Below are 115343 nucleotides of genomic sequence, written 5' to 3'. Positions count from 1 at the left end.
CAGCTGATTCAGACCCGCTGTTTGAATTGGCATCATCAACATCGACATACCGAACATACGAGCTGTGTAGATAAACATCATGTAACCATAAGTAGTGTCGATCGACAGGCGGCTGAGCCCCCAAGTTGTGATAGCGGTAATTGCAAGACCGGCAACGGACAACCAGCGTGCTCCGACTTTATCAAAGATGCGACCTGTGATTGGAGACATAATCCCCATCAAGATGGCGCCCGGCATCATCAGCAAACCGGATTCAATCGGTGAGAATCCACGAATATTTTGCAGGAAAATCGGAAGCAAAATCATACCTGCAAACATCGCCATCGTAACGAGCATGTTAATGATCGTTGTTAATGTATACATGTTGTATTTGAAAATACGGAACTCCAAGAGTGGGTGATCGGTTGTCATCTGTCTAATCACGAACAGAATCAGGGATAACGCCCCTACGACCAGACAAGCAATTACAATTGCACTGCCCCATCCGTCTGTACCCGCATCACTGAAGCCGTACAGCAAGCTACCAAAACCGAGTGTGGATAAAATAACACCTGGATAGTCCAATTTAGGTTTGGATTGACGTGTTACATTTTTGACAAACGCAATACCGATTGCAGTTGCAATAACGGAGAATGGCAAAATGATATAGAACAACAGTCTCCAGGAATAATGCTCAACCACATAACCTGACAATGTTGGTCCAATGGCCGGAGCGAGAATCATCGCGATCCCCATTGTACCCATCGCCTGACCACGCTTCTCAATAGGGAAGATCGTCAAGAATACAACCGTCATCAGAGGCATCAGGATACCTGCACCTGCCGCTTGAATAACACGACCTACCATCAGGATAGCAAAGTTCGGACTTAAACCACAGACCAAGGTTCCTAATGTAAATAGCGTCATGGCTGTAATAAAAATTTGACGTGTGGAGAATTTAGCGATCAGATACGCCGTAACCGGAATCAACACACCATTGACGAGCATATAACCCGTAGTCAACCATTGTGCTTTGTTCGCTCCGATGCCGAGGTCCTCCATAATTTTAGGAAGAGCTACGTTCATCAAAGTTTGGTTCAGGAAGGCGACGAATGCACCGATTAACAATGCGGCCACAATCGGGCCTTTCCTAATGTTGTCCATCGCTGAGGATGGCGCTGCTGCTGCAGTAGTACTCATTGGTTGTTCATCTCTCTTCCTTCTAACTTTTCAATCATTTGATTATGAATTCTTAGCAGGTGCTCAAGGTCTTCCTTCGGGATATCCAGAATAGGTGACACTCGCTCCATCCACAAACGGTGTGTTTCCTCCTGAGCCTGTTCCCCTTTGTCCGTAATCTGAAGCTTTACAGATCGACGGTCCGAGTCGGATCGCGTTCGAACAATGTACTCACCCTTGACCAGACGCTCCACCACAGCGCTCATGGAGCTGCTGCCCATATGACAGAGATCAGCCACTTCATTAATACCGATCGAAGGGCGCTCCTTCAAAATGGATAACACCATAAATTGAATCGAAGTGAGCTCAATTTCCTTGTTTTCATTCCAGAATGCCCGGAAGAGCAGTTGATTGACCTGCCGAAACGAATTAATAATGTAGAATACTTCGTATGTGTCAGACATTAATTCACCCTTTTTACTTATGGAATATAATATTTCGTACACGAAATATCAGGGGAACAATTACTTATTATAACAAAAATATTTACATAGTCAACTCTTTACATATAAAATTTTAGAGATTATTCTTATCCATCCAAAGCAGGCAAAACTCTTTAAAGTACACATCAATAAAAAATAACCACAGCCCTCCTGCCTTTTCAGCAAGAGTTCCATGGTTACTATTATTCGTGCGTCCATCGTCTTTAAGATGTGGACAAGGCATGCTCTTTTGTTTTTGGTGTTGTCATTTTGCCTAATAGATAAACCAGCAACTGCTGGTTATGCATTGAAATGTTGCTGAGCACCGAATTCATAAATTCATTACGAATCGTGATTCCCCGTTCGGTCTCCATGCGTCCCTTATCAGATAGAGATACCCATACAATTCGTCGATCCTGATCATCCCGATCACGGCGAATCAGTCCGTTTTTTTCCATACGATCCAACAACATCGTTACTGCTGCTGGTGTTGTAGCCAGAAAAGGAATCAGATCGGATGGTTTCATCTTCTCGTGATCCTCAAGAACCTCCAGTACGGCCAGCTGCGCCTCTGTTAACGAGGGTGCCAGCTCATGATCCATATGCAGCTTGTAGTCCTTGGTCAGCCTCGACCAGCACTTGGCAAAATCGGAATTATACATCTTGAATCGCTCCTCTCTGCAACCGGTTATCACTTCACCTGCTTAAGTTTTCGCCCTTCAAAGCCGCATTCCTGCTGCCTTTTTTCAATTTCCCAGCGATCGACCGTAATCGACGAAGGTTGTTAAACTTCGCATGGAGGTCCTCTTTTAATCCGCGTTTGAACAACAAAATAAGACTCCTTACATGACAGGTTTCCCTGCTCTGCAAAGAGTCTTTATTGAATCCTTATTAGGAGGAAGAAGCTGCCTGGTTCTCTGCGAGATCCATGATAAGCTCCACAATTTCATCCTGTTTATCCACATGCACAAGCAATTTACCAATATGTTTCCGTTCAGTAATAGGTACAGCTTCGGAAGAAATGTGATGTGTTTGACCTTCCTTGGTCATCACCGTTACATTCCGTTGTTCCCGACAATAGAACGCTCCGGCAATTCGGCTACCGTTCGGTTTTACCCGTTTGCCTTCCTTGAATTCAAATGTTGCCAGTCCTTTGCCGCCACGGCTCTGCAGAGCATAATCCAGCAGTAACGAGCGTTTGCCATAACCCAAGTCAGACAATATAGCAACCTCGCCTTCATCGCCTTCCACCCACAGAACAGATACGACTTCATCCGTTTCTTTTAACTGAATCCCACGTACGCCTCCAGACACACGACCCATCGGATTTACTTCATCCTCACGGAAACGGATGGCCATGGCTTCTTTGGTGATCAGCATGATGTCCTTGCCACCTGTACTTAGATGAACGGATAACACCTCATCATCCTTGCCGACTTTGCAAGCGGCTACTGCGCCGGATCGCTTGGTGACGTATTCCTTCAGCTCGGTACGTTTAACCTGTCCTTTGCGAGTGACAAAGACCAGACTGTGATCCGGCTCTTCGAAGGATTTCACGGCAAGCACACTTGAGATCCGATCGTCTTTTGCCAGAGGAATGACGTTGACGATCGCCGTCCCCGGATCTTTCCACTTGAATTCCGGTACCTGATGCACAGGCAACAGGAAATACTGGCCTTTCTTCGTAAATACCAGCAAATTCTCAAGCGTGTTCACTTCAAGGACCTGAGCGATATAATCGCCTTCCTTCACACCACTTGCGTTACGTTCCCCGCCGGATCGTGTGAATGATTGCATGCCTGTACGCTTGATGTATCCCTCTTTGGACAATGTGACAAATACATCTTCTGCGTTCACCAGAACTTCCAGATTAACCTTGAGTTCTTCTACTTCGCCCTGAATGGCTGAACGACGATCAATTCCGTATTTCTCACGAATCTCCATCAGTTCTTTACGAATGACTCCGATCAGCTTGCGGTCACTATCCAGAATGGAGCGTAATTGCGCGATCTTCTTCATCAGTTCGCCAAGTTCCTTTTCCAGAGAAGTAATCTCCAGATTGGTCAATCGGTATAATTGTAAAGTCAGAATGGAATCCGCCTGACGTTCGGAGAAACCAAACATCCACATCAGGTTATTTTGAGCATCCTGACGGTTCTTCGAGGCTTTAATAGCCGCAATGACCTCATCAAGGATGTTAAGAGCTTTTACCAGACCTTCCAAGACATGTGCACGGTCTTCCGCCTTCTCCAGCTCAAAGCGGGTACGGAACGTCACAACTTCACGCTGATGGGCAATATAAGCCTCGAGGATTGATTTCAATCCCAATTGATGAGGGGCTTTGTTTACAATCGCAACCATGTTGAAGTTGTAAGTGACCTGCAAGTCGGTTTTCTTCAGCAAATAAGCCAAAATACCTTGTGCATCCGCTTCTTTTTTCAGCTCAACCACGATTCGCAGGCCTTCACGCCCACTCTCATCACGTACTTCGGCGATTCCTTCAACCTTTTTCTCCAGCCGAATGTTCTCCATCGCTGTAACCAGACGGGATTTTACGACCTGATAAGGGATCTCGGTAATGACGATTTGCTGTTTGCCACCGCGCATATTCTCGATATCGGTTTTGGACCGGAGATAAATCCGTCCTTTACCTGTGCGATAAGCATCCAGAATTCCGTCGCCGCCCATGATTAATCCTCCTGTCGGAAAATCCGGACCTTTGATAAACATCATAATCTCGTCCAGTTCAATCGACGGCTTCTCCATCACGGCAATACAAGCATCAATGGTTTCACGCAAATTATGTGGAGGGATCTCCGTTGCAAACCCGGAGGAAATCCCACTTACGCCGTTGACCAGCAGGTTCGGATAACGCGATGGTAATACAACCGGTTCTTTGGCCGTATTATCAAAATTATCCTTAAACAGAACAGTCCGTTTCTCGATGTCGCGAAGCATCTCCATAGCGATGGACGACAAACGGGCCTCTGTATAACGCATCGCTGCAGCCGGATCATCATCCTGTGATCCCCAGTTACCATGACCGTCCACGAGCATATGGCCCATTTTCCATGGCTGTGCCATCCGCACCATACCTTCATAGATGGAGGAGTCCCCGTGAGGATGGTAGTTACCCATGACGTCCCCAACGGTTTTGGCTGACTTACGATATGGTTTCTCCGGCGTATTTCCTGAATCGTACATGGCGTACAGAATACGCCGCTGCACAGGCTTCAAACCATCCCGTACATCGGGTATGGCCCGGTCCTGAATAATGTATTTGGAGTAGCGACCGAAACGGTCACCTACGACCTCTTCGAGAAAGGCCGGCATAAATTGTTCTGATAGGCTCATTCCAAGCACCTTCTATTCTTCGTACTCTGTAAAGTCGACATTCTCTACAATCCAGCGTTTGCGTGGATCAACTTTATCACCCATAAGCGTAGATACTCGACGCTCCGCTTTCGCTGCATCAACGATCTGTACCCTGAGCAATGCACGTGTTTCCGGGTTCATTGTAGTCTCCCACAGTTGATCCGGATTCATCTCGCCAAGTCCTTTATAACGTTGGAGCTCCACATTGGTTCCAAATTCTTTCATGTAATTCGCCAGCTCTTCATCGGTCCAGGCATAACGTACACTTGCCATTTTGCCGGATTTGCGCGTGAGTTTGTAAAGCGGCGGCTGAGCAATATATATTTTCCCTGCATCAATTAACGGTTTCATGTAGCGGTAAAAGAAAGTCAGCAATAGTACCTGAATATGTGCACCATCCGTATCAGCATCCGTCATAATTATGATTTTGGAATAATTGCTGTCTTCAACTGCGAATTCGGTTCCAATACCCGCCCCGATCGCCGATGTAATGGCGCGGTATTCTTCGTTTTTGAGGATATCAGCCAACTTTGCTTTTTCCGGATTGAGCGGTTTCCCCTTAAGCGGGAGTATCGCCTGGATCTTGGAGTCACGCCCCTGTTTGGCTGAACCGCCTGCGGAATCCCCTTCGACGATAAACAGTTCATTCCGGGTAAAATCCTTCGATTGTGCCGGAGTCAACTTGCCATTGAGGTTGGAGCTTTCGCTGCGTTTTTTGCCCGTCCGCATCTCATCACGTGCTTTGCGTGCAGCTTCTCTGGCTCTGGAGGCCTGAACCGCTTTGCGAATCAACGTTTGCGCAACCTGCGGATTTTCTTCCAAAAACCGCTGGATATTCTCGGACACGACAGAATCCACTGCGCTTCGCGCGGAAGCGCTACCGAGTTGATCCTTCGTTTGTCCTACGAATTCGACCTCCGACATTTTGACACTGATGACAGCCATCATGCCTTCACGCAAATCATTACCTTCAAGGTTTTTATCTTTTTCCTTAATCATGCTGGTACGCCGTGCGTAATCATTCATCACACGTGTATAAGCTGCTCTGAATCCGGTCTCATGTGTACCGCCACCTCTAGTGGGAATCGAGTTGACGAACGACGCCAGCGTTTCCGTATAACCCGCGTTATACTGGATCGCCACTTCGACCTCAATGTCATCCTTCTCCGCATAGAAGTGAATGACATCATGCAGCACATCTTTATTTTCGTTAAGAAAAGCAACAAACTGGCTTGCTCCGCCTTCGTACATGTACTCATCCTGATTGCCTGAACGTTCGTCCTTGAGCATAATTCTCAGCCCCGAGTTCAGGAAAGCAATCTCCTGAAGACGTTCTGCCAGTGTATCATAATTAAATTGAATGCCGCTCTGGAACACGCGAATATCCGGTTTAAACGTAACTTTTGTTCCCGTTCGATTGGTATTGCCCAATACTTCGAGACCAGACACCGGTTCTCCGACATGCTCAACGCCTTTTTTGTCCTGCCAATACTCGAATCGTTGACGATGAATCTTGCCATCACGGAAAATCTCGACTTCAAGCCATTCGGACAATGCGTTCGTAACTGACGCACCTACACCGTGCAAACCGCCTGATTTTTTGTATCCTGATCCACCGAACTTTCCGCCTGCGTGCAAAATCGTAAACACGACCTGGGGAGTAGGAATCCCTGTTTTATGTATACCTGTCGGAATTCCCCTTCCGTTATCCTGAACCGTAATAGAACCGTCCTTATGCAGCGTGATATCGATTTTGGAGCAGAATTTGGCGAGATGTTCGTCGACAGCGTTATCCACGATTTCCCATACCAAATGATGTAGACCCGAAGAGCTGGTGCTGCCGATGTACATCCCCGGCCGTTTCCGTACCGCTACCAGTCCTTCAAGTACTTGAATGTCGTCCGCGTCGTAGCCTGAAGACCCTTGTCCTCCGCCTGTCGAACCTGCCGACATATCGATTTGCTCGACCATTCATGCTCCCCCTTCTTAACTTACAACTAAAAAAATGCCTAAAATGCAAACAGATGTTTTCTTATCCTTGTCCATTTTAATTCAAGATATCCCGTTTCGTAAAGACAATGAATGACACAAAGAGTGAAGCAATGCCCCAAACACTAAGCACAATAAGGGAAAAACCTAAATTCATCCCTTCGATTGGTGGCAATCCGCCAGACAAATAATTCGGAAGTTCGAGGTTAACCATGAACAAATATTTGGCTGACTGCCAGGATGCGGCCATACTTGTGAGAATAGTTCCTGCTATGAGTGCTGCCATCATGATGACAATACTTGCTGCTGTACTTCGCACTAGCACAGAGACCATGAAGGCAAGCATCGCCACAATTATACTGACGAACCAGATGAGCCCTGCCTGCATTAGCATATACAACCACTGGTCCACTGCATGGACTGCTGACATATCGACATCTGTACCCACAACCTTGAATCCGGTAAAGATCGGCATACCGAAACCTTTATATCCGAATACCGCTCCCGAAATGACATAACAGATGACGTACGCCGACACCACAATAATTGACACGAACATAATCAAAGTGATGAGCTTACTCAGCAACACTTTCCAACGTTTGACCGGACGGGTCAGAAGCATTTTAATCGTACCTGTGGTGCGCTCACCGGATACCAGATCCGAGGCAATCGCCATAATGAGCAGTGGTATAAACAATCCAACGGCGTTATTCATGAATTCCCGCGTAAAAGTTACACCGCCAGGCTCCTTCGGATTGATGTCATTCTCCAGATAGTATTGCATTTGCTGGATGTACACAGTCCTGTACTTTTTGTATTCTTCAGGTACCCGGTCACTGCCAAGCGAGTTCTGATTATCCGTAATGGCTTGTTGCAGCTCAAGCCGCCAGTCGCCGCCAAACTTGTCACGATTATTTTCCGCAGATTTCATCTGGGCATACGTAAACATCGGAACCAGGACCGCGAGTACGATAAAAATAATATAAAGACGTTTTTTCTTTACCATTTTGATCGTTTCGTTTCGGATCAGCGGCATGATGTTACTCAATGGATTCACCTTCTGTCATTTTTAAGAATAGCTGTTCCAGCGTAGGCTGAATCCGCTGCACTCCTTCAACCTGAATTCCGGCTTGCACCATTTGCTGGACTAGGGCCGGAATTCGATCTTCATGCATTTCAGCAACGACAGCATTCGGACCAAGCCCTGCAACAATGGTATCGTCCATAACATCTGCAGGCCGATCCACTAAGGAAACACCTGCATTCAACAGCATTTTTTTACCTTCCTCCAGCGGAGTAACATGCCATATCGCCAATTTGGAATGGTCTTCAATCAGTTCATTGACGCCGCCAACTGCCAGCACGCGCCCTGCACTGATAATCGCCACCCTGTCACAGAGAAGTTGAATCTCACTAAGCAAATGACTGCTGACGAATACAGCCATGCCTTCACTTGCAAGCTGTTTGATAAAGACGCGAAGTTCCTTAATCCCTTTGGGATCAAGTCCGTTCGTTGGCTCATCCAGAATCAGCAGCCTTGGGCGACCAAGCAATGCCTGTGCAATGCCAAGTCGTTGACGCATCCCCAGAGAGTAGGTTCTTACTTTATCATGAATCCGCTGATCGAGGCGTACAATATCTACAACTTCCTGAATACGGTCATTATCCACGCCTGGCTGCATACGGGCAAAATGCTCAAGATTTTCCCATCCGGTCAAATACGTGTACACTTCCGGGTTTTCAACAATGGAACCCACATATTTCAAGGCCCGTTCAGGATCACGGTTGACATCATACCCACAGACTTGAATTTTACCTTCTGTCGGTTTAATCAAATCAACTAACATCCGGATGGTTGTTGTCTTCCCGGCACCATTGGGTCCCAGGAAACCGAAAATTTCGCCTGGTTTAACGTCAAAAGTAACATCCTTAATGATCCATTTGCGTCCAATCTTTTTCTTCAGATGCTGCACGGACAATACGGAATCAGTCTGTTCTTGTGCCATTTATTTTCCGCTCCCTTCTGCTGGAGTCTCTGCCTGATATTCCTGTGCAATCCGAACCGCAATTTGCTCGTAGCCTTCTCCATTGGGATGAAAATGATCTGACGACAGATATTGTCCCAGATGATTTTCAAACAGATCAAATGTAGGCACAAGTGTCATCTTGTCCTCATTGTTCAGAACCTTCATTGCAGCATCGTTCCATGCAGCTACAACCGCATTTCCTGGCTCTTTAAGTTCTTTCACATCCCCAAACGGATTGTATAGCCCTATGTAGGCAATCTGTGCATCAGGGTTAATTTCTTTCACTTTCTTCAAGATCTCCTGCAAACGCTTCGACGTCTCCGGTAATGCCGCAGCAAGTGTCTCTGCCGTGGACGCGTCTTCTCCCTGTAAAACCTGTCCACCCTGGAACAGATCATTGGCTCCGATCGACAACAGAATAAAGTTGGACTGTTGTAAAACATAACGTACGCCTTGTTCATCTAGCTTGCTCAACAATGCGTCTGTTCTCAAACCGTTCACACCCATATTGTTAAGCACTTGCACATCATATCCCTGATCTTTGAGCAAATTACCTGCCCGCCTTACAAAACCAAGCCCCTCATCATCCCCCGTGCCTCTTGCCAGGGAATCACCGATTACAGCCATTCGAATTTTGCCATCATTCACCGCAGGTGTTGATTGCCCGCTATCCTTGGCAGGTGTCGTTGTCTGCTGTCCTGTACCTAATTGGGCATCTCCCTCAGGAAAAATGACGTCTTTAATGGCGTATCCAAATCCAAATAACAGCAGCAATGTTGTTAATATGGACACTGTACTAATGGTTCTCCAGATCCATGGCGCTGAATCAAGATTTCTTTTTTTCATTCATCACATCTCCGCTCATGTACACCTGGCTGGGTGCTTAAAATTTAAAATGATTTTACATTAAGATGACGCTTTTTCTAAATAACATAAATGTTCTGTCGTTAATTTGCAAATTTTGCCGCTGTATTAAGCAGAATTCAGTTTCGAATATGCTTTTACAAAAAAAAAGCTATGTCATGCACAGCTTCGAGCTGTGATGACATAACCTTTTTTTGAACTAAAATCAAAATATTCTTCAATAAAATGAATTAGTTACCGATAAATTCTTGAGCCCAATATCCGTTGTAGAATCCAACACCAATTTTCGTAAAGTTTTTACTTAGGATATTCGCACGGTGGCCTTCGCTATTCATCCAGGCTGTAACAACCTCTTGAGGTGTTTTTTGCCCTTTCGCGATATTCTCGCCAGCATAGCTGTAAGTTACTCCGAATTGTTTCATCATGTCAAACGGAGAACCATAGGTCGGTGATTGGTGATCAAAATAATTGTTGTTGCTCATGTCTTTAACTTTGGCTACAGCCACTTTGTCCAAAAGAGCATCGGAAGCCAATGCGCTCAGGCCAGCTTTGGCACGTTCAGCGTTCACAAGTTTTACTACTTGAACTGCAAAATCCGATTGTGTGCTCTCGCTACCACTGTTTCCTGTATTGCCTGTAGTCGTTCCAGTTCCAGTTCCACTATTTGAAGGATCTTTGGCTGGTGTAGTTGCCGGTTTCTCTTCTTGAGTTGGTTTTGCAGGTGTTACGGGTTTTGCAGGTGTTGTCGGTTGAGCAGGTTTGGTAGTTTGATCAGGTTTAGTTGTTTGATCAGGCTGTGTTACAGGCTTCTCTACTGTTGTTTGCCCCTCGCCAGTTGATACAGTGTAACCATTATCTTTCAGCCATTGTTCAATGTACGCTTTTAAGCTATCCGCACTCGTAATCTTAAACGTTGTAGTTTTAGTAGTTGTTTTATATGATGCATCTGCAGCAGAAGCGGAAGCAGGGAGCATAACCCCTACGGCGAGTACGGCTGTCAGACTGCTGGTTACCACGGTTTTCATCCATTTCTTCTTCAAATTCATTCATCTCCTTAGAAATATTAGTTATGACAACTTTGTAATTAATACTCTAGGAGTATATCAATTGAATAGTAGATTGTGAACCCATAAATTATGGAAAAGTAACTTTTTTGTCATTTTTAACCCTGTTTCAAAGGGGCGTGGACGGTTTATAGTACATTGCACCATATCCTGCAACTTGCTCTTAAAACACTGGTATATCAACTAAAACCCCAACCATAAAGCTTAAAATACGGCATAAAAAAATGGCATCCGGACAAGAAATGCTTGCCGAATGCCACTTATCTTCTATTTATCATTCACCACACCAAAAACGTGAAGATCGCGATATAATAAAACTCTTTTTCTATAGAAGGACTTTACTGAAACGATAGCCTCTCTTCTGGAAACCAATATGCTCGTAGAAAGAATAGGTTGTTGAAGTCACTTCACGGTTCGCTCCGGTGACAAACAATTGTTTCCCACCTTGCTGTCTGCCCCAATCCTCGGCACGAGCCATCAGACGACGGCCAATTCCGCCCCCACGATGCTCTTGCCCTACAATCAAGGACGTAATTTGTGCGGCAGGTTCCGGATAGGCATGACTTTGCACACATTGCAAGCCAATCACACCAATAATCTGTTCATCCACTTCGGCAACAAGCATGCATGCGTTTGGATTGCTTTCCAAACATTCAATGCGCTCTTTCATGACATTGGCTGTTGTGGGATAGCTGACCTCTCGCATCAGTCCCGTTACCGCTTCAGCATCTCGCAGTTCACACTCTCGGATCATCAGTACAGGGGCCTCAACATTATTGGACATGATTTACCTCCACTTTCAGCATATTAGCGGCTTGTACCGCTGTTTTACGAGCTTCTTCCACATCTTGGCCGGCACTTAATGCTACGGCCATTCGGCGTCCCACTTTGGTCTCAGGTTTGCCAAATACACGAACCTGAGTACGAGGAAGCGCCAGTGCTTCTTCAATCCCGCCTACAGTAAAGTCAGATGTTTCATCATTAGCCTTCAGCGTTGCTGAAGCTCCCGGTGTCAGTAAATGTACACCTGTGACCGGAAAACCAAGAATTGCACGCACATGCAGCGCAAACTCGGAACTATCTTGCGTTACCATAGTAACCATGCCTGTATCATGCGGACGAGGCGATACCTCGCTGAACACAACTCCATCTGATGTCAGGAATAATTCGACTCCGAACAGTCCATAACCACCGAGTTCATCCGTAACCAACTTGGCGATATGACAAGCTTGCTCCCATTGCTCCGGTGTCATCGCATGAGGCTGCCACGATTCGACATAATCCCCATCCTTCTGAATGTGACCGATCGGAGGACAAAATACAGTCCCTGAGACAGATCTAACAGTGAGCAGCGTAATTTCGCTGTCAAACTTCACAAAGCTTTCCACAATGACACGTACGGATTTGCCACGTGCTCCCGAAAGAGCAATGTTCCAGCAATCCTCTACGTCATCCGATGTACGGCATACACTCTGCCCTTTACCGGAAGAACTCATTAGTGGTTTGATGACGCATGGTGTACCCAATTCACGAACAGCTTCCTGAAGTTGTTCCAGGTTGTCCGCAAAAAGATAGGCCGCTGTCGGAAGGTTCAATTGTTCGGCTGCCAGACGGCGGATGCCTTCGCGATCCATCGTTAAACGGGCAGCACGGGCCGTAGGAACGACACAAAATCCTTCTTCCTCAAGCTCGAGTAAAGCTTCTGTTGCGATTGCTTCAATCTCAGGTACGATGTAATGAGGTTGTTCCTTTCGGATCAATTGTTTCAGAGCTTCGGCATTTAACATGTCGATGCAGTAAGACCGATGCGCAACCTGCATGGCAGGTGCGTTTTCGTAACGATCAACAGCGATCGTCTCTACTCCCAGTCGTTGAGCCTCAATAACGACCTCTTTTCCCAATTCTCCGCTGCCCAATAGCAGCATTTTTTTGGCTTGAGCCGAAAATGGAGCACCCCACATGTTCTTTCCAATCCTCCCAAAGAGAAATCTTCTATATCTATCTCTCTATTTTCGGGGTTTTGGTTAAAGAATGCAAGAGTGCTCCCTATTTTTCTTGTGAATTTTACAAGATTTTTTGTGTTTTTTCGATCAATTTTTACAAAAATCTGTATTGAGCTTCTATTAACCCATTATAAACTCCTTGTTTCTGGATAAGTTGCTCATGGTTTCCTTCTTCCTTGATTTCACCATGATCTAGCACGATAATGTTATCCGCATTTCGGATCGTGGAGAGACGGTGGGCCACCATAAAGGAAGTTCTTCCTTGCAGCAGCACTTTCAAAGCCTCCTGAATTTTGAGCTCCGTTTCGGTGTCGATACTGGCAGTCGCTTCATCCAAAATCAAGATTCGAGGGTCAGCCAGCAAGGCACGGGCAAAGGATAACAATTGCCTTTGTCCCATGGATAATACATTCCCGCGTTCTTCGACTTCCGTATCGTATCCACCCGGCAGCTTCATAATAAATTCATGGGCATTAACTGCCTTCGCAGCTTCTTCCACTTCTTCATTGGTTGCATCAAGCCGTCCAAAACGAATATTATCGCGAATGGTGCCAGAGAAGATAAACGTGTCCTGCAACACAATACTGATCTGGCTGCGCAGACTTTCAACCGTTACATCCCTTACATCCTGACCATCAATAGTAAGACGTCCGCCTGATATGTCATAGAATCGGCTGATAAGATTGATAATGGTACTTTTACCTGAACCCGTATGACCTACAAGTGCAATCGATTGTCCGGCATCTGCAGCGAAACTGATTCCCTTCAGCGCCTGTCTGCCCTTCTCATATTCAAACACCACATTGTCGAATACAATATCTCCTTTAATAGAAGCAAGCGGCTTGGCTCCAGGTTTATCCGCAATACTTGGCTCCTCATCCATAAACTCAAAAATCCGTTCGGAGGAAGCCATGGCAACGAGCAACTGATTGTACATCTGTCCCAGACGGTTAATCGGGTCCCAGAAGTTGCCGACATAGTTAGCAAAAGCTACGAGCAATCCGATTGTCAGCTGCCCTTCTTGAATCAGATAAGCACCAAACCAGAACAGGATTAACGTACCGAAGCCGCCCGTAATTTCAATCAGAGGACCAAAGCCTTGGTTCATGGCCGATGCTCTATCCCATGATTTTTTGCTCGACAGATTCATGTTGTCAAAATACTTCATGTTTTCTTTTTCCTGCGTATAGGCCTGAGTCACACGAATCCCCTGAATGGATTCATTCAAATGGGAGTTGATGCGTGAGTTCTTCATACGTACATCCTGCCAGGCACGGCGGATCAGCACACGCAGTTTGGTCGAAATAATAAACATGAGCGGAACCGTAATAATGACCGCGAGGCCCAGTTTCCAGTTGATCAGCAGCAAAATGACGATAATCCCCAACAACTGCACACAGTCAATCATGACATTGACCGCACCGTTGGTGAACAGATCCTGCAGGGAGTTGATATCATTGGTGACACGCACCAATACCGAGCCCGCAGGTCTTTTGTCAAAGAAGTTAAAGGACAGCTTCTGGATGTGTTTGAACAAATCCGAGCGAAGATCGTAAATGACCCGTTGCCCGATAATGTTCGTCAATTTGATTCGGTACGTATTAGCCGCCCATTGAATCAGATACAACACAAGTACAGAACCAGCAATAATATAAAGCATCGTCAAGCTTGGCAAACCCGTTGCAGGTGCAATTGCTTTATCAATCGCCAAACTGATCAAAAATGGAACGGACAATTTCGTAATGGTACCCAAAATCATCATTAGAATAATGAGTGGCAAGAGTTGTCTTGCATAAGGTTTCATGTAAGCGAACAAACGTCCGAACTCACGCCAGTTAAACGGTTTTTCAATTATTTCGTCGTCCTGATATACAAAACGTTCATTCATTTTCTTATCAGAGGTCTCTTTGACCTCGCGCCTATCGGCTACCGTTTCGGCACTCATGAATTCACCTGCTCCCCAGCCTCCCGCTTACCGCGGGCAATATAATCTGCGTATTGAATCTCATATACGTCCCGGTAAGGTCCAGGCTCTTCAATGAGACGTTTGTGTGTGCCACGTTGAACGACACGTCCTTCATCCAGTACCAGAATCTCATCTGCGTGACGCAAGGAAGAGATCCGATGCGCAATGATAAACGTCGTTCTTCCACGCATGACTTCCTGGAATCCGGATTGAATTTCATGTTCGGTCTCCATGTCGACTGCACTGGTTGCATCATCCAGAACGAGAATTTTCGGGTTTTTCAGCAGAGCTCTAGCAATTGCAATCCGCTGTTTTTGTCCTCCCGACAAGCCCATTCCCCGCTCCCCGACGACCGTATCGTATCCTTCAGGGAATTCCATGATGAACTCATGTGCTTTGGCCAATTTGGCTGCGCGGATAATTTCATCCATGGTTACATTTTTGAGTCCATATGAAATGTTGTTGCGAATGCTGGAAGAGAACAGGAACGTTTCCTGGAACACAGAAGCAATCTGACTCCGCAGGCTGCGAATTCCAATGTCCTTAATATTCTTGCCGTCCAGCTTGATGGTGCCCGAGTTCACGTTGTATGCACGCATCAGGAGCTGAATAATAGTTGATTTACCCGAGCCTGTTCCTCCCAGGAAGCCAATGACGGAGCCTGGTGGCGCATCAAAGTTAATATCGGTCACTGCCGGCATTTTATTGCCGTAAGCAAAGGTAACGGATTCAAAGGCCACATGCCCTTTGACTTGATCAGCCTCTACAATGACCGGATCTTCTGTCTCTTGTACATCTACCGGCGTATTCAAAAGTTCCAACACCCGTTCACCCGATGCTTTGGATTGCGTATAGTTATTGATATGGAAGCCAAGGTTCCACATTGGACCGATTATGTACCAGATCAAACTGAAAAAGGCAACGAGTTCACCGAGTGTTAACGTTTTCTGAATAACCATGTTTCCGCCAATGAGGAGCAGAAGAACTACGCTGACCGAAGCGAGAATCTCCATGATCGGAAAGTATTGACTCCATAATGTTGCTGCATGAATCTGGTTCGTTTTATAACGCTCGTTACGGACGGCAAACTTCTCCACTTCGTGAGGCTCACGTGCAAATGACTTTACAGTACGCACACCTGTAATATTCTCCTGTACTGCTGTCGTCAAAGAGCTGAGTGCCAGCCGCATTTCTTGGAATGCAGGGTGAATTCGGGATTCGAATCTCAGCGCAACGAAGGCAAGCAGAGGAATACATATGAGCGTTAGCAAGGTAAGCTTCCAACTCATGGTCATCATCATGATTGCGCCGAATACGACCATCAGAACCATGTTGAGAATTTGAGCGAAGCCAAATCCGATAAAGTTACGGATCGCTTCGAGATCTCCCGTGAGGCGGGACATCAAGTCTCCCGTTTTGGCCGTGTCGTAATACCGGAAGGATAAAAATTGAAGCTTTTCGTAACAAGCGTTACGAAGTCGGTACGCCAGGAAGTTTCCGAGACGCCCTCCAAAAAGACCGTGTAAAAACTGCATTCCCGCTTTCAAAATAACGACACCTAATACCGTTAAAGCAAGTTTGGGAACGTCTTCAAAATTGCGCGGAGTGATGACGTCATCAATCAGTATCCTTAGCATGTTCGGATACACCAGTCCAAGCGCGGTCGCTATGGCGAGGCATAAGATCGATAAAAATAAATACGAGCGCTTCTCCCAGAAAAAGATCTGCAATTGCCTGAGAACATCCATGTCTCTCCTCCTCTTATATCGTTCAAAATCAGTATGAACATTTATGAAGTTTATCACCGTCCCCCCTTCGCGGCAAAGCGAATAAGCGACCATATTCAGGCTACTTTCACCTTAATGCGTCATTAAGGGAGGTAGATACCCTTCTATCAATCAAATGTTTGAATATTCTCTTCCTTTCAGGTTGTTCGTACCAAAAAAGGCTCCCTGTATACCTTTAGAGGCAGGGGCCTTTTTTGGTACAACGACAACATTTCAACATATCGCTGTATATCTCATTTCGCTTTTCAACCGTTTACATACAGACATGGATTTGAATACCTTTTATTCACATTCAATCTGCCCCAGTTGTACAGACAGACTCTCCCATTCTTCGGCAGGAATTCCACTGGTCAGAGTCTCATGGAGGGCACTCACGGCCTCCTCAAGTCTCTCTTCCAATTGACGGGATTGATGCTGCAAAGACTGCCCAAGCTGGTTGTCATAGAATTGGACCAGCTTATTCTCCGCAGCAGGCAGAACATCGATCACCATCTGTTTAATAACTGGGTCAAGTGCCTCCTGCAGCCGCTGTCGTCCATCTCCTTCGAAGAACTGTTTCGGATTACGGAAATAACTCAGATATGTTTTCCAACCCGAAGGTTCTTCCAAACGCACCTCGTCCAGGACAGGTGTACTCCAGCGTTCGTTCAGCGGCAACGACAGATCCATTCCTCCGGATAATCGTTTCAATTCATCTACACATTCGGTCACTTGTTTGTGCAGCCAAGTCTGACCCGCCTGTTCGAGTCGGAGTGTAGTAGCAAGCAGTTCCTGCTCCAGTTCGATGGCAATCATGCGCAGCAGTTCGCGACCGCAGGCTGCAAAGGCTGCTTTCAGATTCCCGCGATCCTCACGAAGAACGGATGGATGGAACGCTTCTGCCATGAACAGACCAAAACGATAACCCAGGCGCTGCCGCACATGGAACAGAAGTTCAGACGTTTCCTGAGCCAGTTCTGCCTTCATGGACCGTTCCGCAAGCAAATGTACCCTCTGAAGCGACTGTTCCTGGATTGAGCCCAGCTCATCCCGACGTCGCTGTAGAACCTCTTCCCCCTGAGTCGCATCCTCGGCACGTGTCTTCAGACGTTTTATCACCCGTGCGATCTCTTCAGAAGCTCCACCAACTGCAAGGTCCGCAAGCTCACTTCCTGCAAATCGGTTAAATTCTTCCTCGAACTGAATGAAGCCGGATTTCTCCAGCAAAGTCGCATCGTTGCCCGTCTTGCCTTCCATTGCCAGCATGCTGGATACAGGAAATAGGCGTGGTGCCCGAATGCCATTACTGCGCAGCTGAGTACTCACATGGTCAAGAACCTGCTCCAACTCCTCTTCAGAGGAAGACAAATCACTTGCATTAACCACAAAGAACATTTGATCCATCGCCGAGCTGTCTTTGACGCGTCCCAATTGATTCAGGAACTGTCGGTCTCCTTGAGAGAAGGCATGATTGTAGTACGTTACGAAAATGAGTGCATCCGCATTCTTCATATAATTGAATGTGACGCCCGTATGACGGGCATTCACAGAGTCAGCCCCTGGCGTATCTACAAGGACAATGCCTTGTTCTGTCACATCACAACTGTAGTACAGGTCAATACTGTCGACAAAGCAAGACTTCTTCTCATTGGCGACAAAGTTACGATATCCGTTCAGATCCACCAGCACATCGTGGCCGAGTTGAGCTGCGGTATCCTCCCAGCCTGCTGCAGCTGCCTGCAAAAAGCTGTAATGCGGACGCCCCGCTGGATGCACATCCTGTGGTGAAAGGGCTTTGACGCGTTTTTGCCAGTCTGCCCCAGGCTCGCCCAGTCCAAGCAAACGGAAGGAATACGCAAGATCCTCCTGGAAGGCGTCCGGGGTCTTCATTTTCACCCGGGCTGTTCCATGCTCCGCGCCACCGGTCGGAGCCATGATCCGGTTAATTGCCGCTGTCGTTGGATGCGGCGAGACCGGTAACACGGCTTCGCCCAGCAACGCGTTGGCGAAGGAGGACTTGCCGGCGCTGAACGCTCCGAACAGCGCCAGCGTAAACGTGCCGCCCGCAAGCGAAGCCGCGCGTGCACGCAGGTCCCGTACCGCCGACCCCATGGCGGGGTACGGCTCTACCAGCGCAGCGGCGGCTTCCAGCCGTGCCGCCGCTGCGTCCAGGCGCCGGCGGCGCTGTGTGCCAGCCGCCGGCTGCCCGTGCACCGCCGCTTTGCGCGGCGGCGGTGCCCCTGGAGTCTGTGGCTGCGCAGCCACAGACTCTGCCGTGCCCGTGTGCGGGCCGGGTGCTTCACCCGGCTCGTGCGCGGGCACGGGCGGGCCCTGCACCTCCGGCAATAGCCCGGAGGTGAGGGGGCCCGCAGGCGGCAGCAGGCTGCGCAGCCCTGCTGCCTCGGCGTCGGCGGCGCGCTGTAGCGCCGTGTAGCGCGTCGCCGACGCGGATTGCGCCAGCAGCGCTGTGCGGCTGGCGTCCAGCGCCTGGAGCGCGGCTTCGCCCTGCGCGCCCAGCGCTTCAAGCAAGCGGTCGGCCAGCATCATGGCCGACCTGCGGTAACGGGCCTCAATCTCGCCCCGTATATCTTTGCTGAATTGAAGCACATACTCAGGAGATACTTCTGCGCTGGCGCTCCGTTTCATCTCCAGCAGTGCTTCATCTACTGTAGGCAGCTCCGCGTTCAGCGCCTGCTCCCACTCAGCACCCCACAGCTGATGGGCTTCGCCCAACTGTCTAATCATGGTACGGATATGCACTTCTACTTGTCCCGAGACCTGATCATGCAGAAGTCTCACAAGCTCAGCGGCACGACGCAGTTTCTCCTGCTCGGTTTTACCACCAGAGAACAATAAGCCTACCCGGAAACCGGGTTTACGGCTCTCCAAATAAGCTGCCGCAGAGGTACGAATATCGGCAGGAGTTAGGTTCGCATTTGCCAGAAGGGGTTCCAATTCCGCCCGAAACTTCTCCCGTTCCCGTGATGGTTTGGAACGAAGTTCTGCTTCCTTTTGATCCAGCAGACCCAACTCCCGTTCCAGGTGTTCAATACCTTCCTTGCCCCCTACTTCCTCCAAGAGCGCTGTCTCTTCCTCTTCGCGTTCTTCCGCACGTCTAGTCAGGTGCTGCTCAGTCACATGGCTCGCAGAGCTTGCAAGGCTGTGCTTGATTAACCCTTCCTTCTCATTCATCATATGTTCAATCAGTTGAGGAAGCTGCTTCCACTGGCTGTAACGATGCTCCTTGTCCCGAAGCGAAGTAAACAGCAGACCATCATACCGGACTTCCCAGGCTGCAAAAATAGCTTCTACACCTTCAACATATTGGTCAAACGAGAGCTCCCGTTCCCGATGTTTATCAATCTGGTTTACGATTAGAAACAACGGTTTGCCCCAATCGGACAAACTTTTGGCAAAAGAAAGGTTGCTTTCCGATTGCACATGGTTATAATCCATCACATAGAACACCACATCGGCAAGATGAAGTGCTGAATGTGTTGCTAGGCTGTGCCCCTGATCGGTCGAATCCACGCCTGGTGTATCAAGTAATACCGCATCATCTTTCAGTAGGGGAATGTCGTCCCATACTGCAATGGAGGTGTATGCCCCACCATTCTTGCAATACTCTTCCAATTGTTCTGGCGAAACCTCAAGTACTCCCGCTGAATTGTCAGCGCTTACGTTCGATGACGTATAAATAAGTGCTCTCGGCTCACCGTTACGGATGGATACAACATTCGCACTTGTAGGTACAGGACTCGAAGGCAAAACCCGCTTGCCACATAAACTATTAATTAGACTCGATTTGCCTGCCGAGAAGTGTCCACAAAACGCAATCGTTAACTGTTTCATTTCCGCCTTACTGATCAAATCCGTTAAAGCCTGTACAGCTGTATGGTCCCCTGTCTGCTCCATCGCTTCTCGCAGTGGAAGCAGAGGTTTGGCCATCTCTACTGGGTAATCTGTTCTGGACATGACTGGCCTTCCCCCTGGCTCCTCTAATTTGACATCTGGTCCGATGTCTTTATCTTATAATTCATTTATTTTACCATTATCAAGTTTGAAATTGAACGGTTTGAATGCAAGATGACTGACAAAGAAATTTTCACATCGCAATTCTCCACATAAAAAAATAAAACCGATCCTGTCGGTTTTATCTGTGAAACGATTGTATTCCATAAGAAGCATGCTGCGTCCATGCCCAATGGGATCACCTTCAAAAGGATAACCCAGTGACATAGAAGCAGCATATCTTATTATTCCAAATCTCTTAAGAAACAGCGTTCTCCATCGAAGGCAGCAAAATTTCAAATACTTGTCCATGCTGCAGAATCGTAATGTCACGACCTTTGTCTCTCATGACAACCACTTCTGGTTTCGTGGACATACGCTCCAAATAATGTTCAGGCACATCGCCAGAATGGCTTACAGTGATGCCTTCTACTTCTTTTTCTTCGTTTTCAGCCATTTCCTGTTCAACGATTTGTTCGAAAATATCGGAGAAGGCCTCAAAATTGTCAGTGTACACGGAAATGCATTTCATGATTACTCATCCTCTTCTACTCATTAATTTATTTTTCGTTTTGGGGTTGTGGCACGTTCCTTATCTTTCCTGATTTGGGACGTTTTCATACGCTTTTTACCTTCTCTGCATATGTCCAGCAATGGACAGACATGACATTGAGGGTTTTGTGCCTTGCAATGGTAGCGTCCAAAAAATATGAACCGATGATGAGTTAAAGTCCACTCATCCCGGGGTACGCGCTTCATCAGTTTTTTCTCGACTTCAAGTACGGAGTCATCCCAACCTGCTAGTGCCAGCCTTTTGGATACACGTTCAACATGCGTATCCACCGCAATTGCCGGGACTCCAAATGCATTGGATACAACGACATTTGCAGTTTTCCGTCCGACACCAGGGAGCGTCACAAGCTGATCATGTTCCTGCGGTACATCACCGCCATACTGCTCTATTAAAATTCGGCACATGTTCTGAATATGCTTGGCCTTGTTTCGGTACAAACCGATACGCCGGATATCCTGTTCCAGTTCTTCGAGAGGAACAGACAGATAATCGGCAGGACTGGTGTACTTTTTGAACAAGTCTGCGGTTACCTTGTTTACCGTTTCGTCGGTGCACTGGGCAGACAATAGGACGGCTACAGTCAATTCAAACGCATTGCTGTGATTTAATTCGCAATGTGCATCAGGAAACATCGCTTCCATTGTTTCGAGTATATGCCTAACAGTGGCTGCATTCATGAAGAGCTACCTCCCACAAAATGACTCCACGAGGTGGAGCCTTACTTCGAAGCTTCTTTCGAGTACTTTGCGGGGACCCCAAAAATCTTGCAAAAAAAACGTCCTGATACGGGAAAGATCCCGCATCAAGACGGTCATTCTTTTGATCCTCGAAAAGAAACGATTACTGTTTTTGGATCTCCAGTACAACGTTGTTCAGGAGATACAATACAATATTATCATTATCTTTGAGAGATTGCACGCTTAAAGTGTTGTCACCCTGGTGAACAAATGCGCCTGTACCCAGTGCAAAACGATAATTCGTGTCAGATGTGGACTCACGTTTAACCAAAATTTGGTTACCGACTCCATCATAAGACCAGAACTGTTTGCTCATGACCGTCAACACTCTGAAACGGGTGGAATTATCCGTATCCTTTGTCATCTCAACACGATCACCTACAGTAAGACTGCCAAGTGTGGTTAACGTAGATCCCGATTTGACCACTTTTACAGAACCACTAACAGGAACCGTCTCACTTTGACCATTGAACAGTTTCAGTGTAACTGACGAAGCATCAACAGATGTAACCTCCGCAAGCGTACGTTTAACGACTTGAACCGCTTTAGGCGTAGTTCCCTCAAATGTAACGTTAATCAGGTTGCCCGCTGTCAATTGTGACGCCGTAATGGTCTGACCACTTTCTCCTGTCAGAACCGCTTGATCGACATAGAACTGACTTGTCAGCGAATCCGATTTCACGCGAACACGTCCATTGGTTTCTACAGAGACTACTTCAAATTGAGCCACGGTGTTCAAAGCCACTTTCTGCACATAGTCCTGATTCGAACCAAGCGTAACTGTGACACTATCACCGATCTTCAGATCACTCAGACTTGCTCCAGATTTGTTGTAGATCTCAATTGTTGGAACCGTAGAGTACGGCACCGTGATCGTTTGGTTTCCAGACAACAAACTGATTTTTCTGCCCGAAGTATCAATACTGCTGATTGTGCCTTCGTATTTGTAAATCACTTTAACGGATAGCGCACGAGTTCCCACATACGTCAGATCCAATTTGCGACCATCATTTAACAAAGACTCCAATCCAGCAAGTGTAGGCTTCGATGTGTTGTAGTCCAGCTTCGTTTTGTCATCCAGCGTGAACACAAACGGTTTTTTATTGCTGTCGAGAACCGTCAATACTTTTGTTTTACTGTTGTAGGATACAACGGAAACCCCGTTCATTGGCTCCATCTGACGTCCGATTACTTGAATGCGCGTCACACGGTCTTCAGAGTTTAGCGTAAGCTCAACCTGATCTCCATTAGTTGCGTCCGTAATCAGATCATTCAGTGTAGCATCCTGGATTCCGTTGATAACTACTTCAGGCTTTTCTACCAGCAGCTTCGCTTCCAGCGATCCACCTTCACGTTTAAACGTCAGTGTTGATTGGTTACCACCGATCTCCACCAGTGTACCGCGTAAAGACTGCTCTACACCTTGCGACAATTCAATCGTTTGCAGGACGCTGTCTTTCACCGTATACTTCACTGCACTTCCCGCTTTGAGCTCAGCCAGGGAAAGGATTCGGTCCTGGTAACGAATGATTAGATTATCATTATAGGTGTATTGCTCTGTAGTTCCGGCTGCATTGGTAAGCTTAATCGTTTTGGCAGAAGTCGTTACTTCAGCAACGACACCACTATCACTTTTGTTGACAATACCGGACTTCACACGAATAACAACTGTCTTTTTGTCATCCGAGAACGTCTCACGTTGTACTTCAATGGTGCTATCTGCTGTAATATCAGACAGTTTGATTGCATTTCCATTTTGATCCATAAATGCTGTTGCCTCATCATAGCCGTACGTTTCATAATTCTCGCCTACAAACAAGCCAATTTTATTACCTGATAATGAACGAGCAAAAGTACCTTCAACGCTTTCTACCTGCGGCGTAGCATCGACCACTTCGACATAGGAAGCCGTACCGGTAGTACCTACAATCTGAACTTTTGTATACAGCTTCACATCCGCAGACGATGCACGGGATTCACTGTCTTTTGTAAAGTAAGGCGTACTGCTGTTCACTGCGAAGTTAACAGCTTTTCCGTCCACAACAAGCGTAATCTGCCCATCTTTTAATCCTGTTACATAACCTGTGGATGTGTTCGCATACTTCGTATCCGTTAACGTTTCGCCACGGCTAAAGAATGTAGCAAGTTGGGCACGAGTTACAGAGCCGGTTGGATTAAACTTGTTGCCTTCTACACCTTTGGCCAGATCCAAACTTACAGCCAGATTGATGTACCCTTTGCCACTTTCGGAAATGCTATCATTATCTGCAAATCCGGTAGATTGATTGTTTTGTGCCTTCGCTTCAGCATCTTTGTTCAACGAACGGATCAGCAATTTTGTAATCCATTCACGTGATGCCTGCTTCTGCCCCCAGGATGTTTTGGATACATCCACAGTAGATTCTTCGGTTTTATCAATCAGTCCCAGTTGAAGCGCCAAAGCGACATATGGCTTGAAATAGTTTCCCACTTCCATATTTGTCGGTAATGCCGTAGCCGTGCTGTCGTTCAACTGGTTCTCCTTGTTCATAAAACGGATCGCCATCGTCACAGCTTCCTGCTGTGTTACCGCGTCTCCTGGACGGAACAGGCCGTTGTTACCGAGAAGAATGCCTTGATAGGCCAGTTTGTACACATGTTTCTCAGCCCAATATCCGACCTTGATATCACTGAACAAACCGGTTGGTGCAGCTGTATTGCTTACAGTTGCAGTCTGGCCTTGCCCCGTATCTGTTGATTCTGCTGCCATGGCAGCTCCGCCAGCGCTAAGGGCCATCATGCCTGCAAGCACGGCTGAAACTACTTTTTTAGAGTGTGATGGATTGTTATATTTAAAAGTCACCTGTGATTCCCCTCTCTCATGTAAAACGGCCGATATTCCGCAGATTCACGGTAAAACAACATGCTGTACAACCTATTCGGATCGTGTCATTGGATGCTCAAGATCCACATGGCCCATCAAACTCTCGGATTGCTGGCCATCTACCAGCAAATCAAGTGATTTGACTTCATCAAACTGGAAGAATGTTTGCTTCAAAGCATCAATGGCAAACACTTCGCCACCTGCACCAAGACGTGCTGTATCCGGCATGTGAATATCCAGGGTAAGCGCGCCGTCTTTGAACTGAACAGATTTCAATTCAATTTCTTTCGCCCAAAGCGGAACGAGTTTGTCGTCCTTGCTTTGTTGCAGCGCCGCAAATGCAGCCTTGTACTTGGCTTCATCCGAAGCGTAAGAAATATCTGCCGATGCTTTGTGCAATTCCAACTCTTCTAGATCTGTGTAGTACACTTCAATGGTCTTCTTCTCATTACTTTCGGAAGTTCCAGGTTTCTCTGAAGTAGTTCCACTCGATGGAGTCGTTGTACCCTCCGTAGTGCCTTCAGTGTTATCCGGTGTCGTTGTTGTTGTATCCTCCGGATCCACAGTTACAGGTTCAGTAATATCCGTCTCATTCTGATCCTCAGGCGCATTATTCTCTGTTCCCGCACCTTGAGTCTGATTTGGAGCTGGAGCAGCTGTTGGCTTGCTTCCACATCCAGCAGCAACTGTCATAACCGTTACCAGCAGCGCTGCAATCCATAATTTTTTGTTCATTCTAACTCCGCCTCCTGATCATAAGGGTTGAACCCTTATTTAATTCCCAGATACTCCTTGATCCCTGCAACAATCCCTTTGGCTACACTGTTCTGGAAACTTTCAGTGAACAATGCGGCTTCATCGCTCTTGTTGCTCAGGAAACCGGCTTCCAGCAAAACAGCCGGCATCGTTGTTTCACGGGTTACGTGGAGACTTGCCGTTTTTACTCCGCGGTCCTTCAGACCAGATGATTGCAAGAGATACTTGTGCATCACCGTAGCCAATGCCTTGCTATTCGAACGGGTGTAATACGTCTCCACACCGTTTGCCGCTGCAGACCCGCTGTTCGCATGAATGGAAATAAAGATATCCGCCTTCAATTTTTCTGCGATCTTTACTCGTTCACTCAAAGCCAAAAATGTATCATCGCTGCGCGTCAGCACAACGTCAATGTTAGATTCTTTTTTCAGCAATGCTTCCACTTTCAGAGCCATTGCCAGATTGAAGTCTTTTTCCTTCTTGCCGGTTACACCGATGGCTCCCGGGTCCTGATTACCATGTCCAGCGTCTACAACAACAACTTTTTTACCGTTGTTTCCAACAGGAGGTTGCGGTGTTGTAGTGCCTTCTTTGTTGAGATCAATCATAACCAGACCGGAGTCACTTTGCACGTCATAACCTTTGGCATTGCTCAGATCAATGACAAAACGAAGAGTAGAAGGACTATTGCTGTACAAGGAATAACGAATCTTCGACACATCCGGATATCCACTCACGACAAGCTGTCCATTCTGGTTGCTGTCCAAAGCTTGTCCTTCACTAAAAGAGTCAGCGAATGCGGTATTTGGCAAGTCTATAACGATTCGATCCGGTCCTGTCATCGTGAAGACGTTCGGCTTCGTATTTCCACTTGTTGCAATCAAAAAGCGGTTGTCACTGAAGCTGATGCCGTTCACCAGTACAAGACCATCCTGATCCGATCCTCCACCATCATTACCAGAGTTCGGAGGAGTGGTTGTCCCGTTTCCGGAACCTGAATTCTGGGTAACTAATGTTACCGTCTTCGTTGTATTGTTCCAACCCACCTTAAGACCCATTTGCTCACCAATGAACCTTAAAGGCACAAGTGTGGTTCCATTTTTCACGAGTGGCGGGGCATCCAGGTTCACGTTACTGCCGTTCACCGTTGCCGTCTTCTGTCCAACAATCATCTGCATGGCAGTGTTGTCTTTGCTAATAGTCACGGTGCTTGTTGCCTGTTTCCAGTCCACACCATATCCCAGGCTCTCCGAAATAACCCGAATCGGAACCATCACGCTACTATTGATGATTTCCGCTTTGGCATCCGAAGGCTGCACAATTTCTTTCCCATCTAGGATAATGTGCGTATCTGCTGCTGCATGACTATAGCCCGGGAAAACGAGCCCAAAGACAAATAACAGTACCAAAAAACCGAACTTCTTCATCCTTCACCCCTACCATTCTCATATTTTTTTGCCGCATGTTGTGAACCTTCAGCTCCGACTGACCACTGAGGCATTACCAGACACCTATTAGACGCCTCGTACTCTCAAAAGTTGCGAATATATTCCAACATAACAGAAAAAAAACGTTGTCAAATCAAGCTTTTTCTACATTTTATTGTCTGAATTTTTCCTTAATTATCAATTATGCATCTCGAAACAACGGACTACCCTGACCTTCATATTTGCGCACTGCCCACTTTAAAGACCTAAATATTCAACAATTCCATCTACGATGGCCTGTGCACATTTGTTCTGATAATCTTCAGTCAGCATCATTGCTTCATCAGCTGGATTACTCAGAAATCCGAGTTCAAGCAGAACTGCGGGCATCGTTGTTTCACGGGTTACATGCAGACTTGCCGTTTTGACTCCCCGATCCTTAAATCCTGTAACCTGCAACACATGCTTATGCAAAACATCGGCCAAATCCTTGCTATCTTTACGACTGTACAACGTTTCAATTCCATTAGGAACAGGAGTTGTAAACTTGTTTCCATGGATCGACACAAAAATATCCGCCTGATTCAGCTGGGCAATATCTACACGCTGCTGCAGGGATAATTCCGTATCATCCTGCCTTGTAATCACCGTCTGAATCTCCGTATATTGTTGCAGAAGTGCCTGAACTTTGAGTCCCACAGCCAAATTAAAGTCCTTCTCATAGGCACCTGTCACACTGACGGCCCCTGACTGTCGTCCACCATGTCCTGGATCAATAATGACAACCTTTTTGCCATCATTGGTTGGCACAGCAGGCTGACTTGTTGGTTCTCCATTACTCGCCGCAAGGTCAACAAGCAACACGTTGTTCTCGCCCAGTGACCATTTGGCAGTCGCCACCTGACTCAGATCAAGGACCACACGCACCGTTGAAGGCGTTTGGCTAAAAATTGCATATCGCACCTTGGAAACCAGCGATGAATCCGTAACCAGAAGAGTTCCGCTGCCATCCGGATTGGAAGCCTGTCCCTGGATGAACTCCTTAGCAAATGTGGTGCCGGGCAGATCTACGATGATACGATCAGGTCCGCTGAGACTGGAAACCTTCGGTGTGATTTTCCCGTTCGTCGCCAAGATTAGACGGTCCCCGCCGAAGCTGATACTTTGAAGCTCAGACAGACCTTCTGGTTCAGGAGCCTCCACTGGGTCATTTTCACCTTCGGTACCTGCTACAGGAGGAATACTTGATAGGCTTACTGTCTTGGTTCCATTGTCCCATCCCACCTGAAGACCCATGCCTTCACCGACAAAACGTAGCGGAACCAGTGTAGTCCCCTGTTTAATTAGAGGCGGAGAATCGAGACTCACCCGATTTCCATTCACGGTGGCCGCATCTTCGCCTGCCGTCATCTGGATACTGCTGTTACCTTTGAGAATACGAACAGTCTGAGTGGCTTTCTCCCATTTCACCTGATAACCGAGGTTTTCAGAGACGATCCGAATGGGCACCATCACGGTTTTGCCAGTATTCTCGGCTGGAGCTCCCGACTGCTGGTTAATGGTCACACCGTCCAGCACAATCGAGGGAGACGAATCGGCATTTGCCATGACAGGAAATAAACAGAGGAACAGAAAAACAAAGACTGCTGCCGACCATTTCTTCATACATCAACCACCATTCTGTTTGTCTTTTGAACCTTCGACCTGATTCGCTGTGATGCAACACTCGACTCTATCTACCCTTCCATAATCTACTAATCAGTTTATCAGATATTGTCACTTCATCCGGTTACAACGTTGTCATATTTAGTCGGAATATCCTATAACTCGAAAAGATAATTGCATCATTGCCAAATGCAAAAAAACCTCCAATTCGATCCAAGGAACGGTGAAGTTCCCTGCACGATTGGAGGTTTGAAATACAAATTACAGATGAAAGATTAGACTGAGGCCGTTTGTCCAAACAGCTTTGCCGCGTGGCGTTGTTCATAAGCCCCTATTTCGTCATCATGTTGAAGCGTGAGACCAATATCGTCCAATCCTTGCAACAGGAATTGACGACGATGCTCATCCAGATCAAAATCAATATGCAGTCCGTATGCATCTGTAATCGTTTTGTTTTCCAGATTCACATTCATCTCATAGCCTTCATGTGTCGCTGTACGCTGGAACAGATCTTCAACCTGCTCTTCGGACAGTTTGATCGGCAAGATCCCGTTCTTGAAACAGTTATTATAGAAGATATCCGCATACGATGGTGCAATTACACAACGGAAACCGTAGTCCATAATGGCCCAGGGTGCGTGCTCACGGGAAGATCCACAACCAAAGTTGGCACGTGAGATCAGAATGGATGCCCCTTCGTAGCGAGGTTTATTCATTTCAAAAGAAGGATTGTTGTTGCCCTCTTCGTCAAAACGCCATTCGTAGAACAAAAATTGTCCAAATCCGGTCCGTTCGATCCGTTTCAAAAATTGTTTCGGAATGATTGCATCTGTATCTACATTGACCCGGTCTACCGGTGCAACGATGCCTTGCAGTGTTTTGAATTCTTCCATATCATTCGTTCTCCCTTCAATCCGTTCGTTGTTAGATAGCTGCTTCCGTTTTGAAATTCCAGTCACGTACGTCAACGAAGTGTCCCTTAACCGCTGCTGCAGCCGCCATTGCAGGAGATACGAGGTGAGTACGTCCTCCACGTCCCTGACGTCCTTCAAAGTTACGGTTGGATGTCGAAGCACAACGTTGTCCGGGTTTCAATACGTCCGGGTTCATTGCCAGACACATACTGCATCCTGCATCACGCCATTCAAATCCAGCCTCAGTGAACACTTTATCCAGACCTTCTTTTTCCGCCTGGATTTTAACACGTCCCGAGCCTGGTACAACGATCGCTGTAACATTACTGGATACGGTGTGACCTTTGGCTACCTGTGCAGCAGCACGCAAATCTTCAATCCGTCCATTCGTGCATGAACCGATAAATACATAATCAATTGGAATTTCGGAGATTGGTGTTCCAGGTTCCAAGCCCATATATTCAAGCGCTTTTTCAGCTGCTTTACGTTCGTTTTCAGTTGGCAATTCAGCCGGGACAGGAACTTTCGAAGAAATGTCGGTTCCCATACCTGGGCTAGTACCCCAAGTCACTTGCGGAATCAATGATTCCACATCGATTTCAACAACATGGTCGAATTCAGCACCTTCGTCGGTTACAAGCTCTTTCCAGGCAGCAACCGCTTCATCGAATTGGCCATCGGCAGGTACGTATTCACGTCCACGCAGATATTCAAAAGTTGTTTCATCCGGAGCAATCATGCCCGCTCTTGCTCCACCTTCGATGGACATGTTGCAGACGGTCATACGCTCTTCCATGCTCAGTTCACGGATCGATTCACCTGTATATTCAATAACATATCCAGTAGCAAAGTCTGTACCGTATTTGGCGATGACTGCGAGAATCATATCCTTCGCCGTTACACCCGGGTTACGTTTGCCGACAAAACGAACTTCCATCGTTTTGGCTTTGGCTTGCTGCAAACATTGGGTTGCCATAACATGTTCTACTTCACTCGTTCCGATCCCAAATGCGAGTGCGCCAAATGCGCCGTGTGTGGACGTGTGGCTGTCGCCACATACAATCGTTTTACCTGGATGAGTCAGACCGAGCTCAGGACCCATAACGTGTACAACACCTTGATCAATGGTATCCAGATCATACAGTTTTACGCCGAAGTCACGGCAATTTTGTGAAAGTGTGTCGATTTGTTGTTTGGAGATTGGATCCGTAATGTTAAAACGATCTTTCGTTGGAACGTTGTGATCCATTGTTGCGAACGTCAACTCAGGGCGACGAACTTTACGACCACTCAGACGCAGACCTTCAAACGCCTGTGGGGATGTTACTTCATGCACCAGATGCAGATCGATATACAAAATGCTTGGTTTGCCTTCTTCCTGATGAATCACGTGGTTTTCCCAAATTTTCTCAAACATCGTTTTTTTACTCATCATTTTCACCTCATCATAAGTTCGGTCCTTGGAAGAGCCTCAGTAGTTTCTTTAAAAGTGAAGCTCTTGAATGACATAAATATATCACCCTGTCCTTCATTGTTCCAAGATATAATATCTATAGATGTAATAGGTTTAACCTATAATGAGGGAAAAGCAAATAAACCACTGCTCTATGCAGAGGTTTCAATTGATAACAATTATCATTATCATATAAGTCTTATACTACGTTCCAGCTTCTTCGCTGTCAATGCTTTTTATGTTAAATAGAAAAAAAGCAGCCCTGATGCAAGGGCTGCGATGACTAATTCTCACCAGCTCTAGACGTTCCCGTCCACACACAGTACAAACGACATATGAATAACCGAATGAAATAAATGAGACAACGGATCAGCAGATTGAGGTCTTGAAAAAAAGTACGATCGCTACCTCACGTATTCCCCACATCTATCTATTCATTGTATTACTGCCTCTACTGGAAGTGAATTACTTCTTGTCCCCACTGCTTTAATAACGAAATTGTAGGCTTTGGGAGAATCTATGCCGTTTAATGTATAGCTGTAACTTGTCTGACCGCTGACCGCCGGCACATACACGCTCCAATTCGTGCTGACTTTATCATTCTTCTCGTAAATCCGGTAACCTCGCACCGGCTCAGAGCTAGTTGCTGGCGCTATCCACGAAAGAACTGCACGGTTCGCTGACTGTCTTACTGCGCTTGGATTTTCGACTATGCCTGGTTTGCCGTCCGTCCGTTTAATACTGTAAGCATCATAGACGGCAAGAGGTTTATCTTTAACTGCTGTGTAGGATGTAACTTTCAGCACGTCGCTTGTAATGGAAACATCCAGGAACATTTTCTTGTTGGGCTGATCGTTTTTTGCTGCAAAAAACGTGTCTGCGTCTGGATTAAGAGCATAGAATTTCGAAGCGGCCGAGTTCCCCATTAGATACACGGTCCCTTTGGGATTCAGCACATTTCCATGCTCATCGGTAATGACATTCTTAATCGGAACGTTGTTCAGCATTTGAAAAGATCTCATATACATATGGTCATGTCCCTCAAACACCATATCCACACCCAGCTCATCAAATACAGGAATCAGATATTTCCGGTAAAATTCTACACGTTCGCTTTCTGCCGAAGCATTATCTCCTGAAGAATAAGCTCCCTTATGCATAGAGACGAATTTCCACTTCTTGTCGGTCTTTGCCACCTGATTCCGCATCCATTCCAATTGCTTCGTGAACTGCATATCCGCTTTGTATGGCTTGACCTCCCCTTCGTACTGGGAATTGATTTGCATAAACAGGGCATCGCCGTATTCGAAAGCATACACCGACCCATCATGAGCACCAGTCCCCACATCTTTTGGAAGATTAAAATGGTTATAAAAATTATTATTCGGATAATCCTCGACCTCATGGTTGCCGATTATCGGCGCAAATGGCACATTGGCAAATTCTTTTTTCGGCACACCCAAGAACCACTGCCACAGCTGCTCCAGATCACCGTCATCCGTTAGATCCCCTGTAAGAAGAACAAACTTTGGATCTACCGTTTTCTCAATAGCTCTCTTAAAAGTATCCTGCCACAGATCGAAATTGGATTTACTTGAGCCTTGGGTGTCGGTTACATAGAGGAAATGGAAATCCTGATTATCTGCCTTGTCTGTGGTAAAAGAACCCGTCTCGCTCCAGCCGTCCACATCACCGTTACCGGCGCGATACATATACTTGGTTCCAGGCTTAAGACCGGTTGCAATAACCTTGTGGCTGGCGAACTTCTTATACTTCTTGGAACTTCTGTCTCCTGACGTCATTAAGGTTTCAATAATTGTTGAACTACCCTCATAAGAAGTTGCCAGCTGTTCTGGGAACTCGCTTCCTCCGGCTTTGGAGGCCTCCACTACTTGCACTACTGTACTTCTTACGGTTTCGGCCGTATACCAGTCAAAAGCGATACTTGTCTTGGGGTCCCCATTAAAAGTCATATTCAGCAGCGTTGGTGTTTTGTTGCCGGTATCTGGAGACTTCGTCTTAAAGCTCCAAGTAATATCGTTGTCCGGTGTCCGGCCGTCCCCAGTCCCCTTAACAAGTTCTTTAGGGATGGTCACCTTGTAAGTTTTGCCGGCAGTAAAATTAGGATGGCTGACTTTAACCGTGTCTTGACCGAGGGGCGAGGCAGAGATGTTGGTAAGAGGGACATTGTTTTCTGTGATTACAACTTGATGGCCACTAACGAGACTAATGGCTTTATTAAACTTCACTGTAATCTCTGCGTTAAGGGAAACATCTGCAGCCCCTGAAGGGGGAGTTTTATTTACCTCAAGTGTGGGAGTGTTCCCTGGTTCGCCGCTGATGCGTGTTCCTTTAATTACCACATCTTTGATTCTGCTTGAACCTGAGCTGGACACCGTTCCCCCGCTTACGCTTTTCGCAGAGTTTACCACCCAGCGGATATAGAGTACATCTTGATTGTTTGTTTCCACAGGCAATGCGAGGTTCGTTAATTTGCAGGAATTATTGGAACAATTAAAATTGTTCTGGGCAAGAACCATTTTGCCGCCCGAAACATCTGTCCATTGCTGCTGATTCGTACTGTATTGCACCTTAAAATCCCTAGGTCCTGTACTTGAAGATGTTTGCTGTGAAGAGAGGTCGATACCTTCGAAGCCTTTGGTCGAAACCGTGGCAAGCCAGTACTTAATGCCCGTTCCTTCATGCCAGCCCTGGTTGCGTACGCTGTTCTCACCTGACTCATAGGTGTATGCATCCGTATTTGTTCCTACATCACGAATGGATGAAGCTGTTTGATATATCCCGCCGGTAGCCGGAAATACTCCGTTCTCACCTTTGTCTTTAAAAATCCACTGGGCAATCGTTTCCTCAACTGCAGTTGCTTCACTTGCAAGATCTTCCTCATTTCCTTCCCTTCCTGCTGAGACAAAACCGGTCAGTTCCATGACAAGCAGCAAACCTATAACCAATAGACTAATTACCTTGGAGAATCTGTTCTTGAGATAAGATTGGTTGTTGTCCATTCGCCTCATCTCCCTCCTATTATTGGAGTTTCCAGTTGGTAACTTGAAGTACTGCCGAATCTGCGCCCTTCAGGTCTGTTTCTCCCATGTTCAGCAAATTGCTCCACTGCTTCACACGATTCTTTCCGTTAGGCGGAGAGTTGTAGTCATTCGTATCCACAATCTTGGTCCGTTCTTTATAGAAATTGGTCATGAAAGTCTTCTCATCCGTGCTGCTTCCTGATTTACCCAAAAGCCCTTGAAGGGTCTCAGAACCGCCGGTCGCTCCATGGTTCAGCGCTGCGTCCACGAAGGAACCAATCGTTAATGCCGAGTTAAAGCCGCGTTTGCGGGCCTGATCTACACTGTACTTAATATAAACATTGTAGAACGTTTTCCACATAGCCTCTCTCCACTCGGGATCATTTTGCAAATTGCCGATCTTTTTGCAGAAACTCTTTTCGCTTTCATTGATTTCGAGGATCTTCCCTTTCATCGAACCCTTGACACCGATCCGGGCCAATGCTCCCTTAACCGAAGGATTACCCGCGCCTTTGGCAGCGTCATATTCCTTGAACAGATCCGGACCGTCGGGACCGGTATCATTTGAGCCGCCTGTAGTCGCACCGAATATTCCAATTGTATACCCACGGTTATCATCAATATCTTCACAATATCCGTAAAACTTGGTCCAGTTCAGATCGTCCTGCTCCGGTTTGTTGACAAGCATCATAATATTGTTCCACTGCTCACCATCAAGACCTGTGTTGGCACGTAAGAATTGAAGTGTTGCAGGGGAGAAATTAGAATTAGGGTTCCCTGCCGCATAACTTTTCTGTTGAGACGTATTGGACAGAGAGCCATAAGAAAAAATCATTGAAAAACTGAGCAGGATCATCAATGAAAATTTCATCTTCTTGAAAACCTTACTGTTCGTTGAATTAAGCACCGCAATCTCTCCCTTAATTGAATAGTATAAGCGCTTTAACTTTTAGCAACAGGAACCCTATACCTAAATCTATCCAAGCACGACACCCCTCCTTTTTTTCAACGATTTATAAATTCCATTCAAGCTTATCTCAAAAAAAATAACCATACAGCACGTATTTTCTTGTAATTATTAAATTTTCATACATATATTGCTATGAACCTTAGATCAAGTCTACAATCCTCTTAGGAGGTGCTGAATGAAGCCGGTATTTTATGAGTCTGCTCTTTTTGATGTCAGCCGCAAGAAACAGGTATACACCAGCATGCCTTCAAGACACTATCATGACGCATATGAGATTCTGTATTTAATATCCGGGGATTTTTATTATTATATAGGGGATAGAACCTACCAGGTTGCGGGCGGAACACTGCTATTTATGGATATTCATGAAAGGCACAAACTGGTTAATTCCAGCTGCAATATGTATGAACGAGTTACACTGCTTTTTAAGAAAGAATTCCTGCAGCATTTCTGTACCCGTGGTCAATGTGAGGATCTGCTCGAATTGTTCAAAAGTGATTACCGTGCTTTGAAGATGACCGGAAAGGATCAGCATTTCATCGAACAGCTTTTTCAGAAGATGATCCAGGAAGGGAAAAAGCAAGCCCGCGGGTATGAACAATACCAACAAATATTATTGGTAGAGTTGCTCCTCTATCTTAACCGCAAACTATTTGACAGCCTTGTCGCTCCATTGGTGGAATCCAATCGTACACACAAGAAAGTCCTAGACATCGTTAATTATGTAAATCAACATTATATGGAACCGCTTAAGCTCTGTGAGATTTCACGGCAATTCGACATAAGCTCTTCCTACCTTTGCCGAACTTTTAAAGAATCCACAGGGTTCAGCTTCATAGAATATATCAATAACATCCGTATTAAAGAAGCTCGTGATTTGCTGGTGGGCTCTTCTTTTAATGTTACTGAAATTGCGGGAATGGTTGGGTTTGATAACACTTCCCATTTTGGAAGAACCTTCAAATTAGTGATGGGCATCTCGCCACTCTGCTTCCGCAAACAATTTAAATCTTAATAGCAAAATCACTGAAATACCAATCATTAAAGAAAATAAAATGCCCAATTCTTCAAAATCGGCAATGGATTCTGTAAGGCAATACGTTAGCGGATCCATCCATTACAATCACTCATTTTCCTCATCCCAATTCAAGTCGAAATTTCTTTTCCCAACCCAAGAACCCCTTATAAAAAAGGGGTTCTTGGGTTTATTTATGTAAAGCCCACTAGACTTATCTAATGGGCTTTGTCTGTGGAATCGCAAATAATAGTGATTTATAGAATTTGACCGCCCACCATCGTCCAGAGAACCTGAAATTCATCATCCAATAGGACCAGGTCGGCATCGAAACCAGAGGAAATTTCCCCCTTTTGTTGAAATCCAAGAATATTGGCCGGCGTAGTTGAAGCCATCTGTACGGCATCTATCAAGGGAATTCCGGTTTCGACAGTATAACGTAAGGCTTCATTCATGGTAACTGTACTGGAGGCCAGTGTTCCATCCTCTAGTCTTGCAATGCCACCCGAAACCGTGACATGATGGCCTCCAAATAGATAATTCCCATCGCCCATACCCATTGCTTGTAAAGCATCTGTGATCAAGACCATTCCTTCCGGTCCTTTCAGGTTATGAATCAGTCGAATAATAGCAGGATGCAGATGGACATTATCCACAATAGCTTGAAGACTTACATGTTTCTCTTCAAAAGCAGCCACGATTAGACCCGGATCTCGATGATGGATCGGCCGCATGCCATTAAAACAATGCGTCACATGACTCGCACCTGATGCAAAGGCTTGTTTGGCTTCCTCATATGTGGCATCCGAATGAGCGATCGCTATAACTACTCCCTGTTCTTTCAAAAAGGAAATCAAGTCCATTCCTCCCGGCAGCTCGGGAGCAATAGTAACCATCTTAATGAGTGACCCTGCTTCCTGGAAAATGATCTTCATTTCTTCTATGTTGGGATGCCGCAAATACTTTTCATTCTGCATTCCTTTTCGCTTCGGGTTCAGATACGGTCCCTCTAAGTGAATCCCTGCGATCTTTGCTCCCACTTCTTGTCCTATTACACGCTTGACACTACGAATCATTTCCAGAAGATCCTCCATCGTAGAACTAACAGATGTAGCCAGAAATGAGGTACACCCCGTTAAAGCACATTGGCGTGAAACTTCTTGAATACTCTCTTCAGTACCGTCCATCATATCAAAGCCATTGGCACCGTGGATATGAACATCTATCATCCCAGGTACTAGCAAATGTCCTCTCCCATCAATCCGTTCATACTCCCCTTCTAGCGTAGGAAGATCACCTGTGTCTACCCTCATGATTTTCCCTTCAGAAATCCACACATTGGCTGATGGAACGATACGGTTGCGAAGTGCCATTTGTACATTATGCAAAATATAATCCATAAAAATCCTCCTCTTCCGGATGGTTATCAGTCTTGCTTTCGAACCTCTTCATTTTCTTCCTGACACTCAATAACAGTGATGTTCTTCTGATCCAGAACTTCTCTGATCTCACTCGGGAGTTCCAGATTTGTGACTAAAATGTCAACGAAATCAAAGTCCAGCCGATGAATAGATTTGCCAATAAATTTTGTATGATCGGCTACTACGATAACCTGATCAGATCTTCTGGCTATTTCTTTCTTTACCCGGGCATCTTCTTCATATGGATAATAAAGTCCATCAGACCGGATCGCCGATGCTCCAATGAAGGCTTTATCAGCACGAATTTCACTTAGTTTATCGATAATGGAAGAACCATATAAAAAGCGGTGCTTTACATTCAAGTAACCACCGAGAATATAGATTTGAAGATCCTCTCGATTGGACAAGATCCCTACGTTATCAATCGAGTGCGTGACCACCGTGCAATTTTTTGCGCTAATTTGTTCCGCTACAAATTGCACCGTGGTTGATACGTCTAAAATCACAGTCTCATGGTCTTGGATAAGTTTTGCCCCAAACTTCCCTATTTTTTTCTTACTCTCGGATTCATCAATCAAACGATCCTGATAAGACAGCATTTCTTTCTGTAACTCAGGTAACGATAGCCCCCCATGAGTTCGAATCACAACGCCTTCTTGTACTAATCTAACAATATCCCTTCGTGCAGTATCCCTTGATACTTCAAACAGCGTACATATATCTGTAACACTCATCGATTGGTGATGTTTCAAGTATTCGAGTATTTTTAACAATCTTTCCTCTTGATACACAATACATGCACCTCCTTTTAAGTAAGTATAAGTTTTATTTTGATTTTTTTCAAGTTATTATAAGTAAACCTTAAGTAAGTGAAAGTATTTATTCCTGACTGTTCAATAAAAAAGACGTTAGCCAGATGAATTTACATCCGTTAACGTCTTCATAAGTTAAGATTTACTGCTAAGAAAAAATTAATGAATGGATTTCGGAGCCATTGCTTATCAAATTGACTTAAATCACTCAGATAAATACGATCTTGAGTCCAATGGATTCCCAATAGGTTTTTTTTAATCCTCGTTGCAGAATTGGACTTCACGCTTTTCACCCCCTTGGGGGAGTTTCTTTTTGTTATAGTTTTGCCTGTGTTGTATTAACTCTTTTAAGCAGTTTAAGCGTTTCAGTTAAACTAATCATTTCTTATTTGTAGTGATATAATGGTGGCATAACGAAAGGAATGAAGTGTGCATATGGAATTCAGACAACTTCAATATACGCTGCAAATCGCGGCAGAACGGAATTTCTCCCGGGCAGCCGAGAAGCTGCACATTGCCCAGCCTTCTTTAAGTCAGCAGCTATCCAAACTTGAAAAGGAACTGGGTGTACTGTTATTTCAGCGTAATACCAGCACTGTGGAGTTGACCCATGCAGGGGTGACTTTTGTAGAGCAGGCTCAGAAAATTATTGATGCAGTCGAGCTGCTCAGACAGGAAATGTCGGACATCTCCCAGCTGCGCAAAGGTAAAGTCGTTGTAGGCAGCATGCCGATCACTGGCTCCCACCTGCTTCCGCATGTGCTTCCCGCTTTTCAACAGGCCTATCCCGAGATTGAAGTAACCTTGCTGGAAGACTCCGGGCTGACGCTTGAAAAGTTGACGGCCAGTGGCAAGGCTGACTTAAGCCTGCTCTCCCTCCCATTGCAGGAGCCAAGCCTATCTTATGTAACGATTGGTGAGGAGCGAATTGATCTGGCTGTTCCCCCAAATCACCCTTTGGCACGTAGAGGAGATCCGGAGCATCCGGTTCCAGTACGGATGGAAGAGCTTCGCGATGAACCCTTTGTTGTGCTGAAGAAAGGACAAGGCTTCCGTAAACTTACATTTGATCTGTGTGAGGAAGCCGGGTTTGACCCCAACGTGGTGTTTGAGAGTACAAACATTGAGACGGTGCAGTCACTGGTGGCTACAGGTATGGGGATTACATTGGTTCCGCGCTTTATTGCCCGCGCGCCCCGCAGTGAATTTGTTCCTGTTTATGTACCGCTAGCTGAGCCAACCCCCAGTCGTACCCTTGTAGTTGCATACCGCCAAGGACGGGTTCTCTCCAAAGCCGCGGAGGCATTCATTCATACGTTTCAACAAACCGTTGCCGAGCTCTCTCAAGGAGAATAATTGGACGGTCAGCGGATTGGCCCGCCATACATGGCAACAAAATAAACAAAGGCTTGACCCATAAGGGCCAAGCCTTTGTTCTATACTCGTCTCCCGCATCCGCAGGATAAAGTTCTTACATGGTATTAACAGTACATCATCGTTACAGTACAATGTTGCTGATATCATCATTGAATTGTTAACGTAAAAACGTACATATGAGAATTTCAAGTTTGGCGGTTTATTTTCGCAAATTACGTTCACTTGTCAGCCTGTTCTGTTGATTCACAAGGCGGCCTTCGTCCTGAACAGATTGTTCAGGTGGTGATAGCCCTCCTGCCCCATTCTCTAAGAATGGCCTCAAGTGATCTACCCTAGTGTTTTCCTGTTCCAGTCTCCTGAGCGTATCTTTCACATGGTTGTCCATTGATTGATCATCCTCCTTGGTGACGGGATAGTTATCATTACCCGCCTCCCGGATGAATAAACACTTTATTGGAAAATTACAGATTTTTATTTACTGCCAAAATAAATGCCAGGTCTACGGTCTTCGAATACCGGAATACGGCCACGAACCTCATCCACAAGCGAAGGACGGATAACTCCGGTCACGATCTCTTCTCCTTCTCCGCCTTCAGCCACAATTTCACCCCAAGGATCAATAATGAGGGAATGCCCGAAAAATTCGGTGTCTCCGCTTTTCCCCACGCGATTGCAGGCAATAACGTACATCTGATTTTCGATGGCCCTTGCTGTAAGCAGTGTGCGCCAATGATGCAAGCGCGGGTTCGGCCATTCAGCGGGGACAATTAATGCTTTGGCTCCGTTCAAGGCAAGGGTTCGAGCAAGCTCAGGGAAACGGATATCGTAGCAGATCGAAGCTCCAGCGGTGAGGCCATTCTCCAATTCGAATATTTCCGGTTCTGCACCAGGCTGCAAATACTTCTCTTCATCCATCAGGCGGAATAAATGCAATTTATCGTAACGTGTCACCTGATTTCCTTCACTGTTATAGGCGTACATTGTATTGTAAATTTGGCCATTACGTTTCTCCGCAATGGAACCGCCAACGATGGAAATTCGATGTTTTTGGGCAAAAGCCGCGAGCCACTCTCTTGATTTCTGGCCCTCCGGGTCAGCAAGCTCATGAATTTGTTCCAAAGCATAGCCCGTATTCCACATCTCGGGCAGCACAGCCAATCCCAGGTCGGGAACCTGTTCTAGCGCTCGTTCGAGCAAAGACTGCATATGTTTATGGTTGGCCTCAGGGTCTCCGAGCTGAATATCGCCCTGAATCAGGGCCACACGCATTTCCCCTTGTTGTTGTTCTGTCATAACCAGCACTCCTCTGAACCGTAATACCTGTAATCATAGCTTGATCATTCAAACATCTGCAACCTGTTTTCGTTCTGAACTCCTACATAATAACTCGGGCAGCAATGTTAACAAACGGTTGCTCGTTAGTGCATCGCCCAAATTCCATGTTGTCTCCTCTACTCCGTACACTTGCCCCTTCTGCACGGCTGGAAGTGCCAGCCAGCTTGGACTCTGCATCAACTTCTCTGTGGCCTGCCTTGCAATAACCTCTTCAGGAAGCAAGACAAATATATGATCACCGGCATACTGACGAATCGCTTCTGACGAAATTTCCTTATACGCTCTGCCCGCGGCAAGCGCCTCCTTCACTTTCGTAACGGGTCTGAACCCCATCGGATGATACAAGAGTGAGGCCAGACCAATATTGCCCATGACAAATAATCGGGCACCCCGATGATAGGTGAATACGGACGCCGTTTCCCCCGGTTCAATTGAAGCATGAATCTTCATCCACATCTTTTCCATACGTTGCTGATAGGAGGAGAGCCATTGTCCAGCCTCTGATTGCTTGCCAAACCAGCTTCCCACCCTGCAAATCCGATCTTCCAGCGTTGCGTGAGAGTTGTATGCCAGTGTGGGTGCAATTCGGGAAAATTGCTCATATTGCTGTTCGTTAGTGCTATCGAAAATGATCAGGTCTGGTCTCATCCGGACTGCCTCTTCCACATTAACCGGGGCAACCGCATCATATACCTGATCTCCTAACAGACCAATACCCAGCACTCGCAGATCTCCACCGGAATCACCATAAAACATAATTCGCTCAGGTCGTGCCGGAATATTCACATCATGACCCAACCAATCCTGAACCAGTGTTTGTTGCTGAATAGATCGGTCATATTGACGAGGCGATAATCCGGTCATTTGACGAAAACGCCTGCTAAAATAATACTCATCCTTAAAGCCCACCCGGGTTGCTATATCCCGAAGCGGTTCATCGGATTTGCGCAGCCAATCCTTAGCATGTTTAATTCGTACATGGTTCACATAATCAAGCGGCTTGTGGCCAGTTAATTGTCTGAACAAGGTTGTATATTGCACGGGTCGGATATCCGCAAGACGTGCCAGTTTCGTTACTGTGATCTCTTCAGCGTAATGGTCATCTACATACTGAATCGTGCTGTGTAGTCTGGATTCCATGCTCTGCTCCGTTTTTGGAGAAGTGTACCGGGTGATGATCATCTCCATCCATCTCTGAAACTGTGCATTCAAATGGATATATTCGGCATCTGTTTGATAATCACGAATGGCATACAATTGCTCCAACAGTCCACTTAACGGGGCATAAGGATAGCCGTTCAATTGATTTCTATGTTCGAATACAGGGCGCGTATACTGTTCCGGATCTCCTGTCAATACATGAATAACATCAAATGATATCACCATATATTTTAATTCCATTCGGTTTCCATGTTCAATTTGGTACCCCTCGCCCGGAGAAAGCGGGTAAACACATCCGGTGGTAAAAGGAAACTGTTCATATCCTATGTATAAGCGACCTTCCCCTTCTTCGCAGATCAAAAATGTATGTTTATCGCATGCCACTTCCAGCATCACCTGTTCTGGTTGTTCAATTCGTTGTTCCAGATGATCCAGCCGAAACATGAATGCTGAAAAATACAACCCTCTCGCATCGGCATTCAAAGCCTGCATGGTGGTTCACCTCGTTCTTTAAAATGAGAATGATTATCATTAAATCTGTATGAACTGATTATAAGCGAGCTTTTGTCATTAATCCAGATCTGGCTGTAATCAGCAAAAAAAAGAGCTTTCAACGAAATGTTGAAGGCTCATTTTTAGTCGGCATTTTCGTTCTTGTTCCAGTAAAATATTATGATTTATCAATCCATAAACGACTATTTAATCATCTGTTTCGGTAACTCTTTCAACAGCCATTCTCTTGAAGTTGCATCACTTGAAGCCTTAACCAGATCAAACCGATATACTTTTCCTTCTTTTACAGCGGGCAAGTTCTTCCAGATTGGGCTATCCAGCAATTCTTTGGTGGACTGCTTCGCATGATCCGTTACTGGATTCAGTATAAATACGCGATCACCCGCTATTTCGGGCAGCTTTTCAGTAGAAATCTCTGCAAAGCCCATTCCTTCATCTAATACTTTCTGAATTTCCGCGGTTGGCTTCATGCCATCGGCTCCATATAACAACTGTGGCAATCCTGCTCCGGCCATCACAAACAGTCGATTACCAGGATACATAGTGAATACCGAAGCTGTTTCCCCTTCTTTCAGTCCATTCTCATGAAGCTGCTTCCACATCTCTTCCGTTGCTTTTTGATGGGCCGTGATCCAAGCTTCCGCTTCCGGCTTTTTGTTCAACAGATCGCCAAGAGTACGCATGCGGTCGTCCAATGAGGCAAATGAATCAAAGGTAACCGTTGGCGCAACCTTCGAGATTTGATCATATTGTGCCTGATCACTATTTGAGAAAATGATCAGATCAGGATTCAAGGTAAGCGCCTTTTCAACACTCATCGGGAAACCCACATCTTCCGCTTGGGCTACCTGATCATCATATACCGTTCCATCCTGACGAAGAATACCTACAGGTACAACGCCCAGCGCTAGCAAATCCCCTGTAACTTCACCATGATAAATCACACGTTTTGGCGTAACCGGAACCTCAACTTCATGGCCTGTCCAGTCCTTGAACATCCGGGTTTCACCCTCACTGTTATCCGTGGATGCCGTCTGTTCCTGCTTGGACTGATCCCCATCTGTCTGTGTTTCATTGGCCGTTTTGGAATCATCCGTTCCGGCAGATGGAGTTGAAGCCTGATTTCCGCAAGCCAGCAGAAGAATGGACAACCATGTAACCGTCAATAATACTGCCGTATTTCGTATACCCTTTTTCATTTCTATTTCTCCCCCTAATAAGTGCTTCGTTCATATTTATCAATGATATTGATTATCATTATCGAGTATTATCATAAAACAGGCTTTACCCTAATCTCAATGGACAAAACGAAATCTCTCATTTCAGTTTTGTACAAAAACACAAATATAGGCTCCATTCAAGTATTCATGAAGTGTTTTCCCCCTATACAGCTCGGGATTGACGTGATAAATTAATGAGTACTATATTGCCATCTTTAATAACCGGAGTGATGTATAGCATGACTAATCAATCTAAATCATCGAGTCGTTCAGCCTTTACCATACCTACATCCGATGTAATGACACAGCTTCCTACACAATTTTTTGCTACCCTTGTTCAAAATGTAAACCGCGAAATCGCAAGTGGTCACGACGTGATTAACCTGGGTCAGGGTAACCCGGATACACCTACACCACCTCACATTGTTAAAACATTGCAGGAGTCGGCGGAGAACCCGCTCTATCACAAATATTCGCCTTTTAGCGGGCATGCTTTCCTGAAGGAAGCCGTTGCGAAGCGTTACAAGGAAGATTACAACGTGGACCTGGACCCCGAAACAGAAGTTGCGATTTTATTTGGTGGAAAAACGGGCTTGGTCCAGTTGCCTCAAGTATTGCTCAATCCTGGCGACGTGTGTCTCGTACCTGATCCAGGTTATCCGGATTATTGGTCCGGTGTGGCACTGGCGAAAGCGTACATGTCTTTTATGCCACTGCTAGAGTCCAATGCATTCCTGCCTGATTATGAAGCAATCTCTACCGAGGATCGGGAAATGGCCAAGCTGATGTTCCTGAACTATCCCAACAACCCAACATCGGCAACCGCCCCGCTTTCCTTCTATGAAGATACGGTAGAGTTCGCCATTCAAAATAAAATCGTCGTAGCCAGTGACTTCGCCTATGGTGCAATTGGATTCGATGGACATCGTCCAGTAAGCTTTTTGCAGGCACCAGGTGCCAAAGAAGTGGGCATTGAGTTCTACACGTTATCCAAAACCTACAATATGGCGGGTTGGCGCGTCGGATTTGCTCTGGGCAATGCGGAGATCATCTCCAAAATCAATCTGCTGCAGGATCATATCTACGTGAGTCTCTTCGGAGGCATCCAAGCCGCTGCTGCTGCGGCACTGACATCTTCCCAGGAATGTGTCACTTCACTGGTTGCACGTTATGAATCACGTCGCGATTCTTTCTATGATGCACTCTCATCCATCGGCTGGCAGGCCCCTAAACCGGGAGGTTCCTTCTTTAGCTGGCTGCCTGTACCTGCGGGCTTTACTTCTGCTTCATTTGCCGACGTGTTACTACGTGAAGCAAAAGTCGCGGTAGCACCGGGTATTGGTTTCGGTTCACATGGTGAGGGCTATGTGCGCGCAGGACTGCTAAGTGATGAAGATCGATTAAGGGAAGCAGCGGAGCGGATTGGCAAGTTGAATTTATTCAAGTAATTTACAGGTGTATAACCCCTTTGCATCTGCCAAGTTTCCATGGTATGTTATAAGGAAATATTGAACGAAACGTGATGACGGGACCAGTACGAGAGGATCAGCCGCGCCCAGAGAGTAAATTCCATCGGGCTGCAAGAATTTACCGCGGCTTCTCTCCGAAACCTACCCCTGAGCGGCCTGTGATGCACAGGACAGTGCCTTCTGTTACAGGGCATGAAGCCGGATGATCCAATCATCAATAAAGGTGGTACCGCGGAAGTAACGAACTTTCGTCCTTTTTAACTAAAAGGGCGGGAGTTTTTTTTGTACCCAACGGTCTGCTCCAGGGTCAATCATTAATATTGTTTAAGGAAGTGAAAACATGACCTCACGTATTGTAGTTAAGATCGGAAGCAGTTCGCTTACTACGGAAGAAGGCGGGCTTGATCGGAGTGCCATTACTTTTTTTGCCGGAGAAATTGCTGCCTTGGCCGAACAGGGCCATGAGGTTCTTCTGGTCACTTCGGGAGCGGTAGCTGCCGGATTCCGGGAGATTGGTTACCCTCAGCGTCCCAAGCAGTTGCATGAAAAACAAGCTGCAGCGGCTGTTGGGCAAGCTTTGTTGATGCAGGCATATCAACAGGCTTTTGCAGCGCACCGCGTTACTACAGCACAAATTCTGCTCACCCGTACCGACTTTCACAGCCGGAAACGTATGGGCAATGCGGGCATGACGGTAGAAGAACTGCTCAAACAGCGCGTCATTCCGATCTTTAACGAGAATGATACCGTATCTGTCGATGAATTAAAGTTCGGAGATAACGATCTCCTGTCAGCTCTGGTAGCGAATCTGGTCAAGGCACAGCATCTGGTCATTCTTACAGATACCAACGGTCTGTACACGGCCGATCCACGAAAAGATCCGTCTGCGTTTCGATATGACCGTATCCCCGAAATTACGGCAGAAATTTACGCCTATGCTGGCGGTTCTGGATCATCCGTAGGTACAGGGGGCATGCGATCCAAGGTAGATGCAGCCAAAGTGGCAACGCGTGGAGGCGTGCCTGTCTTTGTGGGAAGTGTGAAGGAACCTGGAGATATGCAAAAAGCGGTTGATGGCACTGGAAAAGGAACGTATTTCGAGACTCGCCTTGCCTCGCTCTCTCGTAAAAAGCAATGGCTTGGCTTCATGTCTACTCCGCTCGGTACCGTCGTTGTGGATAATGGTGCCGAAGAAGCACTCGTCCATGGTGGTCATAGTCTCCTGCCTGTAGGCGTCAAACGTGTGCTGGGTACCTTCCATGCCGGAGATGTTGTAGAGGTGCTGGGTATGGATGAAACCTTGCTCGGTCGTGGTATCGTCAATTATGATGATGACCAGTTACGGCTCATCGCAGGACTGCCAAGTGGCGAAGTGATGAAGCAGTTGAACAGCATCCATCGACTTGAGGTTATTCATCGGGATGAGTGGATTACGTTAAAATAGAAAACCTCTAATCCTACCGAGTGTACTTCTCAGGATCATATGATACAGCTATTAAATATTCTTTTGTTTCCACTTTATATATGGGAGGAATTTATGATGAGTGAAGTCAGGGAAAAAGCGAGCAAGGCTCAAGCCGTGGTTCCACAGCTGAATCGACTGAGCACAGAACAAAAAAATAACGCCTTGCTGGTCATGGCAAACGCATTGATTGCCCAATCGGATTCCATTATAGTAGCAAACGCTGACGATCTGGAACGTGGCAAACAGCAAGGTACGCCAGAATCGATGCTGGATCGCCTCGCTTTAAATAAGGAGCGTATCGCCGGTATCGCAGAAGGACTGCGTCAGATCGTGGAGTTGCAGGACCCTGTCGGCGAAGTGCTGGAGACGTTCACTCGTCCAAACGGATTGCATGTTGAAAAATTGAGAGTGCCCATCGGTCTGATCGGCATCATCTACGAGGCACGTCCAAATGTTACAGTAGATGCCGCCGGACTATGCCTCAAAACAGGCAACGCTGTACTGCTACGAGGCGGCTCCTCGGCCCTCTCCTCCAACCGCAAAATTGTGGAGGTATTGCATCAGGCACTGGCAACAACAGACATGCCCGCGGACGCCTTGCAGCTTGTGGAGGATGCAGACCGCTCTTCCGTGGACGAAATGCTCAAGTTAAATGGACTGCTCGATGTCATCATCCCACGCGGCGGAGCCTCACTAATCCGCAATGTGGTCGCCAATGCAACAGTGCCTGTGATCGAAACCGGCGCAGGTATCTGCCATACCTATGTGGATGAATCTGCCGATCCGGTTATGGCTGTGGAGATTGCAGTTAATGCCAAGGCACAGCGTCCATCGGTATGCAACTCCATGGAAACCTTGTTGCTGCACGCTGTATACGCGGAGGAGCATCTGCCGGCTATGGCTGAACAACTCCGTGAAGCGAATGTCCTGTTGAAGGGTTGTGACACGGTTCGCCGTCTCGTTCCCTCTGCCCTTCCTGTGACGGAAGAAGATTTTGCGACAGAGTACAATGATTATATTTTAAATATTCGTGTAGTTCAGAACCTGGATGAAGCGATGGAGCATATTGCACGTTATGGCACAAAGCATTCGGAGTGTATCGTCACCAAGGATACGAGTAATGCAGAACGTTTTTTACATGATATAGATGCAGCTGCTGTATACCATAATGCTTCCACACGTTTCACAGACGGATTTGAGTTCGGTTATGGAGCCGAAATTGGGATCAGTACCCAGAAGCTGCATGCTCGTGGACCGATGGGTCTGCCTGCATTAACGTCAACCAAATACCGTATCACTGGCAATGGACAAATCCGGCAATAATATCGCAGCTACAGTTATATAGGAGGAACGATAAATATGAGTCAAGAACAACAGACGTTATTACAACAAAAGATTACTTTTCACGGAGCAGGTGCGATGGCGGAAGCCATCGTGCGCGGATTAATTTCCCGCCTTGTCGTTCGTCCTCAGGATATTACGATGCTGAACCGCAGCAACCAGAAACGTCAGGAGGAGCTCAGTACCCGTTATGCCGTACATACCGGAACTGCTGCACAATCGCTGGATCATCTCTCCGCTTCTCCCGTTATTGTACTCTGCATGAAACCGAAGGATGCTGCCGCAGCGCTGCGTCAACTTGGGCCGCTCCTGTCTCCGGATCAATTAATCGTCTCCGTTATTGCCGGATTATCGATCCGTACGATGCAATCCCTGCTGGGACGCAAGCAACCGATCGCCCGCACCATGCCGAATACGTCCAGTACAATCGGGCTTGGAGCAACCGGACTTGCCTTCTCTGAAGAGATTACGGATGAACAGCGCAGTACAGTCATGACGATGTTCGAAGCTGTCGGAATCGTGACCATTGTGCCTGAAGATAAACTCGAAGTGCTCACAGGTATTTCCGGAAGTGGTCCGGCTTATGTATACTATTTGATGGAGGCCATGATTGCCGCAGGTATTCGTGGCGGCTTATCCAGCCAACAATCCCGCGATCTGACTGTTCAGACCGTGCTGGGTGCTTCTCGCATGGTACAACAGACTGGCCTAGAGCCAATGAAACTCCGTAGTGATGTGACCTCCCCGGGAGGTGCAACCCAGGCAGCACTAAAAACGCTGGACGAGGGAGATTTCTTTGAAAATGTAATCGCAGCCGTCAACCGCTGTGCAGAGCGCTCACGGGAGATGGGAGCTGCTTTGGAAGGAGATTTAAAATGAATACTATGTGCACAGCCACATATCGTCTGCATGATGATCGTGCAGACTTCCGCAAGAAGGCTGAGTCCATTGCTGTCGGCATGACTGTTGGCAGTTGGACCGAATTGCCTCAGGCCAAGCGTGAGGCGATGCAGAAACATCTGGGTGAGGTCATCAGCGTTGAGGTGCATGAAGCTGAGGGCATGGCCCCAGGTGAGCGTTACGCCGATATTACCATTGGTTATCCGGATGTAAATTTCAGCCGTGATATTCCTGCCCTGCTCGTGACGGTCTTTGGCAAAATCTCAATGGATGGACGCATCAAACTGACACGGCTTGGATTCTCAGACGGCTTCCTCAGCGCATTCCCCGGTCCCAAGTTTGGACTGAACGGTGTTCGTGATCTGCTAGGTGTACATGATCGTCCATTGTTAATGAGTATCTTTAAATCAGTTATTGGACTGGATGCAGACGAATTGAAGGAACAGTTTATTCGCCAGGCTCTTGGTGGAGTAGACTTGATTAAAGACGATGAAATTCTGTTTGAGAACAAACTGACTCCGATTGAGAAAAGAGTCGAGGTCTGCATGAAAGCTGCGGAACAGGCACGCAAGGAGACGGGTAAGAAACTTCTTTATGCCGCGAATTTGACTGGACCTACATCACGCCTGAAACAACAGGCTGAACGTGCGATAGGTGCAGGAGCAAATGCGCTGTTGTTCAATGTCTTGTCTTACGGATATGACGTGCTGCACGAACTAAGCAGTGATCCAGACATCAACGTGCCAATCATGGCTCATCCTGCGCTTGCAGGTGCACTGTATCCTTCACCACACTATGGTATCTCAGCTTCCGTCCTGCTGGGACAGCTGATGCGACTTGCCGGAGCGGATCTGGTGCTCTTCCCTTCCCCTTACGGATCGGTGACAATGCCGAAGGAAGAGAATATGGCCATTACAGAACAATTGCTGTCACCTGAGCTTCCGGTCAGAACCAGCATGCCTGTGCCTTCGGCTGGTATACATCCAGGGCTTGTACCGCTTATTCTGCGTGACTTCGGCACCGATGTCATCGTTAATGCCGGCGGAGGTATTCATGGACATCCCATGGGCACTGAGGCAGGCGGACGGGCATTCTTGCAGGCTATCGAGGCAGCCCAGCGTTCCATTCCACTGGCAGAGTATGCAGTCGAACATCCCGAACTGAAAAGTGCACTGGATCTGTGGGGTGGCGAACGATGAGAAGTGATAAAAAAACGGTCATTTTCTGTGATTTCGATGGCACGATCACCCTTTCGGACAATATTGTAGCAATTATGAAACATTTTAAACCCGAAGGTATTGAAGCAATTATGAAAGACACGATTGAACAGCGAGTTTCGCTCCGCGAAGGTGTGGGAGCGATGTTCGCTCTGTTGCCTTCTTCGCAGAAAGATGAGATTGTGGAATTTGTACTTGGACAGGCTGGCATCCGAGAAGGGTTCAGCGAATTTCTTGCATACGTTCGGGACGAGGGCATTGAATTCAATGTCACCAGCGGCGGAATGGACTTTTTTATCGAGCCTTTGCTCGCTCCATTCGATATTCCACAGGATCACGTTTATTGCAATGGGGCAGATTTCACAGATGAATTTATACGTATTGAATGGCCTAATCCATGTCAGCCTCCTTGTGAGAACGGATGCGGCATGTGTAAAACGACGGTTATTCGTACATTCCCGGAAGAACAATATAATCGTATCCTCATTGGAGACAGTCTAACGGATTTTGAAGGTGCCAAAATCGCTGATCTTGTCTACTCCCGTTCTATCCTGACGGATAAGTGTATAGAGCTGGGTGTGGATCATGTCCCATTCACAACCTTCTACGATATTATGGAAGATATGAAACAGAAGCAAACACAAGGAGTGCTGTAAAAATGGGTTTTGAAAAGATTACATTGGAACATAAACGCCAGGTCCTCGAAGAGCTGGCTGATATCAAAGCGCTGTTTGCCAGCCGTAACTGGTTCCCTGGTACAAGTGGCAACCTGTCGATGCGTGTGGGCGACTTTGACCCGGAGCAATTCTACTTTGCAGTTACTGCATCAGGCAAAGACAAATCTCTCCGTACACCGGAAGACTTTCTGTTTGTGGACAAGCATGGTAAAGCCATTGAGACCACAACCCTGAAACCGAGCGCTGAAACGTTGATTCACTGCGAAATCTATCGTTTAACCGGCTGTGGCGCGGTGTTCCATGTGCATACCGTATTTAACAACCTGATCAGTGAATTCTTTGGAGCAGATGGACACGTACCGATTCAAGGCATCGAATTGATCAAGGCTTTCAACATCTGGGAAGAAAATGCGGAGATTCGTGTACCGGTCCTGCCTAACTTCGCTGATATTCCATCCATCGCTGAATTGGTGCCAGGTGTACTTGATGCCAACGTACCAGGAATTTTACTGCGTAATCACGGTATTTATGCCTGGGGCAAAGATGCTTTTGAAGCGAAACGTCATCTGGAAGCGTTCGAGTTCCTGTTTGAAGTAATGTACCGTCAACTTCTGCTGAAGGGTGCTACGAAATAGCAATCATTTATTCGAAATAAAAGCTGCAAAACCAAAAACACGCCAAGCTAATATACATAGTCCTCGGCGTGTTTTTTTATGTTTGGGGAATTGTAGCGATTGGAAGGTGACTCTATCATCGTAGTGTCAGTGTAACTATTCTTTAGTTCAACTAAGTAAAGCTCTACAGACGATCGTCCCGATCCTTGAATAAAAAGAGACTGTCCGCTCCCTCACTATGGATACCCGTCCCCCTCTGCTTGCCAAACAACAGCTTCAGACCGCCAAAAATGAGCAGCAAGGACACAATGACGGTGTTCACATACGAACGAATCTCGTACGTCATAAATGCATCCGGGAACATCTCATTCAGCTGTGGAATGACCAAGCGGATAAACAGATAGTACAATCCCAATGCAGCAATTCCGAATCCAATTAGGCGCTGGTGACGAGCCCAATCCTTGAAAATAGGTTGATCTGTCAACGGTTCGCGGCCATACCGGCTTGAACACTGAAGTCCGTCAAAGAAGCTGTAGAACCAGATCAACGGAATCATGAACAGGAACACCGATAAATGAAGCAGGTCCAGAACGTAGATACTGCCGAGAAACAGGAACATGAGTTGCATGCCTCTTTTTTGCAGTCCCAGATACAGATGACCCGCACCCGGAAAGGCTGATAACAGGGTTGCCAGCACTTTGCTTCGCCGTCCAGAAGCCCTGCCCATCTCCAGCTCCTCGAACAACGTACGATCCTGCAATACCTCACCGGCCTGCTTGCGATGCACATGCTGGACCGCATCAAACATGCAGTAAACCCAGATGACAGGCAGAATGAGCAAGAACATCAGAAATACGGATTCATTCGTAATAGAAGCTACAAAAACCATCATGGCAAATGAACCGAAGAACGCGATAAGGAATGATAAACCGCGATGTAACAGTCCGAGATGAAGATGTCCCAGACCTGGAACAAAGGAAAGCAGAATCGTGAAGAATCGTTCGCTTTCACTGCCTTTTTGATACATGGGTTGACCATAAGGAGCCGCAGGCACGCCATACTCACCGTTCTGATGCTGATGTATTCCCTCCATGTCCATGTCCATCTCCATCTGTCCCAGATGACCTTCCTGACCAGTGTATGCTCCCTGATGCGGTCCACTGTAATGTGCGCCATATCCATGGTATCGGGCATCATTAGGCGATGGGGCACGTAGCAGAACGATAATCATATCCAGCATGCTGACACACCAGAAGAATATGGTCCCCAAAGCCCCAAGAATCATTAACTCTCTCTCACTCACCAGAATTGCCAGCATAAACGAACCAACAGCTGTCCCAAAAAAGAGTAATGGATAGATTACAGCTCTGGCAGGCCGACCCCAATAGAGAAAACCCAGACCCGGAATCAGGTTTAATAAGAATGCAAGTAATTTGTTACGATCTGATTGCACAGTCTTCATCCTTTCTTTTCAGGCAATACGAAACAATTTATGGTCCAGGCTTGAAGTGATCCAGCCATGATGTGGCTGCCTCCGTCCATTTTTCCGTAAATGACCCCCTGTTCTCACCTTCCTGGAACTTATGATAAGGGGCTACCTTGTCAAACAGTCCCGAGGAGAGGAAGATTAACGTCAGACAAGCCGCTACAGCATAATGAAACACTTTGTGATCCAGCCAGAGACGTCTTCGTCCAGAACGCGATTTGCGCTTTGGCTTGGAGGATTGCATTTCCGTAATTTGATTCATGACCGAATCGGCGAAGCCTACCGGGTCCTTCAGTTGTGGCAGCTCCCGATGAATGCCGAGTGCTTCGAGATAGTTGTCCATTGCTTCCGGAACGTCCATAAGCACCTGTTCCATCAAACTTGCCTGGTTTGCAGTCATTCGGCCTTCAATATAATCAGTCCATTCCTGGACGGTATACATCCTTTTATTCCTCACGCCACTCATCCTCCTTCCAATGATTTCGAATCCACTGCCGGGCACGATACAGACGGGACTCCACGGTTTTCACTGCCACCTGTGCATCACGGGCAATCTGCTCATAATTTTTTTCGCTTAAGTAATACGCAGTAATAATGTCCCTATGCTGGGCAGGCAGCTGATTGATTCGCTCGCGCAACTTCTCCTGACGCTCTTCACGCACGAGGCGGGCAAGAACATCTTCTTCACGACCGGGCATGTTCATTATTTTTTCTTCTCCGCCCAGATCCTCAGCGCTTCGTCTGCCCAGCTTGCGTTTGGCATCAATTGCTTTGTGAAAGGCAATTCGGGTTAACCACGTTTTGAAACCTTCGGATCGGTAATCGGGGAGAGATTTGACCATTTGAATGAACGCCTCCTGCGCTGCATCCTGTGCATCCTGATCGTTCCGTAATACGGAGTAGGCCACATGGTATACATGCTGGCTGTACTTTTCGATCAACAAACGCATCTGGGATGTATCGCCTTGACGGATTTGTTCGATTAAGCGCGCTTCATCAATGACTCTCCCCTCCTCTCCACTACAATAGACGACAACTTGTTTGTTGACCCCTGCGTATTCATTCATTTTTTTATAAAAAGGTTACACATTGCCTGAAAAGTCAGTTCCACCGGGAACTTAACATATCTTACTTAACATCTCTATAATCTAAAAAAACAGGCACAGAATATCTTCTGGCCTGTTTCTGGTTTATCTGAATGAAATTGTTGCCTAATCTAACATTCGTATTAACGTCCACCGTTACGGAACCGCTGGGTATATGCCTTGGCGTCCTGCACATTCTTCACGCGGTTACGGCTCCATTCAAGCAGAATTCGGTCGATATAGCGGAAATGCACTTTACCAGCAAACACCGCTTCCTTCAATGCCATGAGAATCAGTTCCTCCTGATAGCGATCCTGATCCAGCCAGCTGGATATAGTCTCGCATTCCATCGGGGAAAGCGGGCGGCCAAATTCTTTTTCAAAAATAGAGAACATATTTCGTTCTTCCTCTTCTTTTTGAACACTGTTCGAATCCGGGCGTAATGCATTACTGTCCTGCTGCTGCTTACGAGCAACGGCCAACTCCTCTGCTGTACATCCTGCCAGCTTGGCATATAATCCATGCAGATCATAACGTTCATACTGAATATCACGCTCTTCATCCCGATGCTCGTCAATGTGAATGTACCCGTCTCTCATAAGACGTTGCAGCATTCTGGCGATGCCTTCAGGAGCAAGACCCATACGGGTTGCAAGCTCTTCAAGCGTTGGGAACTCATTGAATTCGACTTGCCGGAATCCAAACAATTGAATCAGCAGAAGTACCTCTGCGTCACTTAACCCCAGCTGATGATAATAGCGCAATAAAGCATATGGGAGCTGCGCTGTCCCTGATGCCATACCGTAAGCTGCTCCATTCAACCAGGCTTTGGAGCCGGTTTCTTCCATGGACTCGCGGTTAAGCATTAAGGGTACAGACGATAGAGCATACGTGGGAATGCAATTGTTTCACGTACGTGATCCAATCCACAGATCCATGCTACCGTCCGCTCCAATCCCAGACCGAAGCCGGAGTGAGGAACCGATCCGTATTTACGTAAGTCCAGATACCACTGATATGCCTCTTCCGACAATTGATGCTCATCAAAGCGCTGCTGCATCAGTTCCGGATCATCAATACGCTGGGAACCGCCAATGATCTCTCCGTACCCTTCGGGTGCGATCATATCTGCACAGAGGACCACTTCAGGACGATTTGGATCAGGTTTCATGTAGAATGCCTTGATTCCAGCCGGATAATGGGTAATAAAGACCGGTGTTTCGTATTTCTCGGCAATCGCCGTTTCGTGTGGAGCACCAAAGTCTTCTCCCCAAGGAATATCGAAGCCTTGTCCATTCAGGAATTCAATCGCTTCATCATACGTAATGCGCGGGAATGGAGCTACAATTTTTTCAAGCTTGGATACATCACGTCCGATGGACTCCAGTTCAGCACGGCAGTTTTTCAGAACCGTTTGAACCACGTGAGCAATAAACTTCTCTTGCACTCGAAGGCTTTCCTCGTGATCCACAAACGCCATTTCCGGCTCAATCATCCAGAACTCAATCAGGTGACGACGTGTTTTGGATTTTTCAGCACGGAACGTAGGACCGAAGGAGTACACTTTGCCCAGCGCCATTGCTGCAGCTTCCATATACAACTGTCCACTTTGTGTCAGATAGGCATCTTCATCAAAGTATTTAATGTGGAACAAGTTCGTCGTTCCTTCAGCAGATGAAGGTGTAAGAATCGGAGGATCAACCTGTGTGAATCCGTTACCATTAAAGAACTGCTGAACAGCGCGGATGATCTCCGCACGAATCACCATAATCGCACGTTGTTTTGTCGAACGCAGCCACAGATGGCGATGATCCATCAGGAAGTCTACCCCATGCTCTTTCGGAGTAATTGGATAGTTTTCAGTCAGATGGATAATTTCCACGCCAGTAACTGTCATCTCATAACCGGATGCACTACGCGGTTCTTCACGGATAATACCTGTTACATACAATGAACTTTCTTGAGTCAAGCTCTTCGCAGCATTCCAGATATCTTCGCTAACTTCACTCTTAACCACTACCCCTTGAATATATCCGGTTCCATCACGCAGTTGCAAAAATTGAATTTTGCCGCTGGAACGTTTGTTGTTAATCCAGGCGCCGATTTTAACAGTCTCGCCCACATGCTCACTCACATTACGAATTACACAATCCGTACTCATGCCCATATCTCTCCTTGGAATCCTGAATTTGAAAATGCAGCGGGCAGGCATATGCCTGTCCCCTGCACTTCCTTGTCATGCTATATTCACTTTACAATTAGATTACAGAGAATTCAATACGATTCGGTGTGTATCTCTTGCAATCACCAATTCTTCGTTCGTAGGAACTACGAGAACGTCCACTTTGGAATTCGCTGTTGTGATGCGGCGTGGCTCTCCAGAGCGAATTGCATTCAGCGCTTCATCCAGTTCAACACCCAGGTACGTGAGTTGCTCACATACTTTTTGGCGAAGAACAACGGAGTTTTCACCTACACCAGCCGTAAATACGATCACGTCTACACCGTTCATTGCTGCCGCATAAGAACCGATGTATTTACGCAAACGGTATTCGTACATCTCGAATGCAAGCGTGGAGTTAGCATCGCCAGCTTCCATACCTTCCGTGATTTCACGCATGTCGCTGCTGATGCCGGAGATTGCAAGAAGTCCACTATGTTTATTCAACATGGAGTTTACTTCGCTCACGCTCAGTTCTTCCTTGTTCATAACATAAGGTACAATTGCCGGATCCAGGTCACCACTACGTGTTCCCATCATCAATCCTTCGAGTGGAGTCATGCCCATAGACGTGTCCACGGATACGCCGCCTTGTACAGCCGTTACACTACCACCATTACCAACATGGCATGTGATGATCTTCAGATCTTCCAATGGACGATCCAGATATTCAGCTGCTGCCTTGCTTACGTAATCATGGGAAGTACCATGTGCTCCATAACGACGCACTTTATACTTTTTGTAAAGCACACGTGGAATGGCATACAGATATGCTTTTTCCGGCATCGTTTGATGGAAAGCCGTATCAAAGACCATTACCTGTGGTACTCCTGGCATATTGGATTCAGCCGCACGAATACCCATCATTGCTGCAGGGTTATGAAGTGGAGCCAGATCGAACAGACGGCGGATTTCTGCTTTGGCAGCATCATCAACCAATGTCGATTCCTTAAATGCTTCACCACCGTGAACCACACGATGTCCAACAGCCTGAATTTCATCAACGGAACCAAGCACACCGTTTTCTTTATCTGTCAGGATGTCAATAACTTTACGAATCGCTGTAGTATGTTCGAGAATTTCGCTAACTTCCGTAACATCCTCGCGGCCCGTTGGTTTATGAGTCAGAATGGAAGAGTCCATACCGATCCGCTCTACCAGACCTTTTGCCAATACGGATTCATCCGTCATGTTATACAATTGATATTTGAGCGAGGAACTCCCCGCATTAATTACGAGTACTTTCACAGCCGGTCACCATCCTTGTCGTACTTGAAGAATCCTTCGCCTGTTTTAACACCCAGGTGTCCTGCACGCACCATTTTCTTCAGAACTGTGGAAGGACGATATTTCAATTCACCGAATTCACGGAACATTCTTTCGAGTGCAGCTTCTACCGAATCCAATCCGAAACGGTCTGCCATCTCAAGCGGTCCGTGCTGGAAATTGTATCCGATACGCATAGCATCATCAATATCTTCAGCGGAAGCGACACCTTCCTGCAGTACATGCAGCGCTTCGTTGATCAGAAGACAGATCAGTCTGGAAGTAACAAATCCAGGTGATTCATAGATCATAACGCCTTTTTTGTCCGCTACTTCTTCCACAAAACGTCTAGTTTCTGCAAAAGTGCTATCGGATGTTTTCAGACCACGAATAATCTCTACAAGATCAACCCGGGAAACCGGGTGAATAAAGTGCATACCAATAACACGCTCTGGGTATTTGGTTGAGCTTGCAAGCTCAGTCAAACTCAGCGTGGATGTATTACTTGCAAGAATTACGTTGCTTGGGCAAACTTGGTCAAGTTGACTGAATACCGCTTTTTTCGCTTCCAGATCTTCAGAAATAGTCTCAATGACCATATCGCAAGTTCCGAGTTCAGCCAGATGAGCAACTTTGGTAATACGGGAGAGAATCAATTTCTTCTCAGCCTTCGTAATGGCCCATTTCTCCAGTTGTTTATCAAGGTTCGTCTCAATCATGTTATATGCATGATCCAGCTTCTCCGTTGTGTGTTCCACCAGAAGCACATCAAGTCCTTTGGCTGCAAGCATCTGGGAAATACCTTGCCCCATCGTGCCGCCGCCGACAACTCCTATCTTTTTGAAAAACATGGTTCTGCTCCATCCTTTCGGTTCTCTATTTCTCTATTGTACCCTGTTCGCCGAAAATTACAAATTTCGACCCAACATATAATAATATCTTAGCACGACTGAAATGTAAAAAAAAATAACCGACATAAATAAATTATGCCGGTAGAAGGGCGCTGTCACGAAATTGACAACGAAATTGATCGCCAGACAATACTTCTTCCCTGAGCAACGTGTCGAGGGAATTGTCGAAAATTGTCCGCTGTTCTTCAAGCAATCGTTTGGTCTGTTCCATCAGGTCTTGCAGGATCAATTTGTTCTCCCGCATCAATTCTTCTGTAGTTACCATATCCATGTTAACAATACCCAACGTCGTGAGCCCGGAAGCCATCATCGTCTGTACTACATTCGTTGCTTGTTCAAAGTCATTGCGAGATCCTGTACTGCGTCCACCGTAATACATTTCCTCCGCTGCTGCACCTCCGAGGGCAATCATGATTTGCTCTTCAAGAAAACGCTTCGTGTACAGAAATTGCTCTTGTTGCGGGTTATGACGTACATAACCCAAGGCCTGTCCACGAGGGCTAAGTGCAACCTGACTTACACTGCCAGGACGAACCAGTTCAGCCATGATGGCATGTCCCAACTCATGAATAGCCACTCTTTTCTTCTCTTCCACGCTGGATTCGCGGTCTGTCTTCTCACCCATCATTACTTTATCAATCGCAAGGGACAGATGACGCTGTTCAATGTTGAGCAGCCCGTCTCTCATCGCGTAAATTGCAGCTTCGTTCATCACGCTTTCCAGCTGTGCTCCAGAGAAACCATAGGATTCTTCTGCTGTCTTATCAAGGCTGACCCCTTCCAAAAGAGGTTTATTAACTGCATGCAGCTCCAGTATGTGTTTTCTGCCTTTCTTATCCGGCAAGTCTACCTGAATATGACGGTCAAAACGACCTGGACGCGTCAGTGCGCTATCCAGCATTTCTTTTCGGTTCGTAGCGGCGATCACGAGTATACGTGGTGTTTCGGAAGAGTATATGCCATCCATTTCCGTCAACAGCTGATTCAGCGTCTGATCATATTCACGCTGTTGTCCACCTTCGCGTTTTCCACCGATCACATCAATTTCATCAATAAATATAATGGCATTTTCCTTATTTTCTTTAGCGGCGCGAGTTCTTGCATCACGGAACAAATCACGTATTCTGCCTGCACCTACACCAACATACATCTCAACAAACTCACTGCCTGAAGCAGCTACAAAAACAGAGTCGGTATAATGAGCAGCAGCTTTGGCCATCAAGGTTTTACCTGTTCCTGGAGGGCCAGTAAGCAGTATACCTTTCAAAGGACGAATACCAAACTTCTGAATTTCTTCATGTCGAATGAGAAAATCAAGCGCTTCCCGCAGTTCCTGCTTGGCACTCTCCTGACCACCGATTTCTTCAAAAGTCAGCTTGGAAGGGCCTTTTTTCTTGCGTTTACGTTCCTGACCTGCCCCCACCGTAATCCCACCCCGCATTTGCATCATGAGCAGCAGAGCTCCCACAAGCATTACAGCGATCAGAATGGGAATCATGTTTACACCGATAAAAGCGAGAAAGATAATTAATACGGGTACAAATCCAATGGCAATTTCTTTCGTCCATTTAGGCATTAGGCCACACTCCTATCTGACCGGGCACACGCGGCAGAATAATAAACTTACTGGCATCTCCATCTCTGAGACTGACATATACATTATTGTCATCCATGGCTGTATTTACCTTGATCCCATTTGTAGCCATTTTAGACAAGGTCGGTGTAATTTCGGTGTATTGCTTGTTCTCCATCGCTTGTGCTACGGTAAACATCGCGCTTCCCCACCAGCTCTCTAATGCTTCGTTGGAATGATCCACGACATCCAGCTTCAACGAACGAGTGCCAATCAAGGTTTGTCCTTCTTTGTGAATATATTGTACCAACCTGCCCAGATCAACATCCGGCTGCAGATCGAGTTTCAACTGTACATCATTGCGGTTAATAGTTAATTGAACATCATTGACTCCATCGTACTGGGTAACCATCTTTTCAATTGGGCTTTGCACAGCCACATGACGATACACAAACCAACCTCCAAACAACACAACGGCTGAAATGACGGCAGTCAGAGCAATAGGCAATACTTTTATCTTCAAGTGAGTTACCCCTCCTAAATTTTGGCCCATCCTATAACTTGTAGGCAAGAATATGAATATGTGTACGTAATGTCCTGTGATGTGCCTAACAGGATTTATTTGTGTATGATGTATCCTTGAATACATATTTGAGTATATCACATCGTATATACAATATCTAAGGCGAAAATATGAATAAATTATTAATTTTAACTATTCAAATCCAAAATGATCAACAAAGTACGTCAAAGAACCGGTCCAGTCGGGTTTCCGTCTGCCGGTTCTTTAATGTATTTTTTGGACGATAGTATTTATGCTAATTCTAGCTATTCGGGATCGTATAGACCAGATCCACCTGTTCCCCGTTACTGAAGCGGTAAAACCGATAATAGTTGTGAGTATCATCGTTGTAATACACTTGCCATACATAGATTCCATTCACAACGCCTGGCATGATTCGTTTGATCTCCCCACCGGGAACTTCAGAGCTGAACCGATTTCGAATCTGAGCTTCATTCATGCCGTTCTTTAACAGTTCACCGTGTACTGCATTGGTTCCCGTCACGGGTTTGTTATTCTCATCAAACTTGATCCACACCATGACATCCTGGTTATCCTTATTTTTGCCGATCAGGGTCCAGTATATGTTGTCTCCGCCGTCTTTCTGCCCCCAGACATACTTACGCAGCTCTTCGTGGGACGTAATCCCCAGCTGTTCCTGGGCCGCCTGTATGGCCAACGCCTCTTCCTTGCGCTGATCCTGGGTAACATAGACATAATAACGCTGAAGTCCAAACAGAATCAGAACCAGGAGCAGCAGCGAAATCCATATCCACTTCTTTTTTTTCTTCAAAAGCCGAACTTCCTTTCCCTATGACGATGCTGTCCTTGTAATTAACGGGCAAGCAAACTGTCAAATGCCAGCTGAGACTCACGCAGAATGCGCTCTTCATCCATCGTAAGACATTCGCCATGTTTAACCACTTGTTTACCATCCACCCACACATGCTCCACATCTTTGGCCGATGCCGAGTAGACCGTATGGGAAATCAGATCCGTATGCGGATAGAAATGGGCCTGTTCGATGTTCAACGCGATGAAGTCAGCCTTCATGCCAACTTGCAGAGCGCCTGTATTGTTCAGAAATATGGATTTAGCACCATACGAAGTTCCAAGCAGAAGCGCTTCCCCTGCCGGCACTGCAGTAGGGTCACCGGACACACCTTTGTGAATCAACGCAGCCAATCTCATCTCTTCAAACATATCCAGGTTATTGTTACTTGCTGGTCCGTCTGTTCCCAGAGACACAGTCACGCCTGCTTTCAACAGATCAGGTACACGTGCAACACCCGAAGCCAATTTCAGGTTACTGCCTGGATTGTGGGAAACTGCTACATCATGCTTTGCGAGAATCTCGATCTCTTCATCATTCAGATGTACCGCATGTGCAACCAGAGATGGACGGGAGAAAAATCCTAGCTTCTCCAGATGTGCGACCGGACGCAGTCCGTAATCAGCCACGTTCTGTTCCACTTCTCGAATCGTTTCAGACATATGCGTATGCAAAGGCAGATTCAGATCATGAGCAACCTGTACCAGCTTCTCTATGTAATCCGGAGGGCAAGTGTAAGGGGCGTGTGGAGAGATTACGGTTGTAATTCTTCCGTCTGCTTGTCCATTCCATTGACGGGCAAATGCTGCGGACTCTTCGAGCTTGCGAAGTTGTTCTTCTTCTGAGCAAAGTCCGATTACCCCACGTGCCAGAGCAGCCCGAACGCCAGATTGTTCCACCACTTTCGCAACCTGATCCATATGATCATACATATCTAGGAAAGCTGTTGTTCCACCCTTCAACATTTCAAGCACGGAAAGTGATGTGCCCCAATATACGTCTTCAGACGTCATTTTGGCTTCCATTGGCCACATTTTCTCCTGCAACCATACTTGTAACGCCAGATCGTCTCCATGGCCTCTGAGGAGCGACATGGCCGCGTGACCATGCGTATTGATCAGACCCGGCAAGAAGAACAGTCCTTTTCCGTCCACCTTTGTCAGGCTTTCGTCTCCTTCCGGCAATGTCTCACCAATATGCACAATCTTGTCATTCTCAACAACCATAAAACCTTGAACCACGTTCCAATTCGTACCTTCACTCACGGCAAATTTGCCGTTGTGAATTACCCATCTATTTGTCGTCATCTTCCTCGTCGTCCTTTCCATTCTCCAAGTAATAAGCCAGGCTAAGTAGATCCGTCGTAAAATCAGCATGATGAATGCGAATATGCGGCGGGGTCTTCAGGATCGTTGGCGCAAAGTTCAGAATCGCTTCAATTCCTGACTCAATCAGCTGATCTGCAACATTTTGGGCTTCCGTATCCGGAACCGTGATAATACCTATACGAATGTTATCTTTTTTGACCGAATCCGTTAATTCATTCATCGGTTGTACCGTCAAACTGTTGATTTGACTCCCAATTTTCGGACCGTAGGCATCAAATACAGCGACGATCTTCATGTTGTCTTTGAGATAGGCATTGTAATTGGACAAGGCATGTCCCAAATTACCTGCTCCGACAAGAGCTACATTGATCTGCTGGTCTATTTTTAAAATATGGCGGATTTTCTCAATGAGATATGAAACGTCATATCCAATCCCTTTACGACCAAAGTCACCAAAGTAAGCCAAGTCTTTACGAATCTGGGCAGGATTCAAATCCAGCCTCAGTCCAAGTTCTTGTGAAGAGACCGTATTGACTTCGCGCTGATGCAGTTCATTCAAATAACGCAAGTAAACAGGCAATCTACGCACCACGGCTTCCGAAATTTTATCTGATTTCATTCATTGCTCCCCCTTACCAAGGCCACGATAGATAGATGAAAAGATGAGCACCCTGTCTAAAACGATGCAAAATGATTACTGAATTAAACAGGATGCTCCTTGTTATATAATGGATAATTGCTTTAATCGCTTTACTCGCATATCCATGAAACGAATACATGATATTAATCAATTTTACCGCCAATCACTGGCGTCTTGCAATAATGGAAGCTACAGAGCGTATCTGTTATTGTTGCTCTTCGGTTGGTCTCTCGAGCCATTCCGAAATGCGTGGAACCATCTGCTCTGTAAGCATGTGCTCCATTTTGGGACCAGGTAATGAATATAAAAAGTACTTGCCATAATACGCTTCAATAACGCGTGTATCGTATACAATCACAATGCCTCTGTCTTTGCCTGTACGAACCAGTCTGCCAAATCCCTGTTTGAAACGGATGACGGCTTGTGGCACGGATAGCTTCATAAACGGGTTTTTCTTTTGCTGCTGCAAAAGCTCGCTCTTCGCTTCCACTAACGGATGATTCGGTGGCTGGAACGGCAGTCTGACAATTGCAAGGCAGGTCAGAGCCTCTCCCGGAATGTCCACGCCTTCCCAAAAGCTGCTTGTGCCAAGTAGCACCGTTGCTTTAGCATCTTGGAACCGACGTGTAAGCTTGGAACGGCTGCCGCTGTCCACCCCTTGCCCAAGCAAAGAGATATCGTTGCCTGACAAAGCCTCCTTAAGCGGGTCATAGACCTGTCGCAGCATGCGGTAGGAGGTGAATAACACCATCATGCGTCCACGAGTCGCAATAGCCGTTTCCGCGAGCGAGTGCACGAGCATATCCACAAAGTGTGCATCGCCTACACTGCCCTTCACGCTTGGGAAATCACGCGGAATGACAAGCAGCGCTTGTTCTCGATAATTGAACGGTGAAGGTAGCATCGACGTTAACAGACGGTTATTGTCGGCAGCTTCCTGCAAACCCAGCTGTTCGATCATGAATTGAAATGACTTGTCAACGGAGAGCGTAGCCGATGTAAGCACAACGCTTTTCTTTTTATCAAAGAACATATCCTTCAATTGTGCACTGACATCGACAGGAACAGCATAGAGTTGCAGTGATTTACTGCGGAACTGGCCGCTGGCCTCCATCCAGTACACGGTATTGGCATCATCCATCCGCATGAAGAAACGCAGATTATCCTTAATCGTTGCCAAATCCTTGAGCAGACCTGAGATATCCGTAATCAGACTATCGGACTGATAATCGTCCTGATCTTCTTTCACTTCAAGCAGCAGCTTGTCGCCTTTACGAATCAAATCGCCTAGGGTGACATAAATTTGGTTTTCAGCGTCCTGCAATTCCTGCCATTTGGCTGGTTTTTGTGAAGACTTCAGTCTAAGTGAGAATTGTCCTGTCTCGCCTGGAGAAGCATCGCTGCGTTCAGGCAGCAGTCCGAACAATGCATCGCTTAGTCGATCCCACATCTCTTTAACTTCGACAGCAAGCGGGAACATCTGATCAATCATGGAGCCCCACTGTACCGAATTTTCATGACCCGACAATTGAGAACGCAGCATAGGCAGTTGGCCATTTCGGCTATCTTTAAACAGTCGGGTCAGTGTATGAACCAACGTGAAATATTTCATATGAAGACCAAGGTGCTTACCTGCTACGTCCTCCAGATGATGTGCTTCATCGATGACGAGACTTTCGTAGGCTGGCAGCAGCTGATGTGCTGCTTTGACATCCGTAAACAATTTCGAATGATTCGTAATGACGATATCCGAAAGCCCGGCTTCATGTTTGGCCCGGTGATAGAAACATTTGCGGAACCAAGGACAGGAACGTCCAAGACAGGACTCAGACTCACTCTGTACCGTCTCCCAGAAGTCTCCTCCGCGCCCGCTTAGATTAAGCTCCTCGTCGTCTCCAGTCTCCGTCTGAGTAAGCCAGACAATCATCTGAGCCGCTGTAAAGTAATCCTCTTTCGGTGTAGCAAATTCACGTTTATTGATTTTATGCTCAAACTTACGCAGACACAGATAATGCCCACGTCCTTTGAACACCGCTGCCTTGAACGGGAACGGAACCACTTGGGTCAGCATAGGAATATCCCGCTCTCTCAATTGCTCCTGCAGGTTGATGGTATGTGTGCTGACCATGACTTTCTGTTCCTGTTTCACACTTTCATAGATGGCAGGCAACAAATAACCAAGTGATTTGCCCGTACCTGTCCCAGCTTCGATTAAGAGATGTTTCTCCTCATCCAAAGCTTGTCGTACACTGCTGAACATCTGAGTTTGCGCCTCACGCTCCTCATAATGGTCCAGCGTCTCCTTCAGGTTATCTCTAACCTGATCCATAAACTGCTCAAAGCTTACGCCTTCCAGCGGATTACCCTCTCGCTCATCACGTGGTGAGCCTATATCGGTCCAGTCACTCACGTTCAGGGCAAGCTGGCGGTAATACGTATGACCATCCAGATCCTGAATAGGCTCTGCTTCCTTCTCAGAACGCATTCCATCGAAGAACCAACCCAAGTCACTGTCTTCCGGTGCAAACAGGTCACTGAGGCGCTGAATCGTGATCAGAGGCAATGCACGCAGCTCATCGAGACACTTCAGTAATACAAAAGCTGTTGCAAGAGCATCACTGTCTGCCTGATGAGGACGGTCATGCTGAAATCCGAATTCCGAAGACACATAACCGAGTTGATAAGAGCCCAGTGACGGGAACGAGATCTTCAGGAAATCAATCGTATCCAGGATCCGTCCGGTAAATGGCAGATAACCGCATCGATCGAGTGCATTTTGAAGAAAATGAAAATCAAAAGCAACATTGTGTCCAACAAGAACCACATCATCAAGCAGCGGAACCATCTCCATCATCATCTCTTCCAATGAGGGAGCATCCGCCACATCTTCATCGGTAATACCGGTTAACCCCGTAATAAACGGAGGAATCGGTACACCTGGGTTCACATAAGAACTATATATTTGAGTTATGCTGTAGTCATGATCTATGATGGCAAGTCCGGCCTGTATAATCTCACCGTCGGACTGCGTGCCGGTTGTTTCGAAATCCAATACGGCAAATTTCATTGCAATGTACGGTCCCTTCCATTCCAGTCTATGTTACAGCATAGCAAAAAAAAGGGCGTTTGAAAATTAACTGACAAAAAAGGCGGTGTCCCCGCCGCTATGCCAGAGGAGGGAACACCGTCTTAATGCCGCCGAATAGCCCTAATTTAAGGCAGTCAGCTGATTTGCATATTGCAATTTTCCGCTGTTTAACCGACAAGCTTCCATGTTATACAGCGGTTCGGTCAACGATGGGTCATACTGAAGCGCCTGCGCAAATAATGAACATGCACCTTCAGGATTCGCGAGCTTGGCCTCGATACAGCCCAGGACGTTACATACCAACCCTTTCAATCTCGGCGAACCGTTCAGATGCATGATCCGCTGCAAGTGTATTCCTGCTTCCTCGGTTTGTTCCAGGTTGAGATGAGCAAGAGCCAGGTAAAAACGAGTCAATGCACTTTCCGGATAGTCGGTCACAACCCTAGAAAATTGCATAATCGCCTGTGGGTACATTTGCAGTTTGAAATATCCCTGACCGCGACTGAAACACTCCAGATGCAGTTCTGGCAGTGCGGTAACAGCTTCCTGTTCAGGTTCGAGGGAAGCAGGCTTATCCAGTTCCCTTTCCCTCACCTGGCTCATTTTTTCTTCAAACATCAGCCACTCATCAATCATCCCGTCACTCATCCGCTTCAGCAAATTCCACTTTTGCAGCAATTCCTGTTTGCTTAGGCCTTCAGCAGAAGGGTAGCGCTTGATAATTTCATCTAACATGTCGTTCATTTCTGCGAAAACATGCTGGAACATCGATGCATCCCCACCCTTGAAAAAATGGATTAGTGCAGTGACCTGTACTCATTTTTTGTAGAATGGGTCGATTTCATCCCCCTTACCAGTCGATTACATAATCGTCGCATGAACTTCGTGCTTCATCGTTTGCACAGGTTTATTCTGTCCATCTACAAATACAACGGTAGGCTTGTGATTATTTGCCTCTTCTTGAGACATCATTGCATATGAAATGATAATGACGGTATCGCCAGGCTGTACCAGGCGAGCTGCTGCTCCATTCAAACAGATCACTCCACTTCCACGTGGACCTGGAATGACATAGGTTTCCAGACGTGCACCATTGTTGTTATTCACAATTTGTACTTTTTCATTTTCCATCAGATCGGAAGTTTCCATTAGATCTTCATCAATGGTAATGCTACCCACATAGTTCAGGTTTGCTTCCGTAACGGTTGCCCGGTGAATTTTGGATTTCATCAGTGTTCTATACATGGGACAGTACCTCCGATTTTTGCAGCCTTATATTGTCAATCAATCTTGTTTTGCCGAATTTTACTGCAAGTGCGATCAACAGATCGTCACGACCATGAACTTTTTCCTGATCCAAAAGTGGCTCAAGACTTGGAAAAGCCTGAATTTCAGCATAATCAATCACGGCCATTGGTGAACGTTCAATGTTCTCACGCAATATAACGCGGATATCCGCTGCTGTCATTGCCGTCCCTGCATCTACAGCTTCCTGTGCCTCACGCAGAGCCTTGGACAGAACAAGAGCTTCCTGACGCTGTTCTGTGCTGAGGTACACGTTGCGCGAACTAAGCGCCAAGCCATCACTTTCACGAACGATAGGACAAGGCACAATCTCAACCGCCATGTTCAAATCGTTAACCATCTGCTGGATCACAGCTACCTGCTGTGCGTCCTTCATGCCAAAAAATGCACGCTGCGGTTGTACAATGTTAAAGAGCTTTGACACGACCGTAGTCACTCCGTCAAAATGCCCTGGACGAGAAGCACCGCACAAGCGATCCGTTAAGCGGGAAACCGATACGGTCGTTTGTGTAGGCTGTGGATACATCTCTTCAACAGAGGGAATAAATACGATATCCACCCCTTTTGCTCGTGCAGTTTCCACATCTCTAGCTTCATCCCTAGGGTAACTGTCAAAGTCTTCATTCGGACCGAATTGAATTGGGTTTACAAATATGCTCAAAACCACGATATCACTCTGTTGTTTGGCCGCTTGCATCAAACTTGCATGGCCTTCATGAAGAAATCCCATCGTAGGCACGAGTCCTACAACGGACTGTCTGGACTGAATCGACTGACGTTTCAAGCTAAGCTCTTGTCTTAATTCTGCGATTGTCCGTATCACTTTCATACGTTGGTCTCCACCTTTTCTTTGCGATGTCCGTACAATTGATCCAGAACGCCGTCAGCAGCGGTAAATACATGCTCCTGTGCCGGGAACGAGCGATCCTTGACTTCTTTCACATAGGACTCGATGCTGTTGCGAATCAATGTACCTACGTCTCCATACGATTTGACAAAGCGTTTTGGCGTGTATGGGGAAGCATACTGAACCACATCATGGAATACCAGTACCTGACCATCACACCCTCTACCTGCGCCAATGCCAATCGTAGGAATAGACAATTCCTCCGAGATCGCTCTTGCCACTTCTTCCGTGACCAGTTCGAGTACAATGCCGAAAGCGCCAGCTGCTTCAAGCGCCTTGGCTTCGTCCATCAGCCGTTTGGCATCAGCAGCATCCTTGCCCTGAATACGATAACCGCCAATTTGATTCACGGATTGCGGTGTAAGTCCGATATGTCCAAGTACAGGCACACCGGCTTGCACAACCGCTTTTACCGTATCCGCGATTTCAAGACCGCCCTCCATCTTGACCGCTTGTGCATGACCTTCCTGCATCAGGCGACGGACACCTTTAAGCGTCTCATCCAAGCTACCATGATACGTCATGAAGGGCATATCAGCCACGATAAACGTATTTCCCGCACCACGTACTACAGAGCGTGTATGGTACACCATATCTTCGATCGTAACAGGCAAGGTGGAGTTATAACCCAATACCACGTTTCCCAGTGAATCACCAACCAGAATTAGATCGATACCCGCTTCCTCGGCCAATTGGGCTGTCGGATAATCGTAAGCTGTAATCATGCTAAGCGGCACGCCGTCCTGCTTATATTTTTTCATTTTCACAATATTCAATGCTTGTTTGTTTGCCATTTTCGTTATGGCTCCTCTCATCTTTTCAATTTAAACGCAACAAAAAAACCTTTTAGTTTCCACTAAAAAGTCCCGAAAAGTCAAAAAAGAGTCACTTGCGATCGTCCCTTCTGTCTCGGTCCTCTTCGGCTCAGAGCAGAATCCAACAACTCACTTTACTACCATTCCTGCCTTGTCACTGCAACATTTTGAAGCAGAACAAAGCATACTATTGCCGGAGTGCAATTCGGTCTGCATTAGCCGATATCGCCTCACGAACACAGTATACCAAAGTTCTGCCCAAAGTTCACGTCTTATGTTCATTTTTACGGTGTAAATTCGACAAATTGTTTAATTTACCAATGAAACTTCACCGGAGTAAACCGATACTCGCTCACCGTTTTTCTTCTCCAAAATCAATGCACCAGAAAGATCAAGGCCAATGGCAGTACCTTCGATGATACCCTGCGGATTAGCCACCTTAATTTCACGATTCATGGATACGGACAAAGCTTCCCAGAGCGAAGAGATCACACCGAACCCTTCCTTTTGATACAAAAAATACAAACGCTCCAATTCCGAGAGAATGGCCGCTGCAAGTTTGGTTCGGTCTATGGTTTGTCCAGTCTCCATCTTAAGCGAAGTTGCGATTGTTATCAGATCCTCGGGATAATCCTTAGGATCGAAGTTCACATCCACGCCTATGCCTGCGATACAGTAGCGTAATTCGTGGTCTTCGACGGTTGATTCAAGTAGAATTCCGCATACTTTACGACCATCAATCAAAAGATCGTTAGGCCATTTGATCCCAGCATCAGCACCTGTATATGATCGAATGGCACGACACACCGCCACACCCGTTAATAACGTAAGCTGTGGTGTATTTTGCAGGGCAAGCTCCGGACGCATTAGAACACTCATCCAGATGCCTCGTCCAGGTGGTGAGAACCATTTACGTCCAAAGCGGCCTCGTCCACCTGTTTGTTCTTCTGCCAGCACCACTGCCCCTTCGCCCTGCCCCTGTTCAGCCATGTGCTGAACATCACCTTGGGTGGACAACGTGGAATTCAGAATGATTGCCTTCCGACCAAACACCGTCGTTTCCAATGCCAGCTGAAGCGCTGTGGCATCGATACTGTTCGGTTTCGTGATCAAGCGATACCCTTTGCGAGATACGGCCTCAAACTCATAACCCATGTCACGCAGTTTGTTTACGTGCTTCCACACGGCCGTTCGGCTAATGGAAAGGTTGCGACTAATCTCTTCACCAGACACAAACTCTCCTTCGGCATTCAGTAACATATGTAACAGTTCCTCATGCTTTGTCATCTGCAGCCACCCGCTTTACTTCGTTGGTCAGCATGTCATGCTGATTCGCTATATTTCCGATCGCAGTCTCTCTTAAGAGATGCTTCATTAGTTGTCCCAGCCATGGTCCGCCCTTGCGCCCAAGTAACTGCAAAACGTTCTCACCCGTAATATGCAGATCTTTCAGTTCATGCACCTTCATGGATTGACTCCATGCTGCACCTCGTGATTGTATTAATACGATCTGTTCTTCGTGCAGAACCTCTTGATCCCTCCAACCAGTTGGTAGCAGTTGTTGAATGATGAGCCAGTCCTCTGTTGCCTGACGTCCTCCAGACAGCACAGTTACGATCCATTCTGATCGAAGTGTCTCTTCATCCTTCTGCTCTTGTACGACAGTCTGGATCAACTGTTCGACCTGGAGAACTCCATTAATGCGGGAACGATCGTCATTAGAAAACGTCCATTTTCGAAGTAAAGCATCTGCTTCATCCCTGGTATAATGGCCTGCAATCAGCACCATGGACCAGCGCAATAGAACGTTTTCTTGGTTCAATTGTTCCATATTGGACATGAGGGCTTTATTGAATCGCTCCATGGAGATTGGTGCCTTCACATGCTCCAGTGCCTGGCTGCGGAACAGCAATTCCAGACCGCGCAGTGGATGGGGGCCTGCCATCATTTTCACCATTTCGGTACGTACTCTTTCCATGGCGATATGTTGTAGCAGATCCTTTTGTCGAACTAACCCCTTCCAGGTGTTGTAGGCAATTTTGAAATCAAATACTGAAGCAAAACGAACACAGCGAAGCATCCGCAGTGCATCTTCTCCAAACCGTTCTGCCGCCGATCCCACACACCTGACCCGTCCATCCTGAATATCCGATTGTCCACCAAAAGGATCAACGATATTACCGTCACGATCCATAGCGAGAGCATTCATTGTGAAGTCACGCCGCTGCAAATCTTCTTTGACATCCTGCACAAATTGAACGGCAGTGGGTCTTCGATTATCCTTATATTCAGATTCAGTGCGAAAAGTTGTAACTTCAAAGTAAAAACCTCCTGAACGTACAGTAACCGTTCCATGCTGGAGGCCCGTAGGAATACAATCCGCGAACAGTTCCATGACTTGCTCAGGAGAAGCGGACGTGGTGACATCCATATCATCCACGCTACGTTCCAGCAGTTCATCACGCACACAACCACCGACCCAATAAGCTTCGTACCCTGTTTCATTTAATGTTCGCAGTACCTGTTCACTTTGTCTTGCCATTTCATGATCTACCTGTGTCCATTGAACCACTTACTCTCACCCCATAACTACGTGTTGCTTGGTGTGGCTTACACAGATATATTTCCAAGATGGAACAATCCTATCTGACAATCAGCCACAAACCGGCTTCAGATTCGGAACTTCACGTCCCAGCACCCGGTAGTATATTTGTTCATATTCATGCCGAATGGCATCATTACAGAAATCATGATGGGCCCGTCTCAAACATGCCTCTCTGAAGTCTGCTGTCAAACGGTCGTCAGTCAACAAACGAATCGTGTTCTCCGCCATCGATTGCGTGTCGCCAATTGGAGACAAAAATCCGGTCTTGCCGTGCAATACCAGTTCAGGAATACCCCCTGCCTGTGATCCAATAGTAGGTACACCACAAGCCATGGCTTCGAGTGCTACCAGTCCAAAGCTTTCCTTCTCAGACGGCAGCATAAGCACATCAGCCATCGAAATGACTTGAGCAATATCATCCTGCTTACCTAGGAAATGAACCTTGTCATTCAGTCCAAGCTCATTAATCTTCCATTGAATCTTCGGCAAGTCCGGTCCTTCTCCAACAAATAACAGCTTGGCTGGTACTTGCTCCTGTACTTGACGGAACACTTCTACCACATCCTGTGTTCTCTTCACAGGACGGAAGTTGGAGATATGCATCAGTATTTTTTCGTGAGGTGCTGCGAAGTCTCTACGCAGACTTGCTGCATCACGTGGATAATAAATTCTTTTATCAATAAAGTTATAGGTCAGATCGATTGGACGTCTTATATCCAGCAACTCAACCGTTTCACGAATCAAATCCTGGGATACGGCCGTAACCGCATCACTCTCGTTGATGGCAAGTCGAATCAAATCCTTCAACGACTCATCCTGCGCCAGCACAGTAATATCTGTTCCGTGTAACGTTGTAACCACCTTTAAGTCCTCACCAACCATTTGTTTTGCCAAAAAGGCACACACCGCATGTGGAACTGCATAATGTACATGTAGCAGATCCAGTTGCTGTGCTTTGGCTACTTGCGCCATTTTCGTGGCCAATGACAGGTCATACGGTGGATAACGGAAGACGTAGTAATCGTTGACCTCAACTTCATGATAAAAAATATTTTTCTGAAATTTACCCAGTCTAAACGGGATACTATTAGCAATAAAGTGAACCTGGTGACCCTGTTCGGCAAGCAATTTGCCCAGCTCCGTTGCGACAACGCCAGACCCTCCGAGGGACGGATAACAGGTAATACCAATTTTTAGCTTTTGATCCATCCGGTGGACGCTCCTTTAATCTCCCGCGTGTGCAGGTTGATGTAATGCAACGGAAATGCAATTGATAAATGATTTATACGAGCAAGTTCGATCGTTTTATGACTTGGCTGCTTGGCCAAATTGATGAACTACATAAGGTGTAATGCTAGCGAATCCTTCTGCAAATGGAATAAGGCTCCGCTGTCCGAGCAAAGAATCCCGAGCTTTCACACGTTCAATATATCCTTGAGTCAATGGAGTGGCAACTGCGCCTTCTCCCAATTCGAACTGAGATCGATAACTGAGCAATGAATTTTCCTTCTGCTCATAGTGTTCCGTAATATCCACAATCAAATCCGTTGGTCCGATATCGTTAATAAAGTAAAAATACAATTCTTTCACCTGAACTGCGGGCATGTCCGGCATATAGTTTCTAAGCTTGGCATTAAAGACAGCCTCCTGCACCAGTTTGCTGCACATCACATGATCCGGGTGACGATCCTCCCAATATGGCGCAAACACGATTCGAGGGGCATGACGCCGTATCTCGGCAGTCACAGCCTCGATGTGTTCTGGAGTAATATACAGCCCCCGATCAGGCAAACCGAGATTGCTTCGACACGAAAGACCGAGGACGCGGGAGGCTTGCTCCGCTTCCTCGGCTCTGCGCTCTACCGTCCCGTTGGAAGACATCTCCGCCCGGGTCAGATCACACACGCCTACTTTCAGTCCAGCTGCAGTATGTTTGGCAATCGTTCCTGCCATCCCAATCTCTGCATCATCCGCGTGTGCACCAAATATGAGAATGTCCAAACTCATTGAGCATCACCCGAATTCAATCCACCCTCAGGCTTGTATTTATGTACAAGCTCTCTCCAGCCAAAATCACCGCGATCGAGCGCTTTAACGAGAATCTCTGCAGTTGCAATATTCGTAGCAAGCGGAATCCCCTGTACATCGCACAAACGCAGCAAAGCGTTAATATCTGGTTCATGAGGCTGTGCCATCAATGGATCACGCAGAAAAATAATCAGATCCATCTCATTTTGTGCAACCAAGGCTCCGATCTGTTGATCCCCGCCCAGTGGACCGGATTCAAACCGATGGATCTGTAAAGAGGTTCCTTCCATAATGCGAAGACCTGTTGTACCTGTCGAGTACAGTTGATGGTCTGTAAATACATTTTCGTAGGCTGTCACGAAGTTAACCATCTCTTCTTTTTTGCGATCATGGGCAATAAATGCAATTTTCAACATGACAATCTCCTTTAGTCGATAAAGTGATCAAATCCGTAGATAAGTCCTGTATATTCCATAACCTTCTGTACACCAATCTTAACACCAGGCATATAACCTGCACGTTCATAGGAGTCATGACGAATTTTGAGGGATTGGCCAAAGTCTCCAAATACCACTTCCTGCTGGGCGAATACTCCCGGCAACCGTACGCTATGAATTCGGAATCCATTATAATATCCGCCACGCGATCCTTCGATCGTCTCTTCTTCATTCGGATTGCCCTGACGAAGTTCCTCACGGTTTGCTGCAATTAGCTCGGCTGTTTTGATTGCTGTACCCGAAGGAGCATCAAGCTTCTGATCCCCGTGATATTCGATGATCTCCACATTCGGCATATGTTTGGCAGCCTGTGCGGCAAATCTCATCATCAGAATAGCACCGATTGAGAAGTTAGGGGCAATCAACCCTCCAATGCCTTTGTCCTGACACTGCTTGTCCAGCTGTTCGATCTGCTCCGGCGTAAAGCCGGTAACACCCATAACAGGTCTTACTCCGTGACGAATGGCAATTTCTGTATGGGCAAAGGCATATTGAGGGACTGTGAAGTCCACCATAACCTGCGGTTTAGTCTCTGCAAAAGCCATCTCGATATCATCGGTCAAAAGCACCCCACATTCGGGTAGACCGACAAGTGTTCCGGCATCCGTGCCTACTCCGGAGCGGTTGACCGCTGCGGCGAGCTCCAGTTCAGGATCTTGAAGCACCAGTTTCACTACTTCACGGCCCATCCGGCCAGCCGCTCCGATTACGGCAACTCTTATTACTTCACTCATCTTGACTGCATCTCCTCACTATGTTGGTTCATTTGGTTGAATCCAGTTCAAACGATTTCCATCCCGTTATGAAATGGCATCTTATTGAATGGATTTCATACGCTGCTTAATTTCCTGTAACAATAGATGCAGTTGATCATTCTGCGGGTCCAGCAACAATGCGTCACGAACGGAACGGGTTGCAAGGTCGAACTCATTCAGATCGCTGTAAGCAAGAGCAAGCATGATATGCGCTTCCACATATAACGGGTCAAGTTTAACTGCCTGTTTCAGCAGATCGGCCGCCTGCACATATCGTTCATGCGTTCCGTCTCCTGCCTGCTCAAGCAACACCTTGGCCTGAAGGCTTATCTGTTTGGCTTCCAGGGTCTGTAAATGCAAAACATATTCCTCTATCCCCTGTGACAGTTCTACAGCCTTGCGCGCATATTCAAGCGCTGGAGCCAAGTGGTGACTGCGGGCATGTGTAATGGAACAACGATAATAGAGCTCCGCATGTTCCGGGTGAGCATCAATGGCAGATTCGAACCAACGAATCGCCTGCTCAAAATCATTTTGCAAAATACAGCGGTACGCATGCTGCATATACTCTTCCGGTTTCATCATCCAAGCTGTCCCTCCCTCATTGAGGTGATGGTACAGCATATGTAATCTACGCCTAATCGGTGTTTTTTGGCGTCCACCGATTTGCATCGCGTGTGTTAAATTTATGCATGACTTTGTCGTGCGCCTCTGCCAGGTCGATCCCGAGAGAATTAGCAAAACAAATCGTGATAAATAAAATGTCACCGAGCTCAAGCTCAATGGAATTGTCTGCTTCGGAAGATTTTTTCGGTTTTTCACCGAACTCGTGATTCACTTCCCTTGCAAGCTCTCCCACCTCTTCAGACATACGGGCGAGCATGGCCAGCGGGCTGAAGTATCCTTCTTTGAACTGGGAAATATACAGATCAACCTCACGCTGCATTTCTGCAATGCTTTTCTCCATGAGAACGGATTCTCCTTTTGAAATTGTGTCGTATTTGTTCCTAATATATCAGTTATTTAGATTCACTTCCACCATCATAAACGACAAATCATTTTTAAAGAATCGATAAACAGGTATACTAAGATGGGAATGATTGCTTTCTCATTCTAATTTGTAAAATGGAGAGGGAACTTATGAGCACTTCCAAAACCTGGGTTCAATTCAAATTGATTCTCCCCATCCTATTGGGTACGGCATTATATGCCTTTGGACTTCTGTACTTCATCATCCCCAACCAGCTCATGGAAGGCGGCGTAACCGGGATTACGGTCCTGCTAAATTATGCGTTCAACATCTCTCCTTCGCTTACAACCTTGGTTGTTAATATTCCACTCTTTCTGGTGGGGCTTAAGATTTTGGGCGGCAGACAGATGATCTATACAGGCGTGGGTATAGGAGCACTTACGGTGTTCCTGTGGTTATTTGAAAAAATGATTCATCTTGGTTGGATTGAACCGCTGCATACCCAGAATGATCTTTTACTTGCAGCACTTTACGCTGGAGTTACATTGGGAGCAGGGCTTGGCATCGTATTCCGCTGGGGTGGAACGACAGGTGGCTCTGACATCATTGCCCGCATTCTTAATCGAAAATATGGCTGGAGTATGGGACGTGTACTATTAGGTATCGATTTCATCATTATTGGTATCTCCCTCGTCTACATCCCCAAAGAAAAAATACTGTATACCCTTGTAGCTGTGTTTATCGCTTCTAAAGTGATCGACTTCATTCAGGAAGGAGCCTATTCGGCTCGCGCATTTATGATCATCAGTGACCATGCACCTGAGATTGCAGATTTGATTACCCGTGATATGGACCGCGGTGTAACGCTCATTCCCGCCATTGGTGCATATTCGAAGCAGGCCAAACATGTTGCTTACTGTGTCATCTCCAGGCAGGAATTCCGACGTTTGCAGACGATTGTGCGTTCGGTTGATCCTAGAGCATTTGTTATTATTAGCGATGTGCATGATGTACATGGAGAAGGGTTTAAGGAAAGTTGACCTTTTACTTCTACAAAAAAGAAAACCTCTCTCCCCAAGAGAAGAGCCACGGAATGGCCTGCCTTGTAGAAAGAGGTCTTTGTCATATCGTGATAACAGTAATGGCTTAACGCCGAAAAGGAAAAATCCCTTGTTGCTGTGCCCGATATTTACGATAACCCGCATAACTTAGCGTTGCTATGATTATGGAAGTAATGAGCAATCCGGCTGCCCTGCGATTGGGCCCCTGAACAAACGGTACGAAGGCACTTTCGTCCTTTTCCCGACCAAACAACTGGTTCACCAACTCTTCACCGTGGGTTACCATACTCTTCAATTGTGCGATGTCAGTCTGCTTGGCCGCAGTCAGACCCTTGGTATGAGACAACCAGGCGTCCAGTTGGGCGATCTCGTAAGGTTCACGGCGGATCATCGCCGCAGGCCGGATCGTCTCGTAATGCTCCTCCAGCAAGGCGTAGCGGCTTGCTATTATTGCTGAACTTAACTGTTGATCTGCCGCGGTTGATAGCGCATCAATATCATTTTTTACGATTTTATAATACTGGAGCCATAAAGGTTTGGCCGGGTTCGCGAGACTGTCTGCCGCAAGTCGAAGTTTGGCAGAGGCCTGCTGCAGAGATGCATCATCACTTTTCACCCTGACCGCAGCTTCTTTCACTTCAACAATGGTCTCGGATAGGGCATGAATGCCTTCTACTGTCGTCTGACCCTCAAAGGATATATGCTCCAGACCTTTACTGATTCGCAAAATACTGCCTCTAACCTCTTCAATATCATTCTCCAAGGCATGTCGATACAGCAGGGCCGCTTCTTCATTTAATTGCTGAATTGAATTTTTGGCTAATACTTGCTGATCTGTATTTCCGTTCGCACCTATACTTTCCGCTGATACGCTGTATGACAAGTTCGTCCAGAACAGTAGAGTCATGAACGACACCACCATAAATCCAGTTTTGATCCTGAACGTTCTCTTCATGGACATCCCTCCCACTATCAATGTATGGCGGGCCGGAGTTCCTTAGAACAAGCTTACATTAGGAAATCAGGTCCGTTTGGCCTGTCTCAATGCAAGCCATGCACAGAGAATGCTCACAAGCGTCAGTCCAACGGTGAAGTTGCGTACACCATCCAGATGGTCCATCAGCGATGCGGGCAGCCAAGGGAAGATGTCATAAGTATAATCCATCGTATCGTTTAACAGCGTCCATAATGCAGCGATTACTAGAGCACCCCAACGGAACCCAAAGAACCGCACATACAGCAGAGCCTCAATAGCCATGGCGCTATGCGACGCAATTAACATCCAATCCTGCCAGTTCTGTGCGCCCCCCTGCATCCAGCCTGCAAAAATGATGGAGACTGCCCAAACACCGTATTTTACCGAAGTAACCACAGCAAGCGCCTGTATGATATGTCCAATCCGATTCAGAAGCATCGATTTCGGCTTGTACAAAATCCACAACAAGGATAGTGTAAAAAACAGACTCGCCGTCGGACTGTCCGGCACAAACACAATTTGCCATAGTGGTTGCTGTGCCAGCGTATATTCCAATTGATCCCCGTACCATATGTATCCATATACTGTTCCTAATGCGTTACACCAAAAAAGAAGCCACAGGAAATAACGGTTCGTTAGAAATTCCCGGCTCCAAAAATACGATAAAGCCACAGGCTCTGCCCCTTCCATCATATGTGTTCTGCGTTCCAAAGATAGGTTTTGCGAAAAACGCCTCAAAAAAACCTGACCGCATAAACGATCAGGTTTCATTGCTTATTTCGATTTTACTGTTCTGCCTTCTGTTTCGCAAGCCATTCTGCCAGGTGATTGATGTCATCATCTGTCAGCCCTTGAGCAATGGCGTTGTCGTACTGAGCAGGCATACTGTTATATCCTTCTTTGATAATCGTCAGGATTTCTTCCTGGCTGTGTTTGTCGCCCACACCCCGAAGCGAAGGTCCTCCTGCTCCCTTCATATCAGCCGCATGACATCCGATACATCCGGCCTTTTTGAAGGTTTCCATTGCAGGGTCATCCTTCTCAACGATCGCCACTTCTTCTTTTTGACCTGCCGCATTGGAGGTAGGCAGACCCTGCGCGTGTTTCTCACGCGCTTCTTCTTCACGCTGAATATGTTCCGGCTTCTGGCCGCTTGCTTCCAACTCATGCGAGTAGTGTGTCCATGCAACATTGGTCAGGTAGAAAACGGCCATCACCGATAGAATCATAAGTGATGATGCAATCGGACGTTTGTAGAAACGCCGCTCCTTGCCTGTATCCAGAAAAGGGGCCAGTAACAAAGCGCCGAAAGCAACTCCGCTGACTCCAAGTACCCCGAGCAGGACATAATCACCTGAGGCATATGGGTATTTCAAATACTGATACAGAAAAAGGAAGTACCAGTCCGGCATCGGGATAACCGATGCACTTGGATTGGCCGGGTAGCCCAGTGGTGCAGGTTCTGAAATCGTTAATACCAGAATACCAACCAGTACAACGACACCAACCATCCATTCCTTCAGCAAGAAGTTAGGAATAAAAGCCTCTGATTTGCCGGGATACGCCGTGTAATCCGGTGGAGTTATAAACCCCGCGCCTTTACGGACGCGTGAGTCCCCGACGAAGATAATCTTTTCCTGGTCATCTGACTTGTGTCCGTGAGCCATGTCGATTCCTCCCTTCTCAGATTATAGTGGTCCCGAAATGCCCTGTCTGCGGATCATAATAAAGTGACCGACCAGAAGCACCAGAAGCACAGCCGGAAGGAAGAAGACGTGCAGGGCAAAGAACCGTGTTAACGTCTGCGCACCTACAATAGTTCCGCCTTGCAGGAATTCCTTAATGATCGGCCCCAGCCAAGGAACCGTGTTCGCAATCTCCAGAGTAACCTTGGTTGCAAAGTAAGCTTTGTTATCCCATGGTAACAGGTACCCGGTAAGCCCGAGACCCAGCATGACAAAAAAGATCAGCATGCCGACAACCCAGTTCATCTCACGTGGTGCTTTGTAAGAGCCGGTAAAGAATACACGCATCGTATGTAAGAACATCATAACGATAACCAAACTGGCTCCCCAATGGTGCATCCCGCGTACAATTTGGCCGAAGGCTACTTTGGTCTGCAAATACTCGACACTGGCGTAAGCATTAATAATATCAGGCACATAATACATGGTCAGGAACATCCCTGACAAAATTTGAATAACAGTGATAAAGAACGTCAATCCACCAAAGCAGTACACGAATGCGGAAAAGTGATGAGCCGGGTTTACGTGCTCTGGAACTTCATGATCCGCAACGTCCCTCCAAATTGGCGTGATATCGAGACGCTCGTCAATCCAGTCATAGACATTTTTAAACATCTGCGTTCACGCCTCCTATTTGACTCGGGTGTTCGGAACAATGTCGCCCAGATAAACCCAACCCTGATCTTCCTTAACCACATACTCATCCAGCGGCTTCGGGGCTACGGCAAGATTCTTGCCTTCTTTGGTATAATGCGCACCATGGCACGGACAATGATATTCGTCGGGATACTGCTTATCACTGTTCCAACCTACGGTACATCCCAAATGTTTACAAATGGGTGAAAGCGCATAGATTTTGCCCTGTTCATCTTTCCTGATCCAGGCGATTAACGAAGCATTGCTCAAATACCAACCGTCTTGCTGTTTCACTTCAAACGTAAATTCTTGAGGTTCATTCGTAATTTTGCTGATTTCCGCTACTTTGACAGAGGTGCCTTCTCCCTTGTGCTGCAAAATCGGGTCCACCGCAAAACGGACCATGGGAAGTATTGCACCGGCGGCCATGTAGGCTGTAGCTCCACCAAGCGTGTACGTCAAAAACTGCCTGCGTGACATTTCCATGCGGCTTGGCAATTTCATCGAAGCTTCGTGCTGGTCATGCTCACTGCTCATACTGTCTCCAACCCCCTTTTTCAGCCAACTCTCTTAATCGTTTTCATTATCAGAAATTCCACGACTTACTAGAACATACATAATCATATAGTAGCCCTAGAACACCGTCAAGAATTTGTCACACATTTTTAAGGTTCATTTGTAAGCGTTATTAAAAAAGTGTTGGTAAATTGTCACATTTGTCATAGGTAGATCATCTTTTCCATAACTCACGGATTTTTTCCCCGACAAAACGCGAAATCCCTTCTTCTCCAACCTCTTGAATTAAAACAGAACGACTTAATACCAAATCTGCAGAAGTAATTTGGGTCTGTTCCATCACACCATCAGATGACATTATAACCACATATTTGAAACCGGAAGATTTGAGTTGTTCGGATAAGGTATTTAATGCCATTGACATATCCGGACACGCATAATGGAATGCAGGGTAAGTCATGATACGCCCTTTAAACGGAATCTCCACCAGATCCAAAAAATCTCTAAGCCGCTCCAACGCCTCAGTTGCTTCAACCGGAGACTGCTTGCCCGTTAGGGCTGTATATGGAATAAGGCATGTATCCAGATAGAGTTGCAGTTCCGCCCAGCTGTCTTGAGTCATCTCACTGAATTTCAATTCCCTAATTCCCCTCTCTATCCATTTTATTCCCATATTATATATGAGCTTATATTATAAATCCAGAGATTCATACTTTTTCCGTGTAGGAATGGTCGTGAACGCAAAAAAGAAATGCGTGTTTCACGCATTTCCTGTGTTATATATTTATTTTTACATGCTCATCAGTTTATGGCCTTCAGTTCATCCGTCAGATTCCGGAAAGCTACTTCGTCTCCGGTAGCCAATGCATTATCGATTTCCATATACAGCTTCTCGCTGCGCTGTTTACGAAGCGCGTCGTCCCACACCATCTCAGCAGCCAGCCCCAACATGACTTCATACGTAACTTTCATTTTATCCAATAGGATGCACCTCCAAAACGGATTTAAGAGCTCCTATACTCCTTTCCTTTGGCAACATAACCTAGTGTAGTTCTCGACATCCGCTCAAGATCTGCATCAGTCAACTCACGTATCACTTTGGCTGGTGTGCCCAAAGCAAGGGTATAGGGCGGAATTTTAGTATTTTCAGTAACAACAGAACCGGCCCCGATCAGCGTATATTCACCAATTTCGGCTCCATTGAGAAGGATAGCGCCCATACCAATCAGCGAACCTGTTCCGATACGACATCCATGGATAATCGCAGAATGCCCTACCGATACATCGTCGTCCAAAATCAAAGGTTGATCCGTGTTGACGTGTCCAACAGCATTATCCTGTATATTACAGCGCCGTCCAATCACAATGGGTGCCAGATCGGCGCGCAGCACAGCATTGAACCAGATCGTAGATTCTTCACCCATTGTCAGATCACCTATTAGTTTGGCGCCTTCAGCCATATATACCGAAGGGTGTAACTGTGGTTGCATACCTTTGTATGGAATTATCATAAGTATCACTCCTTAATTTGGGAGTGATTTTAGCAACTTGTCCTTCACTTGTCAAACATAACGGGGGTAATATCCCCGGATAGCGAGCGACAGGATGATGCAAGACGTGAACCCCATGCTGTCATTTGTACTGTTCGCCCATCTGCATGCTCTCCAATGCGAAGCATGCCTAGGTGCAGCATCATTTTGAGTATCCTGTTGTCATAAATCGTCTCTGCAGTGTCATAATAGAACGGCTGAATGTAGGGACCAATCTGTCGGAACAAAGACTCTGCTGTGGACCAGCTAGCTGCACATTCCCCTGTCCAGTACACAATGGAGGACAGATTGGGAATAGCACCTTTATAAAGTCTTAACCAAAACCGAAATAGCTGTATCATCTCAGCTGTTTTCTCTGCCCCCAGCTTGTCTTCACCGGAAGGTGACAATTTCAGCGAGCCCTGCTCCTCTCGGACCAGACGATGATGAAAAGCGTAGTCATAGATGAACGCAAATCGGTCGGGGTAGTCTTTGAACGAACGACCGTAACCGAATCTCCATCCAGCCTTACCCACCAGCGCCTCACTTACATGCAAATGCTCCATGATCTGCTGCTGAGAACGACGATACATCATGCCTTCTGCGTTTAGTGCTATTTCATGCTGCTGGACAAATTGTAGAAACAGTTTCAGATCATCTGCGAGTAGATGGTATTCATCCCGGTAAACGGGAGGCTCGCTCGTCTGTGCAATGCCGGCTTTCAGGTGAGTGGATAACACATCCCGAAATCTCAATTGCAAATCCTGGGGTACCTGATACAGATACCTGGTCTGTTGAGTTGTGCCATTGAACAACCATCCACTCTTCGTGAAGCGTACGATAAGATCACGTGGACTGGCTCCAGCCTCGCTATCTTTTTTATCCATCGATTGACGAGCAATGGCGACAAGTTCCTCCATACCGTAGTATTGACGGGCATCAAACAGCAAGTTGTTCAAAAATCGCAGATCTACCTGGTTTAGTTCACGAACCTGCTGCTCAAAAAAAGGTCTGCTGCCCAATGTAGTGAGAATACTCTGGATGAGTTCATGTTTGGAATTGGGCTTACACTCGCACTGGTAATAGTCTGCTATTCGATTAAGCTGGCCGATATCGGCAAAAGTAAGCATATCCGCTAGATTCATGGGTCCATCGCCTCGCCCTTGACTACTTTTGGCTGTTGATTCGGGGCCTGGAGTAGTTTGGTTTTGTAAATATCGTTGACGGAATTCCTATGATCTAAACCTCTTTTTTGCAAATCTTTTATGTTTTAACCATACTATGCCCGAAGTTGCCTGCTCAGAAGATGAATGAGAGGTTCAAAATCATATAGAATGACAGTTATACATTGCTATAACGCAAAAAAACAACCTGAGTTAATTACTCAGGTTGTTTTGCCAGATCCAATGAAAGGTGTCTTGTACAGTTATAAAGCAGTGGACTCCAATCTTCACGTTCCTTCTCCAGGATCGTAAGCGACAGGTTTCCAATTCGTTCCGTATAGCGGTCTTTATACAAAGCTGATAGCAGATTGGCTAAAAAAGCGCCATGGGAGACAATCAGCACATTTTGGTCCTGATGAGCCTCCCATAAATCCTCCAGAAAGCCCAGTGCACGTGTCTGAATATCAGAAATCTGTTCCTGTCCCAAATCAAGCGTCTCCCAGGAAGCGCCCCAGCGAGCAACACGTTCTTCGGATGTCAGACCTTCAATTTGACCAAAGGCACGCTCCTTCAAGCGTGCATCTGGCTCCAGCAAAGGAACATTCAATAGCCCGGAGATAATCTCTCCCGTCTCCTGAGCCCTGGACAGCCCGCTCGTAATGATGTGGTCCCAGCGATACTCTTCGGTAAGCAAACGTCTACCCAGACGCTCAGCTTGCTCACGACCTTCTGCATTCAGAGGTATGTCTGTCTGTCCCTGAATACGTCCTGCCGCATTCCAGTCGGTTAGACCGTGACGAATAAGCCCGATCCGCATCTCATCCCTCATTTCTCTATACGGTGAACGAAAGCTTTACCTAAGCACGTGCACCTTGTTTGCGTTTGTTCGTTGTACGATGCATCCGTCCAAGAGAGAACAGAGCCATACCTATTGCAAGCAGCGACAACGCCATCCAGTACTGAGGATACGCTGGGCCCATGCTCACAACGAAGGGCTCAATAATACTACCTCTGTCCGCTCCCGTCATGTTGTACTTGTACAATCCGGAGGAAGAAGGCTCACTGCCCGCTACTCCTGTCTCCAAAATGCCCGTAGAGACCACGTTGGTCTGCTCAGCTTCTGATACGTCTGGCTTAAACATCGCCATGTACAGAAAGCTGCATAAAAAAATTGCCAGGAACGCAGCAATCCACAAAGACATATGCTTGCGGATTACAGCAGAGAAACGATTAACCTTTGCCTCTTCCGGCAGTAGCCATGGAGACTCCGCATAGATCCGGTCCATAACATTACGGTTCACTTTCTCTGCTTGTTGTTCTGTCACTGGGACCGGTATGCTGTGCATCAGAATTTGAGCTTCTTCCCACACCTCAAATTGCTGCGAGCAATCTTCACAACCAGCGAGATGAGCATGAAATGCAATTCGCTGAGGATGAGCTTCCGGCAAGTCCCAGACCAGTGCAAACAGTTCCTGGGCTTCATTGCAATTCATCTGTTCTTCATCCCTTCATATGGCTCGTAGACCGGTTCGAAGAAATAAGGTTCCAATTGAGTTTTTACGCTTGACCTTGCTCTGAACAATAACGATTTTACAGAACTGACGCTCTGCCCAAGAATATTTGCAATCTCCTGGTAATCTAGTTGATCATACTCTCGGAGTATAATGGCAGAACGCTGCTTCTCCGGTAAATTGTTAATTGCATCCCTAACCAGCATCACCCGCTCACTGCGCAATACAGCATGCTCTGGCGCATTCTCAGAAGGAGCAACAGGTACAATACCGCTCTCTTCAAGTGGAACACTCCCACTACGCTGTTTGCGAAGCTCACTCAGTACCGTATTTCTCGCAATGGTATATAACCAGGTTGAGAATGAGGCATCCACCTCTCGGAATGAGTGCAGACTGCGGAACGCCTTATAGAAAGTCTCAGAACAGAGATCTTCCGCAAGCAGCTCCATATTAGAACTTTTCAACATATGATATACGAAAGCCAGTATTTTACGCTGATAACGACTCATCAGCTCGGAATATAACTCCAGGTTACCTTCCTTGATCTCTCGAATCAACTGGGAATCCGTCATTTGAGTGCGACCCCTCCTCGCCCATCCATGTGCTTCTCCCCGTTCGACTCTATCCATGTATTACCGAACAGGCACAAAAAAGTTGCGGTTTTCACCGCATAAAACAGCGTTCAGCGCCAAAACAGGCCTTCCCGCCAAATTCCCCTATGTAATGGCAATTTCCCCAACGTTTCTACATTAACAGTATTTATTGTACAACGGTCTGCATCGTCCTGGCAAATCCATGGCTTCCATTGAAGCCCGACCAGTCATTATTATGCGGCCATTTTCTCGTCCATGACTTCAATTTGATCCCTTTTGTGAAGCCACTCTTATATTGGACGAACGAAGGCCTCAAAAAGTTTGTGTGAATAAAGAATTAATTCAAAATTTCAGTTCCTAATGAAGATCTATTCCACTTTGATGCAAGGATTATATTTCCTTAATTTACGAATGTTATAATTAATTCAAACAATTTTACTCAAAGTGTTGACAAAATGAAAACGGATACATATAATAAAAGTACAGTATGGTTTCTCTCCACTCCTATCCAATAACTGTATTGCTCCACGTGAGCAATGGCCGCTTATGTAAGCGGTCTTTTTTTTGTCCTTTTTTAGAACATGTCCTGTAACAGTTAGTTTTCAACACAAAGAAAGAGGGCTTTCGCCCCCTTCTAAAAACCTAAATCCACACTTGATACCCTAGGGAATCCAGCAACGTTTTGGCCCGTTCCATCTCTTCTTCTTGCCGGAATGACAAACGCATAATGCCCGGTACATCGACCCGGTTCTCAATAATCTCCATGTTGCTTAAGTTAATATCATTCGCCCCAAGCTCGGTGGCAATCTTGCCGATCATCCCCGGTGCATCCTGTACATCCGTATACAGATCAAACAACGACGAGATCATACCTTTCCGTCGTTCTGGCAGCACACTGCGGAACTCGCGTGCCTGACGAAACGCCTCCTCAATGCCCTCACCATTTTGTTGCTCCAGCATTTCGGTGAAAGCCGTCATCTGGCCGTTCCAGTCCTTCAGCAAGCCCAACAGCACCTCACGGTTGCTCAGCAAAATATCTCTCCATACAATGGCATCACTGGAGGCAATCCGAGTAATATCCCGGAAACCGCCTGCAGCTAGCATTTTATACAAAGGGTTCGATTCATTATATTCGCGCACCTGGTTCACCAGCGCAACTGCAATAACATGTGGCAAGTGACTAATCGCCCCCACAATGTCATCGTGCAGCAGCGGCTCTACACGTACAATCTGGGCACGTGTATACGCAAGAAGATCAGATAACCTGTCATAAGCTTCCTCAGGTACATATTCTGAAGGGGTCAAGACATAGTATGCATTCTCGAATAATACTGCCGAGGCTGCATCTACACCTGCACGCTCAGATCCGGCCATCGGATGCCCGCCGATAAAGTATGCGTCACTCATGCGGACATGCTCAGCACAGGCTGCGATGGACGCCTTTGTGCTTCCTACATCCGTAATAATACATCCCTTTTTCAAGGGAAGCTTGGCCAATTGTCCAAAATAGGATTCGAGCAGCCCAACAGGTACGCACAAAAAAATAAAGTCGGCATCCTGTACCGCTTCCTCCAGAGAGAGCGTAGCATCATCCACTACACCACTCGCTATGTACTTGTCCTTCAGTTCAGGCAGGTGGGCATAGCCCATCACCGTTACACCAGGCTTGCCTTTGAAGCAAAGCGCCAATGAACCGCCGATGAGCCCTACACCGATCATTGCAATTTTTAGTTTCATGGGTCCTCACTCTTTTCATCGCCAGATTTAAGGGCGTGCTACCGCCTTCTCAGCCAGCGTGTTCTCCAGTGCCGTGACAAACGCACGGTTCTGTTCTGATGTTCCTACGGACACACGAATGTATGTTGGATATACATGGAATCCAGGACGAACAATAATGCCTTGTTTCAATAGCGACTGAAATGCCGTTGCAGAAGGCATGTCCAGATCAACCATGATGAAGTTACCCTGCGAAGGGAAAAACGGCAGTTCTAGCCGTGTGAACTCATTTTGCAAATACGCTCGTTCTACTGCATTACGCTCCGCACATTCTTGGACAAAAGCCTGATCCTCAAGTGCAGCTTTCGCCGCAGCCTGACCGAATCGTGAAGTATTAAACGGCTCACGCACGCGGTTGATCAGATCGATCACTTCCGGGCGTGCAATACCGTATCCAATACGCAATGAAGCCAGGCCGTAGATTTTGGAGAATGTCCGCAAAATGACCAAGTTAGGATAACGCTCAATCATAGAGACACTTTGTGGATACGCCTCATCCGTTACGAATTCATAATAGGCTTCATCCAGCACAACCATGACGTGAGAAGGTACACGATCCATAAATGCCGTCAATTCCTGCTCAGAGATAATTGTACCCGTTGGATTATTGGGGTTACATACCCAAACTGCTTTGGTCTTATCATTGATTTGTCCCAGCATGGAAGTCAGGTCATGAGTTCCATCTTTAAGTGGCACTTCAATGCTGACAGCACCCTCGATGTCAGCGTTACTTTTGTATACAGAGAACGTCTGGTCAGCCATGATGTTCTCGTCTCCCGGGAGGAAGAATGCACGAGTGATCAACGCAATGATTTCATCCGATCCACAACCAAAGATCAGATTATCCCGTTCTACCCCCAGATGCTTCGCCAGCACTTCAGTCAGTTCCGTGGAACTGCCATCCGGATATATGCTTACATTGACCAGCTCTCTGGTGATCGCTTCAAGCGCAGCAGGCGAACTTCCATATGGATTTTCGTTGGAGGCCAGCTTGATCACTTGCTCCAAACCCAGTTCACGTTTCACTTCTTCAATCGGTTTGCCCGGTTTATATACAGGCAGATTGACAATCTGGGACTTCGGTTTCAACCCGACCGCCTCCTGTTATTGAAATAGTTATGGACATGCCTCAGCCTGTGCTGAGCATGCCCCGGGGATGTAACATCATTTAATCCCTATCCTTTTAATTGTGCCACAAAGTTGCGAATTTGCAACAGTCCCGCCTGACGCGTATCCGGGTTTCCAAGAAGAGGTATAGCTTCTTCCACCTGACGAACGATAGCACTACCAACAACAACACCATCACAGATGCGGGAGAAACGAGCTACCTGCTCGTGACTGGAAATGCCGAAGCCAACAGCGACAGGAATATCTGTCAGGCTCTTTACAGTTTCAATGAAGCTCTCTACCCCATCGAAAAAGGAAGCTCTCTCTCCCGTGACACCCAGAGAAGAGACACAATAGATGAAACCACGTGCTCCCGTGACAATACGCTCGATCCTCGCGTTGGACGTAGGGGCTACGAGCGGAACCAAATGCACACCTGCAGCATCTGCACGGCGTCGCATATCCTCGGCTTCCTCAATCGGAAGATCCGGAATGATCATGCCGCTGATCTCATGTTTGACCAACTCGTCAAAAAATACATCCAATCCCGTCTGTAATACTGGATTATAGTAGGTGAACAGGACAAAAGGCATTTTCACACCCTCCGCACGCGCTCTGGCTGCTGTCTCCATACAAGTCCGAATCGTGATCTGACTTTTCAATGCACGCTCGGAAGCTCGCTGGATTACCGGTCCATCTGCGAGCGGATCAGAATAGGGAACACCGAGTTCCAAAATGTCTGCCCCCGCCTGTTCCAATTCCTTAATGATTTCCACCGTGGTGTCCACATCTGGATCTCCAACCGTAAGGAATGGAATAAGTGCTGTCCGGTTCTGTTCTTTCAATTGTTGGAAGGTCTGGTCCATCAGGTTCATGCCAAGTCCCCTCCTGTGTATTTCATAATGGATTCAACGTCTTTGTCACCACGACCGGAAAGACAGATCACAACGATATCATCAGCGCTGAGTTCAGGCGCAAGCTTGACAACCTGCGCAACAGCATGGGCTGACTCCAAAGCGGGAATAATGCCTTCTGTTCGGCTCAGCAACTGCAAGGCATCCAATGCCTCCTGGTCCGTAATCGGAACATATTTTGCACGTTTAATATCTTTGAGATAGGAATGCTCGGGACCAACACCCGGATAATCAAGTCCCGCTGAAATGGAATGGGCTGGCCGAACCTGTCCATATTCATCTTGCAGTAAATAACTCATCGAACCCTGGAATACACCGTGTGTCCCTTTGCTCATCGTAGCCGCATGGAACTCGGTGTCCACCCCTTTACCTGCTGCTTCAACTCCAACAAGCTTCACATCCTGATCGCCAATAAACGGATAGAACATACCGATTGCATTACTTCCGCCGCCTACAGCTGCAACAATTACATCTGGCAACCGTCCTTCAATCTCCTGAATCTGGCGCCGTGTCTCATCACCGATCACTCGCTGGAAGTTACGTACCATCATTGGATACGGATGAGGACCGACTACCGATCCAAGCACGTAGAAGGTATCTTCCACATTACTAACCCAGTAGCGGAGCGCCTCGTTTCCTGCATCTTTCAATGTGCGCGTGCCAGATGTCACCGGAATGACTTCCGCCCCAAGCAGCTTCATCCGAAATACGTTCAACTGTTGCCGTTGCGTATCTTCTTCACCCATAAACACTTTACATTCAAGCCCCAGCAATGCAGCAACTGTTGCGGTGGCAACGCCATGCTGTCCTGCACCTGTTTCGGCGATGACTTTCTTTTTTCCCATCCGTTTAGCCAGCAATCCCTGTCCAATAGCGTTATTGATCTTGTGCGCTCCCGTATGGTTCAGGTCTTCACGTTTCAGATAAATTTTAGGTCCACCCAAGCGGCGGGATAATTGCTCTGCATGGTATAAAGGTGTTTCCCGGCCAGAATACTCGCTTAACAGGTAATTCAGTTCCTTGTTGAATTCCTCGTCTTCAGAGAAGTGGCTATACGCTTCCTCCAGTTCGATCAGAGCGTTCATTAGTGTCTCAGGTACAAAGCGGCCTCCGAAGGGACCGAAACGCCCGTGTTGATCCGGCAATTGATGTGTCATGCCTGCTTCACCCTTTCTACAAATGCTGTAATTTTCGCAATATCCTTCACACCTTCGGACTCTACGCCGCTGGATACATCGACGCCGTCCGGTGCATATGTCTGTATCAGTTGTTGCACATTATCCGGCTGTAAACCTCCTGCCACGAACAACGCGATTCCATGTTTTCTTGCCCACTCGGCGTAGAAAGGAATTCGTTCCCAGGCAAAGGTTTTACCGGAGCCCCCTCCATAGAGCGGGTCAAACGTATCGAGCAATATGGCGTCCACCACATTTTTATATGGATCAAGTGCCAATAAGGCAGTATCGTCAGCTAATGAACCTGTTTCATCCTTGGGAAAAGAGAAAGCCTTGAACACTTCGGTACCGAAGTGCTGCTTCACCTGTTCACAAAATTCCGGCGATTCCTGTCCATGCAGCTGAATGACATCCAGGCCTGAAATCTGCATGATGCTTTCCAGTTCTTCGAGCGTAGGATTCACGAAAACACCCGCCAGCTTCGGCCGATCAAACATCGTCCAGTCCAAGAGAACCGTTCTTAGCTCGGCACCCTGTTCAGGCGTAATACGGCGACGGGATGGGGCAAAAACAACACCAACGTAATCCACAGGCAAGTTTATCATCGATTTTAGCACTTCAACGTCCTGAAGTCCACATATTTTTACAGCCGCTGCCGGCCGGGTTCGCAGATCCACGTCTCTGCTGTTTGTGCCGTCATGATTGAATGCATTCATGCTTTTGGTCCCATCAGTTCATATACCGCTGCCTCAACATCGTCCTTACGCATCAGATGCTCCCCAACAAGGATACCATGCACACCTGCCTCAATAAGAGATTCCAGTGGCTGAGGGCCGTCAATTCCACTTTCACTGATTAATGTGACACCATCCGGAATCAAGTTCATCAAATCCAACGTGGTGTTGAGACTGGTTTCGAACGTTTTCAGATTGCGGTTGTTGATGCCCACAAGTGTTGCCTGCGGTATATCGAGTACTTGCTCCAGTTCAGCACGATCATGGACTTCAATTAATGCATCCAGGCCCAGACTTTTGGCAAACGTCAGATATTGACGCATCTGTTCGGGTGTCAGAATACTCGCAATCAGCAAAACGGCATCCGCGCCAAGCAGCCTTGCCTCGGCAATCTGTCGTTCATCTATAATAAAATCTTTGCGCAGTAGCGGTATGTTCACAGCTTCATGAATGGCCTGCAAGTATTCGCTATTTCCCTGGAAATAAGAAACGTCGGTCAATACGGATATACAATCCGCTCCAGCCCGTTCGTATGCGGAAGCAATTTCTACTGGATGAAAATCAGGACGAATCAGTCCTTTGGACGGAGAAGCCTTCTTCACTTCGGCAATGAGACCCAGTTTACGGTTACGTCTCTCTGATAGAGCACGTTCGAATCCACGAGTATTGGGTAATGCCTCTATCTTTTTCAGCGCATCGTCCATCTGAAATGTTTGTGCCAGAACTTCAACTTCTTTATGTTTGGTTGCTACGATTCGATCAAGATACATGACTGTACGCCTCCGTTGTATGAATTAACTGTTCCAGCTTCCCGGCAGCCTTGCCGGAGTCTACAGCGTCTGTCGCCATCAACACACCTTCTGCAATGGTATTTGCTAGACCGGATACATAGATGCACGCCCCGGCATTCAACAGAACGACATCGCGGTATGCGCTCCGTTCTCCCTGGAAGATCCTTTTAATAATTTCGGCGTTCTGAGCCGCATCTCCTCCAAGAACCGATTCCAGCGGATGTAACGATAATCCCATATCACGTGGATCAATGTCATACGTATGCACTTCACCATTACGCAGCTCGGATACCTGGGTAGGTGCGGAGATGCTGATTTCATCCAGTCCATCATGACTCGCTACAACCAAAGCTCTTTTCAGCCCCAGACGATTCAGCACTTCAGCGATCATCGGTGTCCGGCTGCGGTCATATAAACCAAGCAATTGTCGATCCGCTCCCGCAGGATTGGTTAGAGGTCCGAGCATGTTAAAGATCGTACGCACACCCAGCTCTTTTCTTGGCGCAGCAGCATGTTTCATAGAAGGGTGGTACACCTGAGCAAAACAAAAACAGATTCCGATCTCATCGAGACATTGTCTCGCCTGCTCTCCGTCCAGATGAATATTCACGCCCAATGCTTCAAGTACATCCGCACTGCCCGCCTTGCCTGAGGCAGAGCGATTTCCATGCTTCGCCACCCGGACAGAGACTGCTGAAGCAATGATCGCCGATGCTGTTGAAATGTTGAACTTATGAATACCTGAACCACCTGTTCCACAGGTGTCCAGCAGTCCATTGCCGTCGGTCAGGATCCGTCCGCCCTGTCCACGCATGGCTTCGGCAAACCCCGTGATTTCATCCACCGTTTCCCCCTTCATCCGCAAGCCCATAAGCAAACCTCCGATTTGAGCCGGAGTGGCCTCACCTCTCATGATGGAGTACATCAAGTCGCGCGCTTCCGCCTGCTCCAGATGGCAGCCCTCCAAAATTTTGGCAAGGCCATTCTTCATTCCTTCCGCATGACTAACTTTAGTTACAAATCGCTCTGATTCTTCATTCATGACTGGGTTCATATTCATTTCCGGTCTCTCCTCTCTCAGTTTTGTGCAGCCGTGGCTGGGGTAACAAAATAATCGGCGTTGGCAAGTTTCAATGTGTGATCCTTCTCTTTGGCAGGAAACATCGCTTCTGCTGTACGAATCGCCTTAAGTAACGCTTTGGCTTTATTTACTGTTTCTTCATATTCATTCTCAGGCACCGAATCCCATACGATTCCGGCTCCAGCCTGCACATAAGCTTTTCCCTTTTTGAAAATAATCGTTCGGATTGTAATACAGGAGTCCATGTTGCCCGAGAAACCAAGATAACCGATAGCACCTGCATAAGCACCCCGTGCTTCTTTTTCCAGTTCCGCGATAATCTCCATCGCACGTAGCTTCGGCGCACCGGATACCGTACCCGCCGGCAAACACGAAAGAAATGCATCAAAGAAATCCTTGTCTTCTCTAAGCTCACCTGTAACGTTGGACACCATGTGCATGACGTGGGAATATCGTTCAATTTCCATGAACATGTCACATTTCACACTTCCGAAGTTAGACACACGTCCCAGATCATTACGTCCCAGATCAACAAGCATCAGATGTTCCGCACGTTCCTTCTCGTCCTGCAGCAGATCTGCCGCCAATGCACGATCTTCTGATTCCGTAGCTCCTCTTGGACGAGTACCCGCAATCGGCCGTGTTTCTACGCGGTTTCCATCCACTTTTACCAACGCTTCCGGTGAAGTCCCCACAATAATTTCATCGTCCATCTTCAGATAATACATGTAAGGTGATGGATTCAACGTTCGAAGCACGCGGTATACATGCAGCGGAGATACTTCGGTATCAATGTGGAAACGTTGGGATAATACCACTTGAAAAATATCTCCTGCCCGAATGTACTCTTTGGCCTGCTCTACATTCCCGATAAACTGTTCCTTCGTGAGATTGGATCGAATATCCCCCAGTTCCACGTCTCCTGGGATGGAACGCGGGTTCAAGTTCTCCCCTGGTCCTTGCTGCTGCAAGCGTTCAGCCGCCTGTTCCAGCTTCTCAGAAGTTAAAGTATAAGCTTGACGGATATCATCATCCGTTGCACCGTCCTTCACGTGCACATTGCCCACAAGCAGCATCTGCTGCTTCACATGGTCAAACACGATAATCTGGTCGCAGAACATGAAGCGAATATCATCCATTTTCAGATCATCCAGCGCGTGGGCCGGTAGCTTCTCATAATATTGCAGCAGATCGTATCCAAAGAAACCGATGGCCCCGCCTGTAAATGGCGGAAGTTCATCATCTTTCGGACTGCGATACTTACGCAGCAGCGCTTTGAGCTCTTCAATCGGTTTGCCTGGCAGTTCTCGAATCTGGCCCGCTTCTTCTACCACGATCCGGCCTTTTTTGGCGGAGATCATCAGGAACGGATCTGTACCGATGAAGGAATATCTCGCCCATTGAATTCCACCCTCCACACTTTCCAGCAGAAATGCCCGGTCGTTGTCAGCATAACGGCGGAAAATCCGAATCGGGGTCTCCATGTCTGCCAGAATCCGTTTGACTACCGGAATCAGATTATATTCATTCGACATTTTCAGTACTTGATTAACGTTTGGCGTTAACATCAGATCACGTCCTTTCAGATTTATATAAGTTCAACTAAAGAGGTTTACACTGAGCACTCCGATGACAGAACAACCTTCCGATCGCTGTTATCCCCAGATTTTTTGATTCCCTTTCTTAAGGGAAAATCCGGTGATAAAGGCGAACGCTCCGCTTCTTCAGGTTATTTCTGTCCTCTCCGTTTTAGTGTAAAAAGTTTAGTTGAACCTATATGGGTAGAAGAAACAATTCAATATACAACAAAAAAACCTCTACCATCAGGTAGAGGTTTGGTTATAAGCTGTTTCAACAGGTTGGTGCTTCATAAATAACAAGTCCCTATACATGCATCCTTACCGAATTATCACACAGGCTGTTGTATGGATGTAATATCAATCCATCAAATACAAGGAAATGTACCGGCATACACTAATTCTCACCCATAGCACTCATTCTTTCATGAAATGCAAGAAGATATCGGTCGTGTTATACCTAAACAAAACGATGTCGCTAGACACGTTTGCATTCCTTCATCCTGTTTCTAATAATTCCGTAGCTCGACGTACCGCGAATCAGTTGACCGGCTTCTGTTGCTCCGGTTACCACCCGCTGGACTCTGCTATATACTCCACTCATCTCAGCTGCTCTCAGCTCAATCTCTACTCTACTCAACTGGTTCTCACTATACATCATTCAGAATGATTTGACAACCACTCTAATCTTACGAATTGGAAGGTGCCGCCAAATCGGGACGCAGAGACTGTGCACCGTTAAGATACACATGGTTGATTTCATTCTGACCTTTTGCAGTGTTAACATGTACCATAAAACGGATGCACTGTGGCAAGGCGCCTGCAACCGGAACTTCTAATGCACACATCAAAGGTACAAGCTCCCAGCCATCCAACTGGCGAATTGCCTTTGCTGGGAAAGCTGCATCCAGATCTCCAGTCATCGTAATCCAGACACTGCAAATATCTTCGGGTTGGATCTCGTTACGATCCACGATTTCCTGCAAAAGTACAGCCGTTTCTTTCAAAATATGTTCTTCGTTATTATGCGTGACCGTAGTAGCCCCGCGAATTCCCCGAGTAACCATCGCTTTTAATCTCCCTTCTTGAGCATTTCAATGACTTCGCGTACTGCCGTAACCGGTACATCCTTTACAATTCTGGCAGCGCCGATCCGGTCAGGAATAATGAAGACCATATGGCCCTCACGGAACTTTTTGTCGTGCATCATTGCATCCATTAATGCATCCGTATCCAGATGTTTTGGCATCGTCACCGGAAGGCGCAATGAACGCAACATGCGAACCGTGTCGTCATAGAGTCCTGCTGGAGCTCCCAACTTCTCGCCGAGCAATGCCGAGCCCGCCATACCAATCGAGATGGCTTCACCATGCAGAAATTCGCCGTAACCAGCAATCGCTTCAATAGCATGACCAATCGTATGACCCAGGTTTAACAATGCACGTTCTCCATTTTCACGTTCGTCACGCGATACAATCTCTGCCTTGATACCACAGCCTCGTTCCAAGCCATATCCCAAAGCCTCCGGATCAAGGGCAAGCAGTTCATCCGCATGCTCCTCACACCAGTATGCAAAAGCTTCGTCCCGAATCAGTCCGTGCTTCAGCATCTCTGACAAACCAGCAGAGACATCGCGTGGCGGCAAGGTTTGAAGAGTATCCACATCATAGAGCACCAGCTCTGGCTGATGGAATGCACCGATCATATTTTTAGCCAGCGGATGATTGACAGCTACTTTGCCGCCAACACTGCTGTCATGCGCCAGGATCGTCGTAGGCACCTGTACAAACTTGATTCCACGCATATATGTAGCAGCAACAAAACCAGCCAGATCCCCTACTACACCGCCGCCTAAAGCAACAATTGCCGAACTGCGATCCAGTTTACCTTCGATGGCGGCCGTCATCATATCCTGATATACCGAAAGGGATTTCGATGTTTCACCCGATGGAACAACTGCGGAGACGACTGTAAAACCAGCCGTACGCAGTGTTTGTTCCAGATCGGACAAGTATTTGGGTGCCACATGATCATCAGTAATAATGAGTAAGGGGCTTTTTTTGGTTAAGCCATATTGCTCAAAATATTGAGGCGCTTGAGCCAACAGGCCGCTGCCAATCAGGATTGGATATGAGCGCTCCTCCAACTGCACTGTCAGCTGGCGCATCTTAGTAATTCTCCAGTTGATTATTGTAGTTGGCAAAGTTCGCGCGGATTTCCTCCATGGAGTCTCCGCCAAATTTCTCAAGGAAAGCTTTTGCAATTTCCCAGGCTACCACATGCTCCATTACTACACTAGCTGCCGGAACAGCACATGCATCAGAACGCTCAACCTGAGCTGTAAATGCTTCTTTTGTATCGATATCCACACTTTGAAGCGGTTTGTACAACGTAGGAATAGGTTTCATAACCCCACGTACCACTACTGGCATACCGTTAGTCATTCCGCCCTCGAATCCGCCCAAACGGTTGGTAGCTCGGTGGTAACCACGCTCTTCACTATGCACGATTTCATCATGCACCTGAGAACCACGAATCGTTCCGGCTTCGAACCCGATACCAATTTCCACACCTTTGAATGCGTTAATGGACATCACGCCCTGAGCAATCCTTGCATCCAGTTTGCGGTCATACTGTACATGGCTACCAAGACCCACAGGCACACCTTCAACGATGCATTCCACGATTCCACCGATGGAGTCGCCTTCCTGCTTGATCTGGTCGATGTAAGCTTCCATCTTCTTCTCGGTTGCTGCATCAGTTACACGTACGGAAGAAGCTTCTGTCACTTCGATCAGTTCATCAATCGGCAGATCTTGATAAGGAGCTTCGATTTCTCCGATACGCAACACACGTCCAGCTACTTTGATTCCGAATTCAGCAAGGAATTGACGTGCAATAGCACCACATGCTACACGCACCGTTGTCTCACGCGCACTGGAACGCTCCAGCACATTACGCAAATCTTTTAGGTTATATTTGAGCCCGCCATTCAAATCAGCATGTCCCGGACGTGGACGATGAACGCGACGTTTCTCTTCGTCACTGCCTTCAATCGGCTCAATATTCATAATATTCTGCCAGTGTTTCCAGTCATTATTTTGAACAACCAACGCTACAGGAGCACCTGTTGTATATCCGTGACGAATACCACCAACGAAATTGGCCTGATCCTTCTCAATTTGCATGCGACGTCCACGGCCATATCCCTTTTGGCGGCGGTGAAGCTGAAAATTCAGCTCTTCAAAGTCAATATTCAGATTGCTTGGCAATCCTTCAATAATTGCGGTTAATTGGGGTCCGTGCGTCTCCCCTGCGGTTAAATAGCGTAAACTCATAATACGTTCCCCCTTTAAACTGTTAAACTTCACATTGCTAAAATCCCATAATTTCTTTGCTTATTATAGTATAGCTGACCGGCTTTGACAAGAAAGTCGGTCGTTTCTTGTCCTAAATTGGATTGGACTCGAATGGTGATTGATTGAGATTCCGACGTGTCTGAGAAATATCCATTCATCCATTATGCAAATAACCGCCTGGACACATATACATGTGCACGCCAGACGGTTATGAAATAATTGAAATTATTTTTTGCGATAAAAGAATGTTTCCGCTGTTTCCAGACCATATTGCCCCGGGGAAAAAATCTGTTCCGTACTGCCCACGAACAAAATACCACCTGGACGCAAACTTGTTGCAAACTTGTGATACAACAGGTTTTTGGCTTCCTCGGTAAAATAGATCATGACATTGCGGCACACAATCAGATCATATCCTTCGTCAAAACGATCGAGTAACAGATTCTGCTTCATGAACTTGACTGAACTTTTCAGTTGTTCATCAATACGGTACACCAAGCCATCCTGCTTGAAGTATCGATTTGCTGTTTCCTTCGGTACATCTTTGAGCGAGCGTTCCATATAACGCCCTTCCTTGGCTTTAGCGAGAGCTCCTTCGTCCAAGTCACTTGCCGTAATGGAGCTTCCCTTAAGAATGCCCATCGTGTCCAGAATCATCGCCAAAGTGTAAGGTTCTTCGCCTGTGGAACAAGCGGCACTCCACACTTTAACGCCACGCTTCGGACCCAGCAACTCAGGCAGGATTTCATCCCGCAGTACTTCCCAGCGATTGGGGTTACGCCAAAATTCCGAGACGTTAATGGTCATGCGATCCAGAAACTCATAAAACAGAGACTTGTCCTTCTGCATGGCATCAAAAAAGATAGAAAACGTATGAAATCCGTTTTTGTTACGAAGTGTGGTCAGCCTTCTTTTCATCTGGCCTTCCTTGTATTGAGCAAGATCAATGCCTGTGCTCTCTTTGATTTTCCGAATAAATCCGGTGTAATCCGGGTCTAGTAGTTGTTCCTGCTCCAGCATCGTATCACCCTTCTGGCTAAAAAAATTACAACCAGGCTGCGATGCTCTTGTCGTACGTTACCAGCTCATCCGGAGTAAAGAAGTTCGCTGCTTCACGAGTGGCGCTTTCCGGTGAATCCGCCCCATGAATCAGATTATGCGGTGTGTGGCTGGCGAAATCTCCGCGAATTGTACCCGGAGCCGCTTCCTTCACATTGGTTTTCCCGATTACGATGCGCGCAAGCGCCACGATGTCGTCACCTTCCCAGACCATAGCAAATACAGGTCCAGATGTGATAAAACGAACCAGATCATCGAAGAACGGTTTCCCCTCATGTTCAGCATAATGGCGCTTGGCCTGATCTTCAGACATCTGCACCAGCTTGCCTGCCACCAACTTAAATCCTTTGTCTTCCAGACGGCTAACGATACGCCCTATCAAACCACGCTGCACACCATCCGGCTTCACCATCAAAAATGTACGATCCATAGGCTCACTCCTCACTCACGGTTCAAAGTTATTTCATTATGTAAACGCAATCCCTTTGATTGTAACATACATGTCCAAATCCTCCCAATGAGGAATATCACATCAATGTTATTTTTTGAGTGAGACAGCTACACGAGGAACTGAATTCATGAAAAGATGCCCGTCCATAGCAGTCTATGTTCAAACATATTAATGCGTACGTTTGACCACAAAATGAGCGATATCACGCAAGTTTTTGGTGGTCTTGATGTTAGGCAGTTGATCCAGAGCATCGAGCGCTTTCTTCATATATCGGTCAGCCAGGGCTTCTGCTTTAGCAATTCCTTGACTTTGGCGAATCATTCCAATTGCATCGGATGCACTCGCCCGTCCCTCCTCGTGCTGAACGCGGGCTATCTCCTTCAGCAAAGGTTCACGCAAATTAGGTTCCTGCAATGCATACAGTACAGGCAGCGTAATATTCCCCTGCTTCATATCACTGCCTGGAGGCTTGCCGAGTTGCTTTTCGGTGCCAACCAGATCAAGTACATCGTCTTGAATCTGGAACGCCATACCCACGTTGTAACCGTAGGTGTACAGCAACGAAGATACATGTTCCGGCGCACGAGTAGCAAGCGCCCCCAGCTGGCAGCTGACAGCAATAAGAAGCGCCGTTTTGCGACGAATTCGCAAGAGATAGTTACGTACACTTTGTCCCGTGTTGAAAAAGTCCCGAATTTGCTCCATTTCACCAATGGACATCTGAACCATCGCTTTGGCCAGAATACGGTGTATAGCCGGATCGGACAGGCCCGCAGTCATTTCAAGCGCCTTGCCGTAAATGTAATCTCCGGTGTACATGGCAATCCGATTATCCCATTTGGACTTCACCGTTGGTTTACCTCTCCGTGTCGCCGCATTATCAATAACATCATCGTGAACCAGAGAAGCCGAATGAATCAGTTCCAACGGAACCGCTACCAGCTTCAGACGTTCAATGTCGTATGTACCAAATTTCCCACCGAGTAACACAAATACCGGACGCAAACGCTTACCCCCTGCCTTGAGCAGGTGAAGTGACGTTTCGCTTAGCAGTTTCTGTTCTCCCTGAACACTGCGATACAGCTCTTTTTCAATGTAGTCCATGTCTTTTTTTAACAACCCGAAAATATCCAATAGTTTCATTCGTTCACCCGTGTCAGCGTATTGTCAGTCCATAAATCCATGCTTACCTTCCCCTCCAGCAAGTCGGGCCTGCAGGCATAACGAAAAACCAGGGCTTGCCTTTCCTGCTTGTGTTCTTCTGAGACGTACTAATCTTCTTCGAATGTCAAGGCCGACATCCGGGAATTAAACTCTGCGACTTGTTCTGAAACATAAGTACAGAAGTTGCCGGAGCATGGGTCAAGGCTGTGGTTCCATCCAAACATCACCATCAGCGCTCACCAATACCCCGGGATTGGGGGACAGCAAATTGCCCCTGCAATTCGGTCAGCAGATTCAAAATTGCAGGAAGCTCAGAAGCTATCCCCGTTCATCCGGTTCTCCCCACCTGGTAAACAGTTGATGCGGGATGCGCAGACTATCGAGCACTTTACCCACTAGAAACAGAATCAACTCGTCCATCGTTTGGGGTTTGTAATAAAAAGCAGGCATGGCCGGTATCATGCGGACACCAAGCCGTGAGAGTTTCAGCATGTTTTCCAGATGAATTGCATGCAGTGGCGTCTCACGTGGCACCAGAATCAGCGTTCTTCCCTCTTTCATCATGACATCAGCAGCCCGGGACATCAGATTGTCCGATGACCCTTGTGCAATGGATGAAAGAGTACCCATGGAGCATGGCATTATAATCATGCCTTCTGCCAGGAAAGAACCACTCGCGATGGAGGCACCAATATCACTAACGGGATGATAGATTAGGGAACCCGCACGACCGCCAAATTTTTCTTCCAGCACACGGTCCCGATTCGTAACATCCCAGTCCATTTCTTCTTTTAATACACGCCACCCGGCATTGGAGATCACCAGATGCACAGTGTATTCCAGATCAAGCAGCGTTTCAATTAATCTGATGCCATATATACTTCCACTGGCCCCGGTAATTCCGACAACAAGTCGTTTATTGTCCGGCTGCTGCATCTTTATTTCACCGCCAAATCAATCAGGGTAAACGTAAATACCACTAAACTCAGCACACTGTTCATCGTAAAGAATGCTGTTTGTACACGGCTCATGTCATTTGGCGATACAATATAGTGTTCATAGAAGAGGATACCATAAGTTATCAGCATTCCGGCTCCATACCACCAGCTCAGATCGGTCAACAATAACAAAGCAAGAAAACCGATTGCTGTAATCACGTGGAAGAACTTTGCGATCTGCAATGATTTGTTAAGACCAAAACGGGAAGGTATGGAATGAAGGCCCTCGCCCTGATCAAAATCCAGATCCTGACATGCATAGATGATATCGAACCCTGCAGTCCAGAACACAATCGTAACGTACAGCACAATCGCTGTCCAATCCATCGTACCCGTTACTGCTACCCAACCCCCAAGTGGAGCCAGACCAATGGTCATACCGAGCACTACGTGGCACAACCAGGTGAAACGTTTGGTATATGAATACAAAACCAGCATAAATACAGCTATCGGCAACAGCTGCATGGATAACACGTTAAGGTTGGATGAGGCCCAGAACAAGAGCACAAATGATACTATGATAAAAATAACGACCTCACCGTTTTTCAACAAACCGGCCGGAATTGCTCTCATCGCGGTACGTGGATTTTTCTTGTCTATGGCCTGGTCAATCATGCGGTTCAAGCCAAAAGCAGCACTTCTTGCACCAATCATAGCCAGTAATACCCACATAATCTGCATCCAGGTCGGGAATGTATCATTCACTACCATGGAACCGAGGATGGCTCCCATAAATGCAAAAGGTAAAGCGAAAAGCGTGTGTTCAATTTTGATCATTTCTAAAAAGATGCGAATTTTCCTAAACATGCTGATTCTCCTTGGTTCCAATATGCAGTGCCGCGACGCCTCCGGTTAGAGGGTAGGCCTGCACTTGCTGCAATCCAGTTTCAGCGAAAATGTCGGCCAGTTCCTTCCTTCCTGGAAAAAGTGCAAGTGAGTCGGGCAGCCATTTATACTGCTCATAACGTTTGGCAAACAATTTGGCAAGATTGGGTAATACTTGTTCAAAATAAAAATAATAAATACCTTTAAACGGCTGCCATGTCGGCTTGGACAATTCCAGACACACCACCATGCCACCCGGTTTCACTACACGCTTCATCTCCGACAGAACCTGTCTAAGATCCGGTACATTGCGCAGTCCAAATCCAATCGTTACATAATCGAATGAATTGTCTTCAAAGGGAAGTGACATTGCATTGCCCTGTACCAACGTAATTTGTTTTTGGCGATTTACAGCGTCAACTTTGGTTTGTCCAACCTCCAACATGTTGCTGCTGAAATCCAGTCCATGCATGTGACCTGTTTCACTTGCTTCAGCCATCGCAAGCGTCCAATCACATGTGCCGCAGCACAAATCAAGACCGGTATCGCCTTTGGACATATTCATTTTCTTCATAGTAAATTTGCGCCAAGCCTTGTGTCTGCGGAAACTCAGGATATCATTCATGACGTCATATTTACCTGCTATACTCTGAAAAACAGAATGGACAAATTCTTCTTTAGGTTTGGTCTCTCCGCTCCCCATTCGTTGTCTCCCCCTCAATCTTCCCTTACTGCCGCATGTGAAGGCTGCAAATACGTCAAGTAAGGCTCCAGGATTGCATCAATTTCTTGCAGGCCCAGTTGATCTTCCTCGTCTTGCAGCAACAGTTGTATACGGTGTGTACACTCACGAAGCTTGTCCAGCAAAAACTCGCCGATCCGATACTTATGCACCATACCACTCCATGCTCTTGTATCAGGCTCCGGCTGACGCAGCGTATTGCGCTCGTCGTCATTGCCATACTCGTAAATATGCCAGAAAGCATAACTGTGATAAAAGTTCTGTTCGTCATTCATCCGATGCAGCTCTTCCATAATTGCCTCGCAGTAGCTGAATTCGGCCAACAGGTCGTTCCATAGTGATGCTTCGTTATCGCGGATCATGCCTGTAAAAGAAAGAAACAGCTGCATCTTCAGCTGTACTGTTTCACGCAAGTATTCTTCAGCCGAAACGAGAAGCTTTTTCATCCGTTCATACAGCGTCATCTTGCGTGCATTCACTTCGGATACAGCACCACTAAGTTTACCGATCATTTCAATTTTGCCTGCATGGGCAAGCAACTGATAGAAACGGCTACTGAAATAATCTCCGGCAAGCACGTTCAGCTGGCGTGAACGCATCTCCAGTTCTCTACGCTCTCCGGATATCGTATCGATTCGATCATGCGTATCCATGGCCAACTGAACGAGCGAGGTTGCGAGAGCGTATAGCTCATCATGAACCTTTTCGTCTGTGCGGCCCACAAATACCTGCAGCAGACGAGCCCGGCTATCCGGAAATGATGGGATTTCCGTATGTTGTCGAATCATGTCGTAATCCGTATATTTCTTTGCTAGTTGGGGTACGCGATATGAATTCATTCTCAGCCTCCGAGCCTTTGCATTGTTAAACCATTTCTGCACTACAATCTTATATATTATAGCATATGTTTATCGGGCACGCACTGAATCATGCTATTCTATTACCCCGGACTTGACATTTCGAATTGCTTCTTCCAAAGTTCGGTCTCCATCATGTGAAACCAGTCCTTCAATTCGTCCGAGAGGATCGGACTATTCCAGTCTCGAAGCGTTTCGATCGCGTACATTGGCCATTCCCCACGCCGAAAATCGGCAGCGAGCAACAAATGTCTTTTGTGAAGCCATTCATCCTCTGCCATAACACGCAGCATCACCTGTTCCACGTTATCCAGACTTCGAAATCCTAGATCTGCCACAGCAGCCATATTACCATAGATTTCGGTGTAACTTGTGCTGGTTCCGGTAACCTTTAGATCAAGCGTCAAAATGGATCGTTTCCACTCCACCCTGGCAATGGGTGTCGATAATTTCATGGTGCTCAGCACGTCCACCAGATTGTCTTCTGTTAGCTGTACGGGATGCTGCGCCGCAGAAACGGGTTGTACGTTTTCACCGCCCAAGGTACGCATATGTAAGGTTTGTATGGCAACAAGCAGAAGGACCGCCGCAACCGTTGCCAGCAGTGAAGCAGTCACGATCATCCGCGGTTTCATAAATGCCTCCCTGCCCTTACCTATTAGTGTAGTCTGTCCGGTAAAGGCTCATACCTCATTGTACAATGAAAAAAAGCAGGCTATGCCTGCAATTTTCATTATTCCGACTGAATTTGTCCATGCTTGGTGATCAGCGTGGCTTTTCCACGGATTTTAATGGCGGAAGTATGATTGGTAAATTGGGCAAACATGACTTCTCCCTTATCCAGCTTCTCCGTATGGTGGAAGCGGGTATCCTGACCTCGGGTTAAGCCGATCACCTGAACACCGTTCTCCTCCGCCTTAATTACGATATAATCACTGCCGGTTGGATGATCCATCACGCACATCCCCTCTCCTAGTTCAATAGCGTTAATGATGATAAATATTGTTTCATTTGTCAACCAGCCCTTATGTGAATGGGGCGCAATAATCTGTTACTCCCAGGTCATACTACAAGTGATCCAACCACAGAAAGGAGAGTCTCTATGAAGTACATTCCCGCAGCACTGACAGACGAGCATATTCACCAGTTAAAAGAAACTGAACAGCATCTGTCCGCAGCTGCTGGAGAAGAACTGATTCTGATTGCCTATGCGCAGCAACCGGATGAGCCGGAGTCGCTAGACGGCAGGAAGAAAAATAATTAAAGGACAAAAGAAAAGGCCGTGAACAAGTCACGGTCTTTTTGTCGACATATGGAATATGTAGAAATCTTATTTAATTCCGTCTTTGAGCGCTTTACCTGGTTTGAATGCAGGAATTTTGCTCGCAGGAATTTCGATTTCTTCACCTGTTTGCGGGTTGCGTCCTTTACGTGCAGAGCGCTCGCGAACTTCGAAGTTCCCAAAACCAACCAATTGTACTTTGTCTCCGCTTTGAAGAGCCTCAGAGATTGCTTCGAATACGGCATCAACCGCTTTCGTTACATCCTTTTTGGACAATTCAGTAGCTTCGGACACGTGTGTAATCAAGTCTGATTTGTTCATTTGTTTTTTCACCTCCTGAATCAATGTCCTGAATGTTATACTGTGTTTCCGTTTTATAGCGAAATATACGTTCATACACAAAAAATCTACGTACATCTTGAGCGTGATGAACAGAAATCTCGGCCTGCGGTCAACAGTCATTTCCGGCAGAATGTCGCCTGAAACAAAGGTTGTTTCAGACGCCGAACAAATTTTATACTAATACAGACAGCACACAATTTCAAGTGCGGTTGCGGTTTAACACGTAAAATGTAACCGCCAGGGCAAGCACGAGCACCCCACCTTTTACAATATCATGCGTGAAATATTGAACATTCATCATAGTCAAACCGTTCACCAGTACACCAATCAGAACCGAACCAATGAATGTTCCGATCACGTTTGGTTTACCTGCACCAAATACGGAGAATCCGACAAATACCGCGGCTACGGATTCCATTAACAACGGAGAACCCGCATCAATTTGCCCTGAACCTACTTTGGATGCATAGATAATACCGCCGATTGCAGCAAACACTCCAGCAGCTACATAAGCGAGTGTACGCACCTTTTTCACCTTGATACCGGATAGGCGTGCCGCTTCTTCATTGCCCCCCGTAACGTACATCTGGCGCCCATACTTCGTATACGTCAAAAAGATATGCACACCGATAACCGCAATGAGCAATAGAATGACCGAAATCGGCATTCCCAGCCATTTTCCCTGCCCAAGCTGCAGAAATGTGGGGTCCATCTCTCCGGCAGCCTTGCTTCCGTCAGGAAACTGCATATGGTTATAGATCGTGTACCCTTGAGCATACGTTTTGTGAATTCCACCGATAATGTACATCGTGGCAAGTGTAGCGAGTAGATCCGGGATACGCAGTTTCACAATTAGCAAGGAATTAAGCCAACCAATCACAGCACCAATAATCAGTGGGACGATAATGACAACTGCCAGCGGCTGCTGATACCAAATCATTAATGAAGCGGTAACGACAGTAGTCAGCGAGACGGTCGCCCCCACCGAAAGATCAAATCCATCAACAATGAGAGATAAGGTAACACCAATCGCCACAAATGTCACGATAGAGATTGAACCCAAAATATCGGTCAAGTTACTGTACGTGAAGAAATAAGGCAATTTAATACCGAAAAATGCTATAACACCAATAATAACGATAATTGCGCCATAACGGAACGCGAAATCTAATGATTTATCCTTCATGCTTCCACCTCTTGTCCACCGCTTGCGTAGTATAGCAGCTGTTCTTGATTGGTCTCGCCCCGTTTGAATTCCTTTACAATCGTCCCTTCACACATGACTGCAATCCGATCACCAATGCCCAATCCTTCATCCAGTTCACACGTGAAATAGATAACAGCTTTACCCGCCAAAGCCAGTTCGTTAATGATGCGAAAAATGTCACTTTTGGCGCCGATATCCACACCTTTTGTCGGCTCATCAAAGATAAAGACGTCTGCGTCAGCATTCAGCCATTTGCCAATGGCCACCTTTTGTTGATTGCCACCGCTTAAATACTTCACTTCCTGCCGCACTGACGATGTTTTGATACCGAGTTGCTGCACTAAAGATTCCGCATTCTCACGCTCTCGCTTTCGACTTACAAAACCTAATCTACTAAGACGTCCAAGCAAAGGCAGGCTCAAATTCCGCTCCACGTTTTCCTCAATCAAAATCCCCTGTTTCCGCCGTTCCTCAGGCACGGAGACAATTCCCAGAGCAGCAGCATCAGCAGGTTGCGAAAGACGAAGTTCACGATTGTTAAGCCGAATCTCTCCACTCTCCAGCCGATCTGCACCAATCAACAAGCGGGAACATTCCGTTTTCCCCGCACCTACAAGCCCTACTACAGCAAGCACTTCGCCTCGACGAACAGATAGGTCCACACCCTTGACTCGGACTCCGCGCCGAAGTCCTCTTGCTTCCAGCAACACTTCTCCTACCGGTGCTTCTGTCTTGGGAAACTCTTCCTCAAACGGTTTTCCAAGCATCTGCGTCACCAGATCATTGATCGTAAGCTCTTTTGCCTCACCCGTGAACACATGTTGTCCATCTCTCATCACGGTGACGCGATCACAGTGACTTGTAACTTCAGGAAGACGGTGAGTAATAAAAATACATGCCACTCCGCGTTCTTTCAACAAATGTACAATTCGGAAAAAAGCATCCGTTTCTTCCTGGCTCAGCGGTGCAGTTGGTTCATCAAAAATAATGACCTTGGCATCCTGAATCAGGATACGTGCGAGCAGAATCATCTGCTTCTCCGCGAGCGTCAGGTCGGCTACTTTTTTGTGAACGGATATAGCCGCTCCTAATTGCTGCAAAGCTTCAGCCGCACGCTGTTGCAGTTTCCGCGGGCTTTTCCACCAACCTCCACTCGGCGACGCTAATTGATCCAGCATAATGTTCTCGGCAGCTGTCAATTGGGGAACCAGCGCAGCATCCACCTCTTGATACACACAGTGAATACCACTCGCTTTGGCATCGCCTGGTGAATTCAGATGAAGCGTTTGCCCACTTAATTGGATAGTACCCTGATCCAGTTGATAGGCACCAGATAGAATTTTCATCAATGTGCTCTTGCCGGCACCATTCGCACCTAGCAGCGCATGAATTTCTCCACCTTTCACGGAGAACTCCACGTCTTTCAGTGCAGGAATGCCTGCAAACTGCTTGTGGATATGTTCCATTTGAAGCAGAATCGGTGCAGTACTCATGACGCCAACCTCCAATCGCTCCCCTCCGGGAGTGTCACTATTCTCATGTAGTTATATTCCATCATGGTTGGAAAAAGCGCGCCTTGCGGCGCGCCTCCGTTACGCTGTTTTATTTAGCAGTAACTCCGTATTCCGACATCCATTCCTTGATTCCCTGTGTACTACCTCCCCAACCCTCAACATACTCGGACAGCTCTGAAGTGGAGATTTGTTTGTCAGGCAGCGCATCGCGCTGTACATAAACCGGGTTGAGAACCACTTGATCCTCTGTATCATCCCCGTTCAGCTTCTGGTATGCATAACGGACTTGTACACGTCCAATGTCTGTTGGATCAACCGCTGCGGAAGCTACCCAAGGGTTTTTCGGATCTTGGATCATCTGTAAATCTTCATCACTCATATCAATACCATATACCTTGATCTCGTCACGTCCTGCTTGCTGAATGGCACGCGCTGCACCTTTGGCGAACTCATCCCATGCAGTCCATACCGCTGTGATTTCACCTTTTGGATATTGTTTCAGAATCGCTTCCATTTTGGCTTGTGTATCCAGCGCCGGGTTCTGAGCTGAACCAAACGTTGCAATCTCCTTAATTTCCGGGTTCTCTTTCAGGAACTTGCCATAAGCAACCTGACGACGTTCCATTGGTGCAAAGCCGGCAACCCATACTTTTACGATATTGCCTTGTCCGTTGATATCTTTTTTCATTTGCTCCAGCGTAAGTTCAGCCATCTTTTGATCATCCTGGGACAACACTGTTGCTCCCGGAACACTAATGTCTGCATCGAACACAACAACCGGAATGTTTTGTTTTACTGCCTTTTTCACGCCCGGCGTCAGCAAGGAATCCCCATGATCCGTTAGAATGGCATCGAATTTCTGGTTAATTGCGCTATCGAGCAACGATACCATTTTGGCTTTATCATTATCGGCGACAAACGTAGTCAATTGTCCACCGAATTTTTCGATTTCTTCTTTAACCCCTTGCACATATTGCTGTGAGAACGTACCTGTGTTAAATTCCATGATCAGTGCAATTCGTTTTCCACTGAGTGGGCCTGTTACTGCTTCGGTTTGAGGCTTGTCCTCTGCTGCGCCGGAAGCTGTAGTTGAAGCAGGTTCTTTTTTAATTCCGCAAGCGGACAGCGCCAATGTAAATACAAGCAGCACACTCAACCATACCCATTTTGTATTTTTACTTCTCATCTCTTTCTCCCCCTGTTCACACTCTCTCTGTGATCTCGATCACAATAGTTGAATATTAATATAACGGCTAATCCCTAGTATGTAAATGGGTTTTAGTAATTTAAAGCTAAAACTCGCTAAGTTTTTATTCGAAACTAAAGTATCTTATCCAGTTCATCCAGAATCATGAAAATAAAACAAGAAAAAGACCGCGAGGGGTACCCCTACGGCCTTTTGGACTTACAGAATTATAGCGATTAATCCACCGGAACCTTCGTTAATAATACGTCCCAGCGTCTCTTGCAATTTGTATCGTGCGTTGTCTGGCATCATCGCAATTTTACCCTGAATGCCTTCTCTCACGATGGAATGCAGTGAACGACCGAACATATCTGAATCCCATACCTTGATCGGATCGTTCTCGAAGTCCTGCATCAAGTACCTCACCAGTTCCTCACTCTGTTTTTCCGTTCCGATAATCGGTGCAAACTCCGATTCCACATCGACCCGGATCATGTGAATGGATGGTGCAGTTGCTTTCAGGCGGACGCCGAATTTGGTACCCTGCCGGATGAGTTCAGGTTCATCCAATGCCATTTCGGCGAGGGATGGAGCCGCGATGCCGTAGCCAGTCGTTTTGACCATCTCCAGCGCCTCAGCGAAGCGATCGTACTCCCTCTTCGCATGGGAGAATTCCTGCATCAATTGCAGCAGATGATCTTTGCCTCGAATTTCAATACCAACAACTTCCACGAGGATCTGATCATATAATTCATCCGGTGCATACAGATCGATTTCTGCTACACCCTGCCCCATGTTCATGCCGCTCAGACCGGCTCGGTCGATGAATTCGTATTCCATGAACTGAGCAACAACTCGATCCACATCACGCAGCCTGCGAATATCCTTAACCGTGTCGCGAACGGAATTTTCATAGTTGCTGCGCAGCCAGTGGTTTTCATTCAGCACCATCACCCAGCTCGGCAAATTCACATTCACTTCATGTACAGGGAACTCATACAGCACTTCGCGAAGCACACCTGTGACATCATCTTCTGTCATTGTAGCTGCACTGAGTGTCATAACCGGAATGTCATACTTGGCAGCAAGCTCACTGCGCAACTGCAGCGCTTCTTCACTGCGAGGGCGAGTCGAGTTGATCACCAGTACAAACGGTTTGCCTACTTCCTTCAGTTCGGCTATAACGCGTTCCTCTGATTCCACATAGGAACTCCGGGCAATCTCAGCGATCGTGCCGTCTGTTGTAACCACCACACCCAGTGTGGAATGCTCCTGAATGACTTTGCGTGTGCCAATTTCGGCGGCTTCCTGGAAAGGAATTGGTTCTTCAAACCAAGGCGTGGAGATCATGCGTGGTCCATTCTCATCCTCGTATCCCTTGGCTCCTTCCACTGCGTAGCCTACGCAATCCACAAGGCGCACATTGACATCAAGTCCCTCGGCGACCTTGATTTGAACCGCATTATTCGGTACGAATTTTGGCTCCGTAGTCATGATTGTTTTGCCAGCTGCGCTCTGTGGCAGTTCATCCACTGCCCGCGCACGGTCTGCCTCATTTGTAATGTTCGGCAAGACGATTGTTTCCATGAAACGTTTGATAAATGTTGATTTCCCCGTCCGGACTGCGCCGACAACCCCGAGATAAATATCCCCTCCGGTCCGCTCGGCAATGTCCTTAAAAATGTCCACTTTCTCCAATGAAATCCCTCCCTAAATTACTCCGAAGGAAAAATGCTAAAGAGCATCCGCTTCGTTTTTTCAATCAGAAGACTGAAATCCCTGCAACGGTAGAGCCGCCTTTGTGAGTGCCCGGAAGTCGTCCGCCGCCGAACGTTGCATTCTGATGAAATCGGCGAGAGCGGCGTTAACTCGTACATGCAATTGGACTAGTATCATCTTATGTATCCGTATGCAGCATTATGACGCGTATTTTTTGTTTTTTTCTCAAGGTAGTTGCCTTAAGAGAATTGCCCCGCTCTCGGACTGCGCGTCTTTATTACAATCTACTTTATGAGCGTGCCGAAGCTTTTATGCCGGTTCGTTCATTTGGTTCTCGTGGTACCGTTCAAGCCGTGCAGAAGGTATACTGTGAAGGTAAGGCATTTTTTAGCAGAGAAGAGCAGAGATAACGAGCTGAGAAAGGTGAGATGAGCGTGGCACAGATCAAAGTATATGGACTAGGTGAGCACTTGAACCCATTGAAAGAGCAGCTTTCACAAGTTATACACTCCGTTATGGTGGATGTTGTGGGATTACCGGAGAACAAGAAGTTTCAACGTTACTTTCCCATGAACACGGATGATTTTCTTTTTCCCTCTGATCGTTCAGCAGGGTATACCATTATTGAAATCAGCATGTTCGAAGGCCGAACAGATCAAGTCAAGAAAGAACTCATTCAGCAATTATTCACACGGATGAACGAACAGTTGAAATTGTCGCCCAATGATGTGGAGATTACTATATTTGAAACACCGCGCAGTCATTGGGGTATTCGGGGATTACCCGGTGATGAACTTGACTTGAGTTATAAAGTGGAGGTCTGAACAAAGTAATCTGAATATAGCTTATGGACCATATGATGTGACTATAAACCAACTTATAAGAAAGAGATATCCCGTGATGCGGAATATCTCTTTTTTTTACCTTAAGGACAATCAATGGATTGCGTGCATTCGAATCGAATTAACGCTAATTATTACTTTGTTGCAATCGGGGTGTTATTCTGCCAGGTATAGGCGACTGATTTTACAGGGACAAAGTAAGAATGCTCCAGCAAGAATTCACGCAAATCTTCCACTTTTGTTGGAGCATTATCTGACTTCTCTACAGCCTGCATAATGTCAAAAGCATAATCTACATAGACATTGCCCTCGTCATCCATCATGAAAGGCAGTTCCTGACCCGAATATACACTATTCAGTGTAACCGCTGGGGCACCAGCCTGTGCGGCTTGTTCCATATCTACAGCGTATAGCCCAGGATACAGTTCTTCCCCACTTGGTAGTTGATTGTTATGTACGGACTTGTACTGATTGACCATTCGTTGAACATCATTTACTTTCTGTACCGTTTGAAGATCCATGACTTTGACTGTCGGGTTCACTTCTTCATCCTGAATGAGAAAGTAAGCGCTCCCACCACTTTCAAACGCCGTGCCGGGTATTTCATCCAGATACCCCTGCTGTTTCAGCTTGGACAGATCAACTCTGAATTTTTCATATTTCGGTGTTTCCATATCTGCGTTGACCATGGGCAAAATCCCCTGATCCTGTTGGAATGCTTCTACCGCAGTTTGAATACGGCTTAAGCTTTCCCTATAAGCTATTTTGGGATCGGGATTACTCTGGGATTGATACATACACCCCGTTGCTGTAAAAGCAAACAATAGGAATAAGAGTAGACAGGACATCTTCTGCAAATGACGCCTCTGCCTTCTTGGTTTCACGTTCTTCGTCATATTCACGTTCATCCGTATCCTCCTTGAATCGTTCCACTCAGGTATTCTTAGAACCAATCGTCCTCTTCCTGCTGCTGACGCTCCAATTGTTTACGAATCGCTGCCTTCAGAGGGTCCTCCGGAACATGAACCGTCACCGATCCCCGCACCTTCGCCTGACATGACAGTCGAGTGCCTGCATCCAGCAGTGAACCTAGTTTACGCTTCTCCGCATCTGTTGGTGGATGCAGCGCTGCTAGATGTTCCGAATCTACTTTCACCTTACACATCAGGCAGGCTGCCTTTCCATCACATCGCGTTGCTATTTTAACCCCTGCACGGCGTGCAGCATTTAACAGCGTTACCCCTGGCTTTAGCCGAATCGTTTTATTTTGCGGTAAAAATGTAATATTGTAATCCATCATTCTTCCTCCTAACTTACTGAGGCCATTCGAAGCCAACAAGCTCTTCCACTTCTGCTCTGAATCGGCTTGTCCATATATTTTGCTTCCCCAATAAAGTCATTAGAGGTTGATGTGATTCAGGCATCTGCCGAATCTGCCTTGCAATGGGTTCGTAACGATCGGCACGGCCTCTCATTAGATTGAACAACAGCTCATGAGCAAGCGGCATTAGACGCAATGTGTAAGAACCTACTTTGGCTTCAGGTGCATACTCGGCCAATACATGCTCAATTTCAATGCGGTACCAACTCTTACGTGACCACACTTCGAAACCCCCAACCAGTTCCAAGGCACAAGTCCCTACCTGATAATGACTGAGTAGCGAGGCATAAGGTCCCGTCTTATCTACGACAGGCTCGTCCAGTACCATTCCAGGCGCAGATTTATGCAGCAACTTCGCGGCGGTGATATCAGCGTAAATATCAATATCTCTGGGAGCCTGCTGTAATTCCACCTGCTGGAGCAACAACCCACAGCTTCCCCCAAGCAGCCACGTATAAGGCTCTGCATCCCAAGCTTTCGCCGTTTCCAGCAAAGCCGCGTGTAATTCCGGATAGCGCTCTGTCCGATCCTCCGTTTCATGCGACCTCATCGGCTCACCTTCCCTTCATCCGTTTTCGTTGTGTCAGTTCTTATGATGTGTTTATGCGGATGTTATCTCTCAGGCGAGAAAGATCAGGTCAGAGAAGCTATTCCGCCGAAAAGGCCAATCAGCATAATGAGAAAAGCGATTAAAGAAAGAATGCCCCGTACAACGCCTTTCGTTTTGGAGCGAGCAAACGTAATTAGGAATACAGATAGTCCCATAATGAGGATTGCGACCAATGAAAGCCACATCTTGTCCATCGCGTTCATAATCCAGAGTTCTCCCCTTCAGTCCGTAATTCATCACTGACACTGTGACAATTGCAACTATTATAACACGAAACATTGCTCAGCTTTCCAAAAAAAAGACAAAAAGCAAGCCGGCAAATGCCGACTTGTCTTTTGTCTTGCTCGATCGCCTGCATGCAGGCGCGATCTATTATTTTTTCATCATCATTTTCATTAATG

General features: G+C 46.7%; 111 protein-coding genes (2 of these 111 only partly in view). 12 read left to right on the top strand and 99 right to left on the bottom strand.

Annotated elements, in window-relative coordinates:
• The 25 genes from CRO25_RS02505 to CRO25_RS02385 form a co-directional block, all read right to left on the bottom strand.
• A protein-coding gene (locus CRO25_RS02505; protein WP_063563169.1) for a DHA2 family efflux MFS transporter permease subunit crosses the window boundary here: on the bottom strand, nucleotides 1-1179 show its 5' portion. Its footprint begins 333 nt before the window's first position; the window shows 1179 of its 1512 coding nt (coding positions 1-1179); the start codon lies at nucleotides 1177-1179; the stop codon falls past the left edge of the window.
• Nucleotides 1176-1622, bottom strand: a complete 447-nt coding sequence (locus tag CRO25_RS02500; RefSeq protein ID WP_063563170.1) for a MarR family winged helix-turn-helix transcriptional regulator — start codon at nucleotides 1620-1622, stop codon at nucleotides 1176-1178. The genes CRO25_RS02505 and CRO25_RS02500 overlap by 4 nt, the downstream gene beginning before the upstream one ends.
• Before the next feature lie 242 nt (nucleotides 1623-1864).
• Complete coding sequence (locus tag CRO25_RS02495) at nucleotides 1865-2302, bottom strand: MarR family winged helix-turn-helix transcriptional regulator (RefSeq protein WP_063563171.1); 438 nt, start codon at nucleotides 2300-2302, stop codon at nucleotides 1865-1867.
• 229 nt (nucleotides 2303-2531) lie between these two features.
• The gene (gyrA, locus tag CRO25_RS02490) at nucleotides 2532-4994 is read right to left on the bottom strand and encodes a DNA gyrase subunit A (RefSeq protein ID WP_079694020.1); all 2463 of its coding nucleotides are present in this window, start codon (nucleotides 4992-4994) and stop codon (nucleotides 2532-2534) included.
• A gap of 12 nt (nucleotides 4995-5006) precedes the next feature.
• Entirely contained in the window at nucleotides 5007-6986 is a 1980-nt protein-coding gene (parE, locus tag CRO25_RS02485) for a DNA topoisomerase IV subunit B (RefSeq protein ID WP_079694021.1), read from the bottom strand.
• A 76-nt stretch (nucleotides 6987-7062) separates the two neighbouring features.
• A complete protein-coding gene (locus CRO25_RS02480) occupies nucleotides 7063-8052 on the bottom strand; it encodes an ABC transporter permease (RefSeq protein ID WP_063563174.1) in 990 nt (329 codons plus the stop codon).
• Nucleotides 8045-9010, bottom strand: a complete 966-nt coding sequence (locus CRO25_RS02475) for an ABC transporter ATP-binding protein (RefSeq protein WP_101749454.1) — start codon at nucleotides 9008-9010, stop codon at nucleotides 8045-8047. Before CRO25_RS02475 ends, CRO25_RS02480 begins: the two co-directional genes overlap by 8 nt.
• Nucleotides 9011-9877 (bottom strand): GDSL-type esterase/lipase family protein, encoded by an 867-nt coding sequence (locus CRO25_RS02470; RefSeq protein WP_079694022.1) that lies wholly within the window; start codon nucleotides 9875-9877, stop codon nucleotides 9011-9013.
• Between the two features lie 248 nt (nucleotides 9878-10125).
• Entirely contained in the window at nucleotides 10126-10935 is an 810-nt protein-coding gene (locus CRO25_RS02465) for a CAP domain-containing protein (protein WP_079694023.1), read from the bottom strand.
• Between the two features lie 349 nt (nucleotides 10936-11284).
• A complete protein-coding gene (locus CRO25_RS02460; protein WP_062328403.1) occupies nucleotides 11285-11743 on the bottom strand; it encodes a GNAT family N-acetyltransferase in 459 nt (152 codons plus the stop codon).
• Nucleotides 11733-12920: a formate-dependent phosphoribosylglycinamide formyltransferase gene (gene purT, locus CRO25_RS02455; RefSeq protein WP_063563177.1), complete on the bottom strand. Its 1188-nt coding sequence runs from the start codon at nucleotides 12918-12920 to the stop codon at nucleotides 11733-11735. The genes CRO25_RS02460 and purT overlap by 11 nt, the downstream gene beginning before the upstream one ends.
• 136 nt (nucleotides 12921-13056) lie before the next feature.
• Nucleotides 13057-14907 carry an ABC transporter ATP-binding protein gene (locus CRO25_RS02450; protein ID WP_063563178.1) on the bottom strand — a complete coding sequence of 617 codons (1851 nt, stop codon included), beginning with the start codon at nucleotides 14905-14907 and terminating at the stop codon, nucleotides 13057-13059.
• Nucleotides 14904-16676 carry an ABC transporter ATP-binding protein gene (locus CRO25_RS02445; protein ID WP_063563179.1) on the bottom strand — a complete coding sequence of 591 codons (1773 nt, stop codon included), beginning with the start codon at nucleotides 16674-16676 and terminating at the stop codon, nucleotides 14904-14906. The genes CRO25_RS02450 and CRO25_RS02445 overlap by 4 nt, the downstream gene beginning before the upstream one ends.
• Nucleotides 16677-16997: 321 nt before the next feature.
• A complete protein-coding gene (locus CRO25_RS02440; RefSeq protein ID WP_079694024.1) occupies nucleotides 16998-20669 on the bottom strand; it encodes a dynamin family protein in 3672 nt (1223 codons plus the stop codon).
• A 54-nt stretch (nucleotides 20670-20723) separates the two neighbouring features.
• Nucleotides 20724-20933, bottom strand: a complete 210-nt coding sequence (locus CRO25_RS33180; RefSeq protein WP_063566828.1) for a hypothetical protein — start codon at nucleotides 20931-20933, stop codon at nucleotides 20724-20726.
• A gap of 31 nt (nucleotides 20934-20964) precedes the next feature.
• Nucleotides 20965-21237: a hypothetical protein gene (locus tag CRO25_RS02430; protein WP_024630585.1), complete on the bottom strand. Its 273-nt coding sequence runs from the start codon at nucleotides 21235-21237 to the stop codon at nucleotides 20965-20967.
• Nucleotides 21238-21260: 23 nt separating this feature from the next.
• Nucleotides 21261-21956, bottom strand: coding sequence for an endonuclease III (nth, locus tag CRO25_RS02425; RefSeq protein ID WP_063566827.1), 696 nt, complete (start codon nucleotides 21954-21956; stop codon nucleotides 21261-21263).
• Between the two features lie 163 nt (nucleotides 21957-22119).
• On the bottom strand, nucleotides 22120-24858 hold the full coding sequence (locus CRO25_RS02420; protein ID WP_097115708.1) for an S-layer homology domain-containing protein: 2739 nt from the start codon (nucleotides 24856-24858) through the stop codon (nucleotides 22120-22122).
• Nucleotides 24859-24930: 72 nt separating this feature from the next.
• Nucleotides 24931-25614, bottom strand: coding sequence for a GerMN domain-containing protein (locus CRO25_RS02415; RefSeq protein WP_063566825.1), 684 nt, complete (start codon nucleotides 25612-25614; stop codon nucleotides 24931-24933).
• A gap of 35 nt (nucleotides 25615-25649) precedes the next feature.
• The gene (locus CRO25_RS02410; protein WP_064636929.1) at nucleotides 25650-27062 is read right to left on the bottom strand and encodes an N-acetylmuramoyl-L-alanine amidase family protein; all 1413 of its coding nucleotides are present in this window, start codon (nucleotides 27060-27062) and stop codon (nucleotides 25650-25652) included.
• 258 nt (nucleotides 27063-27320) lie between these two features.
• On the bottom strand, nucleotides 27321-28727 hold the full coding sequence (locus tag CRO25_RS02405) for an N-acetylmuramoyl-L-alanine amidase family protein (protein ID WP_079694025.1): 1407 nt from the start codon (nucleotides 28725-28727) through the stop codon (nucleotides 27321-27323).
• A gap of 275 nt (nucleotides 28728-29002) precedes the next feature.
• On the bottom strand, nucleotides 29003-29620 hold the full coding sequence (leuD, locus tag CRO25_RS02400; protein ID WP_063566822.1) for a 3-isopropylmalate dehydratase small subunit: 618 nt from the start codon (nucleotides 29618-29620) through the stop codon (nucleotides 29003-29005).
• A 31-nt stretch (nucleotides 29621-29651) separates the two neighbouring features.
• Nucleotides 29652-31073 (bottom strand): 3-isopropylmalate dehydratase large subunit, encoded by a 1422-nt coding sequence (gene leuC, locus CRO25_RS02395; protein ID WP_063566821.1) that lies wholly within the window; start codon nucleotides 31071-31073, stop codon nucleotides 29652-29654.
• 455 nt (nucleotides 31074-31528) lie between these two features.
• Nucleotides 31529-34117 carry a metallophosphoesterase gene (locus tag CRO25_RS02390; protein WP_079694026.1) on the bottom strand — a complete coding sequence of 863 codons (2589 nt, stop codon included), beginning with the start codon at nucleotides 34115-34117 and terminating at the stop codon, nucleotides 31529-31531.
• A 19-nt stretch (nucleotides 34118-34136) separates the two neighbouring features.
• Nucleotides 34137-34973, bottom strand: a complete 837-nt coding sequence (locus tag CRO25_RS02385) for a chitosanase (protein ID WP_256863563.1) — start codon at nucleotides 34971-34973, stop codon at nucleotides 34137-34139.
• Nucleotides 34974-35283: 310 nt separating this feature from the next.
• Between CRO25_RS02385 and CRO25_RS02380 the strand changes: the two genes are divergently transcribed.
• Nucleotides 35284-36123 carry a helix-turn-helix domain-containing protein gene (locus CRO25_RS02380; protein WP_079694027.1) on the top strand — a complete coding sequence of 280 codons (840 nt, stop codon included), beginning with the start codon at nucleotides 35284-35286 and terminating at the stop codon, nucleotides 36121-36123.
• A 257-nt stretch (nucleotides 36124-36380) separates the two neighbouring features.
• Here CRO25_RS02380 and nagA read toward each other — a convergent pair whose 3' ends face one another.
• Entirely contained in the window at nucleotides 36381-37523 is a 1143-nt protein-coding gene (nagA, locus tag CRO25_RS02375; RefSeq protein WP_072733395.1) for an N-acetylglucosamine-6-phosphate deacetylase, read from the bottom strand.
• 26 nt (nucleotides 37524-37549) lie between these two features.
• Complete coding sequence (locus CRO25_RS02370; protein WP_179132077.1) at nucleotides 37550-38335, bottom strand: DeoR/GlpR family DNA-binding transcription regulator; 786 nt, start codon at nucleotides 38333-38335, stop codon at nucleotides 37550-37552.
• 456 nt (nucleotides 38336-38791) lie between these two features.
• On the opposite strand from CRO25_RS02370, the gene CRO25_RS02365 reads away from it, so the two are divergent.
• A complete protein-coding gene (locus tag CRO25_RS02365) occupies nucleotides 38792-39712 on the top strand; it encodes a LysR family transcriptional regulator (protein ID WP_064636917.1) in 921 nt (306 codons plus the stop codon).
• A gap of 220 nt (nucleotides 39713-39932) precedes the next feature.
• Here the strand turns inward: CRO25_RS02365 and CRO25_RS02360 are convergent, their stop codons facing one another.
• The 4 genes from CRO25_RS02360 to CRO25_RS02345 all read right to left on the bottom strand — a co-directional run bounded on the left by CRO25_RS02360 (nucleotide 39933) and on the right by CRO25_RS02345 (nucleotide 43941).
• Nucleotides 39933-40118, bottom strand: a complete 186-nt coding sequence (locus CRO25_RS02360) for a hypothetical protein (RefSeq protein ID WP_024630602.1) — start codon at nucleotides 40116-40118, stop codon at nucleotides 39933-39935.
• 86 nt (nucleotides 40119-40204) lie between these two features.
• Entirely contained in the window at nucleotides 40205-41026 is an 822-nt protein-coding gene (locus CRO25_RS02355; RefSeq protein WP_064636915.1) for a carbon-nitrogen family hydrolase, read from the bottom strand.
• Nucleotides 41027-41074: 48 nt separating this feature from the next.
• Nucleotides 41075-42721 (bottom strand): ABC transporter substrate-binding protein, encoded by a 1647-nt coding sequence (locus CRO25_RS02350; protein WP_079694029.1) that lies wholly within the window; start codon nucleotides 42719-42721, stop codon nucleotides 41075-41077.
• 203 nt (nucleotides 42722-42924) lie between these two features.
• Nucleotides 42925-43941, bottom strand: a complete 1017-nt coding sequence (locus CRO25_RS02345) for an ABC transporter substrate-binding protein (protein ID WP_079694030.1) — start codon at nucleotides 43939-43941, stop codon at nucleotides 42925-42927.
• A gap of 260 nt (nucleotides 43942-44201) precedes the next feature.
• Here CRO25_RS02345 and CRO25_RS02340 point away from each other — a divergent pair, with 260 nt between their 5' ends.
• The 7 genes from CRO25_RS02340 (at nucleotide 44202) to CRO25_RS02310 (ending at nucleotide 51666) form a co-directional block, all read left to right on the top strand.
• Nucleotides 44202-45410: a pyridoxal phosphate-dependent aminotransferase gene (locus CRO25_RS02340; RefSeq protein ID WP_079694031.1), complete on the top strand. Its 1209-nt coding sequence runs from the start codon at nucleotides 44202-44204 to the stop codon at nucleotides 45408-45410.
• 361 nt (nucleotides 45411-45771) lie between these two features.
• Nucleotides 45772-46875, top strand: a complete 1104-nt coding sequence (gene proB / locus CRO25_RS02335; protein ID WP_079694032.1) for a glutamate 5-kinase — start codon at nucleotides 45772-45774, stop codon at nucleotides 46873-46875.
• A gap of 96 nt (nucleotides 46876-46971) precedes the next feature.
• Nucleotides 46972-48219, top strand: coding sequence for a glutamate-5-semialdehyde dehydrogenase (locus CRO25_RS02330; protein WP_072733400.1), 1248 nt, complete (start codon nucleotides 46972-46974; stop codon nucleotides 48217-48219).
• 36 nt (nucleotides 48220-48255) lie between these two features.
• On the top strand, nucleotides 48256-49116 hold the full coding sequence (gene proC / locus CRO25_RS02325; RefSeq protein WP_064636898.1) for a pyrroline-5-carboxylate reductase: 861 nt from the start codon (nucleotides 48256-48258) through the stop codon (nucleotides 49114-49116).
• Nucleotides 49113-50336, top strand: coding sequence for a 2,3-diketo-5-methylthiopentyl-1-phosphate enolase (locus CRO25_RS02320; protein WP_063566809.1), 1224 nt, complete (start codon nucleotides 49113-49115; stop codon nucleotides 50334-50336). Before proC ends, CRO25_RS02320 begins: the two co-directional genes overlap by 4 nt.
• Nucleotides 50333-51010: a 2-hydroxy-3-keto-5-methylthiopentenyl-1-phosphate phosphatase gene (locus CRO25_RS02315; protein WP_063566808.1), complete on the top strand. Its 678-nt coding sequence runs from the start codon at nucleotides 50333-50335 to the stop codon at nucleotides 51008-51010. Before CRO25_RS02320 ends, CRO25_RS02315 begins: the two co-directional genes overlap by 4 nt.
• 2 nt (nucleotides 51011-51012) lie before the next feature.
• The gene (locus tag CRO25_RS02310; RefSeq protein ID WP_036607600.1) at nucleotides 51013-51666 is read left to right on the top strand and encodes a methylthioribulose 1-phosphate dehydratase; all 654 of its coding nucleotides are present in this window, start codon (nucleotides 51013-51015) and stop codon (nucleotides 51664-51666) included.
• 163 nt (nucleotides 51667-51829) lie between these two features.
• Here the strand turns inward: CRO25_RS02310 and CRO25_RS02305 are convergent, their stop codons facing one another.
• From CRO25_RS02305 to CRO25_RS02185, 25 genes are all read right to left on the bottom strand, one after another.
• Nucleotides 51830-53098: a multi-tm2 domain protein gene (locus tag CRO25_RS02305; RefSeq protein ID WP_256863564.1), complete on the bottom strand. Its 1269-nt coding sequence runs from the start codon at nucleotides 53096-53098 to the stop codon at nucleotides 51830-51832.
• Nucleotides 53099-53135: 37 nt separating this feature from the next.
• The gene (locus tag CRO25_RS02300) at nucleotides 53136-53588 is read right to left on the bottom strand and encodes a hypothetical protein (RefSeq protein WP_079694034.1); all 453 of its coding nucleotides are present in this window, start codon (nucleotides 53586-53588) and stop codon (nucleotides 53136-53138) included.
• On the bottom strand, nucleotides 53578-54198 hold the full coding sequence (locus CRO25_RS02295; RefSeq protein WP_079694035.1) for an RNA polymerase sigma factor: 621 nt from the start codon (nucleotides 54196-54198) through the stop codon (nucleotides 53578-53580). The genes CRO25_RS02300 and CRO25_RS02295 overlap by 11 nt, the downstream gene beginning before the upstream one ends.
• A 161-nt stretch (nucleotides 54199-54359) precedes the next feature.
• Nucleotides 54360-55082 (bottom strand): DnaD domain-containing protein, encoded by a 723-nt coding sequence (locus CRO25_RS02290; RefSeq protein WP_231952456.1) that lies wholly within the window; start codon nucleotides 55080-55082, stop codon nucleotides 54360-54362.
• Complete coding sequence (gene asnS / locus CRO25_RS02285; RefSeq protein ID WP_079694036.1) at nucleotides 55082-56377, bottom strand: asparagine--tRNA ligase; 1296 nt, start codon at nucleotides 56375-56377, stop codon at nucleotides 55082-55084. The genes CRO25_RS02290 and asnS overlap by 1 nt, the downstream gene beginning before the upstream one ends.
• 102 nt (nucleotides 56378-56479) lie before the next feature.
• Nucleotides 56480-57685: an acetate/propionate family kinase gene (locus tag CRO25_RS02280; protein WP_063566803.1), complete on the bottom strand. Its 1206-nt coding sequence runs from the start codon at nucleotides 57683-57685 to the stop codon at nucleotides 56480-56482.
• Nucleotides 57682-58554, bottom strand: a complete 873-nt coding sequence (locus CRO25_RS02275; RefSeq protein ID WP_063566802.1) for a 3-hydroxyacyl-CoA dehydrogenase family protein — start codon at nucleotides 58552-58554, stop codon at nucleotides 57682-57684. Before CRO25_RS02275 ends, CRO25_RS02280 begins: the two co-directional genes overlap by 4 nt.
• A 133-nt stretch (nucleotides 58555-58687) precedes the next feature.
• Nucleotides 58688-60190, bottom strand: a complete 1503-nt coding sequence (locus CRO25_RS02270; protein ID WP_063566801.1) for an AAA family ATPase — start codon at nucleotides 60188-60190, stop codon at nucleotides 58688-58690.
• Nucleotides 60183-60710, bottom strand: coding sequence for a hypothetical protein (locus tag CRO25_RS02265; RefSeq protein WP_063566800.1), 528 nt, complete (start codon nucleotides 60708-60710; stop codon nucleotides 60183-60185). The genes CRO25_RS02270 and CRO25_RS02265 overlap by 8 nt, the downstream gene beginning before the upstream one ends.
• A 301-nt stretch (nucleotides 60711-61011) precedes the next feature.
• Entirely contained in the window at nucleotides 61012-61542 is a 531-nt protein-coding gene (locus CRO25_RS02260) for a DUF5590 domain-containing protein (protein ID WP_063566799.1), read from the bottom strand.
• A 41-nt stretch (nucleotides 61543-61583) separates the two neighbouring features.
• Nucleotides 61584-62888, bottom strand: a complete 1305-nt coding sequence (locus tag CRO25_RS02255; protein ID WP_079694037.1) for an amidohydrolase — start codon at nucleotides 62886-62888, stop codon at nucleotides 61584-61586.
• Nucleotides 62875-63528 carry a redox-sensing transcriptional repressor Rex gene (locus tag CRO25_RS02250; RefSeq protein ID WP_053780717.1) on the bottom strand — a complete coding sequence of 218 codons (654 nt, stop codon included), beginning with the start codon at nucleotides 63526-63528 and terminating at the stop codon, nucleotides 62875-62877. The genes CRO25_RS02255 and CRO25_RS02250 overlap by 14 nt, the downstream gene beginning before the upstream one ends.
• 226 nt (nucleotides 63529-63754) lie before the next feature.
• Entirely contained in the window at nucleotides 63755-66616 is a 2862-nt protein-coding gene (gene dinG, locus CRO25_RS02245; protein WP_079694038.1) for an ATP-dependent DNA helicase DinG, read from the bottom strand.
• 141 nt (nucleotides 66617-66757) lie between these two features.
• Nucleotides 66758-67381: a tetratricopeptide repeat protein gene (locus CRO25_RS02240; protein WP_231952455.1), complete on the bottom strand. Its 624-nt coding sequence runs from the start codon at nucleotides 67379-67381 to the stop codon at nucleotides 66758-66760.
• A 117-nt stretch (nucleotides 67382-67498) separates the two neighbouring features.
• Nucleotides 67499-67882 carry an aspartate 1-decarboxylase gene (gene panD / locus CRO25_RS02235; protein WP_079694039.1) on the bottom strand — a complete coding sequence of 128 codons (384 nt, stop codon included), beginning with the start codon at nucleotides 67880-67882 and terminating at the stop codon, nucleotides 67499-67501.
• Nucleotides 67875-68771, bottom strand: coding sequence for a pantoate--beta-alanine ligase (gene panC, locus CRO25_RS02230; protein WP_064636881.1), 897 nt, complete (start codon nucleotides 68769-68771; stop codon nucleotides 67875-67877). The genes panD and panC overlap by 8 nt, the downstream gene beginning before the upstream one ends.
• Complete coding sequence (panB, locus tag CRO25_RS02225; RefSeq protein WP_063566794.1) at nucleotides 68768-69643, bottom strand: 3-methyl-2-oxobutanoate hydroxymethyltransferase; 876 nt, start codon at nucleotides 69641-69643, stop codon at nucleotides 68768-68770. Before panB ends, panC begins: the two co-directional genes overlap by 4 nt.
• 330 nt (nucleotides 69644-69973) lie before the next feature.
• A complete protein-coding gene (locus tag CRO25_RS02220) occupies nucleotides 69974-70951 on the bottom strand; it encodes a biotin--[acetyl-CoA-carboxylase] ligase (RefSeq protein ID WP_079694040.1) in 978 nt (325 codons plus the stop codon).
• Nucleotides 70938-72206 carry a CCA tRNA nucleotidyltransferase gene (locus CRO25_RS02215; RefSeq protein ID WP_079694288.1) on the bottom strand — a complete coding sequence of 423 codons (1269 nt, stop codon included), beginning with the start codon at nucleotides 72204-72206 and terminating at the stop codon, nucleotides 70938-70940. Before CRO25_RS02215 ends, CRO25_RS02220 begins: the two co-directional genes overlap by 14 nt.
• A 111-nt stretch (nucleotides 72207-72317) precedes the next feature.
• Nucleotides 72318-73478, bottom strand: a complete 1161-nt coding sequence (gene bshA, locus CRO25_RS02210; RefSeq protein ID WP_064636876.1) for an N-acetyl-alpha-D-glucosaminyl L-malate synthase BshA — start codon at nucleotides 73476-73478, stop codon at nucleotides 72318-72320.
• Nucleotides 73479-73574: 96 nt separating this feature from the next.
• Nucleotides 73575-74276: a bacillithiol biosynthesis deacetylase BshB1 gene (gene bshB1, locus CRO25_RS02205; RefSeq protein WP_063566791.1), complete on the bottom strand. Its 702-nt coding sequence runs from the start codon at nucleotides 74274-74276 to the stop codon at nucleotides 73575-73577.
• Nucleotides 74273-74713, bottom strand: a complete 441-nt coding sequence (mgsA, locus tag CRO25_RS02200) for a methylglyoxal synthase (protein WP_024630633.1) — start codon at nucleotides 74711-74713, stop codon at nucleotides 74273-74275. Before mgsA ends, bshB1 begins: the two co-directional genes overlap by 4 nt.
• A gap of 11 nt (nucleotides 74714-74724) precedes the next feature.
• On the bottom strand, nucleotides 74725-75528 hold the full coding sequence (dapB, locus tag CRO25_RS02195) for a 4-hydroxy-tetrahydrodipicolinate reductase (protein WP_053780709.1): 804 nt from the start codon (nucleotides 75526-75528) through the stop codon (nucleotides 74725-74727).
• An 81-nt stretch (nucleotides 75529-75609) separates the two neighbouring features.
• Complete coding sequence (locus CRO25_RS02190; RefSeq protein WP_256863565.1) at nucleotides 75610-76134, bottom strand: tetratricopeptide repeat protein; 525 nt, start codon at nucleotides 76132-76134, stop codon at nucleotides 75610-75612.
• A 52-nt stretch (nucleotides 76135-76186) separates the two neighbouring features.
• Nucleotides 76187-76516 (bottom strand): nucleotide pyrophosphohydrolase, encoded by a 330-nt coding sequence (locus CRO25_RS02185; RefSeq protein ID WP_024630636.1) that lies wholly within the window; start codon nucleotides 76514-76516, stop codon nucleotides 76187-76189.
• A gap of 173 nt (nucleotides 76517-76689) precedes the next feature.
• Here CRO25_RS02185 and CRO25_RS02180 point away from each other — a divergent pair, with 173 nt between their 5' ends.
• Nucleotides 76690-77559, top strand: a complete 870-nt coding sequence (locus CRO25_RS02180) for a YitT family protein (RefSeq protein WP_063566789.1) — start codon at nucleotides 76690-76692, stop codon at nucleotides 77557-77559.
• A 106-nt stretch (nucleotides 77560-77665) separates the two neighbouring features.
• On the opposite strand, the gene CRO25_RS02175 is transcribed toward CRO25_RS02180, so the two are convergent.
• From CRO25_RS02175 to mtrB, 33 genes are all read right to left on the bottom strand, one after another.
• The gene (locus CRO25_RS02175) at nucleotides 77666-78535 is read right to left on the bottom strand and encodes a sporulation protein YpjB (protein WP_179132078.1); all 870 of its coding nucleotides are present in this window, start codon (nucleotides 78533-78535) and stop codon (nucleotides 77666-77668) included.
• A gap of 66 nt (nucleotides 78536-78601) precedes the next feature.
• Complete coding sequence (locus tag CRO25_RS02170) at nucleotides 78602-79228, bottom strand: DUF1405 domain-containing protein (RefSeq protein ID WP_079694290.1); 627 nt, start codon at nucleotides 79226-79228, stop codon at nucleotides 78602-78604.
• Between the two features lie 113 nt (nucleotides 79229-79341).
• Entirely contained in the window at nucleotides 79342-80223 is an 882-nt protein-coding gene (locus tag CRO25_RS02165; RefSeq protein ID WP_063566787.1) for a menaquinol-cytochrome c reductase cytochrome b/c subunit, read from the bottom strand.
• 21 nt (nucleotides 80224-80244) lie between these two features.
• Entirely contained in the window at nucleotides 80245-80916 is a 672-nt protein-coding gene (gene qcrB, locus CRO25_RS02160; RefSeq protein WP_017687726.1) for a menaquinol-cytochrome c reductase cytochrome b subunit, read from the bottom strand.
• 15 nt (nucleotides 80917-80931) lie between these two features.
• The gene (locus CRO25_RS02155) at nucleotides 80932-81474 is read right to left on the bottom strand and encodes a ubiquinol-cytochrome c reductase iron-sulfur subunit (RefSeq protein WP_063566786.1); all 543 of its coding nucleotides are present in this window, start codon (nucleotides 81472-81474) and stop codon (nucleotides 80932-80934) included.
• Nucleotides 81475-81667: 193 nt separating this feature from the next.
• The gene (locus tag CRO25_RS02150) at nucleotides 81668-82090 is read right to left on the bottom strand and encodes a DUF2487 family protein (RefSeq protein WP_063566785.1); all 423 of its coding nucleotides are present in this window, start codon (nucleotides 82088-82090) and stop codon (nucleotides 81668-81670) included.
• A gap of 164 nt (nucleotides 82091-82254) precedes the next feature.
• Nucleotides 82255-82434, bottom strand: coding sequence for an IDEAL domain-containing protein (locus CRO25_RS02145; protein ID WP_063566784.1), 180 nt, complete (start codon nucleotides 82432-82434; stop codon nucleotides 82255-82257).
• Nucleotides 82435-82457: 23 nt separating this feature from the next.
• Nucleotides 82458-82964: a gamma carbonic anhydrase family protein gene (locus CRO25_RS02140; protein ID WP_063566783.1), complete on the bottom strand. Its 507-nt coding sequence runs from the start codon at nucleotides 82962-82964 to the stop codon at nucleotides 82458-82460.
• 44 nt (nucleotides 82965-83008) lie between these two features.
• Entirely contained in the window at nucleotides 83009-84127 is a 1119-nt protein-coding gene (locus tag CRO25_RS02135; RefSeq protein WP_079694042.1) for a hypothetical protein, read from the bottom strand.
• A gap of 235 nt (nucleotides 84128-84362) precedes the next feature.
• Nucleotides 84363-84962, bottom strand: coding sequence for a histidine phosphatase family protein (locus CRO25_RS02130; protein ID WP_079694043.1), 600 nt, complete (start codon nucleotides 84960-84962; stop codon nucleotides 84363-84365).
• 40 nt (nucleotides 84963-85002) lie between these two features.
• Nucleotides 85003-85638 carry an anti-sigma factor gene (locus CRO25_RS02125; protein ID WP_063566780.1) on the bottom strand — a complete coding sequence of 212 codons (636 nt, stop codon included), beginning with the start codon at nucleotides 85636-85638 and terminating at the stop codon, nucleotides 85003-85005.
• Nucleotides 85635-86228, bottom strand: coding sequence for an RNA polymerase sigma factor (locus CRO25_RS02120; protein WP_053780698.1), 594 nt, complete (start codon nucleotides 86226-86228; stop codon nucleotides 85635-85637). The genes CRO25_RS02125 and CRO25_RS02120 overlap by 4 nt, the downstream gene beginning before the upstream one ends.
• A gap of 663 nt (nucleotides 86229-86891) precedes the next feature.
• Nucleotides 86892-87986, bottom strand: coding sequence for a prephenate dehydrogenase (locus CRO25_RS02115; protein WP_063566779.1), 1095 nt, complete (start codon nucleotides 87984-87986; stop codon nucleotides 86892-86894).
• 27 nt (nucleotides 87987-88013) lie between these two features.
• On the bottom strand, nucleotides 88014-89114 hold the full coding sequence (gene hisC, locus CRO25_RS02110) for a histidinol-phosphate transaminase (protein WP_079694044.1): 1101 nt from the start codon (nucleotides 89112-89114) through the stop codon (nucleotides 88014-88016).
• Between the two features lie 86 nt (nucleotides 89115-89200).
• Nucleotides 89201-90007: a tryptophan synthase subunit alpha gene (gene trpA, locus CRO25_RS02105; RefSeq protein WP_063566777.1), complete on the bottom strand. Its 807-nt coding sequence runs from the start codon at nucleotides 90005-90007 to the stop codon at nucleotides 89201-89203.
• On the bottom strand, nucleotides 90004-91203 hold the full coding sequence (gene trpB / locus CRO25_RS02100) for a tryptophan synthase subunit beta (RefSeq protein ID WP_079694045.1): 1200 nt from the start codon (nucleotides 91201-91203) through the stop codon (nucleotides 90004-90006). The genes trpA and trpB overlap by 4 nt, the downstream gene beginning before the upstream one ends.
• Entirely contained in the window at nucleotides 91200-91937 is a 738-nt protein-coding gene (locus tag CRO25_RS02095) for a phosphoribosylanthranilate isomerase (protein WP_072733417.1), read from the bottom strand. The genes trpB and CRO25_RS02095 overlap by 4 nt, the downstream gene beginning before the upstream one ends.
• On the bottom strand, nucleotides 91934-92725 hold the full coding sequence (gene trpC / locus CRO25_RS02090; protein ID WP_063566775.1) for an indole-3-glycerol phosphate synthase TrpC: 792 nt from the start codon (nucleotides 92723-92725) through the stop codon (nucleotides 91934-91936). The genes CRO25_RS02095 and trpC overlap by 4 nt, the downstream gene beginning before the upstream one ends.
• Nucleotides 92715-93737, bottom strand: a complete 1023-nt coding sequence (gene trpD / locus CRO25_RS02085; protein WP_372828750.1) for an anthranilate phosphoribosyltransferase — start codon at nucleotides 93735-93737, stop codon at nucleotides 92715-92717. The genes trpC and trpD overlap by 11 nt, the downstream gene beginning before the upstream one ends.
• Nucleotides 93738-93823: 86 nt before the next feature.
• On the bottom strand, nucleotides 93824-95395 hold the full coding sequence (trpE, locus tag CRO25_RS02080) for an anthranilate synthase component I (RefSeq protein ID WP_079694046.1): 1572 nt from the start codon (nucleotides 95393-95395) through the stop codon (nucleotides 93824-93826).
• 487 nt (nucleotides 95396-95882) lie between these two features.
• Entirely contained in the window at nucleotides 95883-96065 is a 183-nt protein-coding gene (locus tag CRO25_RS32980) for a hypothetical protein (protein WP_143806502.1), read from the bottom strand.
• A 28-nt stretch (nucleotides 96066-96093) separates the two neighbouring features.
• Entirely contained in the window at nucleotides 96094-96471 is a 378-nt protein-coding gene (aroH, locus tag CRO25_RS02075; RefSeq protein ID WP_063566773.1) for a chorismate mutase, read from the bottom strand.
• 5 nt (nucleotides 96472-96476) lie between these two features.
• The gene (gene aroB, locus CRO25_RS02070; protein ID WP_079694047.1) at nucleotides 96477-97571 is read right to left on the bottom strand and encodes a 3-dehydroquinate synthase; all 1095 of its coding nucleotides are present in this window, start codon (nucleotides 97569-97571) and stop codon (nucleotides 96477-96479) included.
• A gap of 1 nt (nucleotide 97572) precedes the next feature.
• On the bottom strand, nucleotides 97573-98742 hold the full coding sequence (aroC, locus tag CRO25_RS02065; RefSeq protein ID WP_079694048.1) for a chorismate synthase: 1170 nt from the start codon (nucleotides 98740-98742) through the stop codon (nucleotides 97573-97575).
• Nucleotides 98743-98988: 246 nt separating this feature from the next.
• A complete protein-coding gene (locus CRO25_RS02060) occupies nucleotides 98989-99783 on the bottom strand; it encodes a protein-glutamate O-methyltransferase CheR (RefSeq protein WP_064636850.1) in 795 nt (264 codons plus the stop codon).
• A gap of 25 nt (nucleotides 99784-99808) precedes the next feature.
• On the bottom strand, nucleotides 99809-100252 hold the full coding sequence (ndk, locus tag CRO25_RS02055; protein WP_063566769.1) for a nucleoside-diphosphate kinase: 444 nt from the start codon (nucleotides 100250-100252) through the stop codon (nucleotides 99809-99811).
• A 189-nt stretch (nucleotides 100253-100441) separates the two neighbouring features.
• The gene (locus tag CRO25_RS02050) at nucleotides 100442-101416 is read right to left on the bottom strand and encodes a polyprenyl synthetase family protein (protein ID WP_063566768.1); all 975 of its coding nucleotides are present in this window, start codon (nucleotides 101414-101416) and stop codon (nucleotides 100442-100444) included.
• A gap of 339 nt (nucleotides 101417-101755) precedes the next feature.
• Nucleotides 101756-102373, bottom strand: coding sequence for a UbiX family flavin prenyltransferase (locus CRO25_RS02045; protein WP_063566767.1), 618 nt, complete (start codon nucleotides 102371-102373; stop codon nucleotides 101756-101758).
• Nucleotides 102374-102375: 2 nt separating this feature from the next.
• Complete coding sequence (locus tag CRO25_RS02040; RefSeq protein WP_063566766.1) at nucleotides 102376-103242, bottom strand: UbiA-like polyprenyltransferase; 867 nt, start codon at nucleotides 103240-103242, stop codon at nucleotides 102376-102378.
• Entirely contained in the window at nucleotides 103235-103963 is a 729-nt protein-coding gene (locus tag CRO25_RS02035; protein ID WP_053780684.1) for a demethylmenaquinone methyltransferase, read from the bottom strand. The genes CRO25_RS02040 and CRO25_RS02035 overlap by 8 nt, the downstream gene beginning before the upstream one ends.
• A 14-nt stretch (nucleotides 103964-103977) precedes the next feature.
• Nucleotides 103978-104841 (bottom strand): heptaprenyl diphosphate synthase component 1, encoded by an 864-nt coding sequence (locus CRO25_RS02030; RefSeq protein ID WP_063566765.1) that lies wholly within the window; start codon nucleotides 104839-104841, stop codon nucleotides 103978-103980.
• Nucleotides 104842-104942: 101 nt separating this feature from the next.
• Entirely contained in the window at nucleotides 104943-105494 is a 552-nt protein-coding gene (locus CRO25_RS02025) for a hypothetical protein (protein WP_063566764.1), read from the bottom strand.
• Between the two features lie 98 nt (nucleotides 105495-105592).
• Entirely contained in the window at nucleotides 105593-105814 is a 222-nt protein-coding gene (gene mtrB / locus CRO25_RS02020; protein WP_024630669.1) for a trp RNA-binding attenuation protein MtrB, read from the bottom strand.
• 147 nt (nucleotides 105815-105961) lie between these two features.
• Here mtrB and CRO25_RS33175 point away from each other — a divergent pair, with 147 nt between their 5' ends.
• Nucleotides 105962-106123, top strand: coding sequence for a hypothetical protein (locus CRO25_RS33175; protein ID WP_179132079.1), 162 nt, complete (start codon nucleotides 105962-105964; stop codon nucleotides 106121-106123).
• Nucleotides 106124-106189: 66 nt separating this feature from the next.
• Here CRO25_RS33175 and CRO25_RS02015 read toward each other — a convergent pair whose 3' ends face one another.
• The 5 genes from CRO25_RS02015 to spoIVA form a co-directional block, all read right to left on the bottom strand.
• Nucleotides 106190-106462, bottom strand: a complete 273-nt coding sequence (locus CRO25_RS02015) for an HU family DNA-binding protein (RefSeq protein ID WP_024630670.1) — start codon at nucleotides 106460-106462, stop codon at nucleotides 106190-106192.
• A gap of 220 nt (nucleotides 106463-106682) precedes the next feature.
• Nucleotides 106683-107669 (bottom strand): ABC transporter permease, encoded by a 987-nt coding sequence (locus tag CRO25_RS02010; protein ID WP_063566763.1) that lies wholly within the window; start codon nucleotides 107667-107669, stop codon nucleotides 106683-106685.
• Nucleotides 107666-109183: a sugar ABC transporter ATP-binding protein gene (locus tag CRO25_RS02005; RefSeq protein WP_064636844.1), complete on the bottom strand. Its 1518-nt coding sequence runs from the start codon at nucleotides 109181-109183 to the stop codon at nucleotides 107666-107668. The genes CRO25_RS02010 and CRO25_RS02005 overlap by 4 nt, the downstream gene beginning before the upstream one ends.
• Before the next feature lie 109 nt (nucleotides 109184-109292).
• On the bottom strand, nucleotides 109293-110390 hold the full coding sequence (locus CRO25_RS02000; RefSeq protein ID WP_079694049.1) for a sugar ABC transporter substrate-binding protein: 1098 nt from the start codon (nucleotides 110388-110390) through the stop codon (nucleotides 109293-109295).
• Between the two features lie 219 nt (nucleotides 110391-110609).
• Nucleotides 110610-112088, bottom strand: coding sequence for a stage IV sporulation protein A (spoIVA, locus tag CRO25_RS01995; protein WP_024630674.1), 1479 nt, complete (start codon nucleotides 112086-112088; stop codon nucleotides 110610-110612).
• A gap of 455 nt (nucleotides 112089-112543) precedes the next feature.
• Here spoIVA and CRO25_RS01990 point away from each other — a divergent pair, with 455 nt between their 5' ends.
• Complete coding sequence (locus tag CRO25_RS01990) at nucleotides 112544-112933, top strand: tautomerase family protein (protein ID WP_063566760.1); 390 nt, start codon at nucleotides 112544-112546, stop codon at nucleotides 112931-112933.
• Between the two features lie 152 nt (nucleotides 112934-113085).
• On the opposite strand, the gene CRO25_RS01985 is transcribed toward CRO25_RS01990, so the two are convergent.
• The 5 genes from CRO25_RS01985 to CRO25_RS01965 all read right to left on the bottom strand — a co-directional run.
• On the bottom strand, nucleotides 113086-113859 hold the full coding sequence (locus CRO25_RS01985; protein WP_079694050.1) for a hypothetical protein: 774 nt from the start codon (nucleotides 113857-113859) through the stop codon (nucleotides 113086-113088).
• 35 nt (nucleotides 113860-113894) lie between these two features.
• Nucleotides 113895-114248, bottom strand: a complete 354-nt coding sequence (locus tag CRO25_RS01980; protein ID WP_063566759.1) for a 2Fe-2S iron-sulfur cluster-binding protein — start codon at nucleotides 114246-114248, stop codon at nucleotides 113895-113897.
• A 16-nt stretch (nucleotides 114249-114264) separates the two neighbouring features.
• Nucleotides 114265-114882 carry a hypothetical protein gene (locus CRO25_RS01975; RefSeq protein WP_063566758.1) on the bottom strand — a complete coding sequence of 206 codons (618 nt, stop codon included), beginning with the start codon at nucleotides 114880-114882 and terminating at the stop codon, nucleotides 114265-114267.
• An 83-nt stretch (nucleotides 114883-114965) separates the two neighbouring features.
• The gene (locus tag CRO25_RS01970) at nucleotides 114966-115145 is read right to left on the bottom strand and encodes a DUF2768 family protein (protein ID WP_063566757.1); all 180 of its coding nucleotides are present in this window, start codon (nucleotides 115143-115145) and stop codon (nucleotides 114966-114968) included.
• A 169-nt stretch (nucleotides 115146-115314) separates the two neighbouring features.
• Nucleotides 115315-115343, bottom strand: partial view of a stage VI sporulation protein F gene (locus tag CRO25_RS01965; protein ID WP_024630680.1) — the 3' portion only. 247 nt of this gene lie beyond the right edge of the window; only the last 29 of its 276 coding nucleotides appear in the window; its start codon lies beyond the right edge, outside the window; it ends in the stop codon at nucleotides 115315-115317.

Origin of the sequence: Paenibacillus sp. RU5M, from assembly GCF_900221055.1 — a bacterium.
GTDB classification, from domain to species: Bacteria; Bacillota; Bacilli; order Paenibacillales; family Paenibacillaceae; genus Paenibacillus; species Paenibacillus marchantiae.
The sequence above is the reverse complement of the archived record's forward strand: the minus strand, read 5'-3'. Positions and strand labels throughout refer to the sequence as shown.

Coding starts and splice junctions, on each gene's coding strand:
- CRO25_RS02450 (WP_063563178.1), bottom strand. CDS start 14,907: ATGAGTGCCGAAACGGTAGCCGATAGGCGCGAGGTCAAAGAGACCTCT.
- CRO25_RS01985 (WP_079694050.1), bottom strand. CDS start 113,859: ATGAACGTGAATATGACGAAGAACGTGAAACCAAGAAGGCAGAGGCGT.
- CRO25_RS02095 (WP_072733417.1), bottom strand. CDS start 91,937: ATGAATGCATTCAATCATGACGGCACAAACAGCAGAGACGTGGATCTG.
- ndk (WP_063566769.1), bottom strand. CDS start 100,252: ATGGATCGTACATTTTTGATGGTGAAGCCGGATGGTGTGCAGCGTGGT.
- CRO25_RS02005 (WP_064636844.1), bottom strand. CDS start 109,183: ATGAGTACTGCACCGATTCTGCTTCAAATGGAACATATCCACAAGCAG.
- CRO25_RS02015 (WP_024630670.1), bottom strand. CDS start 106,462: ATGAACAAATCAGACTTGATTACACACGTGTCCGAAGCTACTGAATTG.
- CRO25_RS02180 (WP_063566789.1), top strand. CDS start 76,690: ATGAGCACTTCCAAAACCTGGGTTCAATTCAAATTGATTCTCCCCATC.
- CRO25_RS33175 (WP_179132079.1), top strand. CDS start 105,962: ATGAAGTACATTCCCGCAGCACTGACAGACGAGCATATTCACCAGTTA.
- CRO25_RS02275 (WP_063566802.1), bottom strand. CDS start 58,554: ATGTTTTTCAAAAAGATAGGAGTTGTCGGCGGCGGCACGATGGGGCAA.
- CRO25_RS02470 (WP_079694022.1), bottom strand. CDS start 9,877: ATGAAAAAAAGAAATCTTGATTCAGCGCCATGGATCTGGAGAACCATT.
- panB (WP_063566794.1), bottom strand. CDS start 69,643: ATGGCAAACAAACAAGCATTGAATATTGTGAAAATGAAAAAATATAAG.
- CRO25_RS02495 (WP_063563171.1), bottom strand. CDS start 2,302: ATGTATAATTCCGATTTTGCCAAGTGCTGGTCGAGGCTGACCAAGGAC.
- CRO25_RS02270 (WP_063566801.1), bottom strand. CDS start 60,190: ATGCCTAAATGGACGAAAGAAATTGCCATTGGATTTGTACCCGTATTA.
- CRO25_RS02415 (WP_063566825.1), bottom strand. CDS start 25,614: ATGAACAAAAAATTATGGATTGCAGCGCTGCTGGTAACGGTTATGACA.
- CRO25_RS02360 (WP_024630602.1), bottom strand. CDS start 40,118: ATGGACAACCATGTGAAAGATACGCTCAGGAGACTGGAACAGGAAAAC.
- gyrA (WP_079694020.1), bottom strand. CDS start 4,994: ATGAGCCTATCAGAACAATTTATGCCGGCCTTTCTCGAAGAGGTCGTA.
- CRO25_RS02000 (WP_079694049.1), bottom strand. CDS start 110,390: ATGAGAAGTAAAAATACAAAATGGGTATGGTTGAGTGTGCTGCTTGTA.
- CRO25_RS02475 (WP_101749454.1), bottom strand. CDS start 9,010: ATGGCACAAGAACAGACTGATTCCGTATTGTCCGTGCAGCATCTGAAG.
- CRO25_RS02120 (WP_053780698.1), bottom strand. CDS start 86,228: ATGACGGATTCCCAGTTGATTCGAGAGATCAAGGAAGGTAACCTGGAG.
- qcrB (WP_017687726.1), bottom strand. CDS start 80,916: ATGTTTAAAAATGTCTATGACTGGATTGACGAGCGTCTCGATATCACG.
- CRO25_RS02185 (WP_024630636.1), bottom strand. CDS start 76,516: ATGGAGAAAAGCATTGCAGAAATGCAGCGTGAGGTTGATCTGTATATT.
- CRO25_RS02045 (WP_063566767.1), bottom strand. CDS start 102,373: ATGCAGCAGCCGGACAATAAACGACTTGTTGTCGGAATTACCGGGGCC.
- CRO25_RS02165 (WP_063566787.1), bottom strand. CDS start 80,223: ATGGCTCACGGACACAAGTCAGATGACCAGGAAAAGATTATCTTCGTC.
- CRO25_RS02255 (WP_079694037.1), bottom strand. CDS start 62,888: ATGACGACAAATAGATGGGTAATTCACAACGGCAAATTTGCCGTGAGT.
- CRO25_RS02390 (WP_079694026.1), bottom strand. CDS start 34,117: ATGGACAACAACCAATCTTATCTCAAGAACAGATTCTCCAAGGTAATT.
- CRO25_RS02310 (WP_036607600.1), top strand. CDS start 51,013: ATGGGTTTTGAAAAGATTACATTGGAACATAAACGCCAGGTCCTCGAA.
- proB (WP_079694032.1), top strand. CDS start 45,772: ATGACCTCACGTATTGTAGTTAAGATCGGAAGCAGTTCGCTTACTACG.
- CRO25_RS02330 (WP_072733400.1), top strand. CDS start 46,972: ATGAGTGAAGTCAGGGAAAAAGCGAGCAAGGCTCAAGCCGTGGTTCCA.
- parE (WP_079694021.1), bottom strand. CDS start 6,986: ATGGTCGAGCAAATCGATATGTCGGCAGGTTCGACAGGCGGAGGACAA.
- CRO25_RS02155 (WP_063566786.1), bottom strand. CDS start 81,474: ATGAGCAGTGAGCATGACCAGCACGAAGCTTCGATGAAATTGCCAAGC.
- CRO25_RS02140 (WP_063566783.1), bottom strand. CDS start 82,964: ATGATAATTCCATACAAAGGTATGCAACCACAGTTACACCCTTCGGTA.
- CRO25_RS02315 (WP_063566808.1), top strand. CDS start 50,333: ATGAGAAGTGATAAAAAAACGGTCATTTTCTGTGATTTCGATGGCACG.
- CRO25_RS02355 (WP_064636915.1), bottom strand. CDS start 41,026: ATGACAGAACAACAACAAGGGGAAATGCGTGTGGCCCTGATTCAGGGC.
- CRO25_RS02190 (WP_256863565.1), bottom strand. CDS start 76,134: ATGATGAAACCGGAAGAGTATATGCAGCATGCGTACCGCTGTATTTTG.
- proC (WP_064636898.1), top strand. CDS start 48,256: ATGAGTCAAGAACAACAGACGTTATTACAACAAAAGATTACTTTTCAC.
- purT (WP_063563177.1), bottom strand. CDS start 12,920: ATGTGGGGTGCTCCATTTTCGGCTCAAGCCAAAAAAATGCTGCTATTG.
- CRO25_RS02040 (WP_063566766.1), bottom strand. CDS start 103,242: ATGTTTAGGAAAATTCGCATCTTTTTAGAAATGATCAAAATTGAACAC.
- CRO25_RS02460 (WP_062328403.1), bottom strand. CDS start 11,743: ATGTCCAATAATGTTGAGGCCCCTGTACTGATGATCCGAGAGTGTGAA.
- leuD (WP_063566822.1), bottom strand. CDS start 29,620: ATGGAAGAATTCAAAACACTGCAAGGCATCGTTGCACCGGTAGACCGG.
- CRO25_RS02130 (WP_079694043.1), bottom strand. CDS start 84,962: ATGCGGATCGGGCTTATTCGTCACGGTCTAACCGACTGGAATGCGGCA.
- bshA (WP_064636876.1), bottom strand. CDS start 73,478: ATGGATCAAAAGCTAAAAATTGGTATTACCTGTTATCCGTCCCTCGGA.
- panD (WP_079694039.1), bottom strand. CDS start 67,882: ATGTATAGAACACTGATGAAATCCAAAATTCACCGGGCAACCGTTACG.
- CRO25_RS02115 (WP_063566779.1), bottom strand. CDS start 87,986: ATGAAACTAAAAATTGCAATGATCGGTGTAGGGCTCATCGGCGGTTCA.
- CRO25_RS02385 (WP_256863563.1), bottom strand. CDS start 34,973: ATGATTTTTTCTTATGGCTCTCTGTCCAATACGTCTCAACAGAAAAGT.
- trpE (WP_079694046.1), bottom strand. CDS start 95,395: ATGTTAACGCCAAACGTTAATCAAGTACTGAAAATGTCGAATGAATAT.
- asnS (WP_079694036.1), bottom strand. CDS start 56,377: ATGAGTACGGATTGTGTAATTCGTAATGTGAGTGAGCATGTGGGCGAG.
- CRO25_RS02215 (WP_079694288.1), bottom strand. CDS start 72,206: ATGGCAAGACAAAGTGAACAGGTACTGCGAACATTAAATGAAACAGGG.
- CRO25_RS02035 (WP_053780684.1), bottom strand. CDS start 103,963: ATGGGGAGCGGAGAGACCAAACCTAAAGAAGAATTTGTCCATTCTGTT.
- CRO25_RS02295 (WP_079694035.1), bottom strand. CDS start 54,198: ATGAATGAATACGCAGGGGTCAACAAACAAGTTGTCGTCTATTGTAGT.
- CRO25_RS01980 (WP_063566759.1), bottom strand. CDS start 114,248: ATGGATTACAATATTACATTTTTACCGCAAAATAAAACGATTCGGCTA.
- CRO25_RS02240 (WP_231952455.1), bottom strand. CDS start 67,381: ATGAACGACATGTTAGATGAAATTATCAAGCGCTACCCTTCTGCTGAA.
- CRO25_RS02365 (WP_064636917.1), top strand. CDS start 38,792: ATGGAATTCAGACAACTTCAATATACGCTGCAAATCGCGGCAGAACGG.
- CRO25_RS02445 (WP_063563179.1), bottom strand. CDS start 16,676: ATGGATGTTCTCAGGCAATTGCAGATCTTTTTCTGGGAGAAGCGCTCG.
- dapB (WP_053780709.1), bottom strand. CDS start 75,528: ATGAGTGAAGTAATAAGAGTTGCCGTAATCGGAGCGGCTGGCCGGATG.
- CRO25_RS02030 (WP_063566765.1), bottom strand. CDS start 104,841: ATGAATTCATATCGCGTACCCCAACTAGCAAAGAAATATACGGATTAC.
- nth (WP_063566827.1), bottom strand. CDS start 21,956: ATGAATGCAGCCACTGTTAGGCATATACTCGAAACAATGGAAGCGATG.
- CRO25_RS02125 (WP_063566780.1), bottom strand. CDS start 85,638: ATGAATTGCAATGAAGCCCAGGAACTGTTTGCACTGGTCTGGGACTTG.
- leuC (WP_063566821.1), bottom strand. CDS start 31,073: ATGAGTAAAAAAACGATGTTTGAGAAAATTTGGGAAAACCACGTGATT.
- CRO25_RS02010 (WP_063566763.1), bottom strand. CDS start 107,669: ATGAAGGATAAATCATTAGATTTCGCGTTCCGTTATGGCGCAATTATC.
- CRO25_RS33180 (WP_063566828.1), bottom strand. CDS start 20,933: ATGTCACTGGGTTATCCTTTTGAAGGTGATCCCATTGGGCATGGACGC.
- trpC (WP_063566775.1), bottom strand. CDS start 92,725: ATGTATCTTGATCGAATCGTAGCAACCAAACATAAAGAAGTTGAAGTT.
- CRO25_RS02135 (WP_079694042.1), bottom strand. CDS start 84,127: ATGAATCTAGCGGATATGCTTACTTTTGCCGATATCGGCCAGCTTAAT.
- CRO25_RS02380 (WP_079694027.1), top strand. CDS start 35,284: ATGAAGCCGGTATTTTATGAGTCTGCTCTTTTTGATGTCAGCCGCAAG.
- CRO25_RS02025 (WP_063566764.1), bottom strand. CDS start 105,494: ATGAAACCGCGGATGATCGTGACTGCTTCACTGCTGGCAACGGTTGCG.
- mtrB (WP_024630669.1), bottom strand. CDS start 105,814: ATGGATCATCCAACCGGCAGTGATTATATCGTAATTAAGGCGGAGGAG.
- CRO25_RS02060 (WP_064636850.1), bottom strand. CDS start 99,783: ATGCTGGAGCAGGAACAACTACTAGACCCGGATTACACCGGATTTATT.
- CRO25_RS02320 (WP_063566809.1), top strand. CDS start 49,113: ATGAATACTATGTGCACAGCCACATATCGTCTGCATGATGATCGTGCA.
- CRO25_RS02340 (WP_079694031.1), top strand. CDS start 44,202: ATGACTAATCAATCTAAATCATCGAGTCGTTCAGCCTTTACCATACCT.
- CRO25_RS01970 (WP_063566757.1), bottom strand. CDS start 115,145: ATGAACGCGATGGACAAGATGTGGCTTTCATTGGTCGCAATCCTCATT.
- CRO25_RS32980 (WP_143806502.1), bottom strand. CDS start 96,065: ATGATGTATAGTGAGAACCAGTTGAGTAGAGTAGAGATTGAGCTGAGA.
- CRO25_RS02220 (WP_079694040.1), bottom strand. CDS start 70,951: ATGACAAAGCATGAGGAACTGTTACATATGTTACTGAATGCCGAAGGA.
- CRO25_RS02405 (WP_079694025.1), bottom strand. CDS start 28,727: ATGAAGAAATGGTCGGCAGCAGTCTTTGTTTTTCTGTTCCTCTGTTTA.
- CRO25_RS02175 (WP_179132078.1), bottom strand. CDS start 78,535: ATGAAGAGAACGTTCAGGATCAAAACTGGATTTATGGTGGTGTCGTTC.
- CRO25_RS02290 (WP_231952456.1), bottom strand. CDS start 55,082: ATGCTTAACCGCGAGTCCATGGAAGAAACCGGCTCCAAAGCCTGGTTG.
- panC (WP_064636881.1), bottom strand. CDS start 68,771: ATGAAAGTGATACGGACAATCGCAGAATTAAGACAAGAGCTTAGCTTG.
- CRO25_RS02050 (WP_063566768.1), bottom strand. CDS start 101,416: ATGAAACTATTGGATATTTTCGGGTTGTTAAAAAAAGACATGGACTAC.
- CRO25_RS02500 (WP_063563170.1), bottom strand. CDS start 1,622: ATGTCTGACACATACGAAGTATTCTACATTATTAATTCGTTTCGGCAG.
- CRO25_RS02345 (WP_079694030.1), bottom strand. CDS start 43,941: ATGAAAAAGGGTATACGAAATACGGCAGTATTATTGACGGTTACATGG.
- CRO25_RS02430 (WP_024630585.1), bottom strand. CDS start 21,237: ATGAAATGCATTTCCGTGTACACTGACAATTTTGAGGCCTTCTCCGAT.
- CRO25_RS02350 (WP_079694029.1), bottom strand. CDS start 42,721: ATGCAGGCTTTGAATGCCGATGCGAGAGGGTTGTATTTTTCAGCATTC.
- trpD (WP_372828750.1), bottom strand. CDS start 93,737: ATGAAGAATGGCCTTGCCAAAATTTTGGAGGGCTGCCATCTGGAGCAG.
- CRO25_RS02440 (WP_079694024.1), bottom strand. CDS start 20,669: ATGTCCAGAACAGATTACCCAGTAGAGATGGCCAAACCTCTGCTTCCA.
- mgsA (WP_024630633.1), bottom strand. CDS start 74,713: ATGTTGAAAATTGCATTTATTGCCCATGATCGCAAAAAAGAAGAGATG.
- dinG (WP_079694038.1), bottom strand. CDS start 66,616: ATGAAATTTGCCGTATTGGATTTCGAAACAACCGGCACGCAGTCCGAC.
- trpA (WP_063566777.1), bottom strand. CDS start 90,007: ATGAACCTGATGGACCAGACCTTCCAACAATTGAAAGAACAGAACCGG.
- aroH (WP_063566773.1), bottom strand. CDS start 96,471: ATGGTTACTCGGGGAATTCGCGGGGCTACTACGGTCACGCATAATAAC.
- trpB (WP_079694045.1), bottom strand. CDS start 91,203: ATGACACATCAATTGCCGGATCAACACGGGCGTTTCGGTCCCTTCGGA.
- aroC (WP_079694048.1), bottom strand. CDS start 98,742: ATGAGTTTACGCTATTTAACCGCAGGGGAGACGCACGGACCCCAATTA.
- bshB1 (WP_063566791.1), bottom strand. CDS start 74,276: ATGAGTTTGGACATTCTCATATTTGGTGCACACGCGGATGATGCAGAG.
- aroB (WP_079694047.1), bottom strand. CDS start 97,571: ATGCGCCAGCTGACAGTGCAGTTGGAGGAGCGCTCATATCCAATCCTG.
- CRO25_RS01975 (WP_063566758.1), bottom strand. CDS start 114,882: ATGAGGTCGCATGAAACGGAGGATCGGACAGAGCGCTATCCGGAATTA.
- CRO25_RS02250 (WP_053780717.1), bottom strand. CDS start 63,528: ATGAAATCAGATAAAATTTCGGAAGCCGTGGTGCGTAGATTGCCTGTT.
- CRO25_RS02410 (WP_064636929.1), bottom strand. CDS start 27,062: ATGAAGAAGTTCGGTTTTTTGGTACTGTTATTTGTCTTTGGGCTCGTT.
- nagA (WP_072733395.1), bottom strand. CDS start 37,523: ATGGATTATATTTTGCATAATGTACAAATGGCACTTCGCAACCGTATC.